This window comes from Gleimia europaea ACS-120-V-Col10b, assembly GCF_000411155.1.
In the GTDB taxonomy this organism is placed as follows: Bacteria; Actinomycetota; Actinomycetes; order Actinomycetales; family Actinomycetaceae; genus Gleimia; species Gleimia europaea_B.
The window spans coordinates 345,524-460,866 of record NZ_KE150266.1 but is presented as its reverse complement, the minus strand read 5'-3'; the positions used below and the strand labels follow the sequence as shown (position 1 = coordinate 460,866).

Below are 115,343 nucleotides of genomic sequence, written 5' to 3'. Positions count from 1 at the left end.
ATCATCGGGCTGGCCCGTCCAACTGATTGGATGAGTCAACCAGGATCCGTTCACTTGCACCTTGGGTGCATAACCAATCGGCTTGGAAAAGCCACGGTTCGCGCCCCTATATGTTGCGGTGTACAAGTAGAGCGTTCCATCTTCATGCACTGCATACACTTGCTTAGAGGAGGGGGAGAAAGCCCCTGGATGCAAAGAACGCATACGGTGCCAACCCCAACCTATAACCTGGGGTTCGCCAAAACCGCCCGCCGATAGCTGCGGTAGCAGAACCAGGTTGCCATCGCTACGGATTACCAGAAGGTCGCTCCTGCCATTATTATCCCAATCATCACTGGCATAGGCGCGGGGCATATCCGAAGCTATAGACGCGGGGATTGTGGTTGGAACAACTGAGTAGAACCTGCCTTTCCCATTCGATGTAGACACGCCCACAGTGCCATCAGGATTGCGAACGTAGATAGCTGGGGATCCTCCTGGACCTTGCCGAACTAGCCACATGTGGGTGAAGTTTTGCCAGCCGTAGCCAATAACGTGCGACGAGCTGAACCCGCCTCGGCCGGACCCAGGATAAAGAAGCAACTTGCCAGAGGCCGTACGGGCAATCACATCGGGGGTGCCATCCCCATCTGCATCAACACCGGACAATACTGTCAGAGAGCCCCAACCCCAACCTATCTGGGGATAGGGTGAGCGGAATCCCCCTGTGCCGCTCCCGCGGTAGAAGATGAAAGCGCCGTCACCCTTAATGATGCCGAGGTCAGGATTGCCATCGCGATCAAAATCGCCAAGTCCATATACGCCAGAACCTGGCCAACCACTGCCGGCCCGTTTGCTAGCAGAGAAGGAAATGTCTCGCGAACGCGTAGATGGCGCTGACTCCTGATTGGCTGGCTTTACTTTGCGTGTCAACGGATACTGCAAGAAATCGCGATCAGAATTAACCACATCAAGATAGCCTGACGCGCCCGACGAGAACCCGTTAATCGCTGCGTATTTAAGAGGTGAACCGTTCAGCTTAATAGGCTCCATAGAGGAGAAAGATTTGAAATCGGTTGTCGAGAATACCTCTAAATTCGAGCCGTTCGCCCTCGTCAGCGTTGAATATCCAGTTCCGGCTAGATTGCCCGCATTGAAAGTATCCGCAGTAATCCCTCCCGGCAGTTCGACCGTATACGGGGTGCCCCATGTTCCAGACCCATTAGTTGGGTAAACCCAAGTAGTGTCACCACGTTGACCAATCAGAGCAGGGTTGCCGCCCGGACCTTTCGGTACCAGCACAACTGACTGAAATGCGTGCCAGCCGTAGCCAATTATCTTACTGTTCTTGAAGCCGCCCGCGCCGTTACCTCGGTAAAGGTAGAGGTCTGCATCGTGACGGATCGCAAGAATGTCCGTGGATCCGTCGCCATCAAAATCTACACCCGTCATTAGGATTCGCATATGGTTCCAGCCATGGCCAATCTTGCGCGTGCCGTTAAACCAGGTGGATTCTGTGCGCGGGTAAAAGTGGAGGTCACCGTTAGGTCGAACCAGAAACACGTCGTCGGCGCCGTAGCGATCAAAGTTCCCCGCGTTGTAAATCGAGCCGTTCCAACCATGCCCAATCCGGCGCGCCGGCCCAATCTGCCAGCTCCTTGAGCTTTCAGGCGCGCCCACCGCCTCGGGTACTTCCTCGTCAGAAAGTTCTAGATCACCACCTGACAACTCTTCCTCATCGTCGATAAGAGCAGTCTTGTCGTCTTCTATGGGCGCGTCTTCACCCGACGAGGTCGAGGTTGTAACCGGATCGAGAGAATCTAGGTCGGGTTCGGAGGGGGCGATTGGCTCAGGAAGTTCAGGCGAATCTTCCGGGGCTGAAATAGAGTCATCGTCACTGGTTGGGGCCAAACTGTCCGTACTGGCACTGACTTCGGATTCCCCTACTGAATCTTCAGCCCACGCCACCTCTTGTATTCCCAGGAAAGACAAGGCCACGCCAAAAGACAGGGCCAGGCCTAAAACGCGCCGCATAACGAACCTTTTCGAGTGCAAAATTGCTGTGGATAGATAGATTCGATTGTATGCCAAGCAAGAAACAGAGATTGGGAAAGGCACGAAAGATACAAAACGAAAGTGCACATCCCGACTATTAGACGTATGTGGCTGAGAAATTCATTTGCACTAAGATGGCCATGTACAGATTGGGCGTGGCTGTCATGGTTAAGGGGCACGTGTGGATCCATATCTCGTTTTTCGCGTTGTTGACCTCGTCGGCGTACTCGGAAATGGGCTCCTTGGAGGCGTTCTTGCGCGCACCAAAAACTATGACCTGATCGGTTTCCTGTTCCTTGCCATATCATCTGCGCTCGGGGGCGGCATGATCCGCGATGTCCTTCTCCAACAAGGATTCCCCGTCGCTCTGACCGACCCCTACTACCTCGCGGTTGCAGTGCTCGCGGCCGTTGCCGCTTACATTTTTCCGTTCAGATCGCGCTTTGCCGTAGCCTCAATCGCGGTGTTCGATGTCCTCGCCTTGGGCTGCTGGTCTGCAACCGGCGCTTCCAAGGCACTATTTGCCGGCCTAAACTGGACGCCCGCAATCCTTCTTGGTGTCATCACCGCAACAGGTGGGGGAGTGATCCGTGATTTGCTGGCCCGGCGCCAGCCCCTCATCTTCGGGGGCGCGCCCCTTTACGCCACCTGGTCAATCGTTGCCAGCCTGCTCATGGTCATCATGCAGACCTCCGGACACTACAATCTGGGGATGGCACTAGCGATCATCTTCTCTACTGTGTTTGGCCTCGTTGCGCGCCGCTTCAAATGGATCCTGCCTGGCGCCGTCACGCTTGGCTTGCGGAGCGTGCGTTTCCGCTCCCTCCTGTTTCGTCGCCGCCCAACGCGAGTGCATCGCGACGCGCAAGCCGCACCGGATGCGCCCGTGGCGCCTCCAACCTCGCCCGCAAAAGAAAACTAGAACTATTCGCCCAACAGATCCTTCACGATGTCCACAATCACCGGATCATCATTGATAGGAGCCACCCGCTGGTAATGCTTGCCGCCAGCTTCCTTGAATGCATCCTGATTGAGCACGTCCAGCTCGTCAACAGTCTCGATACAATCGGAAACAAACGCGGGACTAGCAACCAAAACCGACGTGACGCCGCGGTCTGGCAGACTTGCCATCGTGTCGATAGTAGCCGGCCTAAGCCACTTTCCCGGCCCGAATTTAGACTGGAACGTAGTCAAAACAGGTGTGTCAACACCGAGTTTGCGTAGCTGCGTTTCGATAGCCGAGGAAGTAGCGAGACACTCTTGCCGGTAACCCTCCGGCTTGTGAGCCGCTCTCTGGGGCACCCCGTGGTAAGACAGTAAAATCATCTGCGGAGCAGGGATATCGCTGTGAACCCGTTGCGCAATCTGCTTGGCGTGCCAGTTCACGTAATCGGGCTGAGTAGGCCACTTGCCGATAATCCGCAAATGTGGGTGATGCTGCTGGTTGCGGTAATAATCCATTACCTGATCCACCACTGCGCCACTAGAAGACGGCGTCGTTTGAGCGTACAGGGGGAGCACGGTGATGTCGTCCACGCCCTCATTTTCAAACTCCTGCAGGGCCGAATCGATTGAAGGACTGGTGTACGTCATCGCGTACTTCACGTTCCAGTTTGGCAGAGCCTCTTGAAGCAACTGATGCTGACGCTTTGTATGAACCACCAGAGGCGAGCCTTCCGGCGTCCAAATCGTTTTGTAGATTGCCCCTGACTTGCGTGGCCGCACTCGTAGCACGATGCCATGCAGGATCGGTAACCACACCACGCGCGGGAAATCAACCACGCGCGGGTCGCTGAGGAACTTTGCAAGAAAAGCTCGCACATCGCTTGGGGCTGGGCTGTCCGGAGAGCCTAAATTCACAATCAAAAGTCCGCGCACACGCCACATCCTACAGGAAAGCCAAGGCGGCAACGAGATGGGACTGCCAGGCAGCGCATCGCATGATTGGGCACGGCTAAGACTCTTGTGGAATCCGGGGAAGTTGCTCGTAAGCCACCTGCACATCAGAACCGTGCAAGACACCCTCGTACAGAGACTCCGTGCCAGCTTGAATTCCGTCAGCCACGTCCTCGCCAGCGGACCACAGCTCCAGCACAACACGATCGCCCCGGTCACAAACCAAGCAAACCGCCCAGCCGCCAGCGCCCCACGTTGATTCTTCAAAAGCCAACAGCGTACCCAACCAGCTATGAACTAAATCGGGAAGCGAGGAGTCCTCACCCTCCTCATCAGCAGGTCGCAAGGTTATGCGTAGCCGCGCCTCCGAGCCGTCATTGTGCGGCGGGTTCGTCCACAACCAGTCATAATCCGGCTCGTACAGGCGCTCATCATCAGGAAAACCAAAATCTTCATCAGCGCAAACGTCATCATGGTCATCAGCTTCAAAAGTCATACAAAAATGCTACGTCATTGCTTTACAGCAACAAGCGCTGACGAAAAACAAAAATCGCCTGCACCAAACCTCGCACATACATGCAGTAAGTCACCTTTTACGCATTGTGGTTCCGCAAAACTTGTTGCCTTGACGTAGTATTTACGTGTTGTAATTGGCCAAGTAGGCCGTCAGAGTCTAGATATACGTTGGAGTGCGTTTACGTGAAGAGCACTGTCGAGAATCTTGAACCCACCAAGGTGAAAGTTACCGTTGAGGTTCCCTACGAAGACCTCAAGAAAGATATGGACGCGGCCTACCGCGACATCGCGAAGAATGTTGACATCCCCGGCTTCCGCCGCGGCAAGGTGCCAGCGCGCGTCATCGATCAGCGTTTTGGTCGCGTGGCCGTAATCGAGCAGGTAATCAACGACGTCCTACCGCGCCTCTATGGCCAGGTTGTTGCCGAGAATGAGCTTCGCGTTATGGCCCAGCCGGACGTTGAAGTTACCGAAATCCCGAACGCTACCGGCGCCCCCGGCGGGCAACTCACGTTCGTAGCTGAAGTTCCGGTTATCGCCCCGTTCGAACTGCCCTCGCTTGACGACGTCGAACTTGAAGTAGACACCATCGAGGTCACCGAGGAGGACGTGGAGAGTGAACTCGAAGAGCTCCGCACTCGGTTCGCCACCCTCAAGCCCATCAAGCGCAAGGCTAAGAAGGGTGACTTCGCAACCATCAACATGGTTGCTAAAATCGGTGATGAAGAGATTGACTCCGTCTCGGATGTCTCCTACGAGATCGGCTCCAAGTCCATGCTTGAAGGCATGGACAAGGCCCTAACCGGTATGAAGGCCGACGAAGAAACTACGTTCACCACCAAGCTTGCCGGTGGCGAGCATGCCGGTGAAGAGGCTGAAGTAACCATTAACGTCACCGCCATGAAGGCCCGTGAACTACCCAAGGCTGATGATGACTTCGCCCAGATGGTTTCCGAATTCGACACCATTGACGAGTTGCGCGAAGACCTTAAGACTCAGGCGGGCACCCGCAAGCGCGCGGATCAGGCCCTACAGGCACGCGACCGCCTCCTCGACCACATCATCGACGTTGTGAAGCTCGAACTTCCTGAGTCGGTTGTTGAAGAGCAGGCCAAGCACGGCCTTGAAGAAGGCGCTTCCGCAAAGAAGAAGAAAGAAGCTAAGGAAAACGCGATCCGTCGCATCAGCGAGCAGGTTGTGCTGGAAGAACTCGCAGCTGAGGTTAAGCCGAACATCGGCCAGCAGGAGCTGTTTGACTTCATGATGCAGACCGCCCAGATGAACGGCATGGACGCAAGCCAGATGTTCTCTGACCAAGGTCAAATTCAGTTCATGGTCGCCGAGCTCACCCGCACGAAGGCACTTGCCCTCACGCTTGGTAAGGTTGCCGTGAAGGATACCGAAGGCGAGGCCGTTGACCTCTCCGAGTTCACGCGCGATCCGTCCGCCGAGGAATTTGCCGAGGCCGTAGCTGATGAAGTAGACGAGTCGGCGTCCTCCGCCTCTTCTGCATCGGCAGAGTCTGCCGAATAAGAACACTAGTTTGAGGGCTTGGAACACCTGTTCCAGGCCCTCAAAATGTTTATTAATCGCCATCAGCGAAAAACAGGCTCCGGCGAAGAAAATGCGCGCGAGTCCTACTAAGCTGAAGAAAGCTCAAGACAAGAAGTAGGAGAAGTAATGACCACCACTTCAACGGGCGTCAGCATGGACCTAGATACCAAGCCCGCCGCGATGGGAGATGCCGTGTACGGGCGTCTGCTAAAAGAACGCATCATCTGGCTGGGTGGGCCGGTAACCGATGAGAGTGCCAACCAGATTTGCGCGCAAATGCTACTACTCGCGGCTGAAGACCCAGAAAAGCCTATCTACCTGTACATCAACAGCCCCGGCGGCTCAGTGACGGCAGGCATGGCTATTTACGACACAATGCAGTTCATCCAGCCTGACGTTGTCACCGTTGCTATGGGTATTGCTGCTTCCATGGGTCAGTTCCTCCTCACCGCAGGCACACCCGGCAAGCGTTTTGCAACCCCGCACGCACGAATCCTCATGCACCAGCCCTCCGGTGGCGTGGGCGGCACCGCTGCAGACATCCGCATTAATGCTGACCTCATCCTCAAAATGAAGCGCGAACTTGCCGAAATCACGGCCGAGCGCACCGGCAAGAGCGTTGAACAAATCAACCTAGATGCAGACCGCGACCGCTGGTACACCGCCGAAGAAGCCCGCGAATATGGGTTCTTTGACCACATCGTTACCAATGCCTCAACCGTGTCCGGCACTGAAAACGCAGGCGTCTAGGAGGAAACGTGAGAACACCATTTGAAGCAACCATGAACAACCAAATGCCTAGTGCCCGCTACGTCCTGCCGCAGTTCGAAGAGCGCACAGCCTACGGGTTCAAACGTCAAGACCCGTACGGCAAGCTATTTGAAGACCGCATCGTGTTCTTGGGCGTGCAGGTAGATGACGCCTCCGCTGACGACGTTATGGCCCAGCTTCTCGTCCTTGAATCGCAAGACCCGGACTCGTTGATCACCATGTACATCAACAGCCCCGGCGGATCCTTCACGGCCATGACCGCAATCTACGACACGATGCAGTACATTAAGCCGCAGATCCAAACCGTGTGCCTCGGTCAAGCAGCATCGGCTGCGGCTGTTCTTCTGGCTGGAGGAACGCCCGGTAAACGCCTGGCGCTACCCAACGCGCGTGTGCTCATTCACCAGCCCGCCATGCAGGGCATGCAGGGGCAAGCCTCCGATATCGAAATCGTGGCAGAAGAAATCGACCGCATGCGCACCTGGTTGGAAGATACCCTAGCTAAGCATTCTGGTCGCACGCCCGAACAGGTCCGTCGCGACATCGACCGTGACAAGATCCTCACGGCACAAGATGCCCTCGAATACGGACTAATCGACCAGGTGCTCACCTCGCGTAAAGGCAACTAGTCTGCGCGTCTGCTCGCAGCTACGCCCAACCTCTTCTAAAGTAAAATCGTTGGGTGTAGCTTTATTTCGGCATAAAGTGCCAACAAAGGGGGATCATCCTTGACGCGCTTCACGGATTCAACGGAACTGCTCAAATGCTCATTCTGTGGAAAGAGCCAGAAACAGGTCGTCAAACTAATCGGCGGGCCTGGCGTTTACATCTGCAATGAATGCGTAGACCTGTGCTCCGACCTCATCCAAGAAGAAGTTCAAGAAACTAAACAGGCTGAACTAACCCAGCCGCCGCGCCCCCAAGAAATCTACGATTTTCTCAACGACTACGTCATCTCCCAAGATAAAGCTAAGCGCGCCCTCGCCGTTGCCGTGTACAACCACTACAAGCGCTTACACGCCTCCATGCGTACAGGTGAGCCGCTCGACATGGAGATGACCAAGTCCAACATCCTCCTACTTGGCCCTACGGGAACAGGTAAAACCCATCTTGCGCGTTCTCTTGCGAAGCTGTTGTCCGTACCATTCGTCATCGTTGACGCAACCGCTTTGACCGAAGCCGGATACGTTGGCGAGGACGTTGAAAACATCCTCCTTAAACTAATTCAGGCGGCTGGGGAGGACATCGAAAAAGCCCAGCGCGGCATCATCTACATTGACGAAATTGACAAGATCGGGCGGAAAGCGGAAAACGCCTCCATCACCAGGGATGTGTCTGGCGAGGGCGTGCAACAGGCCCTCCTGAAGATCATTGAAGGTACCGTCGCGTCCGTGCCACCGCAGGGTGGCCGCAAACACCCGCACCAGCAGTTCCTAGAAATCGACACCTCCGGCATCCTATTCATTGCTGCGGGAGCTTTTGCCGGCCTGGACGACATCGTCAAAGCCCGTCTGGGTAAACGCACCACGGGTTTTGGATCCGACCTCAAGTCCGCCTCCGAGTACGGCGACCTGTATGAGCAAGTCACCCCGGAAGACCTGCACAAGTTCGGTATGATCCCGGAGTTTATCGGGCGTTTGCCCGTGGTTACCTCTACAAAACAGCTGGACGAAACCGATCTCATCAAAGTGCTAACCGAACCTAAGAACTCTCTGGTTCGCCAATACCAGCATCTGTTTGACCTGGATGATGTGAAACTAGAGTTCACCAACGAGGCACTACATGAGATCGCGAAGCTCGCTAACGAGCGGGGGACCGGTGCTCGTGCGCTGTCCTCAATCCTCGAAAAAACGCTTTCGGACATCATGTTCGAAGTCCCATCGATGCCTCACGTAGGCCAGGTAACCGTGACGTCCGCAGTTGTTACCGAGGGAGCGGATCCTGATTACGGGCCGCGCCAGTACTCCGAGAAGAGCCAAAGCGCATAAGGCCCTCCTAGCGAAGGACAGACATGAGCGAAATCCCTGAAGAACTCGTGCAAGCTCGCGCCACGATCGATAACATTGACGCCGCCCTCGTTCATATTCTCGCTGAACGATTCCGCTGCACCCAGGCCGTAGGCCATATCAAAGCCCAGTACGATCTGCCGCCTGCGGATCCTGCGCGGGAGAAGGAACAGGTTAAGCGCTTGCGTGCCCTCGCTGAAGAATCCGGACTGGATCCTGTTTTCGCGGAGAAGTTCCTTCACTTCATAGTTACCGAAGTAATCCGACATCACGAGGACATCAAGCTGGGATACGAGATCCGAAACCAGTAGTCCGCGCAGCGCTGAGCATTAGATAAATAAAGCAGTGGCGAGCACAAAAGTGCTCGCCACAACTGTTTTAGGGACGACTATTCGCCTGCTTCGCGTACGGGGCCGCCGTAGATCTCGTCGATTTCGTCCTTAAACGCTTCCAGAACAACGGGACGCTTGACCTTCATGGACGGCGTCAGCATACCGTTGGCCTCGGTAAAGTCGGTAGATAAAACCTTGAACTTACGGATTGACTCGGCTCGGGATACAGCCTTGTTTGCGCGTTCAACCGCACGGTTTAGCGCCGCAAGAACCTCCGGATGATTCATTGCCTCCGAGACCGTCATCGCAGGTAGATTGTGATTCTTCAACCAGCCTGGAAGCATCTCCGCATCCAAAGTTATGAGCGCGGCCACAAATGGGCGAAGGTCGCCAACCACAACCACCTGCGAGATCAGCGGGTGTCCACGCAGCTTATCTTCTAAAACGGTGGGTACAACGTTCTTGCCGCCAGCGGTAACAATGATTTCCTTCTGGCGCCCGCTGATAGTCACGTAACCGTCACGGTCCAGGGAACCGATATCGCCGGTGTGGAACCAGCCATCCTCGTCGAACGCTGCCGCCGTTTCCTCAGGCATGTTGTGATAGTGAGAGAAAATGGTTGGGCCCTTGATAAGGATTTCACCCGTATCTGAAATGCGCACACCCACGGTCGCAACCGGTGGCCCAACCGTGCCAATCTTTGAAATGGTAGGTGTGTTAACCGCCATCGGGCCAAGCGTTTCCGTTAGGCCGTACCCTTCGAGAACGATGATTCCGATGCCCCGGAAGAAGTGCCCAAGCTTTTCGCCCAGGGGGCCACCACCAGAAACTATGTACTTGCAATTGCCTCCCAGAAGCGCCCGAATCTTTCGGTAGACCATGGCATCAGCTACCTGGTGTTGGGCCGTAAGGATCCGCGATGGGCCCAGCTTGGTGTCAAGAGCCTTAGAGTACTGGACTGCGATCTTCACAGCCCAGCGGAACGTCTTGAGGGCAACACCACTGCCAGCTGCCGCGTCTGCCGAGTTATAGATCTTTTCGAGCACGCGGGGGACTGCAAGCAGGTAAGTGGGTTTGAAGCTTTCCAAATCAGAAAGCAAGTTGCGCGTGTTAGGCGTGTGTGCCATGAGGCCATGGCCTGTAATTTGGAAAACTTCCAGCATGCGCGCATACACGTGCGCCAGTGGCAAGAACAGCAACAGTCTTGAAGAGCGTGGGTAGGCTACGTCCGGCATCCACTTGTGACCGTTCTTGACCAGGGTCACGAAGTTTCCGTGCGTTAAAACGGTTCCCTTCGGCTTGCCCGTTGTGCCAGACGTGTACACAATCGAGGCCGGCTTGTGGATGTTTAGTCCGGCGATTCGAGAGTCAACCTCTGCTTCATCTACGCCTGCTCCGGCTTCTGTGATCCGCATGATCGCCGAGTTGTCGAATGAGAAAATCTGGATAGAACTGTCGAGAGTTGCTCGAGCTGCCTGCACCAGCTGGGCCATAACCATCGTTTCCGTAACGACCATCTTCACATCAGAATCTTCCAAGATGTATTTAATCTGGTCTACCGAAGACGTCTCATAGATGGGGACCACCACTAGCCCAGCACTCCAGGAGGCAAAATCGACAAGCGTCCATTCGTATCGCGTGTGCGACATGATAGAAATTGTGTCGCCCGGCTGCAGGCCAAGGCCAATGAGGCCCCTAGCAACGAGGTTTACTTCGTCCAAGAAATCCTGCGCGGACATCTCTCGCCATGTCGAACCCATCTGTGCCTTGCGGGCGATCATTGCCTCGCGCGGATCCCGTTTGACGCGCTCGCGGAACATCGAGGGAACGGACTCGTGTTCTTCGATCTTGACCAGCACGGGCGCGTGCCATTCCAACACTTCCGGCGCGGAATCCTGCGCGGGCTTGCGGTTCTTGCTCTCAGTACTCATACGATCACCTTAGTTTCGCGGTTTGCGAGCAGGGGGTTCCCCAAGCTCGTAATCGACCACCGCAACCTCGTCTTCTGCTGACGGGCGAATAACAAACTTACCTTCAATGTGGGTCACGAGTGACAGATCCTCGCGCGTCAGTTCAAGCAAATCAACCATTCCGGCTGGAACCTCAAGAGTTGCATGCAAGAACGGGGTGCGCGGCGAAACCTTGTTCTCGGATTTCACACGGCGAAGCTTAACTAGGGCCTCCGAGGTGGCTTCCAAAATGCTCGGGTTGCCATCAACGTTTTGCAGGTCGAGCGGGCTTGGCCACTGCGCGTTGTGGACGGAACCGGGACGGTACCAAGACCAGACCTCTTCGGCTGCGAACGGCAGGAACGGAGCGAATAGGCGTACAACCGTATCAACAGTGATAGCGAGGGCAGAGCGGGCAGACATCGCCTGACTCGGCGTCCACTTACCATCACGGTTGTATGCGCGTTCTTTCACGAGCTCCAAGTAGTCGTCGCAGAATGTCCAGAAGAACTTCTCAGTGACTTCCAGTGCACGCGTGTGATCGTACTTTTCCATCGCCTCGGTAGCAGTCTTTACAACCTCGTATAGCTGCGCTAACACTGCGCGATCCAGGTTTTCTGTCACGTTCAGCGGGTGCAGATCAAGATCCGCGCCCTGGCCCATCGTCAGCGCAAACTTCGAAGCATTCAAGAGTTTGATGGCAAGGCGACGGCCAATCTTCATTTGTCCCTCGTCAAACGCTGCGTCGGTGCCAAGGCGAGCCGATGCTGCCCAGTAGCGCACCGCATCTGAGCCGTGCTTATCCAACAGTCCCATGGGTGTGACTACGTTGCCCTTAGACTTGGACATCTTCTTGCGATCCGGGTCAAGAATCCAGCCCGAAATCGCGGCGTGCTTCCACGGCAAGCCATCGAACTCAAGATGTGCGCGAAGCAGGGTGGAAAACAGCCAAGTACGAATGATGTCCTGTCCCTGCGGGCGCAGATCCATCGGGTATACCTGCTCGAACAACTCATCGTCAAAAAGCCAGCCGCCAGCAACCTGGGGGCTGAGTGATGAAGTTGCCCACGTGTCCATGATGTCTACTTCAGCGGCGAAACCGCCCGGCTGGTTCCGGTGGCTTTCCTCGTAGCCTTCGGGCACGTCAATCGTGGGATCAATCGGCAAACGAGCTTCATTTGGAACCAGTACGTCGTCGTAGTGTACGTGTCCGTCCTTGTCAATGCGGTACCAAATCGGCAGCGGCACGCCAAAGAAGCGTTGGCGCGAAATCAGCCAGTCAGAATTGAGGCCCTGCACCCAGTTGTCGTAGCGCACGCGCATGAAATCGGGGTGGAAGGCAAGCTCTTCGCCCCGCTCAAGTAGTTCGGTATTCAAGTTCGCTTTAGCGCCAGGGCGGGTGAAATCCTTGCCACCATTACGGATGTACCACTGTCTGGACGTTACGATCTCAAGCGGTTTGTCACCCTTTTCGAAGAAGTTAGTGTTACGCATGGTTGGTTCGGGATTGCCGATCATCTCGCCCGTATCCGCAAGATGCTTCACAATTACCTCCCGCGCTGAGAAGGTAGTTTTGCCCTCAATTTCGCGGAACAGCTGTGCGCCATCCTCGTCCACGATCCACTCGGGAACACCAACTTGAATGCGTCCGTCCTTTTCCAGAATCGAACGCATTGGCAGGTCTAGCTCACGCCACCACTGCACGTCCACGAGGTCGCCGAACGTACAGCACATTGCGATACCCGAACCTTTGTCCATTTCAGCCATTGGGTGGGGCAGAACGGGAACTTCAACGTTGAAGCCGGGGGACTTCACGGTAGTGCCAAACAGGCCGGCGTAACGCTCATCATCAGGGTGTGCGATCAGCGCAACACATGCGGGCAGAAGCTCGGGACGGGTGGTCTCAATAACTACGTTGCCATCCTTACCGTGGAATGCGAACGAGTGGAAGAATCCGGGGTACTCGCGCGCCTCCAACTCGGCCTGTGCCACAGCGGTCTGGAACGTCACGTCCCATAGTCCCGGAGCTTCCGCCTGGTATGCTTCTCCACGCGCAAGGTTGCGCAAGAATCCAGCCTGCGCAACGCGCTGCGCGCGCTCGCCAATAGTTTGGTAATTGTGCTCCCAGTCAACGGAAAGGCCAAGCCGGCGCCACAGCTGTTCAAAACCCTTCTCGTCCTGTGCCGTGAGTTTCAGGCACAGCTCAATGAAGTTCTTTCGCGAGATAGGTACCTGGTCGCGGTTTTTCACCGATTTCGCATTGCCCTCAAATGGCGGCTTAAAATCCGGGTCATAGGGGAGTGAAGGATCGCAACGAACCCCGTAATAGTTCTGTACGCGACGCTCAGTGGGCAGACCGTTGTCATCCCAACCCATTGGGTAAAACACGTTCTTGCCGCGCATACGCTGATAGCGCGCAATCGTATCGGTGTGGGTGTAGGAGAACACGTGACCTACGTGCAATGACCCCGAAACCGTGGGCGGGGGAGTATCAATCGAGTAAACCTCTTTACGGGTGGTATCGCGATCGAACGCGTAAACGTCACGTTCATCCCACTTGGTCATCCATTTTTCTTCGAGGCCGTCAGCGCTCACGCGTTCCGGAACAACCGGTGCTGGCAGCTTGTTGTGTCCGGCATCTTGCGTAGTTGGTGACATGCTTTAGTCTCCTGGTGAATACGATAAATAGACAGGCTTAAGCGTCTGTTTTAAGGCTATCGCTCATGCTATCAGCTACGAAATTCACAGGCGCTATTCGTGTCGTTTTAGGTGGGAGGTATCACGTCACAGCGATTGTATTTCTTCGCTCAGCACAGCCACAACCTCGTCAATGTTTGGTTCGGTGAGAGTGACGATGGCAAGGGCTGTGGGCTCCATGTAGGTGCCTCGCACGGGGACGGCAACGGAGGTGAGACCGGGAATCACCTCATCTTTGGAGTACGCCCATCCGCGCCTGCGGGCGCGTTTCACTTCCTCAAACTTTGACCCGGCAAGTTCTTTCAGCCCTGCGGATCCCATACGGTCTCCCATTGAGACGAGCAGGGCGATGCCCGGTGCCCCAACCTGCAAAGAGTGGACGGTTCCGGGGCGCTGCACAAGCGTGGCGCCTTCGCGAGGAATCTCTGCGCACGCCAAGGTGACGCACATTTCGTTGCGGGCGTGAACGAGGAACGCTGTCATATCGAGGCGATTTGCGATGCGTTTTAGTACGTCCGGTGTCTCATCCACCACCTGTGACTTGGTATCTGCCAGCTTGTGAATACCAGCCCCAATTCTCCAGCCCTTTGAAGATCCAGAAATGAGGTCATGCGCCAGCAAGGTATTTAGTAGTCGGTTCACGTTGGTGCGCGGCACGTCTAAGAAGTCGGCCAGGTCGGTGGTGGTTGGGGGCGTGGGGGATTGTGCAAGCACTTCGAGGATCGAGATACCGCGAGACAATGTTTGCGTAATGTCTGAGCGTGCCGCCATGGATGAGCTCCCCACCTGTGATGTCGCGGTCTGCGCCGGCGGGCGCATATAAAACCGGCTAAGTAAAAAGAATCGTATATAAATCTACCAGGTGTTTGTGTAAGGGGAGGCCCTAGATACGCGTGGCCCCTCTGCGGAGTACACCGAGGGGCCACGCGTTTTACGGCTTAGTATCCAGCGCCGTGCTCAAACGTTGCTGGCGTGCCTGTGACCTTCTGCGCGGCAACTGCAGCCTCAAGCTCCGCATTGCCGGGGATGTCGTTAGCATCCTTGCCGAGTGGCAGGCCCGTGCGGTCCTTGATGGTAGATACGGCGATCAAACCGATGGCGGTGAAGGTGAATAGGTAGGTCGAAATCGCGGTAGAGGTGCCGAACTTGCCGTAGAGGAAGGTGGAGATGAGCGGGGAGAACGCGCCACCAAGAATCGCTCCAATCGCGTAAGCAAGGCCGGCGCCGGAGTAGCGCACACGTGCTGGGAAGATCTCGGCAAACATAGCGGACTGTGGGCCGTAGGTGAGTCCCAGGCCGATCGTTAGCGGCAAGATGGCCAACATAATGTTGGACCACTCACCGGTATTGATCAGCATGAAGAGGGGAAATACCCAGATCAGATTCAGAACAAAGCCGATCTGGAAGGTGCGAACACGGCCGATCCGGTCTGAGATCCACGCGGCGAACAAAGTGGTGACGATCCAAGATGCAGACGCAAGTGTGATGATGTGGAGCATCTTGTTGCCGTCAAGACCCATACCGTTAGGGCCGGAGGTGTAGGCAAGGATGAAACCGCCGGTAATCATGTAGCCAACAACGCCGTTACCCATGAAGGCTAAGGCGCCCTGTACCAGCTGCTTGCCGTTGTACTTAAACATCTGCACGATTGGGAGGCGGAGCTGATCCGCATCCTTTGAAACCTCTTCGAAAATGGGGGATTCGGCAACGCCAAGGCGAATGAACATGCCGATGGCGATCATTACGATCGAGAACAGGAACGGTACTCGCCAGCCCCATGTGTTGAAGGCATCACCGGAAATGTTGTGCACGATTGCGAGTACGCCCGTAGCGGTAAGCATACCTAGTGGCACGCCAACCTGAGGGAAGCCCCCGTACCAGCCGCGTTTGTCTGCCGGTGCGTGCTCCACGGCCATGAGGGCGGCTCCGCCCCACTCGCCGCCGGCGGAGAATCCCTGCACAATGCGCAGCAGCACCAGCAGGATGGGGGCCCAAATGCCGATCGTTTGGTAAGTGGGAAGCAGGCCGATCAGCACGGTTGCAAGACCCATTAGGATCAAAGTTGCGACCATCATTGATTTGCGGCCGATCTTGTCACCTAGTGTGCCGGCTACCAACGCGCCCAGGGGGCGGAAGAAGAAGCTGATGCCAACGGTTGCAAAGCCAATGATCTGTCCCAAGAACGCGTTATCTTGGGCAAGCGGATCGAAAAACAGTGGGCCGAAGATTAGAGCAACAGCGTTGGAGTAGATGAAGAAGTCGTACCACTCAACCGTGGTGCCTACAAGTGTTGCTACCGCAACCTTGCGGTCTTCCTTCTTTTTGGGGCTAAGAATGAGGTGATTATCTGCCACGATTGTCTCCTGTCTGGGGCAAGGAACAGATGGGGGCTTCGGTAAGCGGGCCGGGTTGTCTTGATTCGTGCGGCGATGCAACTATCAAAACAAGAACATATACGACGTCGTATACGATTTATAGTGTAATTAGCTGAGGCAATTGCGCAACGTTTTGCTCTCGGAAATATGCTCTAAACCGCGAAAAAATGTGCATCTGTGCTTCGCGCGCCTTCGAAAACGCAAGGGAAATCAGCTAAACGAGCGATTGTGTAAAATCATCTACGCGCGGTTGCGATTCTTAAGTGGGTGGCCGAAATTAAAACAGGTGAGCGAATAGCGGTCACCCATTTAAAAGCTCTCGTGTTATCTAGTAGGCGGGTTTGTGGTCCGTTGCGATGTACTTGCGCATGGTGCGCATCTTGTGTTCGCGAACCAAAAGTTCCACGTCAACGGAAGGCGAACCCTCTTCAATCAACTTCAAGATCTCATCGTGCTCGTTCACGGATCGCGTCGAGTACTTTGGATCAAACGCGAAAGCAGATCGGCGAATGATCGTTATCCGATCCCATTCGCGCTCAAGTAAGTCAAAAAGTCTGTGGTTGGGGCAACGCTGCGTCAACACTCGGTGGAAACGATTGTTAAGAGTGGTGAACTTTCGCGGGTCAAACGAGCCGGCTAGTAGTTCGCGCATCTGCTCATTCAGCTCGTGGGCTTCTTTAAGATCTTCTTCTGTCAGATAGGGGATAGACAGTGCGGTGGCGTAGCCTTCCATAACCGCCATTGTCTCCATCGTGACCGCGTAGTCCTTCTTGTCCACGCCGGTAACGATTGCGCCAACATTGCGCTGGAACTCCACGAGCCCTTCAGCTTCAAGACGGCGAACAGCTTCCCGAACCGGAACCGCTGAAACTCCAACCTCGCGCGCGATACGGTCAAGGACTAGACGATAACCAGCCGAATATCGGCCGGAGAGGATTCCTTGGCGTAAAGTCCGATACACCTTCTCGGACTTTGAAATGGATCCTCCAGCATGTTCCGTCATCGTGCCTGCTTTCTAAAATTCACGAGGCGTCAAGAGCGGTAGTGTTCTAAACGTCCTATTTCGTTTATCTTATCTAAAGAATGTATAAAAAATAAGATAATTGTTTTGCCGGCCCAAAACACAAGCGTTTTGGGCCGGCAAAATATTTAAGGAATTACAACTGTTCGCCTACCTTGAAGCCCTTTTCCGTGTCGCCCTTGCGGGTGTAGGAGAAGCCGTCGGCTCCAATCGTCACGTCCATCTCCTTTGGAGCTTCGCGTTCGATGAGAGGAACGAGGTTGCCATCCAGATCAACAACGCGGGAAGCATCCGTGTACCAGGAGGGGACAACCTGGTGGCCCCACCAGTCGCGGCGCTGGTTGTCGTGCACATCCCACGTGACTAGCGGATTGTCCGGGTCGCCCGTGTAGTAGTCCTGCGTGTAGATCTCCACGCGGTGACCATCGGGGTCGCGCAGGTAGAGGTAGAACGCGTTGGACACGCCGTGGCGGCCAGGGCCGCGCTCAATGTGGTCCGACATGCGCAGTGCGCCGAGCTTGTCGCAAATGTAGAGGATGTTGTGCTTTTCGTGGGTAGAAAAAGCAACGTGGTGCATGCGCGGACCCTTGCCACCGGTTAGGGCGGTGTCATGAACCGTCTGCTTGCGGGCAAACCAGGCTGCGTAAGTGACGCCGTCCTCATCCTCAATATCTTCGGTGCGTTTGAAACCGAGTCCGTGCTCTAGGTACTTCGCGCCCGCTTCAACATCGGGGAAAACCTGGTTGAAGTGATCGAGGCGTACCAGGGCACCAGCACCCTGCTTGTCGTAATCCCAGCACATGCGCCTCTGATGCTCGGTTTCGTAGAAGAACTCGTAGGGGAAGCCCAGTGGGTCAAGCACGCGCACTGAGTCTCCGATACCCTTCACAAAGCCTTCTTTTTCGCGGCGGACATCGCAACCAAGTGCCTCGTAGAAGGCGACGGCCTTGTCAAGGTCTTCCGGCGTGCGCACGCGGTACGAGAACACGCGAACTGCGGCCTCATCGCCCTTGCGAAGCATGAGGTTGTGGTGGATGAACTCCTCGAAACTACGCAGGTAAATGACTTCGTTATCTTCGTACGTGACTACAAGACCAAGAGCGTCAACGTAGAACTCGCGTGATTTTGCGAGGTCGGTGACGATCAGCTCCATGTACGCACACCGCAAGATATCGGGTGCGGGCAGATCCGGCAGTTCAATCGGCTTGATTTGAGACATGTTAGACTCCTTTGGCTACGGGGTGGTTAGGGGTTTCACCATTGAAATATGCTTTGCCGGCCCCGGCTTGAAGACCGGCAAAGCAGGCTACTATGCGCTGGGGCCGCCTAGACCGAGGTCGTTGTCGGCGTATCCCGTTGCGCCAAATCGGGTGGTGTGCACGTCACCGAGGGTGAGGTGAATGGCCTGCTGATCCGAGTAGAAGTCCAGCGAACGATAGCCGCCTTCCTGGCCGAGGCCGGAAGACTTTACGCCACCAAATGGGGTGCGCAGGTCACGAACATTGTGCGAGTTAATCCAGACCATGCCAGATTCAATGCCGTGCGCGAAGTTGTGCGCGCGGGTCACGTCCTTGGTCCAAACGTATGCGGCGAGGCCATATTCCACGCCGTTGGCGAGCTCCAAGGCTTCTTCTTCCGTGTCGAATGGCGTGATCGCAACGACGGGGCCAAAAATCTCCTCCTGGAAGATACGGGCGTCACGTGGAACGTCCGCAAACGCGGTTGCCTCAACGTAGTTGCCTTTGTCGAGGCCCTCGGGACGCTTACCACCGGCAATCAGGCGGGCTTCGCTCTTGCCGATCTCGATGTAGCTCATGACCTTGTCGTAGTGCTCGGGGTGTACCAGTGCGCCGATCTCGGTGGTCGGATCTGCCGGGTCGCCCACAACAACCTTCTTGGCGCGCTGCGCGTAAGCCTCCACGAACTTGTCGTAAATCGGGCGCTCAACGAGGATTCGTGACGAAGCGGTGCAGCGCTCACCGTTCAGCGAGTAAACGCCAAATAGCGTCGAGTCGAGGGCGGCCTCGAAATCTGCATCTGCAAAGATTACGGCGGGAGACTTACCACCCAGCTCCATGGACATGGACTTCATATTGGGTGCACAGTTGCCGTAAATGATCTTGCCGGTGCCAACCTCGCCGGTAAACGAAATGAGGTTTACATCGGGGTGCTTCACCAGGGAGTCGCCAGCGGTTCCCCCAAAGCCATGCACAATATTGCAAACGCCCTTGGGAAGGCCGGCGCGCTCAAAGATTCCGGGCCAGAGCGAAGCTGAGGTTGGGGTAAACTCAGCGGGTTTCAAGATGACGGTACAACCGGAGGCTAATGCCGGGGCGAGCTTCCACGACTCCTGCATGAACGGCGTGTTCCATGGCGTAATGAGGCCGGCAACGCCTTTGGGCTTACGGTTCACATAGTTGATCTGGCGGCCCGGCATCTTGAATGCGTTGTCATGCTGGGCAACGATCAGGTCGGCAAAGAAGCGGAAGTTCTCTGCCGCTCGGTTGGCCTGACCCTTTGCTTGGCGGATGGGGAGGCCGGAGTCGAATGACTCGATAGCGCCGAGCTCTTCGTTCAGCTTGGAAACCTCATCGGCAATGCGGTAGAGCACCTGGGCGCGCTGGCGCGGTAGCATGCGCGGCCATTCTCCCTCATCGAACGCCTTGCGGGCCGCTGCCGCAGCGAGGTCCACGTCTGCCTTGTCGCCAGACGCGCACTTGATGTAGGCCTCGTTGGTGGTGGGTTCGATTACGTCGAAGGTTTCGCCGCTCACAGAGTCGACGTTTTGGCCATCAATGTAGTGCTGAATGCGCTCGGGTAGGTTTGCTGGACGCTTCGTCATATTTCTCCTTTGAACGTGAGCGGTTAGTTTGACCCGCGAAGCGAGGAGGGGAGCGGGTTTTCCCGTAGCCATTGCTCGTAGCGCGTCTTCCATTCGGGTTTCTTGATGGGGTAGAGGCCATCAACACTGGCGCCCTCGGCAACCATCTCGGCGATGAACGTTTCGCGGCGTTCTTGGTCTTCCGCCGCCGCAACAACCTCTTCTACTAGGGGGCGGGGAATCACTATCGCGCCGTCGTCATCTGCAACGATCACGTCGCCAACCATGACGGTTGCGCCGCCGCACGAGATGGTCACGTCGTGCTCGTAGGGGACGTGACGGCGTCCGAGGACAGCCGGGTGCTGTCCGCCGCAGAACACGGGAATGCCAACGTCTGCTACGGCTGCCGCGTCTCGTACCGAGCCGTCGGTGATAACACCGGCTGCTCCGCGCATCTTGGCGCGCAGGGCGAGGATGTCGCCAAGCGTGCCCGCAGTGTTGTCGCGGCGTGCCTCCATGACCAGTACTTCGCCTTCGCCCACCGAGTCGATTGCCTGCTTCTGATGGTTGAAGCCGCCGCCCATCTTGTCGAATAGGTCCTTGCGGTAGGGCAGGTAGCGCAACGTGCGGGCGGTGCCAACGATTTTCATGCCGGGCCTTAGTGGCGCAACGCCGTCGAATGAGACCTCGTTGAAGCCGCGCGAGCGCAGCTGTACCGAAAGGGTAGCTACCGCAACATTTTCGAGGCGGGCGCGAAGCTGCGAGTCCAAAGGCGCGGTCTGTGCGACCTTCTCAGCTTCTTCGCCAACGGGGTAGCCCCACGCATCAGAGCGCTGCTTGTCATCAACCTTGGGTGGGTTGCCCACAGCGGCCAGCGCAGGGCCAGACTTCACTTCGGTGCGGAGCTTGCCGGTGGTTACTTCGGGGCGGTCCAGGTCAAACACTTCAACTTCGATCACCTGGCCGGGCTCGGCAACAGATGCGCCAGCTGGAACGCCAGTGAGGATAACATCGCCCTCTTCTAGGGTAAGGAGGCGCGAAAGGTCAGCAACCATCGTGGAGATAGAGAAAAGCATGCCGGAGGTGGAATCATCCGACACCAGTTGGCCATCTAGCCACGTGCGTACCCCGATGCGGTCTTCGCTCAGCTCGCGTGCATCGAGCAGGGTGGGCCCAACCGGTGTGTATCCGTCGCCGGACTTGGAACGCACGTTGGAGCCCTTGTCTGCATAACGCATGTCATGCAGGCCAAGGTCATTGGAGGCGGTGATCCAACCGACGTGGCTCCAGGCGTCCTCAACGCTTACGTTGCGGGCTTCTTTACCGATCACAGCCGCAACCTCACCCTCAAAACCAAGAAGTTCAGTGCCTTCCGGACGCACAACGACGTCTGAACCGGTAAGCGAGGACGGTGCTTTGAAGAAATAGGAGGGGTGTTTTGGGGTTCGACCACGCTGGTCGGCGCGTGACTTGTAGGAAAGGTGGACGGCAAAAATCTTTCCCGGTCGCTTTCCAAGTGTTTGAGTAATAATGTCCATGAAATGAAACCTTCTTACTGCTTTCCAGCGGCTGTCCACTAGGGGCCTCGTTGCCCCTTTCAGTCAGCGCTTACGATATCGTATATGATCTACGCGAAACAGTACGCCAAGATGTGATGTACGTCAATAGCTTTTCTGATTTTGAGAGATTTTGACAAATAGTCGGAACTCTACACAAAACCGTATATGATTTTAATGTTGGTTTCAGTTCGCTGAAAACCAAGCCGTAAAACAGGGCGTTACCCACTCGGCTCACAAATTCCAAAGTGGGGAAACAAGAGCAAAGGAGCTACCCGTGGCGAATATTAAGGTCAACGAAGTGATTGGAAGAATCCCAACCCAACTGTACGTAAATGGGCAGTGGAAAGACTCTTCCAGTGGCCAGACTTTCACCGTTATTAACCCGGCTACTGAAGAAAAGCTTGCCGACGTGGCTTCTGCAACTCCTGAAGATGGCATGGCGGCGCTCGACGCTGCGGTTGCAGCCCAACGGGAATGGGCGCGCACCCCTTCGCGAAAGCGCGCTCAGATTTTGTGGGATGCGTTTGACCGCGTAACCGAATTGAAAGATGACTTCGCTTCCGTCATGACGGCAGAAATGGGCAAGCCGCTTGATCAGGCGTATGGCGAGGTCACCTACGGTGCGGAGTTCCTTCGTTGGTTCGCCGAGGGTGCTACGCGCACTATGGGCAACTACTACCCAACGCCGGAGGGTAACATTCAAGTTGTCACGATAAAGCGCCCGGTGGGCCCGTGCCTACTGGTGACGCCGTGGAACTTCCCGCTCGCGATGGCCACTCGCAAGGTGGCGCCGGCACTTGCCGCAGGGTGCACCACGATCTTGAAACCGGCAGAGGCTACGCCACTGACCTCGCTCCTGTTTGTGCGCGTGCTGGAGGAGGTAGGTGTGCCTAAGGGCGTGGTAAACATTGTTCCAACCTCGTCTACGCCGGCGATGACCGGCCCGATGATTAGCGATCCGCGCCTGCGTAAGCTGTCATTCACCGGCTCCACCCAAGTTGGACGGGCACTGCTTCGCGAAGCTGCGCAAAACGTTCTGCGAACCTCTATGGAGCTGGGTGGCCTGGCTCCCTTCATCGTGTTCGAAGATGCTGACCTTGACCTGGCTGTAGAGGCCGCACTTGCCACAAAGATGCGCAACATGGGGGAGGCCTGCAACGCGGCTTCGCGCTTCTACGTACACGAGTCGGTGGCCCAAGAGTTCACCGAAAAGTTTGCCGCCGGAATGAGCAAAATGGTGGTTGGTAACGGTATGGAAGATGGTGTGGATGTGGGGCCGATCGTGTCGGCAAGGCAGTTGGCGTCGGTCGAGGAGCTCGTGGAACGCTCCGTTGCCGCCGGCGCGAAAATTGAGGTTGGGGGCAAGCGCTTGGATCAGCCCGGATTCTTCTTCCCGCCCACAGTTCTCACGGTGGAGGGGGCCGACAACCCGCTGCTCGAAGAAGAGGTGTTCGGCCCGGTTGCACCCGTCTATTCGTTTGCGAGCGAGGAGGAGGTGCTGGAACTGGCCAACAGGTCCCAGTACGGACTGGCCGGCTACGTTTACACTCGCGACATGCAACGCATCATCCGCCTGGGTGAAGAGCTTGAGGTGGGAATGATTGGCGTAAACTCTGGCACGATCTCGAATGCGGCTGCGCCCTTCGGGGGAGTGAAAGCCTCCGGACTTGGTCGTGAGGGCGGTGTTGAGGGAATCGAGGAGTACCTCGAAACGATTTACCTTGGCACCCCGCGCGCCTAGCTAGATAGCTGGCCGTTAAGCTAGTAACGAGGGCGTCCGCTACGTTGCGGGCGCCCTCAATGTGCGTATCTAGTTTTCGCTTGCCCTCAGTGCTAGCGCGAGGCTCTTTTATGATCGCTACGCCCTGGCACAACCGGTGTGGCGGATCTAAAGGCTACCGGGAGCTCGTCCTGCGTGAAACTACGCGGCGACGGCCTCGGGCGTTGAATTGGTTTCTTCGCGTAGCGAGGCCTTGGCACGCAGCGTGGACCAGGCGTACACCATTGCGAATACCAGGCCGGACACGGTTACAACGGTTGCGCCCGACGCCATATTGAACCAGTAGGAAAGGTAAATTCCCACGGTCACGCACGCCGCCGAAACGAGGGGCGATACCCACAGTTGGGTGCGGAAATTGTTGGTTAGCAAGAATGCGGTAGCGCCCGGAATGATCAGCAATGCCACGATTAAGATCATGCCTACCGCCTGCATAGCAACCACAACCGTGATGGCAAGGCAAGAAAGCAAGAGAGCGGAAAGTCGCTTGGTGGACAGGCCGATTGTGGATGCGTGCGCCGGATCGAACGCGAATAGAGTTAGGTCACGGCGCTTCAGCCACACGGTGATGCCGGCCAGGGGCGCTAGAATCAGCACCTGCAACATGTCCTCATTTGTGATGCCAAGCAGGTCGCCAAACATGATGTGTTGTAAGTCTATGTGGCTGGGGAATACGGATATCAGCGTTAGCCCCAACGCCAGCATAGTGGTGAAAACAACGCCCATAGCCGTGTCTTCTTTGATCTTTGATGTGTGTTTCAAAGCGCCAATTAGGCCAACGCACGCAAGTGCGGCAAGGAAGGCGCCCAGCGAGAATGGAATACCGATGATGTAAGCAACGACGATGCCAGGAACCACGGCGTGGGAGAGTGCGTCGCCCATCAGAGACCAGCCCACCAGGACCAGCCAGCAAGACATCAATGCGCAAACCATAGCGGCCAGAAGTGTCACCGCGAATCCGCGAACCATGAACGGGTGCGTCCACATTTCGCCAAAAGTCAGCCACAGCCAGGTGCTAATGCTCATTTGATCTCGCTAAATACGTGAATCAGATTTTCTTCCACGAGGGCGCGCTCGGGAGTGTCTACGGTGTAAATCTTTCGGTTAAGCAGAGCTACCTCGTCAGCGAATTTGTGGATCGAGGCGAGGTCGTGAGTGGAAATCAGTAGGGTGGTGTCCGCCCCGGCCAACTGCTTAAGCAGGTCGGTTATGAGGGCTTCGCTAGTGTAGTCAACGCCAGCAAAGGGCTCGTCAAGGAGGATGACGCGCGCGCCCTGCGCCACCGCTCGCGCCACGAACGCACGCTTGCGTTGCCCGCCGGAAAGTGCTCCAATGGGGCGCTCGGCTAGGTCGGTAAGCCCCACAATTTCGAGCGCGTCCGCAACGGCCTTTACGTCGGATGGGCGCGCTTTTCTACGCCAGTTCATTTTTCCGTAACGGCCCATCATTACAACTTCGGCAACGGTAATCGGAAAGTCCTTGTCGATACCGTCATTTTGGGGCACGTAGCCGATGAGGCCGGCGCGGCGCGCGTCGTAACTACTGGTTCCGCATACGCGGATTTCGCCGGATTTGGTGGGTACGAGCCCCATGATTGAGTTGAAGAGGGTGGATTTGCCCGAACCGTTCATGCCTACAACCGCCATGATCGTGCCCTGCCTTACGGCAAGATCCACGCCGGTGAGGGCGTGAACCTTACCGTATGAGACATGCAAATCGCGGATGGTGAGGGCAGCGCCCGGCTCGGCCGAAGGCGTGCTTTGTTCCACCTGCATTGCTGTCATTGTCACTTGCTGAGTCCCTTCGTGATTAGCTCGGCATCGTAGCGTAGTAGGTCGAGGTAGGTGGGCACGTCCCCGTCCGGGCCGGTTAGTGAGTCAACGTAAAGAGTACCCCCGTACTCAGTGCCGGTAGCCTGCACGATTGGCTTCATCTTGTCGCCAACCGTGGACTCGCAAAATACGGACGGGATTTTGTTGGTCCTAACAAAATTCTCAACATCAGCCACGCGAGCGGGGGTGAGCGCCCCCTCAGCATTTACGGCCCACAGGTACTTCTCTTGCAGACCTGCGTCCCGGGCAAGGTAGCTGAACGCTCCCTCGCAAGTTACCAGTGCGCGCTGGTCGGGCTCCAGGGTTTGCAGTTCTTCTTCCATCTGCTTACCTACCGCCTCGATCTTGGCGGCGTATTCCTTGCCGTTCTTTTCGTAGTAGTCGGCACCCTCAGGATCGAGTTTGCTGAATGCTTTCACGATATTCTCCACATATTTCACGCCAGCTGCAGGCGACATCCATGCGTGTGGATTGGGGTGGCCCGCATAGTCCCCCTCGGAAATCGGGATCGGAGTGATGCCTTCGGAAAGCACTGCGGTTTGTGCGTCGGTGTTGGCTACAAACTTCTCAAACCAGCGTTCGAGGTCGAGGCCGTTATTCAAGATCAGGTCCGCGTTCTCAGCTCGTTTGATGTCTTCCGGGGTTGGCTGGTACTCGTGGATCTCCGCATCGGGTTTGGTGATGGAGTTGACTTCTAGACGCTCGCCCGCGACGTTTTGAGCCATGTCTGCAATCACTGTGAATGTGGTCAGAACCTGCGGTTTTGAGTCTTCGGGTGCCTCTGGGGAGCATGCGGACAACGGAATGGAGAGCGCTACAACGGCGCCAAGGGCAGCTAGTTTCGCCGCCATCTTTTCTTTTCTTTCGGTCATGTAAATACAATATTTCGGCGGCCCGAAAAATGCAAGGCGGCATAAAACATGTCACAATTCGCAAAGGCGCTGATGGCGCAAATAGGAAAACCAAATTGGAGAGAGCACGTGAGTACCAAGACGGAGCGAATCCCGGTTAACTGGCCGGTATTTGCTGGCTCAGCAATTAGCATCATCGCGATCGCACTGTGGGCAGTAATCTCGCCAGCTACAGCGGGCAGCGTATTGACCGTTGTGGTCGATCGGATCGCTACGTGGTTCGGGCCTTTCTACATTCTCATGGCAACCGTCATGGTGGTGTTCGTAATTGGATTGGCTATTTCTCGATTTGGCAAAGTGAAACTCGGCCCGCCCAACGCGAAACCCGAGTTCTCCGCCTTCGCATGGGCCTCGATGCTTTTTGCAGCTGGTATTGGTACCGACATCATGTTTTTCGCGGTTGCAGAACCTGTTGCGCAGTACATGAACCCTCCCGTTGGTGAAGGCCAAACGATAGAAGCAGCAAGGCAGGCAACCGTGTGGACACTTTTCCACTACGGCATTACCGGATGGGCCATGTATGCCCTCATGGGCATTGCGCTGGGATACTTCGCGTACCGCCGCGGCTTGCCTCTGGCCGTGCGCTCAGCACTGTCTCCAATCTTCAAAGACCGCCTGAATGGACCCCTTGGCCACGTGGTTGATGGGGCGGCCGTGCTGGGCACAATATTCGGTATCGCAACCACCCTTGGTATTGGTGTGGTGCAACTAAATGTCGGCCTTGAAATCCTCTTCGGCATCGGACAAGGTTTACCCGCACAGATTGGGCTGGTGGTGCTAGCGGTGCTGGTGGCCACGATTTCAGCAACCTCGGGAATTAATAAGGGGATCCGTTTCCTCTCTCAACTGAATGTGGTTTTAGCTGTAGCGCTGTCCGGTTGGGTACTGATCACGGGGCGCACCGACTTTTTGCTCAACGCAATCATTATGAACGTGGGGGACTTCATCACCCGCTTTCCAGCGATGAGCCTGGAAACTTTCGCCTACTCAGACGCCTCCGCGTGGAAAGCCGCCTGGACGCTGTTCTTTTGGGCGTGGTGGGTTGCCTGGGCGTCGTTTGTGGGAATGTTCTTGGCTCGAATCTCGCGGGGGCGCACCATCCGTCAATTTGTGGCCGGAACAATGACCATCCCGTTCCTGTACGTGCTCATGTGGATCTCGATCTTCGGTAATGCTGCACTGGATTACATCCGCACCGGTGGCAACCTGGAATATGCACAAAAGACGGTTGAAATCCCCGAATATGGCTTCTACACGCTACTGCAGCAATATCCGCTACCGATGTTGCTCGTGGCGGTGGCGACGTTCGTGGGCCTGCTCTTCTTCGTCACATCAGCGGACTCGGGTGCCCTGGTTATGGCAAACCTGTCTTCGTTCCTCCCGTCGGTTCACGATGATGCGGCCGGATGGCTACGCGTGTTTTGGGCCGGTGTCACTGGCGTACTCACTATCGGAATGCTCCTTGTGGGCGGTATTCCTGCCCTCCAAAACGCCACAATCGTGATGGGGCTGCCGTTCAGCGTGGTAATGGTTCTGGTGATGTTCGGCCTGATGAAGGCGCTGCGGGAGGACGATCGCAGTGTTCGGTCGCGCGAACGCTCATTGCGCAACACGATAACGGGTGCCGGTGCGGAGTTGGTGAACCCGTCTTGGCGTGACCGCCTGGCGCGCACCTTCGAGCAGGTCTCGCCCGCCCAGGCGAAGAGATATTTGGACCGTGTTGCTGAGCCTGCTCTTAGCCTTATTGCCGCGGAACTTGCCTCGCAGGGGTATCAGGCTGAGGTTATTCGCGGTGGTGATGAGGTGGTGGGGGATCTCGATGAGTCGATCTTTATTCACGACCGCCTCAAGTTTGTTGCGGGAGTGGGGCAAGAACAATTCGTTTACCGAATTTTGGCAGTTGATGCGCCAACTACTGTGTATGGCGGGCAAATGGCTAATGCGAACCACATGTCCACCAGGCTCGAAGTGCACCTGCCGCAGGGTGAACAAGATTACGACGTTATGGGCTACTCCACGGAGGCACTAATCCACGACGTACTTGATCAGTTTGAGGTGCATCAAGACTACTGGCGCGTTCAGGAGCTGGACGAGACCGCTCGCCAAACGCGCCAGGATCACTGATCGCTAACCTTTTCTTTGGTTGAAGAGGAATCGCGGGTTCGTCTAAGTGTTCGCGCCAAGGAACTTCTCGACAAGGGCTTCGCTACCGCGCGCGAGGATGGTGACGTCTGCTCCGACGAGAACAAAGTCGGCGCCAGCCTCTATGTATTCGCGGGCGATTGTCGGGTCAAAGGCGTTGGTGCCAACCGGCTTACCTGCGGCCTTGGCGGCCTTGATGCAGTGGATGACGCGCGACTTGACTGCCTCGTCGCCGGCCTGTCCGATGATGCCCAGGTCCGCCGCAAGGTCTGCGGGCCCAACGAAGATCGCATCTACGCCGTCAACAGCCAGGATATTCTCCACGTCTTCTACCGCCTGGGTGGATTCGATTTGGCAGATAAGAGTGATCGTTTCGCGCGCCCGTTCCAGGTAATTCGGAATCCGGTTCCACATGGATGCCCGCGCAAGGGCAGCGCCAACACCGCGCACGCCCGTGTCGGGGTAGTTAACGCGGGAAGCAGCAAGCTGGGCCTCCTGCACATTGTCGATCATGGGGACCAGCAGGTTGCGCACGCCGAGATCCAGGTATTGCTTGATTAGGCGCTCGTCGTTGATCGGTACGCGCACGATTGTGGACGCCGGATATGCGGCGGTGGCGTGCAACTGATGCAACAGACTGGTTAGATCGTTGGGGGAGTGTTCAGCGTCGATGAGGACGTAGTCGAGCCCGCACGAGGCGCAGATTTCTGCGGTGATCGGTGAGGCCGCGCAAGCCCAAATGCCGATGAGGGCGCGGCCGGCCTCGTCGATATGTTGGATGAGGGTGCGGGGTGGGTCTAGTTGAATTGGCATGTGATTGTCCCTAATGGTCCGTAGTCTGCGAGCACCGAGTCGCCCTTGTAGACCCACATGGGCCGAGTGAATGATCCGGCGAGGATGATTTCTCCAGCACCCAGGTATTCCTTGTGCGGGGCGATCTTGTTCGCTAGCCAGTGTACGCCTGCGGCCGGGTGGTTGAGTACGCCCGCAGCCACGCCCGTCTCTTCGATTTCCTGATTGCGGTACAGGGCAGCACTGACCCAGCGTAGGTCCACTTCGTCTACGCGCACGGGGCGGCCGCCGATGACCATTGCGCCCATGGCCGCATTGTCGCTGATCGTGTCGACGATCGTGCGGCCCTTCATTTCAATGCGTGAATCAAGGATTTCGAGGGCGGGCACTACCCAATCGGTGGCGTCAAGAACGTCAAAGATCGTGGCACCAGGGCCTTTGACGTCTTTACCAAGCGCGAAGGCAAGCTCAACCTCGATGCGCGGATGCGTGTATTCGTCCCACTCAAAGACGGATCCAGTTTCGAAGATCATGTCGTCAAAAATGAGGCCGTAGTCGGGCTCATCAATGCCGGTGGCGTCCTGCATCGCTTTGGAAGTGAGGCCGATTTTACGGCCCTTTAGTACGCGTCCGGCCGCCTCTTTCTCGGCTCTCCAAAGGCGTTGGATGGCGTAGGAGTCCTCCACTGTCATCTCTGGGTAGCGAGCAGTGAGCAGGGGGATTGGGGTGCGCGTTTCTTTGGCTTTTACGAGCTCTTCTGCGATGGATTGGTGGACTGTCTGATCCAGCATGACGCCTCCTTGAGTCTTTACTGTTGTCCGGTGCCTGCGATTTGAGCGCGTAATCGGTACCGTTAGGCAAAATCGTACATGATTTGTGGTGGGGTGGGCGCAAACTTAGCCGAGCTCACCATCACGGGCAACAGCTGCATCCACTGCAAGGCCCAGTACTGTAGACAATCCACTTTGTTGCGCGGCCAGCAGGCCGGCGATTGTGGTTCCTCCCGGAGACGTTACCCGGTCTATCAAGTTTGCAGGCGTAGCGCCGTCAGCTGCGGCCTCGTCAAGAATCATTTGCGCGGAGCCAAGCATTGCCTGGGCGACGATCGCAACCGCCTGCTGTTTTGTGAGGCCGTGGTTGACACCGGCGCGCGCGAAGTCGTCCACGATTTGATACATCCACGCGGGTGAGCACCCGGCAAGAGCAGAGAAAATAGGGAAGTGTGCTTCATCTATTACAAGGCAACGGCCAACGGACACCATGATCTTCTTAGTCATCTCCACGTGCTTTGAGGAGGCAGCGCTTCCGCGCGCAATACCGGTCATGGATTCGCCGATGGCGGCATTCACGTTTGGCATGACGCGCACAATCGGCACGTTGCTTTCGGTTGCCTGCTGCAAGGACGCGAGGTTCTTGCCGGCCGCGAGCGAGATAACCAGCTTGGTGCCATCGCTGATTTCGGGCGTGATCTCTTTTAGCACATCCGCAACGGCGTGTGGTTTTACGCCCAGCACGATTATGTCTGCGGTTTGCGCTAGTTCGCGGTTGTCTGCCAGGGCGTGGGCTCCAACTTCGCCTGCTAGTGCAGGAGCGGACTTTCCAGATTTATCCGTCAGGTAGATTTCGTTTGCCTCAAGACCCGCAGCTACTGCGCCGCGCACAATCGCACGAACCATGTTGCCAGCGCCAATAAAACCGATTTTCATAGCGTTCCTTTCCTATCCACAAGCCTAACGTGCCCACAGTTATCCACGCCCGCGCTAGTGGCAAAAGAGAGCGCGTATTTTTCGCGTCACACTTGCCTCATGAAGCGAACAAGTTCAGTGGCGCGTTTGCGTCAACGCGCCTTTGACAGTGCGGTTAGTAGAAGCGCTAAACAGGCTAGGCCGCCCGCACTCAGGTTATTGCCATCTCCTTTTGCAATGGTGGCGCTGGCCGTGGCCCTCGTTGCGGTCACTGCATTTTCGATCTTGCGGTTAAGTGCGTCTGCGCCAGCGCAGGATGCGATTTTAGAGGACGGTACTCGCCAGCTGCGTGAACGCATCGAAGCTGAGGGAGTGGACTCGCGCGTGACGCAGCCGAGCGAGGCAGAATTGGGGCCTCGTCCGAGCGGTGAGACGGCAATTTTTGTGCAGGTCACTGGAGCGGTGAACAAACCGTCGGTTGTCCAGCTGCGCGCCGGCGCGCGCGGAGCGGACGCCGTCGAGGCTGCCGGAGGCATGTCCGCTAACGCCGCGTTGGCGTCGGTAAACCTTGCGCAACTCGTGTCAGATGGCCAGCACATCCACGTCCTCACAAATGAAGAACTAGAAAAGGGTGGCGGATCTGGCATGCCGCGCATAGTTGGTGCAGAGGCAACAGGGGGAGGTGGGTCGGACGGTGCGGGAGCGGGTGGCTGTATAGATCTGGCGGTGGCCGATAGTCAAACTCTGCAACGCCTGCCCGGGGTGGGCGCTGCACTGGCCGAATGTATCATCGCTTACCGCAGCGAAAATGGCATCACCAAGCCCGAGGACGTTCGCGCGGTTTCCGGGATCGGCCCCAAAACGTTTGCGGGTTTTAAGGATCAGTTGTGCCAGTAGCGCAAACCCCGCTAGATGAACAGCTGGATCGTGCGCCGATTGACCTGCGTTTAGTGCCGGCCGCCATCGTTGCGTGGCTCGCTACCGCGCTCATGCTACAGGCCACTTCCTCATCGGGTAGTGCGGGCATTGCAATCCTCGTAGCCCTGGCGTTCAGTGTCGCTCTCGTCTTGCTCGGAGTCGCACAGAAGCCACGGCACCCAGCCCATTCTCGTCAGGACCCGGGTTCGTTTAAATCCGCCGCGGCTCTGCTCTTCCTCATCCTTGCAATATCGATCATTTCTGCGGCCACTCACGCGCACATGTTTGCACACCACGACATTAAAGAAGCGTGCAAAATCAGATGCACCATCGTCACATCCGTGGAGCGTCCCAGTCGCGAAGTGGCTAAAGACCGCTGGGTCACCCACCTTGCGGTTCCAGGTGGCAAGCTACTTGTTGCGGGCGGTCGGATCGCGGCCCACACGGGGGATCAGGTCATACTCTCGGGCCGACTACGGCCAGGTCTTACCCCTCCCATGCTCGGCGTATTTAAGTCGACCAGTATGGAAATACGCGAGGCCAGTGGCTGGCCCGCCTCGTTTCGCAATAATCTGAACGCGGCGCTCGCTCCCTTCCCACCCGCGTGGCGTGGCCTCGTTGCCGGAATGAGTATTGGCGACTACTCCGAGCTACCACCACAGGTGCGCGAAGCCATGGTAAAAACGGGAACGAGTCACCTAACCGCTATTTCGGGGCTGCACCTCAGTATTCTGATAGGCACAATCAATGCTCTACTACCTGGCAGAGGACGCATCAAGATCGCGGCGGTAAGTGCCATAGTGGGCGGCCTGATCGTGATAGTTGGCCCCACTGAGTCGATAATTAGAGCCGTGTCAATGGCGGCAATACCAACGTGGGGCGCCGTAATCGGACGAAGAGGACAACCCTTCAACTCTTTGGCACTAGTGGTGCTCACATGGATTATTTTGAACCCGTGGCTCGCGCTTTCCGTGGGATTCTTACTGTCCACCCTCTCCACGCTGGGCGTACTCATCGTCACGGCAGGAGTACGAAAAAAGCCTCCACCAGGCCGGTCTAAATCGCGTCGCCTGGCTCAAAGAGTGTGGAATGCTACCTCCGTTCCGCTCGCGGCCACGATAGTTACCAGCCCCGCACTCCTATGTCTAAACGGAAACGTTGCACTCTTTGCAGTATTCACCAACGTAGCGCTCGCACCTTTTGTGGCTCCGGCAACTCTGCTCTCACTCGCGACGGCCGTCCTTGCACAAATGGGACACGCCGGCTTTGTGGCTATTCTCGCCGGTTGGTGCGCGCAGGCGATTATTGTGATCACCTCCTGGTTTGCAAAGCTCCCGGGCGCACAAGTCAGCGGCCCGGGAGCGATCGTAATAGTGGCGGTGATGCTACTTGTTGCGCTCACCTACATTGGTTGGAAACTTCTACCACTCCTCGTGGCTCATCGGATCCCACACAAACCGGTTCCCGGTATCCAATAGGTCCAAAGCGCGCATCTGATTGGCGGTCAGCGCAAAATCGAACACCTGCAAGTTCTCAGCATTGCGTTGCGGTTTTGACGAAACTGGGATGGGCAAGATTCCGTTTTGTACTGCCCAGCGAAGCACTACCTGCGCGCCAGACTTTCCAACCTCGCTCGCTATATTCTCAACTACAACCTGCCCCAGCAGGTTTTCCATCGGACCCAGGGGACGCCACGCCTCGGTCACAATTGCCCTACCGGCGTGGAAATCGCGGAGGTCTTTGCGGGCAATTATGGGGCTTAACTGAATCTGGTTCAACACGGGAAGCACGCCCGTTTGCGCCTTCAATTCTTCTATCTGGTGGGGCAAGAAGTTTGAAACTCCGATGTGCTTAGTTAGGCCGCGCTCACGTAGCTCGATAAGTTCCTCCCACGTCTCCAAGTAGAGGCCGCGCGACGGGTTCGGCCAATGAATTAGCGTCAGATCAACGTAATCAACGCCCAGCCTGCGCAGTGATCCTTCCAGGCCGTGCGTGGTGGCACTCGCGCCTTGGTCTCCGCCCGCAATCTTTGTAGTGATGAATAGTTGCCCGCGCTCAACCCCGGAGTCTTTGACACCTTGACCCACGCTGAGCTCATTGCCGTACTGCGCGGCCGTGTCAATCAGTCGGTAGCCATCCTCGATCGCGCGGGCAAAAAGCGCCGCGCCTTCCACACCCTTGTGTTTTGAAGTGCCCAGTCCAATCGCGGGAATGTGGCCGCCGTCCAGTAGTTCCAATGTGGGAATGCCTGCCATTGTTACCCCTTTCCTCATTTCTAGATTAGAGGGCCGGGAGCGAAGAAGAAACCGGAGCGAGCCGGGCGGATGAAAAATGTCCGTACCCTGTGGCACTCTTTACATATGGCGCAAAATCGGAAGGCTTCCAAACAATGGTTTGAGGCAGATCTGGCTCCCGTGGTACTTATCCAGTCCAAGGAGCCGCTTCTTGGAGAACGTGCGGTGTCGAAGCTTCGTGATCTCGCGCGCAAGGCCGACCCAGCGGTAGAGATGATCCGCTTAGAATCAGGCTCTTACGAATCTGGCGAGCTTGCTATTCACACTTCGCCAAGTTTGTTTGGCGAGGCCCGGTTTGTGTATATCCCCGAGTTAGAGGCCGGTTCGCCCGCCCTCTTCGACGATGTTGCGAAGTACATGGAGCATCCCGAACCGGACGTAACTTTGGTGTTACGGCACAACGGAGGCAATGCGGGACGCAAGGTACTTACCGCCGCGCAGAGACTGAATGTAGCAACGTTCGTGGCTAACGAGGTGAAGCGCCCGGGTGACAAAATGGATTTTGTTCGTGAAGAAGTCCGCCGGGCGGGACGTCGTATTGAAGCCGAGGCCGTACAGGCCCTGGTAGACGCGTTGGGATCAGACCTGGCTGAGCTTGCTGCAATGACTTCGCAACTGCTCGGTGACGTTGAAGGGAATATTACCAGTCAGCACGTGCACCAGTACCAGTCGGGCAGAGTGGAGGCAACTGCTTTCGCGGTTGCTGACGCCGCGGTTGCGGGGCAGACAGGCGAGGCCTTAACGCTGCTGCGTCATGCTTTGGCCACAGGTGCTAGCGCTCCCGCTTTGGTTGGAGGTATTGCACTTAAAGTCCGGCAGATCGCAAAAGTTTCTATTCGCCCGTCGCTACCGGCTTCCAAGCTGGGGATGCAAAGCTGGCAGATTGACCGAGTCCGCCGCGAGGCGCGCGGCTGGAACGAGGCGCGCCTCCGTCGCGCCGTCATGGCTGTGGCTACCGCCGATGCGGCGGTAAAAGGGGAGTCGGATGACCCTGAATATGCCCTCGAAAAACTCGTCTTAACGGTAGCGGGAAAGTAGGCTTCTTCCACCCAGCGGCTTCTGGGAATGCCTTGATTCTGGGCATAAAAAATGGAGGCCGTAGCCTCCATCTTTTGGTCGATCCGCTAGCCCATCTTCGCTACAGCTTTAGCGAGCTTGGACTTACGATTAGCAGCCTGGTTGCGGTGAATAACACCCTTACTGACTGCCTTGTCGAGCTTGCGGCACGCAGCCTGCAGTGCCTCGTTAGCCTTGTCGCGGTCACCGGCAGCAATCGCTTCGCGAGTGCGACGTACATACGTCTTCAGCTCCGACTTAACGGCCTTATTGCGTAGACGACGCTTCTCGTTGGTCTTGTTGCGCTTAATCTGGGACTTAATATTTGCCACAGTTTTACACTCTCTTTTTCGATTACAAGGTCGGTGAGGGGTTGCTGAGCCTTGGACAAAAGTGGGGGACACTCGACTGCGAACAGCTCAGCGTTGGTTTACCCCGACCAGGGCGAACCAACTAGCAATGTTACCAGCTGTTTCCCACTCAAACTAGGCGTGTTTGACCATGTCAAGGTGATGATGCACACGATCCTATCTGCCCGCGCACGCAAATCTTTTTCAGCACCCAGCCAGCGAGTCCCAGCGTTACCCGGCCAGTAGCAGCGCCATTGCGGTCACCACAATCAGGAACCCGCCGATGGGGATCACAAGGACGGTAGCCAAAAACGCGGCGAGGGTGGGGCGAATATCGATCTGTAACCACACCGCATCGTAACTGGGATCAACCATTTGCTGCATGGCGCGCTGGAGTGCCTCAATGCGCGGAAAGAACCTGGCGCTACGCGAAGAAAACTCCTCTCGAGCGCGCTTAATCTTTGCGCCCTCCTTTTCTGCCATATCCTGCAGATCCGCGTAAGTATCACGCTTGGAACCGGGGCGTGCCAAAGCGGAACTTTCTTCAAACACCTGCCTGGGGCCAGATCTCGCGAACGCCTCTTGCAACTGCCGGCGTCGCATCGCGAAAAACAGGGTCACGGCCAGCCCGGCAATACCCAAAATGGTGGGTATCCAAAAGCCCCACGAACCGTAAGCGGAAATCCCAATGATGCCCAGCAGGGTGGTGATGCCCGCAGAAAGGAGCGCGAGGTCAACCAGTATCCTGCCCGGAACAGTCGCAATGTTTCGTGTCATCCGCTTGGTGTGAGCCACCTCATCCTCGCCCTCACTAATGTGAAAACTACCGTCCGGACTTCGCTGCGCTTCGTAAATGTGGGGGCGGGAGCCGCTATCATCCTTGTTTGGCTCCCAGTTATGAATCCAACCTTCGGGGCGATTTTGATCGGCCATTTTGGTTTGCACTCCCGCTTCGCAAATGGTTTACATTGATTGTGTTGCCTGTATTTTAAGCCCTCTTGTCTGGGAGGACACTTGGAGAACCTGAATCTAATCTCAATGTCGGCCGTGCGTTCGGCGATGAAAGTGATTTACACGCCTGCCATCACGCTGGCGCGCCCAATCGGCCTGCGTAACGACCCGCACACGGCCACAATTTTGCACATGGGTTCACAGTTCCGCACCGATTTTGAGGGAGCCGTTGCCCAAATGACGCCGTTCGAGCGTCGCGATTTCGAGCAGTGGCAGCAATCCGCAGGTGGAGTGGCGTTTCACACGTGGAGCGACCGCGCATTTGCGATGGCTGCGGCCTTGCAGATAGTGGAAGAAGCATTTGCGCAAGACGAAGAGGAAGAAGCCCCGGTTGATCCAACCTTGCAACGCATGGTGAACCTGAACTGGTCATTCGAAACACACGGCCAGTGGTTGTTGATAGTTGCATTCATGGTGGGATTTCTCGCGTTCTTTTCAACTGGCGGCCTGACTGGGCCCGTAGCATCCACGATCCGCCTTATCGCAGGAGTTGTCGCGGCCATACTCGTCCTCGCGTGGATTGGAACCAAACTAATGCCGTCAGCGATAGCTGTGCGGGCGCGTCGCGTGGGCGTGAAAGTCCCAGAACATCACGCGCATGAGGAGGAAGCCAAGCTTCCCATTTGGCAGGAAGAGCACTTCACCTCTTCAGCGAAGATCTTGAACTACGCGAACTGGCTGATCTTGGCGCAGCCGGGCCCAAATGGCCTCATGGATCTGCATGCCCCCATTCCCATGGAGCCCACAAGCGCGTACAACGAGCGGCAAATCGAGATTTTGAATGCCGCAAAACGATTTCGTGAAAACAGTCCGATGCGAAGTCCGGGCAATAACTAGTTCGCTAGGCACAATGTCGCTAGTTTAGTGATGTTCGCCCGATAATTCGGTTGGCGCTCCCAATAGTGCGACAATTGGGAATAACTGTAGTTCAGAAAGGTTAGGTCCGAGTGGCCCAGATCCTACAAGCCCAAAACAAAATGATTCAGCCGGCTCATACCGATCCGTCTCGAATCCGCAATTTCTGTATCATTGCGCACATCGACCACGGTAAGTCCACGCTCGCCGATCGCATGTTGCAAAACAGTGGGATTGTGGAACAACGTGTCATGCGCGATCAGTATCTCGACCGTATGGATATTGAGCGTGAGCGCGGTATCACCATTAAGTCGCAGGCCGTGCGAATCCCGTGGCAGGTTGATGGACAGCCGTATGCGCTCAACATGATTGACACTCCCGGACACGTGGATTTTTCTTACGAAGTTTCTCGGTCTCTAGCGGCGTGCGAGGGAGCGGTGCTCCTCGTTGACTCCGCGCAGGGCATTGAGGCGCAAACCCTGGCGAATCTATACATGGCGATGGGTCATGACCTCACAATTATTCCCGTGCTGAATAAGATCGACTTGCCATCCGCCCAGCCGGATAAATACGCGGCTGAAATCGCCGGCCTCCTGGGCGTGGATGAGAGCGAAATCTTTCGCGTGTCCGGAAAGACGGGCGAGGGCGTAGCTGAGCTAATGGATGCGATTGTTGAGCAGGTTCCAGCGCCCTCCGGCGTTGAAGATGCGCCTGCTCGCGCCATGATTTTCGACTCGGTATATGACACGTACCGCGGCGTGGTCACGTACGTGCGAATGGTGGACGGGCGGTTGTCGCCGCGCGAGAAGGTCTCGATGATGTCCACGGGCACAAACCATGAGGTCCTCGAAATTGGTGTGATTTCGCCCGAACCGATCCCTACTGAGGGGCTTGGCGCGGGCGAGGTGGGCTACATCATCACCGGCGTGAAGGACGTGCGCCAGTCAAAGGTTGGTGACACGGTTACAACTGCTATTCGCGGTGCTACTGAGGCCTTGGAGGGTTATGAGGAGGCCAAGCCGATGGTGTATTCGGGTATCTACCCGATTGACGGCTCTGACTTCACTAACTTGCGCGAGGCACTTGAAAAGCTGCAACTAAATGACGCTGCCCTCACGTTTGAGCCGGAATCATCGGCGGCCCTCGGGTTTGGATTCCGGTGCGGCTTCCTCGGCTTACTCCACTTGGAGATTGTGCGAGAGCGGCTTGAGCGCGAGTTCAACCTGGATCTTATCGCTACAGCACCGAACGTAATCTACGAGGTGATCGCTGAAGATGGCACCGTGATTGAAGTGACCAACCCGTCTGAATACCCCGACGGTAAGGTACAGGAGACGCGTGAGCCCGTGGTGCAGGCAACCATCCTTACCCCCTCGGACTACGTGGGGCCCGTGATGGAGTTGTGTCAGGAGCGTCGCGGCCAGATGGGCGGCATGGACTACCTGTCGCAGGATCGCGTTGAGCTCCACTACAAGCTCCCTCTAGCCGAGATCGTGTTTGACTTTTTCGATTCGCTAAAGTCACGTACACGTGGTTATGCCTCCCTCGATTACGAGGCGGCAGGCCAACAAGCTTCGGACCTGGTGCGCGTGGATATTTTGCTAAACGGTGAGCAAGTTGATGCGTTCTCTGCGATCGTGCACCGTGACGCGGCGTACGCTTACGGCGTCCAGCTGACTAAGAAGCTCAAGGAACTGATTCCAAGGCAACAGTTCGAGGTGCCGGTTCAGGCGGCGATCGGTTCGCGCGTCATTGCCCGCGAAACCATTAAGGCACTGCGTAAGGACATGCTTGCCAAGTGTTACGGCGGCGATATTTCGCGCAAGCGAAAACTGCTTGAAAAGCAGAAGGAAGGCAAGAAGCGCATGAAGTCGATTGGGCGCGTGGACGTTCCGCAAGAAGCGTTCATTTCTGCTCTCACTTCCGAGGCGCCGTAGGAGAATCGATGGCGGAAAATACGCCGTACATGGCGCGCACCAAGTCGTTTGCGCGCCGTGGCCGCGCGCTCCACGCATCCACCCAGCGCACCCTGGAAAAGCATGCGGATAAGTATGTGATCGAGGTGCCGCGTGACGGCGGATACACAACCATTGACGAGTCCTACCGTTTTGATGCGGCGGCCGAGTTTGGCCGGCAAGCGCCTTTAATCGTCGAGATCGGCACGGGTAACGGCGAGCAGATTGTTGCCTACGGCAAGGAGCACCCCGAGGTAAACCTGTTGGGGGTAGAAGTGTGGGCACAGGGAATTGCGAAAGGGATTTCGCGAGCCGTTTCGGAAGGCGTAGATAACATTCGTTTTATTGAGGTTGATGCCGCGCAGGCTCTGCCCATTATGATGGAGCCGGCCGTGGCTGCCGAGGTGTGGACGTTCTTCCCTGACCCGTGGAGGAAGGCGCGCCACCGCAAACGCCGCCTAGTTAATGATGCTTTTGCGCTGACTATTGCGAACCTACTTCAAGATGGCGGAGTCTGGCGCCTAGCTACCGACTGGGACGACTACGCTTGGCAGATGCGCGATGTAGTAGAAGCCTGCGAATACTTCGAAAACCTCCATTTGGGGCAGCGTCCCGACCCGGCAGATCCACAACCGGAAAGAGGCGGTTTTGCTCCCCGGTTTGAAGGGCGCGTTCTGACGCGGTTTGAGCAACGCGGACAGCTGGAGGGGCGCGGCGCACACGACCTTGTGGTCAGGCGCTTGCCACGCGAGGAAGACAACGCACGCGAGGGAGCCAATTGAGTCCCCAGCTTCCCGACGGTATCGCGTGGCCAAATGACGGCTACCTTGACCCGCAGCTGGTAGGAACGCCGAGCAAAAACCTGGCGCTGTATATCCACGTGCCGTTTTGCACAGTTCGCTGCGGCTATTGCGATTTCAACACCTACACCGTTGGGTTTGGACAAGGCGCAGACACGGCCAGCTACCACCACTCGGTAGAAAAGGAAGTAAAGCTGGCCGCAAACCGGTTACGTCCCTTCGAGCACAACCCGGTGAAATCCATCTTCTTTGGTGGGGGTACCCCAACCCTGTTACAAGCCGGCCAAATCTGCCAGATCCTGCAGAGCGTGAAAGGTAGCTTCGCCCTCGACACTGACGCGGAAGTCACCGTAGAGGCAAACCCGGACACAATCGACCAGGCTGGCCTTGAACATCTTGCTAAGGCTGGCGTCACCCGCGTTTCTTTTGGCATGCAGTCAGCGGTACCGCACGTGTTGCAAACCCTGGACCGCACCCACACCCCGCAACAGGTGCCGCGCGTAGTGAAATGGGCGCGCGAGGTTGGTCTGGACGCCTCCGTTGACCTCATCTACGGTACGCCCGGCGAGTCACTCGCCGATTGGCAGGCATCGCTGGAGGCGGCGATCGAACTGCAGCCTGATCATATTTCCAGCTACGCCCTCGTCATCGAAGAAGGCACGAAAATGTGGACGCAAGTTAGGCGCGGCGAACTTGAGATGCCCAACCCGGATGACGAGGCGGAGAAATACGAGCTTGCAGACACGCTCTTAGCGCAGGCCGGATACGCGTGGTATGAGATCTCCAACTGGGCCAAAATTGAGCCCGGAGAAACTGCGGGCACCACAAAATTGCGACACGCTTCGCGCCACAATCTGGCCTACTGGTTTGACTGGGATTGGTGGGGGATAGGACCGGGAGCGCACTCGCACGTGGGTGACGTTCGCTGGTGGAACCGCAAACACCCGCGCGCCTGGGCCGATGCGCTCGCGGGCGGCACCGCGAATCTGAGTCAGTGCCCCGAAAGCGCAAAAATGGATGAGCATGTCAGCACCCGAATCAGTACCTTGTCACAGCTGGTATCACCCGCTCAGGCCGGTGAAATTTTGCAGGAGGCAGATCGCGCCCTCGAGTCCGTCATGCTACGCATCCGTACTGCCGATGGGATTGCCACTTCTCAGCTTGCCCCGCAGGTTAGAGGACGGGTGCCCGGCCTCGTAAATGAAGGATTGATTGAACAGGGGGCGGTGGCTGTGGGCGTCGTTAGACTTACGTTGAAGGGACGCCTCTTGGCGGACTACGTGACGCGCGAACTCACGGTTTAGGCTTGCTGGACTGCCTCAGACCTGTTCGGCGCCGCCAACCGTAACGAAGTCGATCAGTTCTTCAACGCGGCCGAGCAGTGCGGGTTCAAGATCGCGATAGTCTCGCACGCGCGCCAAAATTGCTTGCCAGCCCAGCCCAATGTCTTCGCGGGTCTCGCACGGTAAGCCTAAGGCGCGTAGAGTGCCAACTTTAATGTCGGTGCCACGCGGAATGTCGGGCCACGTTTTCAGCCCCACGCGTGCGGGCTTCACCGCTTGCCAGATGTCCACAAACGGGTGCCCCACCACTAGTACGTCACCCGGCCAGCGCTGCATCACGGCACTGGCAATGCGTGACTCTTTAGACCCATCCACCAGGTGATCAACCAACACGCCTGCCCGCGAGGTAGCGCAGGGTCCAAAAACCTCCAGCACGTCCTCCAAGTTGTCCACGCCCTCCAGGTACTCTACGGCCACGCCCTCTACGCGCAGGTCGTCGCCCCACACTTTTTCCACCAGCTCAGCGTCGTGCGTGCCCTCTACAAAAATGCGTGATGGCACAGCCACGCGCGCCCTCTTCAACTTCACGGCTTTCGAACCCGAGGCTGTGAGCTTAGTTTCCGCAGCCGCTTTGGGAACGGGTACCACCAGTTCAACGGGCTTGCCATCCACCCAGAAACCGCCACCAAGGGGGTAGGAACGGCGTCGCCCGCGCCTATCTTCGAGCTCTACAATATGCATGCCACCGGACTTTTCTACGCGAATAACAGCGCCAACAAACCCGGAAACAGGGTCTTCAACAACCAGGCCATACTCGGCGGGTATCGGCACTTGTCGCGGTCGGGTGGCAAACGGCCCGTCGCGGTGCGGGTCGGAAGCTAAAACATCAGATCCATAGCGGTCAATCACATCGGAAGACTAAGCGAAATCTGGCAATAATGCATGGAAGGTGCACGCGCGGCGCGGGCCAATCCCAAAAAGGTGATGAACACCAACCTGAAACCGGAGTTTTACGTTTGAGAGAAACCCATTTACAACAGACAATAAAGAATGTTTGTGGAAATTTGAGTGAGGCTTCGTGAGGTTTCGTTTATGTCTCGCACGTTGAAGTGGATTCTTGCCGCAGTTGCGGCCGTTGTCGTGATTCTAGGAGGATCGTCGGTAGCATACGCTTCCTACTACGACGATCGGGCGGTACCAGGCACGCAGGTGGCTGGCAAATCCGTCTCGGGCATGACTACTAAAGAGATTAGCGAGGACGTGCAGAAACGTTTCGAAGAGTTCAAAACGAGCATCACGGTTGACGGCAAGGATCACGAGCTTAGTCTCGCCCAGCTCGGCGTCACAGTTGATGAGGATGCAACCGCCTCGGCCGCGCTGGCCCAGTCCGCTACCGTGTGGTCGCGTATCCAGGGACTGTTTTCCGCTACTGATATTCCTCTGAGCGTTGAGGTGAACCAGGACAAGCTCGTGGAGTTCACCGACTCTCTGATCGCTGAACTCGGTGATCAGGTGAAGAACGCCGCAGTGAAATTCGATGAGGAGGCTGAGGAGTTCGTTGTGGTACCAGCCGTTGAAGGGCACGGCATTGACACCCAAGCGATTTCCAACTACGTCCTAGCTACTGCAAAGTCACTGAACTCGGAGCCGGGCTCCTTTGAGTCCAGCGTCGAGGCGCCAAAGATCACGACGGAGCGCGCGCAACAGGTGGCCGATAAGGCTAACGAGATGATTAACATCCCGGTTGTCATCTCGACGGGTAATCGCGATATTGTGCCCGAGATGAATGAGCGTGCCGGTTGGGTGACGATCGAGGCTGATGACCAGCAGATGCAAGATCCGACGTTCAATGATCCAGCGGCACGTGAATGGTTGGTTAATACCGCTGCTTCCACAAACGATGAGCCAGTTGAAGGCGTTCATAACGTGAATACCCGCGGTGACGTTGTGTCTACCGCAGATGAGGGATCGCCGGGATACACGGTGAACAACATGGAGGCGATCGCCGATGCGCTGGTTGAATCCTTGAAGGCCGGAAAGCCTTACGAGGGCCTGCTTACCTACGATGAGACCCCGCAGAAGTTCTCCACGCGCGTTATCGCTCCGGGGGCAGAGAGCTTGGCTTACCAGGCCGCTCCGGGAGAGAAATGGGTGGACATTAACCTATCGAATTCCACGGTGACTGCATTTGAGGGAGCTACGGTTGTGCGCGGGCCGGTACCTATGGTTCCGGGCGCTCCCGGGCTTGAGACCGTAACTGGTAAGTTCCGCATTTACTTGAAGTACGAGTCGCAAACCATGCGCGGTCAAAACCTAGACGGAAGTAGGTACGAAACGCCGGATGTTCCGTGGGTTACGTACTTCGTTGGTAGCTACGCCTTTCACGGAGCGCCGTGGCGTTCCAGCTTCGGTTGGAGTGGTCCGGGCGGCTCCCACGGTTGCGTGAACATGCCGGTTAGCGAAGCCAAGTGGCTGTATGACTGGGGTGAGATCGGCAATGTGGTGGTGAGTCACTACTAAGCCGTTAACCCGAAAAAGCCCACTTCGGTGGGCATTTTTCGTATTTGGGTAAAGACTTTCGATTGAAGAGGGGAAGGCTAAATCGACGTGCACCCAGTGCCCTGATTCACCCGCCTGCTGTGGAAGATGGGATCTGAAAGTAATAGAGTTAGCACTCAGATGGGTTGAGTGCTACACGGTGTATGGCAGTGAGAGGAGTGGGCGTGGCAACAGCTGAAAGACGCTTCGATGTGCTCCGGGCAATTGTGTCTGATTATGTGGCTACTCGTGAACCCGTTGGCTCCAACGCGCTTGCTAAGCGGCACGACCTGGGTGTTTCTCCAGCCACCATCCGCAACGATATGGCTGCCCTGGAGCAGGCTGGCCTCATCTATCAACCGCACACGTCTGCCGGTCGCATTCCAACGGTTGCGGGATACCGCGTGTTCGTTGATTCGCTCACGCAGATTAAACCCATGTCAGATCCGGAAAAGCGTGCTGTGGAGTCGTTTCTTGCCGGGGCAGTGGATGTTGAGGATGTAGTCGAGCGAACTGTTCGTTTACTTGCGCAACTGACTCGACAGGTAGCAATCGTGCAGTACCCGCATTTCGATTCGGCCACGTTGGTGCGCGTGGAGCTGGTTGACCTTGGTTCCGACCGCACGCTGGTTGTGGTCATAATGAATGACGGAACTATCGAGCAGCGCGTTATTTCTGATTTTGGCGTCGCTGGTTGTGCTATTGATGCTGTACGCGACCAGATCAATGAGGTGTGCCACGGCCAAGACCTGCGCGATTTGCCGAGCTTGCTTTCTCCGCTTTCGCTTTTGGGTGGCCCAACCGAGCAGCAGTTCCGCACTGCCGTTTGCCAAACAGTGGTGGATTTAACTAACCGATCGGGTGAGGAACGGATCATCGTTGCCGGCATGGCTAACTTGGCCCGTTCTAATGTTGATTTCACTCGCTCGATTGTGCCTGTCCTGGATGCGTTGGAAGAACAGGTTACGCTATTGCGACTATTCTCTGAGATCCCACGCGGTGACGTCACGGTGTCAATTGGTGAAGAGAACGCACACGATGGCCTCGCGGAAACTGCGGTAGTTGCAGGCGCGTATGGGGCGCAGGGCACTAACGCCCATTTGGCGGTGGTAGGGCCTATGCGGATGGATTATCAGAAAGCGATGTCGGCGGTACGCGCGGTAGGTGTGTACCTCACGCACTTTTTGCACAGTAAAAATTAGCCGAAAAGATTAAAGGAATTTTGGTGAACGAAGACTACTACGAGATTCTTGGGGTTTCGCGCGACGCCAGTGCAGACGAGATTAAGAAGGCGTACCGCAAACTCTCCCGTAAATACCACCCGGATATTGCGGGCGTTGAGCATGAAGAAACGTTCAAGAAGATTTCCGTGGCTTACGATACGTTGTCGAACTCGCAAAAGCGGCAGGCCTACGACATGGGCGGTTCCGCAAACTCCGGTTTTGGGGGCATGGGCGGTTTTGGTGGTTTCGGTGACCTGTTCGAAACGTTCTTTTCAGCTGCAGGTGCGGGGTCAGGGCCGGTTCCGCGCGGGCGGCGAGGTCAAGACATTCTGACCGCGCTTGAGGTGAACCTTGAGACCATCGCATTCGGCTCGCGCGAAGAGGTGACGATCAACACTGCCGTGCGTTGTCCTACTTGCGATGGTTCTTGCGCCAAGCCCGGCACTTCTCCGCGCACCTGTTCCGCCTGTAACGGGGCGGGTACGGTTCGCCAGGTGCAGCGCTCGCTTCTGGGCGAGATCATGACCCAGGCAGCGTGCTCGGCGTGTGGAGGTTACGGCACAATCATCCCGGATCCGTGCGAAGAATGTAACGGGGAAGGCCGCGTGCACTCCAAGCGCACCATCGCCGTTGATGTTCCCGCCGGCATTGAACACGGAACGCGCATCCGCATGTCGGGTCAGGGCGAGGCGGGCCCGGGTGGGGGCGGTTACGGTGACCTCTATATTGAGATCCGCGAAAAGCCACACCCGGTATTCCGCCGCCAGGGCGATGATCTTGTGGCGGACCTATACGTGCCGATGACATCTGCAGCTCTTGGAACTACGATTTCGCTTGAAACCCTGGATGGCGCCCACGACATTGAGATTCAGCCGGGCACGCAGCCGGGCCAGGAAGTCAAGGTCGAGGGCCTGGGTGTGGGACGTGTTCATAGGCGAGGACGTGGCGATCTTCGCGTCCGTGTAAACGTGGAAGTCCCAACCGGGCTGACCAGCGCACAGCGGGAGCTGATGGAGCAATTTGCGAAAATGCGCGGGGAGGAAACTGTGGAGGCTAAAACCGGATCTACTCAGCAGGGATTCTTTAGCAATCTGAAAGAAAAGTTCACTAAATGACCGCGCCGGTTTTCTTCGTCCATGACCTCAACGGAGCTCGCGGGATGCAACGCTTTGAGTTCACCGGGCCAGATGCGAAGCACGTGATGGTAAAGCGCATTGAAAAGGGCGAGCGTCTAGACCTAGTGGACGGAAGAGGAACGAGGGTGCGTTCACGGCTGTTGGAGGCCTCCCCAGGGTACGTCCTAGTTGAGATTGAGGAGGTAGTATCCGAACCGGAGAGGAGTCCGCGCATCACGCTGATCCAGGCGCTGGCAAAGAATGGGCGAGACGAGCTGGCAATAGAGATGGCTACCGAGCTTGGTGTTGACCGAGTGATCGCGTGGCAGGCGGAGCGCTCTATTGTACGCTGGCAGGGCAAGAAGCAGGAAAAGGGCCTGCAGAAGTGGGCAAACGTGCTCCAAGTTGCCACCAAGCAGTCGCGGCGCGCTCGGGTTCCCTCCCTCGTCTTTGCCGCAAATGCTTCCGCAGCTATCGCGCAGGTAGGGGGCGCGAGGCTGATCGTCATGCACGAGAGTGCTACCTATCCCATAACTGGCCTTACAGATCTGGGCGCTAAAGAGTACGCTCTGGTTGTCGGTCCAGAGGGGGGAATCACCGAAGCGGAGATAGAGCAGTTCAGACAGGCTGGTGCGGACATAGTGTTAGTGGGAGACACTGTGATGCGCGTGTCCACAGCGGTTGCTGCCGGCCTCACTTCGCTTAACATTGCAACCGGTAGGATTTGAAACGAAAGAAGCTGACAAGGAGCCTCGTATTTCAAACATGCAGCAAACGGATGAGCAGGCGGTCACTGCGAACACAATAACTATTCCGGAGCACCTTGATCCGGTGACGGTGCTGGGAGCCCAGGATGAGGTTTTAAGAAGTCTGGAGCATAGTTTCAGCGGGATCCGCGTGTCGGTGCTGGGCAATAAGATAACGGTTGCGGGTGAGGCCGAATCTGTAACGCTTGCATCGGATTTGGTGCGAGAACTGGTTTCCCTAGCGCGTTCCGGGCAGTATCTGAGTGCGCAAACGGTTGAACATGCAGTTGGTTTGTTGGCGAAGACGGGCACGGCGAGTGCCAGTGCGGAAACAATTTTGAACGTGCGCGGCCGTGACATTCGCGCGAAGACTCCGGGGCAGCAGCGCTACGTGGACATGATTGCGCAAAATACCGTGGTGTTTGGCATTGGCCCCGCAGGCACGGGCAAGACCTACTTGGCTATGGCGATGGCGGTAAACGCCCTCCTGACGGGCGAGGTAAGACGCATTATTTTGACGAGACCGGCTGTGGAAGCTGGAGAATCACTTGGCTTCCTGCCCGGTACTCTCACCGAGAAGATCGATCCGTACCTGCGTCCCCTGTATGACGCACTAAACGAGATGATCGATCAGGAAGCGCTCCCGCGATTGCTAGCCGCAGGAACGATCGAAGTGGCGCCCCTGGCATACATGCGTGGGCGAACGCTGAATGATGCGTTCATCATTTTGGATGAGGCGCAAAACACTACGCCGGCGCAAATGAAAATGTTCTTGACGCGCCTTGGTTTCAGGTCGAAAGTTGTGGTGACGGGTGACGCCACCCAGGTGGATTTGCCGAATCGGGCGTCTTCGGGCTTGGCGAGCGCGCGTAGCATATTGCAGGGCATTGAGGGAATCGAATTTTGTCAGCTAACCTCGGCTGACGTTGTTCGCCACCGTTTGGTCGGTGAGATAATTGACGCATACCAGCGTTTTGACGAGGCAAATGAGCAAGTTAGGCGGGGCAAGCGTGAGCGTAGAAGTTATTAATGAAACCGGTGTAGATATCGAGATTGCCGAATTTCGCGATATCGCTGAGTTCGTTCTAGCTCAGCTCCATGTCTCCACTGACGCCGAGCTTTCGATCATGTTCGTTGATCCAGAGCCGATGGAAGAGCTCCACGTAAAGTGGATGGATCTGCCCGGGCCTACGGACGTGATGAGCTTCCCCATGGATGAGCTTCGCCCCGGTAAGGAAACGGAGGAAACGCCTGCCGGTATTTTGGGTGACATTGTTATCTGTCCGCAGGTTGCCCATGAGCAGGCACTGGAGGCAGGGCATTCTTCCGTTGAGGAGATGTTGCTTCTGACTGTGCACGGGCTACTCCATTTGCTCGGGTTTGACCATGCGGAGGAGGAGGAAAAGCAGGTGATGTTCGGCCTGCAGCGCAAACTATTGCTAACTTTCTTGGCAACACACCCAGGTGGGAACGCAAATGGGTAGTATCCCCATCGGACTGCTCTTTATTTTAACAATCTTCTTCGTCATCACAGCAGCGGTGCTGACGGCCGCTGAATCCTCTGTGGCGCGGCTTTCAAGAGCGGCGGTTGATGACCTGCTTGATTATGGATACAAAAACGCCAAGCGCCTGTTGGCGCTAGTGGAAGAGCGACGCCGGAGTGTTCTGGCTGCGCGCGCGGGTCGTATTGCGATGCAAACCGGTGCCGCCGTGGCTATCACGATTGCGTTTGCGCAGACGGGGTGGCGCTGGTGGGCTGTTTTGCTTGCTTCGCTGGCCATTAACTGGCTGATAGCGTTTGCGGTTATTTCTGTGTTCCCGCAACAGATAGCGTGGCGTAATCCCGAGAAAACCGCGCTGCGCACGGTTGGTCTCCTAGAACTCACTACTTCGATTGGACTTTTGGGTGCGCCGGTAGTGCGCTGGCTTCGCAAAATCTTTCCCGCAGCGCAGCAAACGGAGGCGCAGGCGCGGGCGGAAATGACCGAAGAGATGCGCGAAGTGGTGGATCAGGTTGGTGAAACCGAAGGCTTTGAGGACGAGGATCGCGAGATGCTCCGTTCGGTTTTCGAACTGGGCCACACCTACGTTCGCGAGGTGATGGTTCCGCGAACCGACATGGTCACCATCCAAGCAGACACCACGCTAGATAAAGCGATTCGCCTGTTCATCCGCTCTGGCTATTCGCGCATTCCAGTGATCGGAGAGTCGTCCGACGACATTGTGGGAATCTTGTATTTCAAGGATCTGGTCAGTCGCGCGGTGGATAGGCCCGAAAATCGTCATAAGCTGGTGCGAGATATTTGCCGGGAAGCGCATTTCGTGCCAGAAATGTTGTATGCAGATGATGAGCTTCGCCACATGCAGCAACTGCGCGTTCACATGGTCATGGTTGTCGATGAGTGGGGCGGCATTGCCGGCCTGCTCACAATCGAAGATCTGATTGAAGAAATTGTTGGCGAAGTGATGGATGAGCATGACCGTAGAGTCATTGAACCCGAAGAGGTTGAGCCGGGTGTTTGGCGCGTGCCCGCGCGTTTCCCTGTGATCGAGTTGGGGGAACTTATGGGCCTTGAGATTGAGGATGAGGACGTCGATTCGGTTGGCGGCCTCCTACAAAAGGCGCTGGGAAAGGTGCCGTTGCCAGGAGCTAAAGCGCGGGCACTTGGCCTTGAGCTTGTGGCAGAGGAGGCAATTGGGCGCCGCCGGCAGGTGGGCACTATTCTTGCCACTAGATTAGAGAATGAACCAGAAGAAGAGAGCTAAACGTGCGTTTCCCCTCCGATGATGAGTTGATGGACGGCCCGAACGCGTTTGTAGACTTCGAAGATGAGGTTTTTACGGACGCGGCATCTATAGAAAATAGTTTCGACGAGGAATCTGGCCCCGCAAAATCCCGTGAGCAGAATGCGGGGCTGATCGATGCCGGTTATGACGAAAACTTTAGGGCTGGTTTCGTTGCGATCGTTGGCCGTCCTAACGTGGGTAAATCTACGCTCACAAATGCGCTCGTGGGGCAGAAGATAGCGATTACGTCGATGAGGCCGGAGACCACACGCCACGCTGTGCGCGGCGTTGTGCAAGGCGAGGATTACCAGCTCGTCCTTGTGGACACTCCCGGGTATCATCGCCCGCGCACGTTGCTTGGTCAGCGGTTGAACAGTGAGGTGCGTGAGACGCTATCTAGCGTTGATGCGATCTTGTTCTGCTTACCGGCAGACCAGACGGTGGGGCCGGGTGATGATTTCATTGCGCGCCAGCTACGCGGCACTAAGGCGCCAATCATTGCGGTGGCAACGAAGACGGATACGGTCTCTGACGAGCGCTTAATGAAGCACTTGTTGGACATTGACAAGCTGGGGGATTGGGACGAAATAATTCCGGTGTCTGCGATCAAGGGGTTGCAGGTTGACCGTTTGAAGGAGTTGCTTGCGCGCCGTATGCCGTTGTCGTCGCCGCTTTATCCGCGCGACATGGTGACGGACGAATCTCGCGATGTCATGATCGCAGAGCTTATTCGCGAGGCCGCCTTGGAGGGAGTACGCGAAGAACTCCCGCATTCGCTGGCTGTTCAGGTTGAGGAGATCATCGAGCGGCCGAAGAAGCCGGGCCAGAATTACCCGCCGATGCTCGATATTCACGTGAACCTGTTTGTAGAGCGAGATTCGCAAAAGGCAATCATCATCGGTAAGGGCGGATCGCGTCTTAAGCACGTTGGGATGAGGGCCCGGCGCGGGATTGAGGAATACTTGGGCCGCAGGGTCTATCTACACCTGCATGTACGCACTTTAAAGGATTGGCAGAAGGACCCGAAGATGCTGGGGCGTCTAGGTTTCTAGGGTCAGCTGCATGCGTGGCGCAGGGCGCGCTGTGGGATAATAGAGGGCGTGAAGACTTACCGTGATGAAGCCATTGTTTTGCGTACGCAAGACCTTGGTGAAGCTGATCGTATAATCACGGTACTGACCCGCTCGAACGGTCTGAAAAGGGTAGTTGCTAAGGATGTTCGTCGCACTTCGTCAAAGTTTGGTGCCCGCCTTGAGCCGTTCACTATTGTGGACGCCCAGTTTTATAGGGGGCGTAGCCTTGACGTTTTGACGCAGGCGCAAACGCTTCGCCCGTACGGCCTAAAAATCGCACGTGATTTTGAAATTTATGCTCGTGCGAACGTGATGGTTGAAACTGCGGAGAGGTTGTCGGAGGACGAAGCACACGCGTCCATGTACCTGCTCCTTTTGGGCGCTTTGCATGCCCTCGCTAATCGGCGTCACTCGCCTGATTTGGTGATGAATTCGTTCATGCTTCGCGCGATTTCTATGAGCGGTTGGGCGCCGTCGTTTTGGGATTGCGCGGTTTGTGGCGCTCCCGGGCCCTTATCCTCATTCAACGTGGTGGCCGGAGGTGCGGTGTGCGAGGCATGTCGGCCACCCGGCTCGTTAGCGCCGTCGCGTGAAGCGATGCAGCTGCTGGGTGATTTGCTTTCGGGGGATTGGGCAAGTGCGGATGGGGCGCCGGATTTTGCGCGGCGAGAGGCGGCGGGCTTGGTTGCCGCGTGGGTGCAGTGGCATGTTGAGCGGCGTATCAAGTCGTATAGTTTGATCAACTCACATTTGGGGGACGTATGAGGGTCGCACCGCCTGGAGCCGGCAACAATCAGGCTCCGCAGATTGAAGGGGTGCCTCGCCACGTTGCGATCATTATGGATGGCAACGGCAGGTGGGCGAACGCGCGCGGCTTGGCGCGCACGGAGGGGCATCGGGCCGGCGAGGTTGCGCTCATGGATACGATTGCGGGTGCCCTTGAGATCGGTGTGGAGCATCTGACCGTCTACGCGTTTTCTACGGAGAATTGGAAGCGTTCGCCTAAGGAAGTTAGTTTCCTGATGGGTTATTCGCGCGATGTGCTGCGGCGGCGCCGCGATGAATTAAACGAGTGGGGTGTGGCAATCCACTGGTGGGGTAGGCGCCCGCGTCTGTGGAAGTCGGTAATCACGGAATTGGAGGCTGCGCAAGAGCTCACCAAGGCTAACTCGAAGCTGCATTTCAACATGGCTGTGAACTACGGAGGGCGGGCCGAGATTGCCGATGCCGTGCGACAAATCGCGAACGAGGTCGAGGCGGGCAAACTTAAGCCCACTGGGATCACGGAAGACACGGTTATCCGACGCCTTTACGCCCCCTCGTCGCCGGATGTGGATCTGCTGATCCGAACGGGAGGCGAGCAACGCATCTCTAACTTCCTACTGTGGCAGTGCGCTTATGCTGAGTTCGCGTTCAACCCCATGCCGTGGCCCGAGTATTGTCGCGAGGAGCTTTGGAATGACGTGCTTACGTTCACGGGTCGCGAGCGCCGGTTCGGTTCTGCGGTGGATAGGGTGGAGTGCTAGTCGGCAGCCACTTCTGCGGCGCGGTTGCGTCGCTTTAAGATAGCGAGGCCCATGATGACTACCATCGTGGAACAAACTGCCAGCGCCCATGTTTTCCCGGCGGTGGCGGCCTGCCCGGTTTTGAATAGTCCAATGCCGATGGAGGCGTAGAGGCAACCCCACGCTATGTACCCGGGAATGGCTGCGAGGGTGTAGGTCACCCAGCGCAGGCGAAGCACTCCAGCGCCGGCATGAACCACGGTTTGGAAACCAATGGTGAGGAAGGACAGGGGAATGATGAGCAGGCCCCACTTGTCCACGGCGTCAATTCCTTTTTGAACGGAGGCACCTTCAAGCCACACACGAACTTTACGCACCCACGGTTTTCCCGAATGCTCCGACTTCGTGAGAAAGCCCCATGTGCCCAGGCGGCCAAGCCAGTAGGTACCTTGCGAGCGAAGAAATACCACTATGGTGAGGAATATGGCGATTCCAACGAATGGTCCATCTGCAATCCATTGGGGAACTCCAGGCATTTATCTACTTACCTTCCTCGGCTTGACATTGGGGGCAGAGCCCAAAAATTTCGATTGAGTGTTCCACATCGGAAAACCCGTGCTTCTTGACGAGTGCTTGCAATATCGACTCTAGGTCGGATTCGTGGATTTCGATACTGGATAGGCAGCGCCTGCACACGATGTGGTGGTGGTGTGATTCGTGGCCACACGCGCGGTAAAGTGATTCGCCGTCCGGCGCCATGAGCGTGTCGATATAGCCTTCTTCGGCGAGGCTGCGCAAGTTTCGGTAGACGGTGGCCAGGCCAATCGATTCACCGGCGGCAACCATATCGGCGTGGATCTTTTGCGCGGACCGAAATTCGGTTGCCTCACTCATCGCTTCGATTACGGCTTGGCGTTGGCGCGTGTTGCGTCTGGGCTTTTCCATGGGTTTACCTTTGTTGCTTGCGTTCGGGATGCATTATTGCCGGCGGCTCGGCTACGGCTCTGCGCTTGCGTGGAACGCGGTCGATGAGGGGGCGCGCGAGAAAAACGATAGCGTAGATGAGGATTGCGAGTACCACGATGGCTGCCCCGGGGGAGAGGTTGTGGAAGTACGTGATCGTAAGTCCGCTGACCGTTGTGAGCACGCCAATCACCATTGCTAGCGCTATTGTTGATCTAAATGAGCGTACCAGGATTTGCGATATCGCGACAGGAACGATCATGAGGGCGGAGACGAGTAGTGCTCCTACAACGCGCATTGCGACGGCCACGGTTGTTGCGGCCATGATGGCGATGATGAGGTTGAGGAGGTTTACTGGTAGGCCCGTGGAGCGGGCGAATTCTTCGTCGTTGCACACGGAGTAGAGCGCGGGTGCCAGGCCGATGCCTACGAGTAACACGATGATGGTAAGGACGGTGATCGCCCAAATATCGGAGTTGGTAACGGTTGCGATCGAGCCGAAGAGGTAGGAGTTCAGCTGGGAAGACGTGCCTCCAGCTAAGCCCATAAGCAGTACGCCACCGGCGATGCCACCGTAGAAGAGCATGGCGAGCGCAACGTCAGAGGAGGTGCGTCCGGCAATGCGGATAACTTCAAGGGTGACGGCGCCGAGTATTGACACAATGAATGCGCCGGGCAGGGCATAGTTTTCTGGTTGCATGGCACCCATCGCGGTTCCGGCAAGCCAACCGAGGGCAACGCCGGTGAGGGCGATGTGTCCGATGCCGTCGCCGAGCATGGCTAGGCGGCGGTGCACGAGGTAGGTGCCAACAATGGGAGCGGCAAGGCCAACGAGAATAGCGGCGATGAATGAGCGTTGCATTAGCGGTGAAGACAGCATGGTGCCCAGTTCATTGATGAGTGTGGGAGTAATGGCGCTATTCATCGTTGCCTCCACTGTAAATGTCGATTTCGAGGTCATCCGGGTGCGGGTAGTGATGGTGCTCTTCAGTGTGCGTGTGGGGCGCGGTCGCAACGGGGCCGTCGTAGTTGACGTGTCCGGAGGCGAGGTTGATGATCCGCTCGATGTGCGGCTCGATGGGGCCGAGTTCGTGCAGGATGAGCACGATGGTTTTCCCCTGTTCTTTGGCTTGCTCGATGAGCTGTGCAAGTTTTTCTTGCGAATGACGGTCGATGCCGGCCAACGGCTCATCGAGGATTAGTAGTTCGGGATTGCGGGCGAGTGCCCGGGCGATACGCACGCGCTGGTGCTGGCCACCGGAGAGTTCTTGTACGGGCGTTTGTACACGGTGTAAGAGGCCAACACGGCGCAGGGCGTCCTCGGCAATCTGTTTGGAGCCGGCTGTGTACCACCACTGTTTTGGCCCGAGCAGACCTGATCGCACAACTTCGAGAGCAGTGGATGACACTGCGGAGGCGGCGGAGGGACGCTGAGGGACGTACCCAATCCGGTTCCACGGCACGTCGCTGCGTCCAAACAGGCCCTTTCCTCGCGCGTTCTTACCAAAAATCTGCAGCTCGCCTTCGGTCACGGGAGCTGAACCCATTAGCGCTTTTACGAATGTGGATTTGCCAGACCCGTTTGCACCCGTGATTGCTACGCACTGGCCTATCGGAATTTCGATATCGAGGCCGTGCAGGATCACGTTGGTGTCATACGCGACGTGCAGGTGGTGGGTATATACGGCAAGAGCCGCACCGCAGCGGTGCGACTCTTGCTTGGTGTTTTGCAAACTCACTTGCAGTCGAGGCCTTTCTTGAGGTTGTCAAGATTCTTGGTCATTATCTGCAAGTAGTCTACGTCTGGATCGTTCTGCGTGGCACCCGGGTCGAGCACTAGAGTTTCAATGCCCAGGTCATGCGCCAGAACTTCGATTGCTTTCGGGGAAACGTTGGCCTCCGCGTAGATAACCTTCACCCCATTTTCTTTTACCACGTCGCCGATTTCCTTGAGGCGTTGGGGCGAGGGGGTGACTTCAGGCTCGAGGCCGGAAACACCCACCTGGTGTAGTCCTGTCTTGGCGGCAAGGTATCCGAATGCTTCGTGTGAGACCACAAAGGTGTCGAGAGCACAGTTGTCGAAGCTACTGGTCACGGAATCATCCAGCTCCTTGAGCTTGGCAACCACGGTGTCCGTGTTCTGCTTGTAGGTCTGCGCGTGGGACGGGTCGGTTTCAGACAGGAACTCGTTGATCTGCTTTGCAACTTGTTCCATGCGTGCCGGGTCTAGCCAGAAGTGCGGATCGCCGGCCATGTTGTGTTCGTGGTCGTGCTCCTCACCCTCGTGATCGTGCTCACCCTCGTGATCATGGCCTTCAGCTTCGTGGTCATGGTCATGTTCGTGGTCGTGCCCTTCGGCCTCATGATCATGATCATCGCCCTCATGGTCGTGGTCGGCCTCATTATCGTGGTGATGATGGTGGTGCGCACCGGTTTCCATAAGGTCTGCGCTCTCAGTGACGTCGAGGACGTGGCTGGGCTTCGCCTGGTCTACGGCCTCGTCAACTGCGGTCTGGAAGCCGCGCAGGTAAACGACGGCATCGGCGCCGGATAGCTCGGAGATGGTCTTGGGGGATAGTTCGAGGGAGTGTGCGTCGGTGCCTGGGGGAGTTAGCGAATCTACGGACACAAGGTCGCCGCCGATCTGCTCAACCAGGTATTGAAGCGGGTAAAACGATGCCTTTACAATCAACGCGTCACCGCTATCTTTCATGCCGCTTTCCTTGGTCGCACTGCTGGAACAACCGGCTAAGGCCAGTGCACAGGCGGCACCTACTGCAATCAGACTTTTTCGAATGTTCATGACAACCATTATCGCTATCGGTTAGCTGTTGATCAAGCGCAATCCTTGAATGTGACGCAATGCAAGTCAAAGCCAAGCCGGTGCTTTCGATATTTCCGCAAACCCAACTAAACTTGAGGTGATTCGTTTAAGCGAATAGTGGAACGCACCAGCCAGGTGCGCATGACTAAAGGAGAAAAATGGCAAACCCATCGCGTCTAGATTCCGTAATCAACCTTGCTAAGCGTAGAGGCTTTGTGTTCCCCTCCGGTGAGATTTACGGAGGTACGCGTTCAGCGTGGGACTACGGCCCACTCGGCGTTGAGCTCAAAGAAAACATTAAGAGACAGTGGTGGTCGCGCATGGTTCGCCAGCGTGACGATGTTGTTGGCCTCGACTCCTCGGTAATTTTGCCAACGGCGGTGTGGAATGCTTCGGGTCACGTGACGGCGTTTACCGATCCGCTTGTAGAGTGCCTTTCTTGTCATAAGCGTCAGCGTGAAGATCAGCTGATCGAGGCTTATGCAGAGAAGAACGGCGTTGAAGAGGCTGACGTTACACTCGACATGGTGGCGTGCGAAAGCTGTGGTAACCGGGGTAACTGGACGGAGCCGAGGGCGTTCTCGGGTCTGATGAAAACCTACCTGGGTGCCGTGGATGATGAGAGTGGCTTGCACTACCTGCGCCCGGAAACTGCGCAGGGTATTTTCGTGAACTTCGCGAACGTGATGACCACCTCGCGTATGAAGCCGCCGTTTGGTATCGCGCAGATTGGTAAGTCTTTCCGCAACGAGATTACGCCCGGCAACTTCATTTTCCGTACCCGCGAGTTTGAGCAGATGGAACTCGAGTTTTTTGTCGAGCCGGGCACGGACGAGGACTGGCACCAGTACTGGATTGATGAGCGCATTAACTGGTACGTAGATCTGGGTATTAACCGCGACCACCTGCGCCTGTACGAGCACCCGAAAGAGAAGCTTTCGCACTACTCAAAGCGCACTGTAGACATCGAGTACACCTTTGGGTTCAAGGGCTCGGAGTGGGGCGAGCTTGAGGGCATCGCGAACCGCACCGATTATGACTTGGGCACGCATTCGAAGGAATCTGGCGCAAAGCTTGACTATTTCGATCAGCAGAAGAACGAGCGTTGGACGCCCTACGTTGTGGAGCCGTCCGCTGGCCTAACGCGTTCGCTGATGGCGTTCCTCGTAGAGGCATATTGTGAGGACGAGGCTCCCAACACTAAGGGCGGCGTTGATAAACGTACGGTTTTGAAGCTGGATCCGCGTTTAGCTCCAGTGAAGGCCGCCGTCTTGCCGCTTTCGCGCAAGGAACAGCTCACCGAGCCGGCTCGTAATCTGGCGATGCAACTGCGTCGTCGCTGGAACGTTGAGTACGACGATGCGGGAGCTGTAGGCCGTCGTTACCGTCGTCAAGATGAGATCGGCACGCCGTTTTGCATCACCTACGACTTCGACACGCTTGACGATAATGCGGTGACGATTCGTGATCGCGACACCATGGAGCAGGTTCGCATTCCGCTAGACGAGGTTGAGGCGTACCTCGCGCAGCGTCTTCCGATTAGCTAACGAGCACAGGGTTGGAAGTAAACACGCATTCCGGTGGTCTGCAGATTGGTCCTATCAATCTGTGGATCCCGGTTGTTTTAGCCCCGATGGCCGGCGTTACGGATGTTCCATTTCGCCGGTTGTGTCGGGAGTACGCTGAGCGAGGGTTGGGCGAGGGGCTGGCAGGCAAGCTCCATGAGGCGAAGAAGAGCGTGGACGCGCCGGCCGGGCTGTTTGTTTGCGAGATGATTACTGCGCGTGCTCTCGTGGAAGGCTCACCAAAGACGTGGCGCATGCTTGAGCCTGACCCTACCGATAGGGTGCGTTCGGCCCAGCTGTACGGGGTTGATCCAGACACGATGGGTAGGGCGGCGCAGATGATTGTGGAGCGCGACCTTGTGGATCATATTGATCTTAACTTTGGTTGCCCGGTTCCAAAGGTTACTCGCAAAGGCGGGGGAGCGGCCCTACCGTGGAAGCGGGACTTACTTGAAGATATTTTGAAGGCGGTCGTGACTGGCGCCGAAAGGGGCGCGAAGTTGATTGGCCGCGATGTACCTGTGACGATGAAGATGCGCATCGGTATTGATGACCGGCACCAGACATACATGGACGCCGGCACTATCGCGCAACGCAGTGGCGTCGCTGCGGTCGCTTTGCATGGGCGCACGCAGGCCCAGTATTACGCGGGCAAGGCAGATTGGAAACCGATAGCGGCCCTAAAAGAAGCGATCTCGATTCCAGTCATGGGGAATGGAGATATTTTCAAGGGCGAGGATGCGCGCGCAATGATGGAGCAAACGGGCTGCGACGCGGTGGTGATTGGTCGCGGTTGTCAGGGCAGGCCGTGGCTTTTCACGGACATCACTTCCGACTTGACGGGCGCCAGGATCGCGAAAATGGAGCCTGATTTGCGCACGGTTGCCCGGATCATTCGCGAGCATGCACAACTGATGAGCGATCACGTTGGTTCTGAGTTTGATGCGTGTCGGAACATGCGCAAACACATTGGCTGGTATTTGCGCGGTTACAAGGTGGGCGGCCAGACGCGCTTGAAGCTGGGGCGTGTGAGTAGCTTGGCAGAGCTTGATGAGCTTTTGGACAGTTTAGATTTGGATCAGCCGTGCCCGAAGTCGGCGGACGGACCGCGCGGCCGAAAGGGACATGAGCGCCGTCCTCATCTGCCCCATGGTTGGTTGGATTCGCAGGTGATTCAAGACGTCGAACGTGCACGGGTTGTAGCTAATGAATCGGTTGCAGATGGGGGCTGAGATGTCGCAGATGACAGTACGCGCCAGAAGCGTTGAACTGGGCGGAGATAGGGCGGCGATTATCGTGCCCCTGATGGGCAAGAATGCGTCTGAACTTGCGCAGGAAGCCCGCGCCGTTGCGGGCAGTGCTGCAGACCTCATTGAGTGGCGAGTGGATCACCTAAGTGATATTTCCAACCCGGTTATTGCCGGGTGCGCGCAGGTCCTTCGCCGCGAGGTCAACTTGCCGATTCTCGCTACATTCCGTACTGAACAGCAAGGAGGGCGCGGAAAGGCAGCAGATTTTGAACGGGTGGCGAGTGCGGTGTTGGGAGCTGGGGCAGCGGATCTGCTTGACGTGGAGTGTGGGCTAGAGCAGCGTCGCCGCGTGGCGTTGAACGCATTTGCAGCTGGAGTTCCGGTGGTGCTTTCAAATCATGATTTCATCTCTACGCCAGGGCCCGACGAGATTGTTGCTGGCTTGCGCCAGATGCAAGGTGAGTTGCTGGAGTGGATCGAGCACTTTGTTGGCGAGGCTGACGATGATGTGGCTGTTCGAGTGCGCGCAGCGGGCTTAGTGAAGGTTGCTTACATGCCGGGTTCAGTAATGGATTCGTTGCGCCTCGCCGCTTGCGCACGTCATTTTGTGGATACGTTTGCGAGTGTTCCGGTGATTGCTGTGTCGATGGGCAAGGCAGGTACGTTTACTCGCGCGTTTGCCGCGAAGTTTGGGTCTGCGGCTACATTCAGCTCCCTGGGCGAGGTTTCCGCCCCGGGGCAGATCGATTTGGATGCGCTGGTGGCTTTCGATAAAGCAACGGGGTGCTTGTCCATAGACTAGTGGACTCTGGCCTGTTCATGATCTAGGCCACCAGCATTGGTCTTTACCTGTTTGTGGCTTTGACTACGGGCGGTACAAACCAGGCGGTGGTGCCGGGTGTGAGCGTGTTTTGTTCCTCGCGCTCGGCGGTGGAGAAGATTTGCGGCGGCCCGGTACGCAGCACGGTTTCGGCGCCGGGAAGAGCCCATTCGCGGGTGGAGTCTGAGCGCAGCAGTAGTTCGTTGTCCAGGGGCACGAATACGTCTTCGTTGGACGTGTTGAATACGCACATGACACTGCCGCTGGTGAATATGCCGACGCCGGGGTTTTGCCATTGCAGACCGCTGACCCACGCGAGGTTCGCGTTGCCCAAGTCGTACTTCTTGCGTAGGCGCAAGGCAAGCTGAGTGTGGGCAAGGCGGCGTTGTTCGATAGAGTTGATGGGCGCCAGGGGCCGTACTGCTACGCCCTTGTAGGTAACGTGTCCGCCGGAGAACCCAAAGGGCAGATAGACCGCGCCGGGAAGCGAGGCAAGGATGACGCGCATGGAGGCACGCCTGGTGGTGTTGGTGTCATCTTCCCAAGAGCCGGGGTAGTTGTTGGGCCGGTCGGGCTCCATAATCAGGCGCGAGTTGACAGCTTTCCACGCGGGTGGCACGCCAATCTTGTCTCTTTCAAAAAGCGAGTTTTCGATCGCCTCAATGATGGCAGTATCGCAGAACGGCGCGCGTTGCAGTCGGTTGTCTATGAAGTTGTGGATCCAGTCTTCCTGCAGGTGGTACTGGTACTGCTCTCGCAGTTCGGTGCGTGCTTCGGCAACGAGGATTTTTTCTTCGGCGAAGTCCGCGAGTTCGAACATGAGGAGGCGAACCAGGTTGGAAAATTCTTCGGCGCGTTGTTTCGCGTCGGGCAGGTTCGGGTTTTCTGCGATGCGGCCGAGGTCAATACCGTCTGCGCCGCTCTTGAGGGCTTCGCGGGCTCTTGTGATTGTAGTGGCCGTAGATTCTTCGGCGCCGTAGAAGGGTTTTAGCGAGGAGGGCAGGTCCGGGGCGTAGTCGGCTCCGGAGAGGCGCACGATGACGCGCAGGCCGGCTTGTTTTCCTGCTTCGATGATCCGATCCAGGTAGATCTTGGACGTGTAGAAGTCGAGGAGGGCGGGGCGGAATACAACGCCGTCGAAGCCAGTGTCCTTAATGGTGGGCATGAGGGTGGCAAGCGTTTTCGCGCCGACTTTGTCGATAATGCCGGGGATTTCAGCGATGACGGGGTTGTGCCACCACGAGCCTGGCAGCGGTGAGCGCCTGTGAATGAGATGCGTGCGCACATACCGCGAGTTTTGAACGGTTTTCGCGGTTTCTTTCTGAATGTGGGAAGGTGCCTGCTGGGTGCTCATGGCTCTATTGTGCCAAATATGTGCGTTGGTTAGGAGAGGTTGTCTGCGGTTGTCGATATGATTGGCCCGTGAGTGTTACCAGGCATGCGTATTCTGATTTTGATCGCGAGCGTTTCGTGAAAGAACGCCCAAAGTCGCCCAATAGAACCGATTTTGAGCGTGATCGCGCGCGAATCTTGCATTCGGCGGCATTTCGGCGCTTGGGGGAGAAAACCCAGGTTCTTGGCCCGGCTTCAGATGATTTTGTGCGCACGCGCCTCACCCATTCGATGGAGGTCGCCCAGGTTGGTCGCGAGATCGGTAAGGAGCTCGGCGCGGATCCGGATGTTGTGGACGCCGCATGCCTGGCGCACGATCTAGGCCATCCCCCATTTGGGCACAACGGAGAGAAGGCGCTTGATTCAATTGCTGGCGATGTAGGCGGTTTTGAAGGCAATGCGCAAACGTTTCGCCTGGTGGTTTGTTTGGAGCCGAAGGTTGTGGGCGAGGAGGGTGAGCCGCGCGGCGTGAATTTAACGCGGGCTTCGTTGGATGCGATCTGTAAGTATCCGTGGGCGCGTGGCGAGGGGCCGGATGTGAAGTATTCGGCGCGGAAGTATTCGGTGTACGAGGATGATCGCGAGCCGTTCGAGTGGATGCGTTCGGGTGCGAAGGGTCGCTGCTTGGAAGCGCAGATCATGGATCTATCCGATGACATCGCCTACTCGGTGCACGATATCGAGGACGCGGTAATGACGGGCAAGCTTCCCCTTGAGGAGCTGCGTGATGATGCTGCGTTCGCAAACGTGGTGGAGCGTACCCGCGAGTGGTACGACAAGGATTTGCAGGAAGATAATCTGCAGGCTGCGCGTGAACGCCTCTTGGCAATGCCGTACTGGTTGTCCTCTTTCGATGGAACATATGCGGACAGTGCGGGTTTAAAGGATATGACGTCGCAGCTGATCGGAAAGTTTTGTTCTGAGGCGGTGGAGGCCACTCGCGCGGCGGCGAACCGCCAGCGCGGGGAAGGCTTGGGCAGGTATGACGCTGACCTAGTGGTTCCTGATGAAACAGCTACTGAGATTATGCTGCTGAAGGGGATTGCCGCGCACTACGTGATGGCTCCACGTGAGATGGAGGGGTCGTATCACCACCAGGGTGGCGTGTTGGTGGACCTGGTGCACGTGCTGTATGAAACGTCGGGTCGCCACCTGCAAGAGCCGTTCGCCTCGCTTTGGCGTCAAACCCCCGACGATAATGCTCGGTTACGCATTGTGATTGACCAGGTTGCCTCGCTGACGGATCTTTCGGCCGCACGCATGCACGCATCGCTGTGCGGCATGTTCGATACGCTTCACCTGTAAGCGCACTTCCTTGCGAATGATTAGGATATAGGGCATGGCTGGGCTGATTCGGAAAGAGGACATTGCGAAGGTTCGCGAGGCCACCGCGATTGAAGACATCGTTAATGATTACGTGACGCTTCGTCCTGCGGGAACCGGATCAATGAAGGGGCTGTGCCCGTTCCATGATGAAAAGACCCCATCCTTCCACGTTCGTCCCCACCTGGGATTGTGGCATTGTTTTGGGTGTGGCGAGGGCGGTGACGCGATCGCGTTCTTGCAAAAGGTTGATCATTTAAGCTTTTCCGAGGCCGTGGAGCACCTGGCGCAAAAATCAGGCATCACGCTTCATTACGAGGAGGGGGCGAAGGGCCCGAACGAGTTCGGCAGACGCCAGCGTCTGATCGACCAGCATAAGATTGCGGAGGAGTTTTACATCCGCTCGCTATCTTCTCCGGAAGCACAGATTGCCCGCGAGTTCTTAGCTCAGCGCGGGTTTGATCGAAACGCCGCTGCCACCTTCAGCATTGGGTATGCGCCTAAAGGGTGGAATAACCTCACTGATCTGCTTCGCTCACGCGGATTTCAAGATCAAGAGATTGTGAAGGCGGGCCTGGCTAGTAACGGCAATCGTGGAATTTATGATCGTTTTCGCGGCCGTCTTATGTGGTCGATCAGGGATTTGACGAGTGCCACCATTGGGTTTGGTGCGCGCAGGTTGCATGAGGACGATCAGGGGCCGAAATATCTGAATACGCCCGAGACCCCCATTTATCACAAGTCCCAGGTGTTGTACGGGCTAGACCTTGCCAAGCGTAATATCGCCAAAAAACGTGAGGTTGTAATCGTGGAGGGCTATACGGATGTTATGGCCGCACACCTGGCTGGTATTGATACTGCCGTGGCAACCTGCGGGACAGCTTTTGGTGCAGACCACGTGAAAATAATTCGCCGCCTGCTGGGGGACGTGGCTAACCCGGCTGCGGGCGTGCAGCTCTCATCGGGTCTTAGTCTTGGGGGAGAGGTTATCTTCACTTTTGATGGTGACGAGGCTGGCCGCAAAGCCGCGCTGCGAGCTTTTGGCGAGGATCAGAGTTTCGCGACGCAAACATTCGTCGCTGTGGAGCGCTCTGGCATGGATCCTTGCGATCTGCGTATGAACAAGGGGGACGCGGCTCTTGTCGAGCTGGTTGAATCGCGCGTGCCCCTGTTTGAGTTCGTTATTCGCTCAACGCTTGCGTCCGTGGATCTCACTACTGCGGAGGGGCGTGTGCACGGCCTTCGTGCAAGCGCTCCGATCGTGGCGGGGATTCGCGATCGCGCACTGCAACGTGAGTATGCGCGGCAGCTGTCGGGTTGGCTGGGCATGGATGTGCGCGAGGTGTTGCACGCCGTGTCTTTGGCCGCGCGTGAGGCTCGTCGCGTCGATCTGCGGGCAGATCGTGGTCATGGCGCACCCGTGCAAGAGGCTCCCGCTGCGATGCGGGTTGGTAATGAGGCTGATCCGATTGTGCGCTTGGAGAGGCAGGCACTGGAGGCAATCGTGCAGCACCCGGGTTACGTTTCGGGCTCGGGTTTTGATGAGCTTGATGGGGATGCCTTCTCAACGCCGGCTTACCGCGCGGTCCATGATGCGATCCGTGCGGGAGGAGGGCTCGCCTCTTACTTGGATTACTTGCAAATCACTGAAGCTGAGGTTGGGGTTGGAGAGGAGGCTACGCGCAGGGCTACCGCGCATTGGAATCAGAGCCTGATCGAGTCAGGCAGTGAAGTGGTGGCAAAGGTGATTACGCAGCTTGCAGTGGCGCCGCTACCGCAAGATGATCCGGACCGACTGCGCGACTACTGCTTTGGAATGGTTCGCGCGCTAGTGCGAAATGGGCTTAACCGCCAGATTGGTTCGCTAAAGGCCTCGCTGGGCCGCTATTCATTTGACTCCGACGAATACCAGGTAGCGTTTGGCGAGTTGTTGCGGCTAGAAGAAAAACGGCGGGCTCTCACAGAAGACCTTTAAACAGTCGGTCGTGGCCCAGGCCGATTAAGGTACGCACCCCCAACAACGGCTCGTTGCCCGAAAGCAGCGGTACCGAGTCATGCAAAAAGCCCGCCTTTACAGACGGGCCTCGTTTGCTCCCGCGGCTGGATTCGAACCAGCAACCGTTCGATTAACAGTCGAATGCTCTGCCGTTGAGCTACGCGGGATTGCTTAGCGCGAAATACACTTTACATACTTTTTCTCCTCGTGCCAAATCGGGTTTTAAGCGCGCCAATTACCCTTCTAATCCAACAGATTCACGCAGGTTTTTCTCCAGTTCGAAAGCCAGTTTTTCCCCTTCGTTATTAAGATCACCACCGGCGGTTAGCGTAGAAAACAGGTTGCCGTTGCTGGAGCGCCGGATGGAGGCGCGGATCCACGTTCCATCCGCAGTTTGGCGTGAGGCTGTAGAAATATACGTGTATTCAACGAACTCTTCGAGTTGCGACATGAATCGACGCACATCGTCTTCCACGGTAACGCAGTGCCAAGGTTCACGGGCGGGATCTACCCAGCGGATGATGAGCATCTGGCTGTTCGCTTCCCACACAGCGTGTTGGATCTCATGCCAGTGGCCAATAAAAGCTACGCCTTCGTCCGTCACCACCACAGGGCCAAGATTCGCCAGAAGTAGCCAGGCTCCGTCCGCAAGCTCGATAGCGGGACGCTTGGCGTCCGTCTTCGTTAAGAAGCTCGCGTGCAGTGCGTTTACTAAGGATTTCGGAAGCTTAAATTTCATAGCTGGAGTCATAGCCTTCACTGTACGGTAACCACGCATTTGTCTCATCACCTCGTGAGAAACTATCCGCGGTGGCCGGCATGATTGGTTTGATTCAGATTCGCCTAGCTGGCATGATTTACCCAGGCCCTGATAGCTCAGTCGGTTAGAGCAGCGGACTCATAATCCGCCGGTCCCGGGTTCGAGCCCCGGTCGGGGCACTTCTGCGCGGGTTTGCCCCGCGCTTATTTTGTTTCGCCGCTCTTGTTGTAGAACGGGGCAATTCCTTCGCCTTCCTCACCCGTGTTGTAGAACGGCGCAAATTGCGTGGGTTCGGTTGGCGCCTGCTTTTGCTCCGCAGATTCGGTAACTCCCGGCGTTGCGGGAACGTTCTCAATGTTTCCCCAGGAGGCCAGCTGCGCGGTAAGCACTTCGAAAGCAAAGGGGCCCTCCGGATCGTCTTCACCGGGCAGGGTGAGGTACGGGTGTGCAACTAGGAACGCCAGATTGGTGGCAAACAGCTCATTTTCCGTGCGTGTAAGGCCGGTTGCACGCCCGTCATTTGCAGGGGCCAAACATGACACAGTGCGTTTGTCTGGAGCCCCAGCGTTGATGGCGCGCTGGGAGAAAGCAACGAGGTCTTCCACCTGCGTGCGGGCAGCTACCTCGGTAGCGGAAGGCCCGTCCGAATCATCTCCCGCTCCGTAGTAGGCAATCCACTGCGCAGCGCAGTCCCATTGTGCGGCCAGTTCGCCAAGATTTTTGAGGTCGGAGCGTCCAGCGACGTCCTGGCGAGGTTCAGCCGCAGGCGCGGCAAAAGCCGGGAGGCTGGGCTCCACTTCGAGAAGGCGTGCCAACTTGAGGCCATCGGCCAGTCTTCCGGCAGCTACGGAGGCGGCGGCCAACCGGTCCTCTTCGGTGTCTAGGTCACTTGCCGCCGCAAGATCAGATGTGGCAGTGCTGATAATGAAGTCGGTAAGCTCGGCCCAGGTTGTGCTGGCCGGCGGCACCGGGTCAGGTAGGGGAGCGCCTTCGGGAGCGTCCTGCCCCCACGGATCCCACAGCCCGCCCAACAGATCGGCGCGTTGCTTCGACTTTTCGCTCAGACTGGCTGAGAAAGCCATGCAGGGCTTGCAGTCGTCTCCGGGTTTCGCAAGGCTGTCAATCACCGCGGTGTCGTTACGAACGAGTTGTTGAAAGAGCGCAACGGACTTGGACACGCGCGGTAGTTGCGGTCCGTCTTGTTCAATGTAAACGCCGGAGCAACCGGTTAGGGTCGCAGCAGCGATCGCGGCTGCGAAGATTGGAACTACAATTCGTTTCGCAACGGTAGTTTGACTTTTCGTGTCGATCTTCGCGCTAGCCACGGATTCGTGCGATATTGAAGCCATGTGTGCATAATAGTCTGATTGAGGGCTCAGGCTCGAACCAGTCCCGCTCTTTAAGGAGAATGATGTCAAAAGCCATCGAGGCTCGGATTGAAGCGCTCGTCGCTCCGATTGTGAGCCGTGCGGATCTTTTCTTGGAATCCGTGACTGTAACTAGGGGCAAGGAACCCCTGGTGCGTGTGACGGTGGACTTGAAGGAGGGCGCGGGTTCGGTTGATGCGGACAGCGTCCTGCAGGTCTCGCGGGAAATCTCGGCGGTCATGGATGAGGACGATCCGATTGAAAGTGCCTACACGCTAGAAGTTTCAACGCCGGGCGCCGAACGTAAACTTGAAACTGCACGGCACTTCTCGCGCTGTATCGGTCATCTGGTGGAGATCAAAACGGAAGCTGGCGAGCGCCTGAAGGGCAGAGTAGTCAGCTCTGATGACCAGAGTGTGACGCTTAGCATCCCGGGCAAGAAAGGTAAGCCTGAGCGCGAAACAACTGTGGCTCTTGATAAGATCACGAAGGCGCATTCGCGCATTGACTTCGGTTCGCTAGGTAAGTAGGAGGCTCGCGTGGAAATCGATATGCGTACACTTCGGGAAGTGGGTGCCTCGCTCGAAATTGACGGTGACACGTTGGTGGCCGCAATTGAGGAAGCCTTGCTGAAGGTTTACCACAAGATGCCTGGAGCTATGGATCAGGCTCGCATTGAGATTGATCAGCGCACCGGAAAGGTTGCCGTGATGGCAACCGAGATTGATGAGGACGATAACCCGATTGGCGAGTTTGATGACACGCCTAAGGAGTTTGGACGTATCGCTACGGCAACTGCTCGTTCTGTGATTGCGCAGCGGCTCCGCGAGGCCGAGGATTCGAAGGTGCTCGGTGATTTCCGTAGTCGTACCGGTTCAGTTGTGGTCGGTACGGTAGAGGCTCAGCGCAATCCTGCTTTCGTGATGTTGCGCGTGGGCGAGTTCGAAGCACGGCTACCTCAGTCCGAACAGGTTCCGGGCGAGGTGTACAACCACGGTGACGTGCTCCGCGCATACGTAGTGGATGTTTCGCGGGGAGAGAAGGGCGCTGCGATCACGGTTTCGCGCACCCACCCAGGCCTTGTTGAAGGCTTGTTCGAGCGCGAAGTGCCGGAAATTCAGCAGGGTCTTGTGCAAATTAAATCGATTGCGCGCGAGGCCGGTCACCGCACCAAGATTGCGGTTGCGGCCACTCGGGAGGGTGTGAACGCAAAGGGCGCTTGCATTGGTCCGATGGGTAGGCGAGTACGTGCGGTAATGACGGAGCTACAGGGCGAGAAGATCGATATTGTCGATTACTCCTCGGATCCGGCTCGTTTTGTCGCTAACTCACTGTCTCCCGCGCGAGTATCTTCGGTCACAATTACTGACCTTGAAGCTAAGAATGCGCAGGTAGTTGTACCTGACTTTCAGTTCTCTCTCGCCATTGGTCGGGAAGGCCAAAACGCGCGTCTTGCCGCGCGCCTGTCTGGCTTCCACATTGATATTCATTCCGATACTGAGGCCGGTCTGGGCGTCATGACGGGTGACATTTCACGTCCTGACGTGAGGCAGGGCTCAGAAAATATAGAACCAACGGACTAAAAATAACGATAGGCTTAAAGGCAAGCGTGCTCATGCATAGCCGTTTCGCGAATGCACCGCGGCGCACGTGCATAGGGTGCCGGGAAGTAGCAACCCCTAATGAGTTGCTTCGCTGCGTTTACAGTGAGGCTCTTGGAACTGTTGTTAGTGACCCGCGCCGGAGCATGTCCGGGCGAGGAGCCTGGATCCATCCTCGGCAATCCTGTCTAGATCGGGCAGTGAAAAAGAAGGCGTTTCACCGCGCCCTTCGCTTGCCTGGGGGTGAAAGCCGTGTTTCCTTCTCGATAAGTATTTCCGCTCGAGAGGGAAACCAACCAACGCGCAGGGAGCGCGTTGCGGACGAGTAAATGGAAGCGGGTTGGAAGCTGATGGGCACCCGATGAGTACCCAGCGATGAGCTACCAGCAGAAATAAACGTCCGTCCTGTTCGGGGCGGACCTGAACAGGAGAGTTGTGGCAAAATTGCGTGTACACGAGCTCGCAAAAGAGCTCGGAATCACGAGTAAAGAACTACTTGCGCACTTGAAAGAAAATGGTGAGTTCGTAAAGTCGGCGTCGTCCACGATCGAACCCCCAGTTGTGAGAAGAGTTCGCAAGACCCTTGGCGCTAAGCTCGAGTCTGAGCAAAGTAAAGAGTCACCAAAGGCCGAGAAGTCGGCCAAGGCGGCGAAATCTGCGGCCAAGACTGAAGCCAAGGAAGCAAAGACCAAGAAGGAACCGGCGAAGGCTAAGGCTAAGATTTCAAAGCCGGAGGCGCCGGCGCCAAGTCCTGCTGACGTCATTCCCGGCCCAGCTCAGGTAGCTAAGCCAAGTGCCGTGAAAAAGGAGGCTTCAGAGCCTACAGAATCTGAAGCTGTGAAGAAGGCAGAAGAGCCGAAGCCCACGGATGAAGCCGCGCCGCGCCCAGGCAATAGCCCATTTGCTTCGCAGCAGGGTATGCCTCGTCCGGGACCTCGCCCGGGAAATAACCCGTTTGCAACCCAGCAGGGGATGCCTCGTCCGGGACCTCGCCCGGGGAACAACCCGTTTGCAACCCAGCAGGGGATGCCCCGGCCGGGTGGAGGTCGTGGTGCGGATCGCAATGACAAGCCGCAGCGCGGTCAGCGAGGCGGACGCAATGCGTCCGAGGCCGCACCTGCGCGCGGCAGCAAGAGGCGCGGACCTCGTCCGTCGCCGATGATGATGCCCGGTCACTCCACGCTTGCGCAGCCGGACGCCAATAGCGCTCCCGAGCGCGGCAACCGCCAGAGCAGGCGTTCTAACCGTTCGGGCGCCCGGCAATCACAGGCCCCCAGCTTTGGCCAGCAGCCGCCAATGTCCGCACCTCCCCGCGGAGGTCGCGGTGGACGCGGCGCAACGCAGGGCGCGTTTGGTCGGGGAACCGGTAAGCGCGGACGCAAGTCGAAGCGCGCGAAGAGGCAAGAGTTCGAGCAGCAGAATGCACCTGTCATTGGTGGTGTGCAGATTCAGCGTGGCAACGGTGAGATTATTCGTATCCGCCAGGGTGCTTCTCTTGCTGACCTAGCGGAGAAGATCGATGCGAATCCCGCATCGCTCGTAACCGTTTTGTTTCACCTTGGTGAGATGGCAACCGCAACGCAGTCGCTCGATGAAGATACCTTCACCCTGTTGGGCGAAGAGATCGGCTACAAGGTTGAGGTGATCTCCCCGGAGGATGAGGACCGCGAGCTCCTTGAGTCCTTCGACATCGATCTCGAGGCAGAAGAGCTTGACGACGTGGAGCACCTTGCACCGCGTCCGCCGGTTGTAACCGTCATGGGTCACGTTGACCACGGTAAAACCAAGCTTCTTGATGCCATCCGTCACACGGATGTTGTGGACCGCGAGCACGGTGGTATTACGCAGCACATCGGCGCGTACCAGGTGCACGTGAAGCACGACGGCAGTGACCGTCTGATCACGTTCATCGATACGCCCGGTCACGAAGCGTTTACGGCAATGCGTGCTCGTGGCGCGCAGGTAACGGATATTGCGATCCTGGTTGTCGCAGCAGATGACGGCGTGATGCCGCAGACCGTTGAGGCGATCAACCACGCACAGGCCGCTGACGTGCCGATTGTCGTGGCGGTGAACAAGGTTGATAAGGATACTGCGAACCCGGACAAGATCCGCCAGCAGCTCACGGAATACAACCTCGTTGCTGAAGAATACGGCGGCGACGTCATGTTCGTCGATGTATCCGCAAAACAACGCAAGGGCATTGGTGACCTGCTTGAGGCAGTCCTGCTCACCGCTGACGCGGCCCTCGATCTGGAGGCGAATCCGGATACGGACGCCCGCGGCGTTTCGATCGAAGCGAACCTGGATCGGGGTCGAGGAGCGGTTGCAACAATGCTGGTTGAGCGGGGCACGCTACGCATTGGTGACGCCGTTGTCGCAGGCTCGTCCTATGGGCGTGTCCGGGCGATGTTCGACGAGTGGGGCAATGACGTTCAAGAGGCTGGCCCGGCACGTCCGGTTCAGGTGCTTGGCCTAACGTCCGTGCCGCGCGCAGGTGACTCATTCCTGGTGGCACCCGATGACCGCACGGCCCGTCAGATTGCCGACAAGCGCGAGTCTGCAGAACGTCAGGCTCAGCTGGCTCGCAGGCGCAAGCGCGTCACGCTTGAGGACTTCGATAAGGTCCTTAAGGAAGGCAAGGTTGACACGCTCAACCTCATCATTAAGGGTGACGTTTCGGGTGCTGTTGAAGCGCTTGAAGATTCGCTACTCAAGATTGATGTGGGAGAAGAAGTTCAGCTACGCATCATCCATCGCGGTGTCGGTGCAATTACGCAGAACGATGTTAATCTCGCAACGGTTGATGACGCTGTCATTATTGGCTTCAACGTCCGTCCGAATGAGCAGGTCGCAAGCCTGGCCGATGAAGAGGGAGTGGAGATCAAGTACTACACGGTCATCTACCAGGCGCTTGAAGAGATTGAAGCGGCCCTCAAGGGCATGCTGAAACCGATTTACGAAGAGGTACAGCTTGGCACGGCCGAGATCTTGCAGGTCTTCAAGTCCGGTAAATTCGGCAACATTGCTGGTTCGATCGTTCGTAAGGGCATCATCAAGCGCAACACGAACGCACGGCTTGTCCGTGACGGCGTTGTGGTTGCGGAGGATCTTAAGATCGAATCGCTTCGCCGCGAGAAGGATGACGTCACCGAGGTTCGCGAGGGTTACGAGTGTGGTATCACGCTGGGCCACAAGGACATTCAGGTTGGTGACACCATCGAAACTTGGGAGATGCGCGAGAAGCCACGCGACTAGCGCCATTTCCAAGTAGTGCCGGCTCCCGCCGAAAAAGGTGGGAGCCGGTTTATTTTGCTAAATTTGAGGCCGGTTCTATTTTTAGGAGGCGCAGTGGCTGACATTAATCGCCAGCGTAAGGTGGAGGATCGCATTCAGCAGACGGTAGCTCGTTTGCTTGAACGACGGATCAAGGATCCGCGCCTGGGTTTTGTGACGGTAACTGATGTTCGAGTGACGGGCGACTTGCAGCACGCAACGATTTTCTACACGGTTTTAGGCTCGGCAGATGAGGCGGCGAAGAGCGCAAAAGCGTTGGAGTCTGCGAAGGGGCTTATCCGTTCGGAGGTGGGTAAGGCCCTCGGTATTCGCCTCACTCCAACTATTGATTTTCAGGCTGATAGTTTGCCACAGGCCGCAGCTAGTATTGAAGATGCTCTGCTAAGGGCGCGTAAGGCGGATGAAAAACTGGCACAGGTCGCTAAGAACGCTGAATACGCCGGCGGCGAGGATCCGTACAAGCGCGCTGAAGAAGAGTGAAACCTTCGTTGGATGTGCCCCGTGCGCGGGTAAGCGCGGCCGATGGGCTCCTGATCGTTGACAAACCGCAGGGGGTAACTAGTCACGACGTGGTGGGGGCGGTGCGTCGCCTGGCAGCAACCCGCAAGGTCGGGCACGCCGGCACGCTTGACCCAATGGCCACGGGCGTCCTCGTGCTCGGAATTGGTAAGGCAACGCGGCTACTGACGTTCATTACCGGAGCAGATAAGGAATATCGCGCGCGGGTTCAACTTGGTGCCGCTACTGATTCGGATGACGCTGACGGGCAGATTATTTCCCGCATGGGAGCTCGTGATTTGAATGTGGGGAGCATAGATGAGGCACTGGCTTCCATGCGGGGTGAGGTCATGCAGGTGCCGGCTAAGGTTTCGGCGATCAAGGTCGATGGCAAGCGGGCGCACGCCCTGCATCGAGAAGGTAAAGATGTGAAGCTAGCGGCGCGCCCGGTTGTGATTTCGCGGTTGGAAAGAACCTCGGATTTGGTAGCAACCCAACTTGGCGACGGCACGCCTACTGTGGAGTTCGATCTTGTGGTGGAATGTTCGAGCGGCACGTATGTGAGGGCAATTGCTCGCGACCTTGGGGAAATGCTCGGAACGGGTGCGCATCTAACTGCGTTGCGCCGCACCAGGGTGGGGAAGTGGACGCTGGATGATGCGGTGACGTTAGACCGCCTCGCGCGCTTCGTTGCGAGCCAGCCGGAAGAAAACCCGCATCCCATTTCCGTGCTTTCTTTGACACAGGCCGCGTCACAGCAGTTTGACACTATCGAACTTAGCGAGGATGAGGCCGAGGCCATGCGCCACGGCAACGCTACAAAGGTAGCGGTGCGCACGCCAGATGGGCAGATAACGGCTTGCACGTGGAAAGGGCAAGTGCGGGCACTCGTAACCAGAAGTGGAAAGAAGTATCAACCTGTGCTTGTATTTTCCACAGACCCACTGTGAAAAACCGATGGAGGTAAAACCATGGATAATCCGATGAATGAGCTGGGGCTACGCGACGTCTCTGCGGCGGGCCAAGAGAAGAAGGCTTGCGGCTGTGGCGGTAAGGGCCACGGCGGCGGTGGATGCGGTTGCGGTGGTAAGGGTCGCGGCCAGGGACGTGGTAGGGGTCACGGACATGGTCATGGTGGCGGCGGTTGCGGTTGCGGACGTCACAAGGAACAGCAGGAACAGGCAAAGTAGTCTCGTTTTCCTACCATTTTGGGGAGTTGGCTTTAATTCATGGTGATGAGCGTGTGGCGCGATCTTGCGGAAGTGCCCGAGGGGTTGCGCACGGTTGTAACTATTGGAAATTTTGATGGCGTTCATCGCGGGCATCAGCAGTTGATCCGCATGTGCTCTGATTTGGCGCGTAAAAAAGATGCGCTCGCCGTAGCCATTACCTTCTTTCCCCATCCGGTGCAGGTGCACGCCCCGCAACGCAACCTAAAGCTCATTACTACGCTGGTTGACCGCTTGGACGCGCTCGCCGGGTATGGCATTGATGCAACGCTGGTTCTTAACTACAACGAGGCGCTCTATTTGCAAACGCCGCGCGAGTTCATTGCGAACATTAGCAAGGCTTTGGGCGTGCAGGGCATTGTGGTGGGCGAGGATATGAAGTTCGGTGCAGGTAATTCCGGTAATATTTCCACTTTGCGAAGCCTGGGGGGCGAGTTTGGCTTCGACGTGGTGGCGCTTCCTGACATCGTTGACGAGACGGGTACTCGCTGGTCATCTTCCTGGGTGCGCGAGCTCTTGGAAGAGGGCGAAGTAGCGGAGGCGGCCCGGGTGCTGGGGCGTCCGCACCGGATCCGTGGTGTGGTGAAACACGGGCATAAGCGAGGACGCGAGCTTGGTTTCCCAACCGCGAATCTGGAGGAAGATTGCGATGGCGTGATCCCAGCTGACGGGGTGTATGCCGGCTGGCTTACCCGTCAGGTGGCGGATGCGCCGGCGGGGGTGTTCTTGCCGGCGGCTATCTCGGTGGGTACGAATCCCCAGTTTGACGGGGTGCATCGCACGGTTGAGGCGCATGTTCTGGGCCGCTCAGATTTGGACTTGTACGGAGAGAAGATCGCCGTGTCGTTTGTTAAACGTTTGCGTGGTATGAAGAAGTTCGCTTCGGTTGACGAGCTGCTCCAACAAATGGATGAAGATATTCGCGATTCCGCATCAGTTTTGGGCGTTGCGGTGGCAGGTCGGGTGGATCCAGAGGCAGTTACTGCCGGTTAGGTGTTTAATATCACGGCGGAGAAGGCGCGGAATTTCGGGCCTTTTTCCAGATGCTAACCGGGTGCATGGTATCGTAAAGGTTGCCGTGAATCGGCCACGGACGCGTTATGCCCGGGTGAACAGGCCCCGGAGCGCCGTGCAACGAGTTTATGAAGGAGAACCCATGGCCCTGTCGAAGGAAGTCAAGGAACAGATCATCAAAGAGTATGCAACTCACGAGGGCGACACGGGTTCGCCAGAGGTGCAGATTGCGCTCTTGACGCAGCGTATTCGTGACCTCACTGAGCACTTTAAGACGCACAAGCACGATCACCACTCTCGCCGCGGCCTGATGCTGCTGGTTGGTAAGCGTCGTCGTCTGCTCGGCTACCTAGCTGATGTTGATATTGAGCGTTACCGCGCGCTGATCGCCCGTCTGGGTCTGCGCCGATAGCGTCTCGTGGCCCGACTCCCGCAGGGAGCCGGGCCATCTTTTCCGTATTAGGATAGTTTTGGCGTTCGCGTGTGCGCCCCACATTTTGAAGATGGATGGACTGCCGCTTGGAGCGCGGTCCTCGGTAGTGGCTCCCGGAGCTTAGTTTCCGTGGGTCTCAATCGAAGGCCGGTCCAGGGCAGTCTCTAGTGAATAGGAGATTTCCCATGATGGAGGGAGATGACATCACCGCAGTCGAAACCGTGATTGATAACGGTAAGTTCGGTCAGCGTGTGATTCGTTTTGAGACGGGCCGTTTGGCTCGTCAGGCTGCAGGCTCCGCGCTTGCATACTTGGATGATGAGACCACCATCCTATCGGCTACGACGGTTGGCAAGCACCCGCGTGACCAGTTTGATTTCTTCCCGTTGACGGTTGATATCGAGGAGCGCCAGTACGCAGTTGGGCGCATCCCAGGTGGTTTCTTCCGCCGCGAGGGTCGTCCGGGCGAGGAGGCTATTCTCGCTTGCCGTCTGATTGACCGGCCGCTTCGCCCCGCGTTCGTGAAGGGCCTGCGTAACGAGGTTCAGGTTGTGGGCACGGTGCTCGCTGTGAATCCGCAGGATCCGTACGATGTTCTGGCGATTAACGCAGCCTCGCTGTCCACCCAGATTTCGGGCTTGCCGTTCTCGGGCCCGATCGGTGGTACTCGTCTGGCTTTGATTGACGGCCAGTGGGTTGCGTTCCCGCGTTACTCCGAGATGGAGCGTTCCACTTTTAACATTGTGGTTGCTGGCCGCGTTGTTGACGGCGATGTTGCGATCATGATGGTTGAGGCCGGCGGCGGTGACGCAATGATCGACCTCATTGAAAATGGTGGTACCACCCCGACCGAAGAGGTTGTTGCTGACGGTCTAGAGGCGGCGAAGCCGATCATTCGCCAGCTGTGTGAGGCGCAGCTTGAGATCGTGCAGAAGGTTGGTAAGGAAACTGTTGAGTTCCCGCTGTTCCTCGACTATCAGGACGAGCATTACGACGCTGTGAAGGCCGCTGTTGAGGCGGACCTGTCCGAGGCTCTTACGATTGCGGAGAAGCTCAAGCGTGAGGATCGCATTGACGAGATCCAGGAGAAGATGCTTGAGGATCTGGCTACGAAGTTTGAGGAAGAAGAAGAGAAGGATCTGAAGGCTGCGTTCCGTGCGATTGAAAAGGAGCTTATGCGTGATCGCGTGCTTCGTCACGGTCAGCGTATCGATGGGCGTACCCCCACGGAGATCCGCTCGCTCGCAGCTGAGGTAGAGGTGCTTCCGCGCGTTCACGGTTCGGCCCTGTTCCAGCGCGGTGAAACTCAGATTATGGGCGTTACCACGCTGAATATGCTCCGTATGGAACAGCAACTTGACAATCTTTCGCCGCTACAGTCGAAGCGCTACATTCACCACTACAACTTCCCGCCGTACTCAACTGGTGAGACGGGTCGCGTGGGCTCGCCGAAGCGTCGCGAGATCGGCCACGGCGCACTCGCGGAGCGCGCCCTGGTTCCTGTCATTCCCAAGCGTGAGGACTTCCCGTACGCGATCCGTCAGGTGTCAGAGGCGCTCGGCTCGAACGGCTCGACCTCGATGGGTTCAGTGTGTGCGTCCACGCTGTCACTACTACAGGCCGGTGTGCCGTTGCGCGCCCCGGTTGCAGGCATCGCGATGGGTCTTATCACCGGTGAGGTTGATGGGGAGCAAAAGGCCGTCACGCTAACCGATATTCTTGGCATCGAGGATGGCTTTGGCGACATGGACTTCAAGGTCACGGGTACTCGTGACTACATCACGGCCCTCCAGCTTGACACCAAGCTTGACGGCATTGATTCACAGGTGTTGAAGGAAGCATTGGCGCAGGCCCGTGAGGCTCGTTTCGTGATTCTTGACCTCATCAACCAGGCTATTTCTGAGCCGGATGAGATGTCGCCGTTTGCACCGCGCATCATTGCGGTTCAGGTTCCGGTTGAGAAGATCGGTGAAGTCATTGGCCCGAAGGGCAAGATGATCAACCAAATTCAGGAAGACACTGGCGCGGAACTCACCATTGAGGACGACGGCACGGTTTACATTGGCGCGGAGACCGGTGAGGCGGCAAATGCAGCCCGCGACATGGTTAACGCAATTGCAAACCCGCAGCTTCCTGAGGTTGGCGAGCGCTACGTGGGCACGGTTGTAAAAACCACGTCGTTTGGTGCGTTCGTTTCCCTCACCCCGGGTAAGGACGGCCTGCTCCACATCAGCCAGGTGCGTCGCCTGGTAGGGGGCAAGCGCATTGACTCGGTTGATGACGTCCTTGCGGTTGGCCAGCAGATTGAGGTTGAAATCGCTGAAGTTGATGATCGCGGTAAGCTTTCGCTACACGCGGTTATCGAGGGCGAAACTGGCGAGGCTGCAGGCGAGGTTGAAGAGGACGGCGATCAGCGCGATGAGAAGCACTCGGAGCGTCGCCGCTCGAACAACAACCGTCGTCGCCCCCGCACGCGTACGCGCAAGGGCCAGGACGACTAATAGCGTCTAAACGAGGCGCGGGGAGTGCTGAGGCATTCTCCGCGCTTTGTTTATGCCCGTTTTATTCCCTATATGATTAGGTTTGTTGACATCGTTGGGAGGGCGAAATGCGCCGCTACACTGATTTTTTCGTAATGCTCGCACTGCTGGTGCTCGATTTTTTGATTGCGGTGATCATGTGGAACACCGTGGATGATGCGTTGAATCCAAATTCAACATCGTTGGGGTACATGATTATGAGCCTCACTTTGATTGCAATTCCCGGTATCGCAATGGCCGCTGGTCTGGCACTTGGTAGGGCCACGTGGAATTTAGCGCCGCGCTCGTTCTACTTGGTAGTGCTACTCGGCTCCGGCCTTTCGGCTGGTCTCACGTGGGTCGCTTCATTGGCGCTAGATGGTGCCGGCGCGGTCGTTTCGTTTGGGAATGCGATTTTTGCGATGGTAGTTCTGGCAGTCGCATCCCTGGTTGGCCTCATTCTCGGACTCACGGGGGCGGTCCCCACAGCAAAGGTATTCGGCGCTTCCCTGAAGGATTCTGCGAAACAAAATGAGGATCCCAAGCCGGTCGATTCGGTCGCCACCGTTGCAGGCAGCGACGCAGATGGCTTGGCAGCGTTGGAGGGAGACGATGTAGCGCCTGGCACGCAAACCCCGGGAACTGCCGCGAGCGCGTCGCCGCGAAAGGTGATCGGCGGAAATGACGCGGAGGCTGAGGCGGGCGAGGAAAGCCCGAGCCTGTAGGCGTTGAAGTAGCAGTTCTAATAGTTGGATAGGATTTCGCGGGTGCTTGAGATTTCTGATCTTCCGCTGGTTTGTTCTACTGATGAGCGCGCAGCTATTACGTTGCTCGATGATGAGACTCTGATTCGGCGCACCATTTTGCCCGGTGGAGTTCGGGTGTTGTCCCAGCACGTGCCGGCGCAGCGTTCGGTTTCGCTGTCGGCATGGTGTCCGGTTGGTTCGCGCGATGAGGATCCCACGCAGGCCGGTTCGACGCATTTCTTGGAGCATCTGTTGTTTAAGGGCACCCCCACCCGTTCAGCGCAGGATATTGCAAATGCGTTTGACGAGGTGGGCGGCGAGTCGAATGCGGCAACAACGAAGGAGTACACGTATTACTGGGCGCGGACGCTGGCAGAAGATCTGCCAATGTCGGTGGCCGTGCTAATGGATATGATGTCGTCTTCACTGCTTGACGAGGCCGAGTTTGAGCGCGAGCGGGGCGTGATTTTGGATGAGCTCGCGATGGGTAATGATGATCCGGTGGAGATCGTGCATGAGAATTTTGCGCAGGCGATATACGGCGATCACCCGCTTGGCCGTCCTATTGGTGGATCGATAGAGACGGTTTCGGCTGCCCAGCGCGATGCCGTGGTGGGGTATTACCACGATAAGTACCAGCCGTCCTCGCTTGTGATTGTCGCGGCGGGAGCTGTGGATCATGCGGAGCTGTGCGAACTCGTTGGCGGGGCGCTAGCTACAGCGGGCTGGGATTTGGATCCGGCTGCGCTCCCGCTGTCTACGCGTACTTGCAATCAAGGCCAGCCGGAATTCGATGATCGCGAGATACGCAAGGAAAAGCCGGGGGAGCAGGCCCACGTTCTTTTGGGGGGCCGGTCTATCAACGCTAACGATGACCGTCGCCCGACGATGGCCGTATTGCTGAGTATTTTGGGCGGGTCGATGTCCAGCCGCCTGTTCCAAGAGATTCGGGAGCGGCGTGGGCTGGCTTACACCACGTACGCGTTTGACACGGCTTATGTTGATTACGGTCATTTTGGGATGTACGCAGGTTGCGCGCCGAAGAATGTGGATTTGGTTGAGCAGCTTATGCGCGAGCAGCTGGTGGATCTGGCTACGGCCGGCCCAACTGAGGCGGAGCTCGCCCGGGTGAAGGGCCAGTTGCGCGGGGCTATGGCTCTGGGTTTGGAGGATTCGGGTGCCCGCATGGCGCGCCTGGGGCGCGCGGAGGTGGTGCACGGTAGGTTCATCCCACTGGAGCTTACGCTGTCTCGCATTAATGCGATCACGCGCGCTGACGTGGCTGATCTGGCTCAGTTGCTCCTCGATCAGCCCACGTGCCGATCTGTGGTGATGCCCATTTAGTGGCCTGTGGTCGAGGAAATCTGGGCGTAAAGATAGGCTGTTGTCATGGTTAAAGTTGCGGTGATTGGTGCGAAGGGCCGGATGGGCTCCACGGTGTGTACAGCCGTCGAGGCTGCCGGCGACATGGAGGTCGTGGCCAGGCTAGATGCGGGCGATGCGATTAACGAGCAGTCGCTGGCCGGTGCGAGCGTGGCCGTGGTGTTCACGGTTCCGAGCGTAAAGTTGCAAAATGTTCTTGATCTGCTGGCAGCGGGAGTCCACGCAGTGGTGGGCACGTCCGGTTGGAGCGATGAGGAGTTGGAACGGGTACGCGCGGCTCAGGCAAAGAGCGCCGCGAACGTGTTTATCGCCCCGAACTTCGCACTGTCAGCTGTTTTAGCTATGGAGTTCGCGGCCAAGGCAGCGCCCCTGTTTGAGTCAGTTGAGATCGTGGAGATACACCATCCAAATAAGGTTGATGCGCCCTCCGGTACAGCTGTTGCTACCGCGCAGAAGATTTCGCGGGCGCGCAAGCAGGCTGGTTGCGCGCCGATGCCGGACGCCACGCAAACTGATCCGCAAGGAGCGCGCGGCTCTCGCTATGAGGGTGTGCCTGTACATGCTCTGCGTTTGCGTGGGATGACCGCAACGGAAGAAGTTCTGTTGGGCAATCCCGGCGAGGTTCTCACAATTCGCACCGACTCGTTTGATCGAGCATCATTCATGCCGGGCGTGTTACTAGCTGTGCGTAAGATCGCGGATACGCCGGGCGTAACAGCTGGCCTCGAACATTTGCTTGACCTGTAGTTTGGGTACGAAATTTGGATAGCTTCCAGCACAAGAGTGCGTTGAACGCGGATAGGTCGGTGCGGCCAAGTACGCCCGATGATGCCCCTGCGATCGCGCGGATCCAAGCTACAGGAATGTTGACTTCGTTAGCCGAAGGCATAGGCGGGCCTCTCGATCCGCAAGTTGGTGCCGCATTGGATCAAGTTGCAATGGCGGCCTCATGGCGCGAGTCTATCGCGGCCCCTCCCACGCCTGGTTTTCGGATCTTGACGGCCCTGGATTCCCACCTCGTAGCCGGTTTTGCGGGGGCTGTGCCCGCGCAGCCCGTGCCGGGCGTGGACGGTTTAGATGAGGGGGGCACGGAGATCATCGCTCTGGAGGTCGATCCTAAGTATGAGGGCCAGGGCCACAGGTCGAGGCTCCTCGCGGCGGTTTCCGATTTGGCGCAAGAAGAAGGCGCGAAGAACATTCGCGTGTGGATTGTGGCGGGAGACGGCCAGAAGATTCGTTTCTTCCAGGAGGCCGGCTTTGGACCGGCTGGCATTATGCGCAAGCTAAAGGTGGGCCCCCACCACGTGGTTGAACACCTGTGGTGGGCAAAGTTTTAACCAACGATTGTAATCGTTAGTTCAATTAGCGGACACTTACTGGATTTCGAAACTGTGATGGCTAGCATGGCATCATGAGTGAAGTTAAGCACCCGATTGGTCAGCAGTCCGTAGCGATGGTTACGCCGTTCCACGAGGATGGCTCTTTAGATACTGATTCCGCGCAGCGCCTCGCCAAGCACCTGGTTGATACAGGCGTGGACTGTATTCTCATTTCCGGCACTACCGGCGAGGCTCCAACCACGTACCAGCCGGAAAAGAACGATTTGACTGACGCGGTTGTTGAAGCCGTGGGCGAGCGCGCGTTTGTGCTTGCCGGTGCCGGCTCTAATGACACGGCTCACGCGGTGCGCATGGCTGTGAATGCGCAGGAGCACGGTGCGGATGGCCTGTTAGTGGTCTCCCCGTACTACAATCGCCCGTCCCAGCGGGGTTTGCGCGCTCACGTTGATGCGATCCTGAGCGAAACCACTCTTCCCGTGGTCCTATACGACATTCCGGGGCGCACCGGCCTTGCTTTTTCAGATGAGACGCTTGACTACTTTGCGCAAAATGAACGCATCGTTGCAGTGAAGGACGCCACCGGCAAGCCGGAGCAGGCTATCAAGCGAATGAACCGCACGGGTATATCGTACTATTCGGGCGATGACGGTTTGAACTGCATGCTGATGGCGCAGGGTGCTTCGGGCATCATTTCTGTGGTTGGCCACGTTGCTGGCGCGTTCTTTAGGAAGCAGATCGATGCGATTAACGAGGGCGATATCGTCACTGCTCGAAACATTCAGCGCACACTCACGCCGCTGATTGACGCGATCATGGGTGGAGGTCAGGGCGCGGTCATGGCGAAGGCTGCGGTGCACATGATGGGGATCATTGAAAGTGATCGCTTGCGTTTGCCGCTCGTTCCGGCCCTGGACGAGGAACTAGACCGCATGCGTCGCGCTATGGAGAACCTCGAGCTTTTGTGAGTGGTTAGCCGCTGCGGCTAAGTCGTGGCACAATTGAAGCATGATGTCTTTATACGATTCTCTTCCGAAGCCAGCGAACCTAGAACCTGATACTTTACGCGTTGTTCCTTTGGGAGGGTTAAAGGACATCGGCCGTAATATGACGGTTTTTGAGCTGAATGGGCAGCTTTTGATCGTTGACTGCGGGGTACTTTTCCCCGAAGAGATTCAGCCGGGCGTGGATCTGATTCTACCCGATTTTAGCTACATTGAGGAGCGCCTGGATGACGTAGTTGGCATGGTGCTAACTCACGGACATGAGGACCACATTGGGGCGGTTCCGTACCTGCTGAAGTTGCGGGGCGATATTCCCATTTACGGTTCGGAACTGACTCTCGCTTTTGTACGTCCTAAGCTGGATGAGCATCGGATTGAGGGTTTTGATCTGAACGTGGTTGCTGCGGGCGATCGGGTGGAGCTGGGCGGTTTTGACCTTGAGTTTGTGTCTGTCACGCATTCCATTCCAGATGCTCTTGCGGTGTTTATTCGCACGGTTGCGGGCACTGCACTGATTACCGGCGATTTTAAGATGGATCAGCTTCCACTCGATGGCCGCTTGACGGATCTGCGAGCATTCGCCCGATTTGGCGAGGAGGGCGTGGACTTGTTCTTAGTAGATTCAACTAACGCTGAGGTTCCTGGTTTTGTTACTCCGGAGCGTGAGATTGGTCCGGTTCTTGAGGACGTGTTCCTGCGTGCTACGGGACAGATTGTGGTGGCCTCGTTTGCGTCGCACGTGCACCGCGTGCAACAGGTTTTTGACGCCGCTGTGATGACGGGCCGCAAGGTAGCTTTGATCGGACGAAGCATGGAACGCAACATGCGGATTGCGTCGGAACTGGGGTTCCTTGACATTCCAGATGACGTGATTGTGACCAGCAAACAGATCGCGCAGTTGGGACCCGAGCAGCGGGTATACATGGCTACCGGTTCGCAGGGTGAACCGATGGCGGCCCTGGGTCGTATTGCGCGGGGAACGCACCGCTTTGTTGAGGTTGGCCCGGGCGACACCGTGGTGTTCGCCTCCTCCCTTATTCCGGGGAATGAAAACTCGGTTTACCGCGTGATCAATGGGCTCACCAGGCTAGGTGCGAAAGTTGTGCACCAGGCAAATGCGAAGGTTCACGTGTCGGGCCACGCCGCGGCGGGTGAGCTTCTATACTGCTACAACATCATTCAGCCGAGGAACGTTATGCCAATCCATGGCGAGGTTCGCCACCTGGTTGCTAACGGTGCCCTCGCGGTAAAAACCGGGGTGCCGGCAAGCAACGTGATGCTCGCTGAGGACGGCGTGGTGGTTGACCTGAAGGACGGGGAATCCAGCGTGGTTGGGGCAATCCCTTGCTCTTACATCTATGTGGATGGGCGAAGTGTGGGCGAATTGGACGAATCCGAGTTACAAGACCGCCGCGTTCTGGGATCCGAAGGGTTCATCTCAATTTACGCGGTTGTGGATCTGGAACACGAAATGATTTTGTCCGGCCCCACCATCAAATCGGTGGGTATGGCTGAAGAAGACTCCGTGTTTGCAGAGATCGAACAGGACGTGAGAGACGCGCTAGCGACGGCTCTTGAAGATCCTGAGGCTGACACCTACTCGTGCCAGCAGGCGATGCGCCGCGTGATTGGCCGCTGGGTGGGACGCAAACTGCGGAGACGTCCGATGATTGTCCCCGTGGTAGTAGAGCAGTAGGAGGGGACTTGGCGCGCTTTTTGTCAACCGAGCCGGTGGTATTGAACCTGCCGATCGCTATTGAGAAGCTCCCTGAGCGTGGCTCTATGATTCCGGCGCGTTCGGTTCTCTCAAGCCCGGGTGGGGGATACCTTGGCATGGTGGCGGTGGCCAACATGGGCGTAACCACCGGCATGTTGTCAATGCTAGGCACCGGCCCGAACTCTTACATGATTCGTAAGGATCTGGAAGAAAATGGGGTTCAGATTCTGACCGGTGAAGTGATTGGTGACATTGGCGTGTCAATCCAGCTGGTCGAAGATGAAGGCGACAACACCGTGATTGTCTCTGCGGGAGTCGAATCTGACCTGCTCCTTGACCAGATTGAAACAATCGAGTTCGAGGATGGGGACGTCCTGCTTGTTCACGGGTCGGTAATCAGCGGTGGTGCGGCCGGACAACGTTTCGCAAACTGGGTGAGCGGCATTGATCTGAAGGTGAAGGTGGTGCTTGCTCCCTCACCAATGCTCGATAGCATTGATCCGAAGTTGTGGGAGCCGCTGCTTCAGCGCGCTGACGTTTTGACTATGAACTTGCGCGAGGCGGGTCTGTTGCCGCGTCTGTTGAAGGAACTTGACCCGGCACGCACCCTAGAGGAGTACTTGAAGCCCGAATGCGTGCAGGTTACGCGCATGGGGTCCCTCGGTTGCCAGTATCGCGACGGCGTGGCCGGCGAGCTGAAACAGGTGCCGGCATATGCTACGCGGTCGGTAGACACGTCGGGTGTGGGTAACGTCCATATCGCGGTGATGTGCGGCGCGTTGGCTCGGGGCCAAGACATGCACGCAGCGTTGTTAATGGCAAACGCGGCGGGTGCGGTGATGGTTTCCCACGCGTATGCCTTCCCCGTGCCCACAATGCGTGAGATTGCGGATGTCATGACGTTTGCTGGGGAAGATGGCGGCGAGTCGTTATAGCAAAAACCTTCGTTGCGATAGCGTGGAATCACTATGCCTAAGACTCCAGCATCAAACCGTGGGGAGGGTTCCACGCGTAAAACTAGTAAGTCTTCGAAGTTGGTAGCTTCGAACCGTTCGCCGCTGATGGAAATGTTCGTTTCGATGGGGCGAGGTATTGCGAACGCTTGGCGCGGATTTTTGGCGATCGATGTGCAGCTGCGCCGTGACGGTCTGGCGTTTGTACTACTCGCTTTGGCCGCAGTTTTTGCGCTTCGCGAGTGGTTCCACATTTCTGGTAGCGCGGGTGCTTTCCTCCACCACGTAGCCGCCGGAGCCGTGGGTATTTTCTCGGTGGTGGTGCCGATCGCCCTCGTGTGGTGGGCCGTTGAACTCTTCCGCGCGCGCAAGCACAACCGCTTGCCGCACCGGTTTGCTGGAAGTTTAGGGATTTCGATTGCCCTCACCGGCCTCGTGCATGTAAGTAGCGGAAATCCGCGAATTCAGGATTTCAATTTGATTGAAGAGGCAGGCGGCGTGCTCGGCTGGTTCATGGGATATCCGCTGGCGACGTTGCTTTCTACCTGGGGCGCCGCAATCATGCTTGTGCTATTACTTGCCTATTCAATTCTGGTTTATTCGCAAACGCCGGTAAAGGAAGTTCCCCAGCGTGTTAGGGCGCTGCGAGAACGTATTTCCCGCCGCGGCGAGGGCGGTAAAAAAAGCGGGCGCATTGACTCTTATGACGGCGATGAGGCGTTTGCTACCCCCAACGTGCACCAACCTGACCTAGAGGAATACTCCGGGGAACAGTCACAACAGTATGACGCCTACGAGAATTCTCTGCCGGCTTACGAGACGCAACTGATTGAACCCGAAGTGTATGAGCCGGCGGAGGAGACTGCGGTTATGCCGGCTGGCGCCACTGATCTTCCCACCACAACGGCGATGGAATTGGAAGATGGGGCGGTTTACAACCTTCCCCCGGAAGACCTGCTGATTAAGGGGCCGCCGCACAAGAAGCGTTCGGCTGCAAATGACTGGGTTGTGGACGCGTTGCAAGGCACGTTAGACGAGTTCGGTGTGGATGCGAAGGTCACCGGTTTTTCGCGCGGCCCAACGGTAACTAGGTACGAGGTGACGTTGGGTGCAGGCGTGAAGGTGGAGCGTATCACGCAACTTGAGAAGAACATTCGTTACGCGGTTGCTTCCGCCGAAGTGCGTATATTGTCGCCAATCCCCGGCAAGTCAGCGATTGGCGTGGAGATTCCCAACACGGACCGGGAAACTGTTGCGCTCGGCGATGTTTTGCGCTCTGGCGCGGCCCGTAGCGATGACCATCCGCTAGTTGTTGGCGTGGGTAAAGACGTCGAGGGTGGATACGAGGTAACCAACATTGCGAAGACCCCGCACCTGCTGGTTGCTGGCGCCACGGGTTCTGGTAAATCTTCGTTCATTAACTCCATGATCACGTCGATCATGATGCGTGCAACGCCGGCGCAGGTGCGCATGATTTTGGTTGATCCCAAGCGCGTGGAACTCACGATTTATGAGGGTATTCCGCACCTCATCACGCCTATCATTACCAATCCAAAGAAGGCTGCCGAGGCTCTCGAATGGGTTGTGAAAGAGATGGATCAGCGCTACGACGACCTCGCCCAGTTCGGTTTCAAACACGTCGATGATTTCAACAAGGCGATACTAGCTGGTCAAGTGGAGCTTCCTGCAGGATCTGAACGCAAGCTCGCTCCCTACCCGTACCTGCTCGTGGTAGTTGACGAGCTCGCCGACCTGATGATGGTGGCCCCGCGCGACGTGGAGGCCTCCATCCAGCGAATCACGCAGCTGGCGCGCGCCGCAGGCATCCACCTCGTCCTCGCCACCCAGAGACCGTCTGTGGATGTTGTTACCGGCCTCATTAAGTCGAATATTCCGTCACGCCTGGCCTTTGCCACATCCTCAATGCAGGATTCGCGCGTCATTCTCGACCAGGGTGGTGCGGAGAAGCTGATTGGTAAGGGTGATGCTCTCTACCTTCCGCAAGGGGAGGGTAAGCCAAAGCGCGTGCAGGGCGCGTGGGTCACCGAATCCGAGATCCGCGATGTTGTAGAGCACGTTAAGGCGCAGATGAAGCCGGTCTACCGTGAGGACGTGATCGTTCCGGCAAAGAAGCGCCAGATAGCTGACGACATTGGCGACGACCTCGAAGACCTTCTGCAAGCTGCGGAACTGGTGATCTCAACCCAGCTTGGCTCCACGTCGATGTTGCAACGCAAGTTGCGGATCGGCTTCGCCCGCGCCGGCCGCCTCATGGATTTGCTGGAATCACGCGAAATCGTGGGCCCATCTGAGGGTTCTAAGGCGCGCGAGGTACTGGTCCCGCCAGAAGAGTTGCCGCGAGTGTTGGCTATGCTCCGCGGCGAGGACGTTCCTGCAGATACTATTGAAGAAGAATCAGAAGACGCCTGGGAGTTGACAGGTAGAGCGTAGGAGTCATGATGAACAGGGCGCAGATGGATGACAACGTCTCGCGTGTACACGAGGGCGAGAACATTTGGAATCTGCCAAATGTTTTGACAATGATCCGTCTTGTTCTGGTGCCCGTTTTTATCATCCTGATTCTAAACGGGTCGGTTGGCGCCATGTGGACTGCCCTGGTGGTCTTTATCGTCGCTGCTTTTACTGACTTGTTTGACGGCAAGCTTGCGCGCGAACGCGGTCTCGTGACGGACTGGGGCAAGATTTGGGATCCGATTGCGGACAAAGCATTAACGCTAGGCGCATTCGTGGTTTTATCTGTCGCGGGGCTTGTGCCCTGGTGGTTCACCGTGATTGTCGCGGTGCGCGAGCTCGGCATCACCTGGATGCGCTCCAGGTTGTTGAAGCGGGGCGTAGTAGTTGCGGCGAATTCCGGCGGCAAGGCTAAGACCGTGTCACAAATGCTCCTCATCGTCTTCCTCGTTTTCCCGTGGGATGGCGTTTTGGGAGTCAGTAATGCCCTCTTCGACGTGACTGGTCTTGCGGTGATTCGTTGGATTTTGCTTGCTATTGCGCTGTTCCTCACCGTCTGGTCGGGGATGCAGTACGTGATCGCAGCCATGAAGATGCAAAAGTAGAACGCGTTTCAAACTGTGGAGAGGTATTCGCCACTTTTAAGCTTGGAATATATTTTCGTGCCCGCTGGTTTACCTTGATATGACGGCAAATAGTGTAATTCCGCGCGCGTTGAATCGAGGTAGTGTGGGCAGTACCGCATCCACAATGAGGGCTCCCATACTGCAAGAGGGTAACGAAGCAAGGTACGGTACAGGTATGCAGAACAAAAGTGCCACCAAGCCGCTCCTGAGGGAGCAGATTGGTGACGTTTTGCGCCAAATTCGCCGCACCCAAGGACGCACCCTTCGAGAGGTCTCCGCGGATGCAAAAGTCTCACTCGGCTACCTGTCAGAGGTTGAGAGAGGCCAGAAGGAAGCTTCTTCAGAACTCCTGATTGCGATTTGCGAGGCTCTTGGCGTGCCACTTGCACTGGTACTACGTGAAGTTGCAAGCCGTATCGCTACCTTGGAGTTTGTGGATGTTCCAACGGCTACTCCTGCCGTGCTCGTTGATGGTAGTTTGAGTGACCGGATCACGTTGTTGAGTTGATTAAATGACCGTCTCAGAGTTCTGGAAGAGTATCGAAGCTGTTTTTGGATCGTGCTACGGCAGGTCAATAGTGGGCGACCTCTTCCTCCCAAAACTGGGTGGCACCGCCGAACAGGCGCTGATGAGCGGTTTGGACCCCGAAGTTATTTGGGATGAACTGATTAGGGAAACCGACATGGGCGAGGAAGCCCGCTGGGTGCACAGGCGTGAGAAAGTCCTGCGATAACTAGTTCGGGTATTTCCGGAAAGGTTCCACAGTTGCATGTTGCAGAAAACAGGTCATGGAATCGCATTGAATTCATTTACAATCCACAGGCCGGCAACCGCCTAATTCGACGCAATGTTGGTGTTGTAGCCAGCAACCTCGCCGAGATTTTCCCTTATGCGCACATTCGCATAAACCCCACTACGGGGCCAGGTGATGCTACCGATCTTGCCCGCGCAGCAGCAAAGGAGAGCGGTAGTGATGTCCTCATTGTCATTGCGGGTGGTGATGGTTCCGTATCAGAGGCCGCCAACGGGCTGATCGGTACGGAGGCGGCCATGCTGGTCTTGCCCTTCGGTTCGGGAAACGACCTTGCCCGCACCCTTTATGGCAGGCGAACACCCACTCCCACCGTGATCTTGGATGCGTTCAAAAAGGACGGCGCGTTTTCTACGAAAATGGATGCGCTCCGCGTTCAGGGAAGCGTGCGGGATAATCGCGGCGTTGAGGTAAGGGAGTTTTCTCGCTTCAGCGTAAATGTCATTTCGATAGGTTTGGATTCTAAGGTCGCGATAACGGCGGATAAGATCCAGCGAAAGTTCCCAAACACTTTGGGGATGAGCTACATGATCGGCGTTTTTAACGCGCTTTCTTCCGACCGTTCCTGGCGCATGCGAGCCAAGTTGGAACGCGATGGCAATCTGGATGTCATCCAGCGCGATTACGTGCTGTGCGCAATTGGGAATGCGCAGTATTACGGGGGCGGATTCTTGCCGCATCCAGATGCGAAGCTAAATGATGGCCTGGCAAACATTTTGACCGCGCGGCCCTTAAAAGTTTTTGAAATCGCTAAGTTGCTCGGCAAGTTCCGCCGCGGAGAGACCATTCCTGCACACATCGCTACCTACGAACAGGCTTCGTCCCTCGTTATCGAAGCAGTGGACAGTGAACTTGTCCTTACCTTGGATGGGGAAGGCTACTACGCCGATCGTATCCATGTGGACACCGTGCCCGGTGTGCTACGTGTAGCACTACCGCGAAGCTGGGGCCTTCCACCTGCTTTTGAAGCAGACTGAGGCGCGGGGAAGTGGTTAGGGGCAAGCTCTTCGCGGCCAAGAAGTGTGTGCGCAAAGAAATAGTGGGGTAGATCCCAACCCTATCTAGCGCGTCGAGGTGTCGAACACGTGTTCGGCAGTTAAGCTTGTGCACAGGTCATGCTCGCCTGGGTGCATCCACATCCGGGTGCCTTTTAAAAAGGATGTCCGTGGTCGGTCGTAGCATGATTTACGTACCCGGAGAGGGAACACGTTTTTTCGACCAGCCCGGTAAAACGCGCGGAGAGCGCACGATCTTGAAGGAGCTTAAATGGCTGTTGCACCCGATCGAAATAAGGCATTGGAACTTGCCCTAAGCCAGATTGATAGGCAGTTTGGTAAGGGTTCAGTTATGCGACTTGGGGACGATAATCGTCCGGCAGTCAAGGTTATCCCTACAGGATCGTTGGCGCTCGATGTTGCGCTTGGGGTTGGGGGCCTTCCACGGGGCCGCGTCATTGAGATTTACGGTCCAGAATCCTCTGGCAAGACCACGGTGGCTCTTCACGCGGTTGCCTCTGCGCAAAAGGCTGGTGGAAACGCTGCGTTTATTGACGCCGAGCACGCTTTGGATCCTGAATATGCAAAGAAGCTCGGCGTGGATACGGATTCGCTCCTCGTCTCCCAACCGGATACTGGCGAACAAGCCCTGGAGATTGCCGACATGCTGATCCGTTCGGGCGGCATTGACATCATCGTTATTGACTCTGTTGCGGCTTTGGTTCCGAAGGCGGAGATTGAGGGTGAGATGGGGGATTCACACGTGGGTTTGCAGGCTCGCCTCATGTCGCAGGCGCTACGCAAAATCACGGGTGCGCTATCTGCCACGGGCACCACGGCTATCTTTATTAACCAGCTGCGCGAAAAGATTGGCGTGTTTTTCGGGTCTCCGGAAACCACTACGGGTGGTAAGGCCCTTAAATTCTACGCATCGGTGCGAATCGATGTGCGTCGCATCGAGACGCTGAAAGAAAAGGGCAACCCGGTTGGGAACCGGACGCGCGCAAAGATCGTGAAGAATAAGATGGCGCCGCCGTTCAAGCAGGCGGAGTTTGACATCCTCTACGGCCTGGGTATTTCGCGGGAAGGTTCCATCATTGATATGGGCGTGGAGACCGGCATTATTAAGAAGTCTGGCTCCTGGTTCACGTACGGTTCAGACCAGCTCGGGCAGGGCAAAGAGAACGTTCGTACGTTCTTGAAAGACAATCCGGAGCTTGCCGACGAAATCGAGCATCGCATTCTCGTTGAGCTTGGTATTAGGCAAGAGGAAGACCCGGCATCTCCAGACGCTAAGGATGATGATGCGCAGGCCGATAATGGCGGCAAGAAAGCCAGTACAAAAATAGATCCTGCTGAAGACGCCGGATTCTAATGGTTTCTTTTTACGATCCGGATGAGGGCCGCAAGAAGAAGCGTGGGGATCGGGAAGCGGCCCTGAAGCGTCGCGAAAAGAGACGTGAATGGGCCGCGAACCTCGAAGGTGAGCACGCTATTGCGGCGGCAAAAGAGGCGGCTCTAAAGCAACTGGATAGGCAAGATCGTTCTCGCGGAGAACTGGTTAGCAAACTTAAAGAGCGCGGTTTTGCCTCCGAGGCTATAGAGGCTGCCATAGACCGGCTGGAAGAGGCCGGCTTAGTAGATGATGAACGTTACGCCAAGATGCTTGTGCGCACCAGGTTTAACGAGCGCGGACTTGTTGGCAGAGCCCTCGTGGAGCAGCTACGCAAGAAACAGATCCCGTCTGCGATCATCGATGTCGCGCTAAAAGAAGTCGAACACATTTCACTGGAAGAATCGGCACGCGAGATCGCTACTCGCCGCGCCCGGGCGACGATAGGTTTAGAAAAACAGAAGCAGGTGCGTCGCCTCACTTCCATGTTGGCGCGTAAAGGCTACCCAATGAGCGTGTGTTACTCCGTAGTGAACGAGGTCTTGCAGGAGCTAGATGAAGATGAATGACACAGAACACCACAAGGGCGGCGCAAGTACTTTCGCCGAGCCAGATCTTCTAGATACAAGTCCGATTAGCGATACGGATGGCGTCCTCGCGGATCTATCTGGTGATCACCCAGACAATATGGCATTTGCCTCTCAGATAGTAGAAAAGCTCACCTGTAAAGGACATTCGGTAGCTACCGCGGAATCGCTCACTGCCGGACTAGTCAGCGCGGCTATTGCAGATATACCCGGCGCGTCGAACTGTCTGAGCGGAGGCGTGACCACCTACCAGACTCACACTAAAGCAAGTGTTCTTGGTGTTGATGATGGTTTGCTACAGACTAATGGCCCGGTAGATCCGGACGTTGCGCTCCAGATGGCAGCGGGAGTGGCGCGTCTGTTTGGCTCAACCTACGGCGTATCAACTACCGGTGTTGCCGGACCCGGGCCTGCGGACGGACACTCGGCCGGAACCGTGTATGTCGCGGTGTGGTCACCGGCACGGTCTCACGCATGCTTGTACCACTTCGAGGGTAATCGCGCGAGCGTTCGGGCCCGCGCAACCGAGGCGGCGTTAGCGGAGCTGTTAAAGCTCCTCTAGCCCTGTGTCCCAGATACTTCCGCGCCCTGAATAAAGGCAAGCCACTGGCCGTGGATATCGTCGGCCAAGCTCTGCGGGGGAGTGGCCCCAACTAGAGGGGTCGCCATCGGCTCTTCTAGCAGGTCGAAGGCGAACGCCATGTCAATGCAGTGCCGAGACCACTGCTGCACTTCATCCACACTCGGATCATCTAATGCTGGACACCAGTCAAATAGATACAGGGCGGTATGGGCCGCTCCTGTGGCGCGGCGACGTTGCATGATCCTTTGTGCTGGCCACACAAAAATTGCGTCGTAAACAAGCTGGCCCATGATGAGCGACGTGGTATTTGCCCGCGGATGCTCCCTCACATACTCGCGCGCGTTCGCTAACCCGCCCTCCGTGAGCACTGCAATCGCATCTAGAGGGTCAAGCTCGCTAGCGATAGGCGCCAAAATGTCAGTGAATTCCTCCGTCGTGACCGTAAGCAGTAGAGGTTTGTCGGCGCCCACGCTGCGATCCACCCCCTCATCAATCGTGTACGGCAAAACACTTTCTTCCTGCCAGGGCGTGAACGGTAAATCCGACATGGGCCCGCCCGCTAGACGGTCGGCAACGAACTGAGCCGCCCCTGGCCACTGCGCATAGATGCGGTGTTCAGCTTCTATCTCAGCTTCAATAAGACGCTCCCTTGCGCTCTTGATCCCAGCGATGGTTGGCTCTATGTCCAAGTATTCGGTAACCAGGTTAGTGCGGGAACGTGCCATATCCTCGCTCATGGGCGGGAGGACTCCGGACTCGCTGATGGCGCGATCAAATAGTGGCTGCGATGATGGTGCCGTCAAGTGGGCAAGAACTGAGCCGCCGCCCGCGCTTTGTCCTGCAATGGTTACCTGATTGGGGTTGCCTCCGAACGCGGCGATGTTCTCGCGAACCCACTTCAGCGCAGCCTGCTGATCCAAGAAACCACGATTCGCAGCCCCGTCCTCAAGCCAGCCGAATCCCTCAAAGCCAAGGCGGTAGGAGATTGAGACTACAACTACTCCTCGGGCAGCAAATTTTCGTCCATCCGTCATCGGTGAGGCGGCAACGCCGGATTTGAAACCGCCTCCGTGAATCCATACCAGAACCGGCAGATTTTGCGCGTTGGTGGGAGTGAAAATGTTGAGGTTCAAAATCTCGTCACCCGCGATTGATGGGTCAATTAAAATCGCGTCGTCGGAGTAGGGTCGTTTTTGCGGTGTGGGCGGCAATGTGGTGCAATCGCGCACGCCTTCCCAACTGGGGTGAGGTGCAGGAGCCTGCAGAAAAAGTTCGCCGACGGGCGCCGCCGCGTACGGAATACCTAAAAATCGGTAAACATTTCCATCCAGTGGATGGGGGCTACCAGCGACCTTGCCGTACACAGTTTGAACCGGGTGCATATCTCTCCTTCGTGATCCGCAACAATCCTACCGGCCACCAACGAGTGTCGCCCGGCGCCGCCCAGTGCAACCACAGGCCTGTCAGTTCGTTACTTTCAAGCTGATTAACTACAATCTTGAACGATGAATACTACGTCACGCACTTATTTGATTCGCACGCTCGGATGCCAGATGAATGTTCATGACTCTGAGCGTATGGCCGGCCTGCTTGAAACCGAGGGGTACGTGCCGGTTGAGACCGTTCCCGAGGCGGCGGCCCGCGCCACTGAAGCGGGTGATGGGGGAGCCGACATTGTTGTGATCAACACGTGTTCGGTGCGCGAGAATGCGTCCAACCGCCTGTTTGGTAATCTCGGTCAGCTCGCCCAAGTCAAGCGCGAGCGCCCCGACATGCAGATTGCTGTAGGTGGTTGCTTGGCGCAGCAGATGCGCGAAAAGGTGGTGGAGCGTGCACCGTGGGTGGACGTGGTGTTCGGTACGCACAACATTGACGTGCTTCCCGCGCTACTGCGTCGCGCCGAGCATAACCGCAAGGCGGCGGTGGAGATTGAAGAATCGCTCAAAGTCTTTCCGTCCACGCTTCCCACTAAGCGCGAATCAGTTTACTCGGCATGGGTATCCATCTCGGTGGGTTGTAATAACACCTGTACTTTCTGCATAGTGCCGCATTTGCGAGGCAAGGAACGAGATCGCAGGCCAGGAGAGATTCTGGCGGAGGTTGAGGCTGTAGTGGCTCAGGGCGCGGTGGAAGTGACACTCCTGGGACAGAATGTGAACTCTTACGGCGTGAGCTTTGGTGAGCGCGGCGCGTTTGCCGACTTGCTACGTGCGGTTGGACGCGTTGAAGGATTGGAGCGCGTGCGCTTCACAAGCCCGCATCCGGCGGCATTTTCTGACGATGTAATCGAAGCGATGGCGCAGACCCCTACAGTTATGCCGAGCCTGCACATGCCGTTACAATCCGGTTCGGACCGCGTGTTGCGGATGATGCGCCGCTCATACCGGCGCGCAAAGTTTGAAGGAATCTTGGAGCGCGTGCGTGAGGCGATTCCCGACGCGGCAATCACAACGGACATCATTGTGGGCTTCCCCGGTGAGACCGAGGAGGATTTCCAGCAGACCCTTGAGGTGGTAGAAAACTCCCGGTTTAGCTCGGCGTTCACGTTCCTCTACTCGCCGCGCCCGGGCACGCCAGCAGCTGATATGGAAGATCAGGTGCCTCACGACGTGATGCAGGACCGTTATGAGCGTTTGGTGGCACTGCAGGAGAGGATTACAACCGAGGACTCGAAGAAGTTTGAGGGCCGCGAAGTCGAGGTGTTGATCGCTGAGGATGGCGGGCGCAAGGATGAGGCGCGCAATCGCGTGTCGGGCCGCGCCCGCGATAACAGGCTGGTACACCTAGCACTTCCCGATGGCGTCCAGTACGGTAGGGAGCTCCGCCCGGGAGACATGGTACGCGCGGCGGTAACGCACGCGGCTCCCCACCATCTGGTTGCAGATTCAGGTGTCCAAGGAGGCCTGTTTGAAATCATTCCTACGCGCGCTGGCCAGGTGTGGCATGAACGGCAAGACAATCCCGACATGGCTAATCGGGTAAGTCTGGGCATTCCCCTGTTGCGCTAGGGCGTCATGGTGCTGATAGGAATCGTGGGCGCCACGGCGTCTGGCAAATCGAGCTTGGCGTTGCACCTGGCGCGTGAGCTGGCGGGCGCAGAGATCGTGTCGATGGATGCGTTTTCGCTGTATAAGGGCATGGATATTGGCACGGCGAAGCCGTCAGCTGCGGAGCGGGCCGAAGTTCCGCATCACCAGATCGATGTGCTCGATATTCACCAGGAAGCCTCCGTTGCGCGCTACCAGGTGTCGGCGCGTAAGGACGTAAAAGCGATTGAACAGAGAGGCAACCGGGCGGTGGCGGTGGGCGGTTCCGCGCTCTATATTCATGCCCTCTTTGACAAGATGGAGTTTCCCGGAACGGATCCGGCGGTGCGCGCACGAGTAGAGGATAGCCTGGAACAGTGCGGCCAGGCGGCGCTGTACCGTAAGCTGCGCGAACTTGATCCAAAGGCAACCGAATCGATTCACCCAAACGATCAGCGGCGTACGGTGCGCGCCTTAGAGGTGATTGAGCTGACCGGCAGGCCGTTCTCCGCAACTATGCCCAAGCGTGAGTTTGTGCGCCCCTCAATCTTGTTAGGCGTGCGCAGGAGCCTGGAAGAGCTTGATCAACGTATCGCGGTTCGCACGGAAAAGATGCTCGAGGCCGGTTTTGTGCGTGAAGTGGAAGACCTAATGGGGCAGGGGCTTGCTGATACTCCAACTGCGGTGAAAGCAACTGGATACCAGCCGGTTATGCGCCACCTGGGCGGCGAAATCACGCTGGATGAGGCGCGCGAACTGATTGAGCTGACAACCCGCCAGTTGGTGCGAAAACAAATGAAGTGGTTCCGTCGGGACGAGCGGATTAAGTGGATTGAGGGTAGCTCCAGTGAGCTTCTTGAGCAGGCACTGGCTGTAGCGCGGGAGGGTTAACGGCGAACGCGAATAATGCGGTAGCCCTTCTTCGAGTGAGCCTTTTCGGCTTGCCAACCCTGCTCGCCAAGCCATTTGATGAGAGAATCGGCGCCCAGGTTGCGTGCCACTACCAGCCAGGCTTCGCCCGTATCGGATAGTAGGCTAAGCCAGTTGGTGAGCATTTCCTGTAGCGCGAGCTTACCGATGCGGATGGGAGGGTTTGACCAGATGAGGTCAAACTTAACCCCCTCGTTGGTGGCCCTTTCAAGGGCCTTATCGGCAAATTCTACAAAGAGTTTTACGTGGTTACGTTTCGCGTTTTTGCGCGTGAGGTCGAGGGCGCGCTGGTTAATGTCCACGGCCCAAATGTTGGCTTGCGGACTAAGTTTGCCGAGCGTGATAGAAATGGGCCCCCACCCGCATCCAAGGTCAAGGAAAGTGCCGGTTTCGGGCGGTTCGGGTGCTTCAAGCAGGAGTGCCTTGGTACCCAGGTCGAGTTTATGGGAAGAGAACACGGCATCTGATACAACCATGTCAAGGTGCACGCCGCGCACATCCATGGCGAGGGGGCGCAGTTCGTCGGCGGTCGCAACGGGGCTGTTCGAAAAATAATGCTTAGTCACGCTTATAGCGTAAGGGACGAGGCGGGCCTGTGGAAACTGCGTAGCATATTGGCGGGCGTAATGGGAAAATGGGGTGAGTCTAACGGGAGAACAAGTGAAAGAACGCGATCAAGATCTGGATGTGCAGCGCGCCGAAGACGTTGTGGCCAGGGTGCTAGCGCGCAGTAACCGGAGTCCAGAGGTGCAACGGGTGGAGGGCATGAGCCTTGCGGAGCGGGCAACATCGCTCCAGTCCACGCGCGGCCAGGCAGAAAATAGCGCTGGCGCCCTGGAACGCGAAGCCCGGGCCGGCACCCGCAGGGTGGCTTCGCTTTCTACCGAGCTTGAGGACGTTGCTGAGGTTGAGTACCGCCAGCTCCGTCTAGAACGCGTGGTTTTGGTGGGAATCTACGGTTTCGACGCGGAGGAGGCCGAAAACTCCTTACATGAGCTTGCTGCCCTTGCGCAAACAGCTGGCTCTACGGTGCTTGACGGCGTGCTGCAGCGCAGGGTAACTCCAGATCCGGCCACCTACCTGGGGTCTGGTAAAGCAAAAGAGCTCGCGCGGATAGTCGAGTCAGTGGGCGCAGATACGGTGATCGTTGATGGTGAACTTGCGCCGTCTCAGCGCCGCGCCCTCGAGGACGTGGTGAAGGTCAAGGTGGTTGACCGCACCGCTTTGATTCTTGATATTTTTGCCCAGCACGCGAAGTCCCGCGAGGGTAAGGCGCAGGTGGAACTCGCTCAACTTGAGTATTTGCTTCCGCGTTTGCGCGGCTGGGGCGAGTCGATGTCTCGTCAGGCTGGTGGCCGCGTGGCGGGCGGTGAGGGTATCGGCTCGCGCGGCCCAGGTGAGACAAAGATCGAGTTGGATAGACGGCGTATCCGCACGCGCATGGCAAAGTTGCGTCGCGAAATCAAAGAGATGAAGCCGTCGCGTGAAACGCAGCGGCATTCGCGTCGCGCGGGCGGCGTCCCCTCGGTTGCGATTGTGGGCTACACTAATGCGGGCAAATCGACGCTATTAAATTGCATCACGGGAGCCGACGTGATGGTGCAAGATGCCCTGTTTGCCACGTTGGATCCAACTGTGCGGCAGGCGATCACGCCGGATAACCGCGTGTACACGCTGGTAGATACGGTTGGTTTTGTACGCAATCTTCCTACTCAGCTGGTTGAGGCGTTTCGTTCAACGCTGGAAGAGGTGGCGGATGCTGACGTGATTTTGCATGTGGTTGACGCGGCGCACCCCGATCCGATTGGTCAGGTTCATACCGTTATGGAAGTGCTGGGCCAGATTGAGGGAGCTAGTGACATTCCGCAGATTCTGGCGTTGAATAAGGCGGATTTGGCAAGCCCGGAACAGGTTGCAATTTTGCGTTCCAAGTTCGCTAAAGCTGTCGCAGTTTCGGCTCAAACAGGTGCTGGCATCGATGCACTCGAGCAGCTCATTTCCACCACTTTGCCGCGCCCAAGCAAATACGTGGACGTGGTGGTGCCGTACGCTGATGGTGACCTCGTAAATCGTTTCCACGAGATGGGTGAGATTCTAAAAGAGGAGTATCTGCCGGCCGGCACCCATATGGTTGGGCGCGTTGATGCGGATTTGGCGTATGAGCTTTCCCTCGTTGATGTATCGTGAATGACGATATTAAGCTCCTTTGTCGCGTTATTGAATCGTTCGGCGGCGACGTTCGCGAGGGACAAAGAATCATGGTTGAGGCCGTCGCGGATGCCCTCCAAGATGATGCAACTTTGTTAATCCAGGCGGGAACGGGCACGGGCAAGTCGCTGGGCTACCTGGTGCCTGCAATGCGACGCGGACGCGAGAATGATGAGCGCATCCTGGTTTCTACGGCAACGCTTGCACTGCAGCGGCAGATTCTTATGAAGGACGCGCCACAAGTGAATGAGCAGCTGGGTGGTGACGTTCGTGTTGCGGTGTTGAAGGGCTGGCGCAACTATCTGTGTTTGCAAAAAGCGCAGGGCGGTTATCCCGATGAAGGCTTGTTTGACGAGGCCGACGTGGCATCCGACATCGGGGCCGAGGTAGTGCGGCTGCGTGCGTGGGCAAAAGAAACTGAAACGGGTGACCGTGATGATCTGGTTCCGGGAGTGTCGGATAAGGCATGGCAGCAGGTTTCGGTGGATACCCTAGAATGCCTGGGGCAGACGTGCCCGATGCGCGAGGAATGCTTCGCGGCGCGTGCCCGCGCGCAGGCTGATGAGGCGCACGTGGTGGTGACAAACCACTCGATGCTGGGCATCCACGCGGCAACGGAAAACATGGTGTGCGGCGAGTTTGATGCGCTGATTGTTGATGAGGCTCACGACCTCGCCCGCATTATCAGGGGACAGGCAACACTGTCTTTGTCAAGCGCCATGGTTAATTATCGGGCTCGACGGGCAGCCAGGTACGCCCAGATTGATACGAGCCGGTTGGAGGGCGCTGCCCGCAGTCTCGAGGCAGTGCTGGATGGCCTCGACGAAGGGCTGATCCGAACGCGCCCAGAGCAGTTGCTTGAGGCAATGCGGGTGCTTGATTCGGGAATCCGCGACGCGCTTTCAGATCTGGAGCAGTCAACGGTTACGGGCGCCGAACGCAAGTTGGCGCTGGCCGCGGTGGCTGACCTGTCACAGTTTATGGATCGCTGGGACATGGATCCGCAAGCGGTAATTACTTGGATTTCCCGAAACGATGATTCGCGCACGTTTTTGAACTGCGCGCCGTTGGACGTGGCCGGTCCGATTGCGAGTCGGTTGCTAAATGAGAAGCCCGCAATCTTGACTTCAGCCACAATGGAGCTCGGCGGATCGTTTGACGGCATTTCTTATGAGACGGGTGCGGTATTTGCGGGCGGGGAGGTGCGCACGAAGAACGTGGGAAGTCCTTTCGATCCCGCGAGCCAGGGAATTTTGTACGTCGCTTCGCATCTGCCGCCTCCTTCGCGCGGTGGGGTGAGTAGCGAGGTCTTGGATGAACTGGTCGATTTGGTGAAGGCCTCTGGGGGAGGGGCGCTCGCCCTGTTTTCTTCGCGCGCTGCCGCGCTGGAGGGGGCACGCGTATTACGTGAAGAGATTGATCAAGAGGTGTATTTGCAGGGTGATGACCAGCTCGGCAATCTTTTGCAGAAGTTCTCGCAGGATGAGGACTCGTGTCTGGTAGGCACGCTTTCGCTGTGGCAGGGCATTGATGTTCGAGGCCGTGCTTGCAGGCTCGTTACGATTGATCGGATTCCCTTCCCGGTTCCTTCTGATCCGGTTGTGCAGGCAAGAACTGCTCACGTGGCGAAGGCGGGTCGAAACGCGTTTCGTGAGGTCTCGTTGAACCACGCGGCCCTTCTGCTTAGCCAGGGCGCTGGCCGCCTACTGCGGTCTAGCGACGATAGGGGAATGGTGGCGATTCTTGATTCTCGCATCGCAACCCGCCCATATGGTAGTTACCTGATGCGATCACTGCCGCAGATGTGGCCTACCCGCGATGGGGAGATTGCCCGCCGGAGCCTAGAGAATCTGCAGGCCCACGCGTAGGTCCTCATGCCTGGGAAGAAGCATGAATTTGTGTGCCTTTAGCCGCACTATCACTTATTTCTCAGAGTTTTTCTATTCGCTTCCAAGCAACTGTGTTTGAATGTTGGATAGGAAGAAAAATACAGGAAGGTAATACCTTGAACGCAGCGGTTGAATCCCTTTACCCCACCTCCGGTGGCGGACGCCCTTCGAAGATCGCGATTATTGGTGCCGGCGCGGTTGGAACTGCGGTTGCTTACGCCTGTGCGATGCGCGGCGATGCGCGCGATATCGTTCTTTACGACATTAATAAGGCGAGGGCGCAGGCCGAGGCGCTCGACATTGCGCACGGTATTCAGTTCACGCCTGCCGGATCCGTTGAGGGTTCTGACGATATTGAGATTATCCGTGGCTCAGACCTTGTGATCGTAACGGCTGGGGCAAAGCAGAAGCCGGGCCAGACCAGAATTGATTTGGCGGAATCCACCGTTAATCTTATGCAAACCATCGTCCCGCAGATCCTTGAGGCCGCGCCGGATGCGTACCACATGTACATCACCAATCCGGTGGATATCGTGACTTATGCGGCTTTGAAGATTTCTGGCTTGCCCCGTAATCGCGTGTTCGGTTCGGGCACGGTGCTTGATACTTCTAGGCTTCGTTACTTGGTTTCTCGGCGCACGGGCGTAGCGATTAAGAACATTCACGCCTATGTTGCCGGCGAGCATGGCGATTCTGAGGTTGCCCTGTGGTCCTCGGCAGAGATTGGCAACGTTCCTCTTCGTCACTGGGGGCCAACCTTGGATGGAGAGCTGTTTGATGCGGATTTACGCGATGAAATTGCCCATGAGGTTGTGAACTCTGCGTACCGCATTATTGCGGGTAAGGGCGCAACAAACTACGCGATTGGTCTTGCTGCCTCGAATATTGCTACCGCGTTCTTGCGTGATGAAAACCGGGTTCTGACCATCTGCTCGCTACTCGAAGATTGGCACGGCATTTCAGATGTTGTAATGGCAGCCCCAACGCTTGTCGATCGCAATGGTGCTGGCCGGGTTCTCGAACCGCCGCTAACGCTTCGTGAGCGTGACGGACTGACTGCATCTGCAGAGCAACTTCGTTCGGTAGCGAAGAGTTTGGGGCTTTAGTTTGATGTAGCTTTGCAGTTAGTGCAATCACATATTGAAGTGGGCGGATCTAAATGATCCGCCCACTTTTGTGCTTCTTCACGGCTCGCGCGCTAGACGGCGCGAATAACGGTAACTACCTTGCCCAGAATTGTGGCGCTGTTACCAGGGATCGGATCAAAGTCCTTGTTGCGGGGTAGGAGCCAAACATCAGATTTGTCGTGCGATAGTACCTTGACGGTAGCCTCGCCGTCGATCATCGCGGCAACGATTTCGCCGTCTTCGGCCGACGGCTGTCTGCGCACTACCACGAAGTCTCCGTCGCAAATAGCGGCCTCCACCATAGAGTCTCCAGATACCTCGAGGGCGAACAGCTCGCCACGGCCGGTAAGCCGCTCCGGCAGAGTGAAAACATCGTCCACGCTTTGCTCTGCAGTGATCGGAGTCCCCGCTGCGATGCGTCCAACCAGGGGAGCGGTTGTCGTGTCGCCTTCGCTGGAATCCGCAATTGGGATAAACAGGGTGTTCACGTTTTCGATAGGCGTCTCGTCATCTTCGTCAGTAATGATTTCGATTGCACGTGGCAATCCCGGAGTACGTCGAATCAAGCCGTGTTTTTCAAGTGCGTCCAGTTGGTGCTTAGCGGATGAAGGGGCGGATAAGCCAACCAGTTCAGCGATTTCACGCACCGAGGGCGGGTAGCCGCGCGTAGCGATTGACTCTTTCAGCACCTCAAGAACCTGACGTTGACGGTCGGTAATATCCCGTGATTTGCGGGTGTTGTCGCTAGTCATGGTTCTCCTATTCAAAATAAATGTCCGTGGCACCTGTTCCAATACTTGTAGTCAGTTTAGACAAAAGATAACGATTTTGAAACATATGTTCGAGCGCGTCTCGACATCGCACCTGTTTTGCGATATCGTACAAGTGTTCGACGAACAGGTGTTCGAATGGAAGGTGATTGACATGAGCGCATTGCAAATCCAGCCGGAGCCGGCTCTCGGTCGCGAGGTGCCAACGCGGCCTCGCCTGTACGTGGTGCCGGATCTTCCACGAGCATCTACCCGGTCTTCTAATGACAGTGCTAAATCTTCCGCTAGGCCCGTGGCAAAGCGATCCCCCAAGGCAAGCGCTACGGGTCTAGCGGATACTCGTTCCGTCGGTGCTATTAAAACGGCAGCGTACGTCGCTGTAGCTACTTTGCTTGCTGGTATTGGGGCGGGCGTTGGCGTCCTATTTCAGACCTCAGTCGATCCGGCGGATACTCGGATCGCTGCGGTTCAACAGGGGGATTCGCTCTGGTCGATTGCAAGCGGATTGGGCATTAGCGATCGATCAGTTGAAGATGTGGTCACCGACATTCGTATGCTGAATGGTCTTGATGCAAACACGGTGGTTCCTGGACAGATGCTAACGGTGCCCACCAAGTAGTCGAGCGCAGGATAGGTGCGTTTTCAAGGGTGAGTGGCTGAGTGTTTCATTTGCGTGTTATATGATCAGGGGAAAATAGTTCTACTGGTCTAGCTGATAGGAACACGCCTATGCACTGCCCGCTGTGTCATTTTGAGGACACTCGAGTGGTTGATACTCGCGTCTCTGAGGACGGCGCTTCAATCCGCAGGCGCCGCGAATGTCAGCAGTGCAAACACCGATTCTCCACTCTAGAGACGTCAAGCTTTCTGGTGGAAAAACGCTCCGGCGTAGTTGAACCGTTCTCAAGAGAGAAGGTGATCATCGGGGTCCGCAAGGCGTGCCAGGGGCGTCCGGTAGACAATGATGCGCTTGCTCTCCTTGCGCAAAGGGTTGAGGAGCAGCTTCGTGAGTCGGGTAGAGCTACCGTAAAAGCTGCAGAAGTTGGTAAGGCGATCCTGCCGTTTTTGCGAGAGTTAGATGTAGTGGCATACCTGCGTTTCGCGTCGGTCTACTCCGGGTATCAGTCCTTGGATGACTTCCAAGAAGCTATCGATTCTCTTCGCGCGGAAGGTAAATAAAGAGGGCGGCGCCGTAATCAAACTGCAAAACCTATATCTTTCAAGTCTTAATGTTGCTACTGGCAAAATTTGCTGTCAGCAATCCCCGTTTAGTCTCGGTTAGTTTCCGTTGGTTTTTCTGTTGCTTCCGGCTTGGGCTCTTCGGGCGAAGAGGGGGAGGTAAGATTTTCAACTCGTTCACGTAAGCGCCCCGCAGCTTCCTTAGTTTGGGATTCCAAACGCCCTGATAGGGCCTTAAGTTCAGTCGAAGCTACGGTGGCGCCTTCGCGGATTTGTTCAACCAGATCTTGACTCGGAAAGTCGAGTTTCTCGCCCGCGTCTTCAAGGTATTCGCGAACTTTGCGTCGCATGACCTTGCCTATTTGCGAGCGGGGAAGTTCGCTCATGACAACGATTCGACGAGGCAATGCGTAGTGGGCAAGTGATTTTTCGGCCCACTTGCGCACGTCTTCGAGAGTGACGGTAGCACCGGCTTCAAGAATGAGTGCGGCAACCACTTCTTCGCCCCGTTGCGCCTCGGGTAATCCCACAACCGCGACGTCATCAACGCCCGGCATCCCCCGAACTGCATCCTCAACCTGGGAGGGGAAAATGTTGAACCCGCCGGAGATAATTAGTTCTTTCTTGCGGTCAGACATGACTATGAAACCATCTTCAACGCGCACCAGATCCCCGGTTCGTAGCCAGCCGTTGTGGAAGGCTCCTTCGGTTTCTTCTGGGTTGTTCCAGTAACCTTTGAATACTTGCGGACCGCGAATAAGCAGTTCGCCTACCTCACCCTCGGGAACGTCAACGTCAAGGTTGTCCTGGTCAGCGATCCGTACCTGCGTTGAAGGGAAGGGCAGGCCGAGGGTGCCGGGGCGGCGCGCAGCGGATAAGGGGGAGCCTACAGCTACGGGTGAAGATTCAGTCATTCCGTAGCCTTCGATCATGTAGCCCCCGGTGGCTTTCTCCCATTGCGTTGCAAGTTCTTTCGATAGTGGCATGGCCCCAGAGAGCGTGAACTGGATGGAACTTAGGTCAGCATTCTTTTCTGCGGCTTTGGCAAGAAGCCTGGAGAACATGGGTGCAACGCCAACAAAGAACGTGCACGGGAGGCGTTTTTGTGCATCTAGCACCATTTCCACGTCAAATTTGGGGAAGAGTGCGAGGGTGGCGCTAAGTAATATTCCCGAACACATGACAATGGTGAACCCGTATGCGTGGAACAGGGGGAGAACGAGGTAAAATACTTCGGAGCCGTCGCGTAGAGGAGTGACCCAGGCGCGCGATTGCAACATGTTAGAAACGATCGAGCGGTGAGTGAGCATGGAGGCTTTCGGCACGCCCGTGGTGCCTCCGGTATGCATGAGCACGGCCGTGTCCTCTAGCTGAGCCACCGGGGCCGAACGTAGGGGCGCAACGTTGTTCACGGAAGCATCGAAGTCTTTGGTCCATTTCGGGGTCTTTGCGCTCATTTGCGCTTTTTTGCGTTTGGCGACTGCGATTGGCATGTTGATCAATATGCGCGGCCCGATTGGAAGAGCTTTTGTAAGGTCAACGGTGAAGACGTGATGTGGAACAACGCTTTCTATGTCGATCGACTTGAGCGAGTTCTCCCAAATCACCAGCACGTCACATCCGGCGTCGCGAAGTTGGCGGGAAAGTTCTGCTTTGGGCGCCAGAGGGTTGGTTTCCACCACAATCGCCCCGATAGTAAGGGCCCCAAATACGGCGATGACGTGCTGGGGGCAATTGGGCAAAGTGATGCCTACGCGGTCTCCACGCCTCACCCCGCTACGGGTAAACACTCGCGCGGCTTGGCGCACTTTGCGGGCCAGTTGCGCGTAGGTAAGTGTGGAGCCAAGGAAATCGAGAGCGGTACGATTCGGGTATCGGGCAGCCGTGGCAAACAACACCTCGGGTAAAGTCTGGTTCGCTTCGGGAACGGTGTAGGCGACGCCCGCTGGATATTGTTTGCGCAGCTGCTCAGTTAGGTTCACGATTGCTCAATTCCTTCGGCAACACTATCTGTACTTACGTTACCGTAACTTTGGGTGGTACTTGAGTTCAAACGAGGAAAACAGCGAAACGGGGCGGAATAAAAAACCCGCCCCGTTGTAGCGCCTGCTTAAGCGTTGGCCGCTGGTGCCATGTCTTGCGTTGGTTTACGCAGGACGCGCATCCGGATAGTGTCTTCCATCTCGTCGATGGAGCGAACAGCTTCGATTGGTAGTTCGGAAGAAATGTCTGTGATTGCGTAGCCAATGCCACCGTTGGTGCCTAGAATCTGGCCGTTGATGTTGGCACCGTGTTCTGCAAACGTTTGGTTGACGAGTGCAAGCACGCCGGGCGTGTTGCGGTGAATGAGCGCCACGCGGTAGCGGGAGGACTGGGAGGGGGTGAGGACGAGGTTCGGCATGTTTACCGACATATCAGTCGATGCAGACCTCACGTAATCCACGATCTTATTGGCAACAAAACGGCCGATGTCCAGCTGTGCCTCTTCGGTGGATCCGCCTACGTGCGGGGTAAGAATGACGTTGTCCATACCTACAAGCGGGCTTGAGAATGGATCACCGTTCTTCTTAGGCTCAGCGGGAAACACGTCTACTGCGGCGCCGGCAAGGTGGCCGCTCTCCAGGGCTTCCACAAGATCGTCGATGTCAGATACGAAGCCGCGCGACAGGTTGATGAACAGCGAACCGGGCTTCATCATGTCGAACTCGCGTTTGCCAAACATGGCGGTGTTTTGCGGTGAGCCATCTACGTGTAGCGAAACAATATCGGCCTCACGAAGCACGGCCTCCATCGTAGCCATGGGCTGGGCGTTGCCAAGGGCGAGCCTTTCTGCAATATCGTAGAAGATGACTTTCATACCGAGGGCTTCAGCAAGTACTGAAAGCTGCGTCCCGATATTGCCGTAGCCGATAATGCCGAGTGTGCGGCCGCGAATCTCGTGGGAACCAGCTGCTGATTTGTCCCAAACGCCCCGGTGTAGTAACGAGTTGCGAACGGTTAGGCGGCGCGTGAGCGCAATGATCTCAGCGATCGCAAGTTCAACAACCGACCGCGTGTTGGAATATGGTGCGTTGAAAATCGTGACGCCTTGGGCAGACGCTTGCTTCACGTCGATCTGGTTGGTGCCGATGCAAAATGCGCCGATCGTGCACAGCTGCGGGTTTGCTTTCAACACCTTTTCGGTGACGTTGGTTTTGGATCGGATGCCGAGGATTTCAAAGTCTTTGAGCGCGGACGCTAGTTCGTCTTCGTCCATGGCTCCAGTGTGGTAAACGGCTTCGATGTCGTGGGCCGTAAAAATTTCTTCGGCAACCGAATGTGGGTTTTCAAGTAGAAGTGCGCGTCTCATGTTCCCATCTTGGCATTTTCGAAATCCGGTTGTCAGAAAGTGCCGATAGGTGGACGTTATGCGAGCGCGTTCGGTAGCGGTGAGGACGAGGCTGCGTGCAACCTGTAGGTAGGGCGCGTGAGCGCAACGTATATGTCTCCGGGTGAATCGGTGATGATCTCGTTTGGTTCCCACAGAATCACGGTGTCGAACTCGAGGCCTTTTGCCTGTGCCGGAGTGATTAGTACGATCCGCTCGTCCAAGCTTGAACCCCATCCACAGGTTTCGCGTAGGCGACGAATACTGGTGGGGGAGGCGATGACTGCCATGCGTCCATTACCGATGCCAACTCGCTCGTTGAGGGCATGTTCTTCCGTCTCGACAATGGTCTTGAGCTCTTGAATACTGCCGTCCGTCTCGGTAGTTGTGTACGCGTCATCTACGTCTCTGGCGGCTACGAGGGGGTAGTGCGCGGGGGTGCCAAGTTCATCCATGAGCGTATTTGCGCGGTCGAGGATCGCGGCGGGCGTGCGGTAAGAAACCGTGAGGATTTCTTCGCCTTGGTATGCGCGCATGGCTGGTCCGAGCACGTCGCTCCATGACCTTGCGCGGTCAATAGAGGAACGCTGATCGAGGTCGCCAGTCACGGTAAATGAGCGCGAGGGGCACCGGCGGAGCAGCGAGTTCCACGCGAGAGGGCTCAGCTCTTGAGCTTCGTCAACGATCACGTGCCCGTATGCCCACGTGCGGTCGCGTAGGGCGCGTTGGCTGAGCGTGAGGTCGGAGTCTGCGGCGGCTGCGCGTTCAGCGAGCATGGAGGCAGATACTATGCCGTGACCAAGTCCCATGGCGGCAATAGCTTCACCTGCCGCATTGATCTGTCGTTTGCGGTCCCGTTCGCGCGCATGCGCGCTGCCAGACCCCAAGGGTAGCGATCCGAGTAATTCTTCCAGCTCGTCGAGAATCGGGATGTCGCTTTCAGTTAGTGCAGAGCCGCGCGGGCGTTTAAGCGCGACGCGTTCACTCTGGCTCAGTTCTGGTGCCATCCGCGCAAGGAAATCTTCGTTCGCGTAGAGCTTTTCTAGCACTTGGAGGGCGGAGACGGGTAGCCACGCGAGGTTAATCGCCCGCCGCGCGTCTTTAGACCCGCGAATGTAATCGTGGTACCAAGAGAGGTGTTCGGACGCTCCTACCTGCTCATTCATTTGGCGGGCAAGATCATCCATCAGTTCGAGAGCAAAGCCTTCCCACGCTTCATTGTGAGGCTTGCCGGAGCGGCGGGCGGATGCGCGGGCGGCCCTAACAGTTTCGGCTCGCAGAGTGACCCGGTAGGAAGAGATGGCCAGGGGCGTGTCTTCGGGTATCCGCTCGAAGCTACGCACCGCACGTTTTGCGATGTCCACCCACGCCATACGTCCTTTGATCTCTTGAATTTGCGCGGTTTCGTGGGCTTTAGCCGAGTATCCGGGCAGAAGTTGTCCGATGGTGGTGGAGACAACTCCGTTTTCACCCAGCGAGGGGAGAACCTGATCGATGTAGCGCAGGAATATGTTGGATGGGCCAATGATCAGCACGCCGGAGTTTTCAAGGCGAGCGCGTTCAGCGTAGAGCAGGTATGCAGCGCGGTGCAACGCAACGGCAGTTTTGCCCGTGCCCGGGCCGCCTTGGATAACGAGCAGTCCTTCTGAGTCGCGCCTAACAATCGCGTCTTGCTCTGCCTGAATAGTGGAGACGATGTCGGACATTTGTCCATCGCGTGCTTCAGATAGTGCCCGCATGAGGGCACCCTCGCCTTGGAAAACGAGCTTCCCATCGGGTTTAGATTCGGTATTCAAAAGCTCATCTTCAATCCCGATAACGGTGCGTCCGCGCGTGCGGATGTGACGCCGGCGCACCACGCCCTGTGGGTTAGCACCCGTAGCTTGGTAGAAAGGGCGCGAGGCCGGGGCGCGCCAGTCAATTAGAATCTGGTCGCCTTTTTGGTCACGTAATCCAATGCGACCAATATAGTGAGTGGAATCAGTGATGTCGTCGATGCGCCCAAAAACAAGTCCGTCTACGATGGATTCGAGGCGGCTAGCTTCGTCTCCCCAGTGCGCGGCAAATGCGTCACGTTCAGTGAGGGCTTGCGGCGTGTTGCGCCATTTCGAGGCTTCTGCGTTGCGCTGGTGTTCACGATAGCGTTTGCGCAGATCGTCGAGTACTTCGTAGGCGGAGTCAACGAACTCTTGTTCTTTGCGCAGTTCCTCGCTTAGGGCATCAGATTGCAACGGGTGTTCCTTACCTGGTGCTGATTTGGGCGTTTGACAATTATCGCTCAATTTGCCGCTATTTTCGACTCGGTTCGCGGTAGTGGACTCGGATGGTTCAGCATTTACGCGAATAGCTGAACTGGTGTGTCAGTCGCGAGGGAATATCCGTGTGCGAAACGCGTTACTAGTTTGAGGAAACGAATTTTGGTAGCAGTTGCTAGGCTTGGTTTTAGAGGTCGCCAAAAAGGGAGGAGGGCAAATGTTGGAAGATAAGGATTTTAAGCTACTGAATTTTGAACCGGATGCAAATTTCCATGCTCCGATTTTGCTCAGCCACCTTGTTGGGGCAACGGATGCGGGGGATGCTGGTGGCCTGGTGGTGTCCCAGATGCTTGCGTCTTTGCCAGTTACGCGCGTTGCCACATTTGACGCGGACAGTTTGCTGGATTACCGCTCTAGCCGTCCGATGGTAACAATCGACAACTGGCATGTTGCTGGCGTTGACGTGCCCCAGATTGCTATTGATCTTGTGCAAGATGATAAGGGGACGCCCATTTTGTTGTTGCACGGCCCAGAGCCGGACACGAAGTGGCAGGCGTTTGCCAATGAGGTAGCTGAGTTTGCTCGCGAAGCCGGCGTGGAGGTTCTGGTTTCGCTGACCGGTATGCCCGCTGCGGTGCCGCACACTCGCCCAACTATGGTGCACCTGCAGTCTACGGATGCGGATTTGGTTGGGGGACAGCCCAAGCTTGCGGGCGGGCCGGTTCAGTTCCCCTCCTCGGCGAACACGTTCTTACAGCATTCTTTGTCCCAGCAGGGGATAGAGGGCGTGTCATTCCTCGCAGCTGTGCCTTACTACATGGCGAACATGGAGTATCCGCAGGCTTCACTAGCTTTGCTGGAGCGCATGTCGTCAGTGTTTGGTCTCACGCTACCTACTGGCAACATCGAGGCTAGTGCCCAGATCGTGACTGATCAGCTCGCCAATCTCGTCGTGGAGAACGAAGAGGTCGTGGGTCTGGTTGGTCAGCTGGAACAGCATTTTGACGAGGAGATTGACGACTCGGTGAAGAAGATCGGCAGTTTCCCCACGCCGGCTGATTTCGTGTTTGGTTCTGGCGAATCCGTTACAGACTCGGATCAGGTGGTTGATGCGGATGCGTTGGCAGCCACGATCGAACAGTTCTTGGCGCGCACAGAAAACGTTGATGCTCCGGCGCAGGTGGAGGAAGACCCGTCGATACCAAAGCCGCGACATCGCGCTGCAAAACCGTGGGAGAAAGAGGCGTAGTCGGGAGAATCTGGCTTTGTTACGAAACGCAAAGTCTCAATCCAAATCGTTGCGGTAGGGCTGCCGAGCTCTACCGCAACTCAAGTGGTGGCGCGTGGCGAGCCCAGTACGCACTGTCTTTCTTGCTGAAGTAGCGCGGGGTGAGGGGAAGGCGCCGGATGAGGCGTTGCAGTTCGTTCCATTTTGCGGCCACGTCCTCGCCCGCGTCGGCGGGCTTGTAGGCAACGATAACTACGTTGCCGTGTCTGCCCCCGGTAAAGATCCGTCCTTCCGCGATGGTGCAGACGTGGTCGAAAACAGCGAGCACTGCCGATAGGTCGTTGCGCGCGTCATCGCCGCCGCCCCCGTGCACGCAGTTTACGAGAAGGAGTCTGCCAGGCCGGAGCACCTCGTATGCTTTTTGGTAGAACTCCAGGGTGCGTAGCGGCCTGGGGGTGTGCGCGCCGACGAACACGTCTCGCACGATGACGTCGAAGCGGGAGGAGCGCATAGCTTGTAGCTCTTGCCAGGCTTCGCCCTCGCGAATCTTGAGGTATGGGGCGCGCGGCAGGTCAAAAAGTTCGCGCATGGCGGCGGATAGCTGCCCGTTGAGCTCTACCACGGTTTGTTTTGAGCCGGGTCGAAGATGATGCCAGGCGAGGGGAAGAGCGCAGGCGGCTCCGCCCAGGTGAAGGGCTTCGAGGGGGCGACCCGGCACGAACGCGTCAATGGCAGCGGTGATTTGCTGCATGTATTCGAATTCAAGCAGCGTTGGATCAAGTAGGTTGATAGAAGAAGATTCGTAGGTGTCCAGGTAAACGGTTGCGAGTTGTTGGTCTACAACGATTTCAACTTCAGTGCCGCCGGCATCGAAAGTCAGTCCGTTTTTGAGGGTGAGCTTGTCGGTCTCATGGTTTTGAACACCGTGTTTTTTCGCCATGCTGTAGACGTTACAACATTTTGAGGGAGGGCCATGTCGAAGGCGCCACGTTCCGCCGCTGCGAAGCGGGACTGGGGTAGTGACGATACGGGTTGCAATATCTTGCACGTCGATATGGATTCCTTTTTCGCGCTCGTGGAGGTTTTAGAAGATCCCAGTTTGCGTGGCAAGCCGCTGATTGTAGGAGGGCGAGGTAACCGCGGCGTGGTGACTTCTGCAACGTATGATGTGCGCGCCCTCGGAGTGCACGCGGGGATGCCGATGTCGCAGGCACGCCGCAGAGCTCCGGGTGCAGTTGTGGTGCCAGGCCGCAGGGAGGTGTATTCGCAGTATTCGTCTCGGGTGATGGAGATCCTGCGCTCAGTCACGCCGGCTGTGGAGCAGATTAGTATTGATGAGGCGTTCTTGGATGTCTCGGGTTCCATCCGACGTTTAGGTAGTCCAACTAAAATTGCGCAACTTATCCGTGAGCGCGTGCGCGGTGAGGTTGGCTTGGTGGCCTCTATCGGTATTTCTAGTGTTAAATCGGTGGCAAAGATCGCTTCCAGCCACGCCAAGCCGGATGGCGTCCTACTTATTCCGCAGGAGCGAACGGTTGATTTTTTGCAAGAGCTTCCTGTTGGCGCCCTGTGGGGTGTGGGAGGGCGCACGCAGCAAGTCCTTTCTGTAAACGGTATAGAAACGGTGGCCGACTTGGCACATTACTCACTGACTCGTTTGGATAAACTACTTGGCGTAGCGTCTTCGCGGCGTTTGCATGACCTCGCGTGGGGAATCGACCCGCGCAAAGTGAAAGTGCAGCGGCTAGAAAAGTCGATTGGTACAGAAACGACGTTTGGCGAAGACATTTTCGATCCGAATATTTTGGAGCAGGTACTCCTGGAACAATCTCATGACAATGCCAGGCGCCTGCGGGCGGCAAAAATGGTTGCGTGGACAGTAGCTATCAAAGTGCGCGCGGCTGATTTCCACACGGTTTCACGGTCTCAAACTTTAACGAGTCCAACCGATGTGGGCATGGAGATTGCGAAGGCAGCGCACAACCTGTTTCGCGCTTACGGGGTGCCAAGTGATGGGGTTCGCCTCATCGGTGTGCGCACCGAGAACCTGCAGGAACGTACACAGGGAGTCGCGGTCACACTAGACGACGATGGCAGGGCGAGATCTGCTGAGCGAACCATGGATGCGGTTAAAGAGAAGTTCGGAATCGATGCGTTGCGTCCCGCCACCTTGATTGCAAAACGCCCTCGCGAAAAGGATGCGAATAGCGCTGGAAGTGCTCCCTAAACCGCGTTGTAACCAACTTCAGTTAGTAAATGCTGCGGGCACACTTTAGTATTGGACTAGACAATCAGAGTTGATCGTTTACAGCGATGACACGGAGGTGAAAAATGGCACTTTCAGACCAAGAGCGTCAGATTCTTGAACAGATGGAACGCGAACTTCGCATCCAGGATCCAGATCTTGCATCGACCATGTCTTCGCAGCCTGCGCCCAAGGCTATTCGAGAACACAAATCGTATTCTCCGCGTCGCGTTGCTACGGGCATTGTCATAGCCGTGGTGGGTTTGATCCTTCCCCTGGTGGGCATCTCAGTTGGTCCTACTTGGCTTGCTGTCTTGCTGGGTGTTGCAGGTTTTGCACTCATGCTTGTGGGTGTGCTCATGATCGCCGTTCCTACGGAGCAAGGTGGAACCTCGCAGGGGAAGTCCGTGAAATCAAAGTCAGATTTCATGACACGCCAGCAACAAAAATGGGATCAGCGCAAAAACTGACCAGACTTACCTAGTAGTTAAATTCGCGCAGGCGCGGCCTTAACTTCGCATGCAGCTGACATGTAAAGACACAAAAGTGGTGGAGAGCGAGCTACTCTCCACCACTTTTACGCTTACGCTCTCTTCTTGATCACATAACCCTTCGGCACCACGGTGATGCCAGACTCTGTAACCGTCAGGCCTCGCTCGCGATCGTAGTCCAGGTCAACGCCCACTTCAGCGCCGTCTTCAACGATCACGTTCTTATCCAAGATGGCTTTTGAAACGATAGCGTTGCGACCAATACGACACCCGTCCATAACCACAGAGTCAAGGATCCTCGCCCAAGAGTGGACGTACACGCCGGGGGAGAGAATCGAGTGAACTACCTCGCCGCCCGAGATGATCACGCCGGGGGAGATAAACGAGTCGAGGGCGTGGCCGAGGCGGCTGGTTTCGGAGTACACGAATTTCGCCGGGGGAAGGTGGCCCGGGATTTGCGTCAGCGTTGGCCAATCGAGGTTGTACAGGTTGAAAATCGGATGAACTGAGATCAGGTCCATGTTCGCGTCGTAGAACGCGTCGAGAGTACCAACGTCACGCCAGTAGTCCGCGTCACGCTCTGTGGATCCGGGAACCACATTGTCGATGAAGTCGTAAACGCCGCAACCACCGTTTTGAACAAACCAGGGGACGAGGTCACCGCCCATATCATGGTTCGAGTCGGGGTTCTGCGCGTCCTCGCGCAGGGCCTTCTCAAGTGCTTCGGTGGTGAACACGTAGTTACCCATGGAGGCGAGGAAGCTGTTCGGGTCATCCGGCAGACCCTCGGTGGTCTCAGGCTTTTCCAGGAACTCGGACACGCGACCATTTTCGGCCTTGATGACACCGAAAGAGGAGGACAGCTCGAGCGGCTGGCGAATACCTGCAACGGTGCATGGCAAGCCCGAGGCAATATGGTGATCCACCATCTGCGAAAAGTCCATGCGGTAAATGTTGTCCGCCCCAACGATCACCACGTAATCGGGGCGCTCATCTTCTATGGTGTTGAGCGACTGATAGATGGCGTCTGCCGAGCCCTGGTACCAGTGCTCACCACGACGCTGCTGAGCGGGAACCGGTGCCACGTAGTTGCCAAGAAGGGTGGACATACGCCACGTCTTGGTGATGTGACGGTCCAATGAGTGAGACTTGTACTGCGTGAGAACCACGATCCGTAAGTAACCAGAATTCACGATATTCGACAGTGCGAAGTCAATGAGGCGGAAGTGTCCACCAAATGGTACGGCCGGCTTAGCGCGGTCGTCGGTGAGGGGGCGTAGCCTGCTGCCTGCGCCGCCAGCAAGAACAATTGCAAGTACGTGTTTAGCCATGTCTTAAGAGTATCTGTGACGAACCACTCTCGTCAGCACATTCGCTTCGATATTCTGGAGTTGGCGATCATTGTTGACTTGTTTCGTTAGATCTAGGGGATGGTTAATATGCGCGTTGATTTACTTACCCGTGAGTATCCACCAAATATTTATGGTGGCGCTGGTGTGCACGTGAATGAGCTAGCTCGAGTGTTAAGACCCATGGTGGATCTTCGGGTGCACACGTTTGATGGTCCGCGTACCCCCGGTGCGCCCGGCGGTGAAGACGGCGTTACCGGCTACAGCTACCTTCCCGAGCTAGAGGGGGCGAACAGCGCGCTTCGAACGTTTGGCGTTGATCTTTTGATGGCCAGTGGCATTGAGGGCACGGATCTGGTGCATTCGCATACGTGGTACGCGAATCTAGGCGGACACCTCGGCAAGCTCCTGCACGATGTCCCACACGTAATTTCGGCGCACTCTCTCGAACCACTTCGTCCGTGGAAGGCGGAGCAACTGGGCGGCGGATACAGCCTGTCGTCATGGGCGGAAAAGACCGCGTACGAGGCCGCCGATGGCATCGTGGCTGTGTCCAATGGCATGCGGGCAGATATTTTGCGCTCCTATCCAAACATTGATCCGGACCGAGTACACGTGATCCATAACGGCATCGACTTAGACGAGTGGGCAAAGCCAAAGACGGATGAAGAGAAGGCGGCTGCGCGTGCAGCGCTTGACCGACTCGGAATTGATCCGTCTATCCCCACGGTGGTGTTCGTCGGTCGAATTACGAGACAGAAGGGGCTTCCCCACCTGCTTCGTGCGCTCCGTGATATTCCGAAGGACGCGCAGATTGTGCTGTGCGCGGGAGCGCCTGACACGCCCGAGATTATGAACGAGGTCACTGGTCTGGTGGAGGAGCTTCGGGCTGAGCGTGACCGAGTATTCTTCATTACTGACATGCTTCCGCGCGCCGAACTTGTAGCCATTCTCGATGCCGCAACAGTTTTCGTAACCCCCTCGATATATGAGCCACTCGGCATTGTGAACCTGGAGGCTATGGCGGTGAACCTCCCGGTGGTTGGCACTGCTACCGGTGGCATTCCAGATGTGATTGTCGATGGGGAGACCGGCTATCTCGTGCCGATCGAGCAAAAACAGGACGGTACGGGCACGCCGCTTAACCCGAAGCAGTTCCACGCCGATTTGGCGCTAAGACTCACAAAGCTACTGGAGAACCCGGAACTGGCTGCAAAAATGGGGCAGGCCGGGAGACGCCGGGCAGAGGAACAGTTCGCTTGGACTACTATCGGTGAGCGCACTGTTGAGCTCTACCAGAAGATTTTGCAGGGCTAATTTCTACGTTGTTCGCCCGGACTGATAGCCGTGTCAGTCCGGGCATTCTCATACCGCGCCCAGAACAGTTGCAAGGTAAACTTTATTTCATGGAACACGTTGTAGATTTGCGTAATGTCGAAGTCCGTCGCAACAATAATCCGATTTTGAAGGATGTTTCGTGGACGGTTAATGCCGGTGAAAACTGGGTGATCCTGGGCCCCAACGGGGCGGGAAAGACGACGCTTGTAAATCTACTTACTGGCAGAGTGTTCCCCTCCATTTCGGCGGACTCGCAGCATATCGCTAAGGTTCTTGACTATCAGCTTGGCCGCGTGGATTTGA

At 56.8% G+C, this 115,343-nt stretch carries 104 protein-coding genes and 2 tRNA genes (2 of these 106 running past the window's edge); 68 read left to right on the top strand and 38 right to left on the bottom strand.

Going from position 1 to position 115,343, the window contains the following annotated elements; translation table 11 throughout:
• Positions 1–2,013 carry the 5' portion of an FG-GAP repeat domain-containing protein gene (locus HMPREF9238_RS02095; protein ID WP_016443788.1) on the bottom strand. The gene continues 525 nt to the left of window position 1, outside the view, so 2,013 of the gene's 2,538 nt are visible here — the first part of the coding sequence; the start codon lies at positions 2,011–2,013; its stop codon lies off the left edge, out of view.
• Between the two features lie 202 nt (positions 2,014–2,215).
• On the opposite strand from HMPREF9238_RS02095, the gene HMPREF9238_RS02090 reads away from it, so the two are divergent.
• Positions 2,216–2,956, top strand: coding sequence for a trimeric intracellular cation channel family protein (locus HMPREF9238_RS02090; RefSeq protein ID WP_016443787.1), 741 nt, complete (start codon positions 2,216–2,218; stop codon positions 2,954–2,956).
• Between the two features lie 2 nt (positions 2,957–2,958).
• Here the strand turns inward: HMPREF9238_RS02090 and hemH are convergent, their stop codons facing one another.
• Together hemH and HMPREF9238_RS08540 are read right to left on the bottom strand one after the other, a co-directional pair.
• Entirely contained in the window at positions 2,959–3,921 is a 963-nt protein-coding gene (hemH, locus tag HMPREF9238_RS02085; protein WP_040316443.1) for a ferrochelatase, read from the bottom strand.
• 67 nt (positions 3,922–3,988) lie between these two features.
• Positions 3,989–4,426: a hypothetical protein gene (locus HMPREF9238_RS08540; protein WP_016443785.1), complete on the bottom strand. Its 438-nt coding sequence runs from the start codon at positions 4,424–4,426 to the stop codon at positions 3,989–3,991.
• Between the two features lie 203 nt (positions 4,427–4,629).
• On the opposite strand from HMPREF9238_RS08540, the gene tig reads away from it, so the two are divergent.
• The 5 genes from tig (at position 4,630) to HMPREF9238_RS02055 (ending at position 9,088) form a co-directional block, all read left to right on the top strand.
• The gene (gene tig, locus HMPREF9238_RS02075; RefSeq protein ID WP_016443784.1) at positions 4,630–5,979 is read left to right on the top strand and encodes a trigger factor; all 1,350 of its coding nucleotides are present in this window, start codon (positions 4,630–4,632) and stop codon (positions 5,977–5,979) included.
• A 174-nt stretch (positions 5,980–6,153) separates the two neighbouring features.
• A complete protein-coding gene (locus HMPREF9238_RS02070; RefSeq protein WP_040316622.1) occupies positions 6,154–6,750 on the top strand; it encodes an ATP-dependent Clp protease proteolytic subunit in 597 nt (198 codons plus the stop codon).
• Between the two features lie 32 nt (positions 6,751–6,782).
• Positions 6,783–7,400, top strand: coding sequence for an ATP-dependent Clp protease proteolytic subunit (locus tag HMPREF9238_RS02065; RefSeq protein WP_040316442.1), 618 nt, complete (start codon positions 6,783–6,785; stop codon positions 7,398–7,400).
• Positions 7,401–7,499: 99 nt separating this feature from the next.
• The gene (gene clpX, locus HMPREF9238_RS02060) at positions 7,500–8,759 is read left to right on the top strand and encodes an ATP-dependent Clp protease ATP-binding subunit ClpX (RefSeq protein ID WP_016443781.1); all 1,260 of its coding nucleotides are present in this window, start codon (positions 7,500–7,502) and stop codon (positions 8,757–8,759) included.
• Positions 8,760–8,782: 23 nt separating this feature from the next.
• Positions 8,783–9,088 (top strand): chorismate mutase, encoded by a 306-nt coding sequence (locus HMPREF9238_RS02055; protein WP_016443780.1) that lies wholly within the window; start codon positions 8,783–8,785, stop codon positions 9,086–9,088.
• Between the two features lie 77 nt (positions 9,089–9,165).
• Here the strand turns inward: HMPREF9238_RS02055 and HMPREF9238_RS02050 are convergent, their stop codons facing one another.
• The 8 genes from HMPREF9238_RS02050 to HMPREF9238_RS02015 form a co-directional block, all read right to left on the bottom strand.
• Positions 9,166–11,040 (bottom strand): AMP-dependent synthetase/ligase, encoded by a 1,875-nt coding sequence (locus tag HMPREF9238_RS02050; protein ID WP_016443779.1) that lies wholly within the window; start codon positions 11,038–11,040, stop codon positions 9,166–9,168.
• 9 nt (positions 11,041–11,049) lie between these two features.
• A complete protein-coding gene (valS, locus tag HMPREF9238_RS02045; protein ID WP_016443778.1) occupies positions 11,050–13,716 on the bottom strand; it encodes a valine--tRNA ligase in 2,667 nt (888 codons plus the stop codon).
• A gap of 126 nt (positions 13,717–13,842) precedes the next feature.
• Positions 13,843–14,526 carry an IclR family transcriptional regulator gene (locus HMPREF9238_RS02040; protein ID WP_016443777.1) on the bottom strand — a complete coding sequence of 228 codons (684 nt, stop codon included), beginning with the start codon at positions 14,524–14,526 and terminating at the stop codon, positions 13,843–13,845.
• Positions 14,527–14,693: 167 nt separating this feature from the next.
• Positions 14,694–16,109 carry an MFS transporter gene (locus HMPREF9238_RS02035; RefSeq protein WP_016443776.1) on the bottom strand — a complete coding sequence of 472 codons (1,416 nt, stop codon included), beginning with the start codon at positions 16,107–16,109 and terminating at the stop codon, positions 14,694–14,696.
• Positions 16,110–16,458: 349 nt separating this feature from the next.
• Positions 16,459–17,133 (bottom strand): GntR family transcriptional regulator, encoded by a 675-nt coding sequence (locus HMPREF9238_RS02030; RefSeq protein ID WP_016443775.1) that lies wholly within the window; start codon positions 17,131–17,133, stop codon positions 16,459–16,461.
• A gap of 154 nt (positions 17,134–17,287) precedes the next feature.
• Entirely contained in the window at positions 17,288–18,370 is a 1,083-nt protein-coding gene (gene hpaD / locus HMPREF9238_RS02025) for a 3,4-dihydroxyphenylacetate 2,3-dioxygenase (protein WP_016443774.1), read from the bottom strand.
• A gap of 90 nt (positions 18,371–18,460) precedes the next feature.
• Positions 18,461–20,086: an aldehyde dehydrogenase gene (locus HMPREF9238_RS02020; protein WP_232217585.1), complete on the bottom strand. Its 1,626-nt coding sequence runs from the start codon at positions 20,084–20,086 to the stop codon at positions 18,461–18,463.
• Positions 20,017–21,510 carry a fumarylacetoacetate hydrolase family protein gene (locus HMPREF9238_RS02015; protein ID WP_016443772.1) on the bottom strand — a complete coding sequence of 498 codons (1,494 nt, stop codon included), beginning with the start codon at positions 21,508–21,510 and terminating at the stop codon, positions 20,017–20,019. Before HMPREF9238_RS02015 ends, HMPREF9238_RS02020 begins: the two co-directional genes overlap by 70 nt.
• A 295-nt stretch (positions 21,511–21,805) precedes the next feature.
• Here HMPREF9238_RS02015 and HMPREF9238_RS02010 point away from each other — a divergent pair, with 295 nt between their 5' ends.
• On the top strand, positions 21,806–23,272 hold the full coding sequence (locus HMPREF9238_RS02010; protein WP_016443771.1) for an NAD-dependent succinate-semialdehyde dehydrogenase: 1,467 nt from the start codon (positions 21,806–21,808) through the stop codon (positions 23,270–23,272).
• Between the two features lie 180 nt (positions 23,273–23,452).
• On the opposite strand, the gene HMPREF9238_RS02005 is transcribed toward HMPREF9238_RS02010, so the two are convergent.
• The 3 genes from HMPREF9238_RS02005 to HMPREF9238_RS01995 are packed head-to-tail and all read right to left on the bottom strand — an operon-like array spanning position 23,453 to position 26,012.
• Positions 23,453–24,334: a metal ABC transporter permease gene (locus HMPREF9238_RS02005; protein ID WP_016443770.1), complete on the bottom strand. Its 882-nt coding sequence runs from the start codon at positions 24,332–24,334 to the stop codon at positions 23,453–23,455.
• Positions 24,331–25,092 (bottom strand): metal ABC transporter ATP-binding protein, encoded by a 762-nt coding sequence (locus HMPREF9238_RS02000; RefSeq protein ID WP_016443769.1) that lies wholly within the window; start codon positions 25,090–25,092, stop codon positions 24,331–24,333. Before HMPREF9238_RS02000 ends, HMPREF9238_RS02005 begins: the two co-directional genes overlap by 4 nt.
• Positions 25,093–25,094: 2 nt before the next feature.
• The gene (locus HMPREF9238_RS01995) at positions 25,095–26,012 is read right to left on the bottom strand and encodes a metal ABC transporter substrate-binding protein (RefSeq protein WP_016443768.1); all 918 of its coding nucleotides are present in this window, start codon (positions 26,010–26,012) and stop codon (positions 25,095–25,097) included.
• Between the two features lie 108 nt (positions 26,013–26,120).
• Here HMPREF9238_RS01995 and betT point away from each other — a divergent pair, with 108 nt between their 5' ends.
• Positions 26,121–28,175, top strand: coding sequence for a choline BCCT transporter BetT (betT, locus tag HMPREF9238_RS01990; protein WP_040316619.1), 2,055 nt, complete (start codon positions 26,121–26,123; stop codon positions 28,173–28,175).
• Between the two features lie 42 nt (positions 28,176–28,217).
• Here betT and HMPREF9238_RS01985 read toward each other — a convergent pair whose 3' ends face one another.
• From HMPREF9238_RS01985 to proC, 3 genes are all read right to left on the bottom strand, one after another.
• Positions 28,218–29,006, bottom strand: coding sequence for an HpcH/HpaI aldolase family protein (locus HMPREF9238_RS01985; RefSeq protein ID WP_016443766.1), 789 nt, complete (start codon positions 29,004–29,006; stop codon positions 28,218–28,220).
• Entirely contained in the window at positions 28,991–29,776 is a 786-nt protein-coding gene (gene hpaH, locus HMPREF9238_RS01980; protein WP_016443765.1) for a 2-oxo-hept-4-ene-1,7-dioate hydratase, read from the bottom strand. Before hpaH ends, HMPREF9238_RS01985 begins: the two co-directional genes overlap by 16 nt.
• A gap of 105 nt (positions 29,777–29,881) precedes the next feature.
• Positions 29,882–30,691, bottom strand: coding sequence for a pyrroline-5-carboxylate reductase (gene proC / locus HMPREF9238_RS01975; protein WP_016443764.1), 810 nt, complete (start codon positions 30,689–30,691; stop codon positions 29,882–29,884).
• A 198-nt stretch (positions 30,692–30,889) separates the two neighbouring features.
• Here proC and HMPREF9238_RS01970 point away from each other — a divergent pair, with 198 nt between their 5' ends.
• Together HMPREF9238_RS01970 and HMPREF9238_RS01965 are read left to right on the top strand one after the other, a co-directional pair.
• Positions 30,890–31,567 (top strand): ComEA family DNA-binding protein, encoded by a 678-nt coding sequence (locus HMPREF9238_RS01970; protein ID WP_198009454.1) that lies wholly within the window; start codon positions 30,890–30,892, stop codon positions 31,565–31,567.
• Positions 31,558–33,066 carry a ComEC/Rec2 family competence protein gene (locus HMPREF9238_RS01965; protein ID WP_016443762.1) on the top strand — a complete coding sequence of 503 codons (1,509 nt, stop codon included), beginning with the start codon at positions 31,558–31,560 and terminating at the stop codon, positions 33,064–33,066. Before HMPREF9238_RS01970 ends, HMPREF9238_RS01965 begins: the two co-directional genes overlap by 10 nt.
• On the opposite strand, the gene HMPREF9238_RS01960 is transcribed toward HMPREF9238_RS01965, so the two are convergent.
• Positions 33,010–33,843: an aldo/keto reductase gene (locus HMPREF9238_RS01960; protein WP_016443761.1), complete on the bottom strand. Its 834-nt coding sequence runs from the start codon at positions 33,841–33,843 to the stop codon at positions 33,010–33,012. The two genes, HMPREF9238_RS01965 and HMPREF9238_RS01960, sit on opposite strands and share 57 nt — an antisense overlap.
• A 105-nt stretch (positions 33,844–33,948) precedes the next feature.
• Here HMPREF9238_RS01960 and holA point away from each other — a divergent pair, with 105 nt between their 5' ends.
• Positions 33,949–34,920: a DNA polymerase III subunit delta gene (gene holA, locus HMPREF9238_RS01955; RefSeq protein ID WP_040316441.1), complete on the top strand. Its 972-nt coding sequence runs from the start codon at positions 33,949–33,951 to the stop codon at positions 34,918–34,920.
• Between the two features lie 86 nt (positions 34,921–35,006).
• Here holA and rpsT read toward each other — a convergent pair whose 3' ends face one another.
• The gene (rpsT, locus tag HMPREF9238_RS01950) at positions 35,007–35,270 is read right to left on the bottom strand and encodes a 30S ribosomal protein S20 (protein WP_016443759.1); all 264 of its coding nucleotides are present in this window, start codon (positions 35,268–35,270) and stop codon (positions 35,007–35,009) included.
• Positions 35,271–35,519: 249 nt separating this feature from the next.
• Entirely contained in the window at positions 35,520–36,221 is a 702-nt protein-coding gene (locus HMPREF9238_RS01945) for a hypothetical protein (protein WP_016443758.1), read from the bottom strand.
• An 81-nt stretch (positions 36,222–36,302) separates the two neighbouring features.
• Between HMPREF9238_RS01945 and HMPREF9238_RS01940 the strand changes: the two genes are divergently transcribed.
• The 4 genes from HMPREF9238_RS01940 (at position 36,303) to hemW (ending at position 41,213) form a co-directional block, all read left to right on the top strand.
• Entirely contained in the window at positions 36,303–37,136 is an 834-nt protein-coding gene (locus tag HMPREF9238_RS01940; RefSeq protein ID WP_016443757.1) for a hypothetical protein, read from the top strand.
• A 140-nt stretch (positions 37,137–37,276) separates the two neighbouring features.
• Positions 37,277–39,091 (top strand): translation elongation factor 4, encoded by a 1,815-nt coding sequence (gene lepA, locus HMPREF9238_RS01935; protein ID WP_040316617.1) that lies wholly within the window; start codon positions 37,277–37,279, stop codon positions 39,089–39,091.
• Positions 39,092–39,099: 8 nt separating this feature from the next.
• Positions 39,100–39,891, top strand: coding sequence for a tRNA (guanosine(46)-N7)-methyltransferase TrmB (gene trmB / locus HMPREF9238_RS01930; RefSeq protein WP_016443755.1), 792 nt, complete (start codon positions 39,100–39,102; stop codon positions 39,889–39,891).
• A complete protein-coding gene (gene hemW, locus HMPREF9238_RS01925; protein WP_016443754.1) occupies positions 39,888–41,213 on the top strand; it encodes a radical SAM family heme chaperone HemW in 1,326 nt (441 codons plus the stop codon). Before trmB ends, hemW begins: the two co-directional genes overlap by 4 nt.
• A gap of 15 nt (positions 41,214–41,228) precedes the next feature.
• Here the strand turns inward: hemW and HMPREF9238_RS01920 are convergent, their stop codons facing one another.
• The gene (locus HMPREF9238_RS01920; protein ID WP_016443753.1) at positions 41,229–42,101 is read right to left on the bottom strand and encodes a DUF3097 domain-containing protein; all 873 of its coding nucleotides are present in this window, start codon (positions 42,099–42,101) and stop codon (positions 41,229–41,231) included.
• 159 nt (positions 42,102–42,260) lie between these two features.
• On the opposite strand from HMPREF9238_RS01920, the gene HMPREF9238_RS01915 reads away from it, so the two are divergent.
• The 10 genes from HMPREF9238_RS01915 to uppS all read left to right on the top strand — a co-directional run bounded on the left by HMPREF9238_RS01915 (position 42,261) and on the right by uppS (position 52,200).
• Complete coding sequence (locus HMPREF9238_RS01915; RefSeq protein WP_051109754.1) at positions 42,261–43,712, top strand: L,D-transpeptidase family protein; 1,452 nt, start codon at positions 42,261–42,263, stop codon at positions 43,710–43,712.
• 203 nt (positions 43,713–43,915) lie between these two features.
• Complete coding sequence (hrcA, locus tag HMPREF9238_RS01910; RefSeq protein WP_016443751.1) at positions 43,916–44,932, top strand: heat-inducible transcriptional repressor HrcA; 1,017 nt, start codon at positions 43,916–43,918, stop codon at positions 44,930–44,932.
• A 23-nt stretch (positions 44,933–44,955) separates the two neighbouring features.
• Positions 44,956–46,068 carry a molecular chaperone DnaJ gene (dnaJ, locus tag HMPREF9238_RS01905; RefSeq protein WP_016443750.1) on the top strand — a complete coding sequence of 371 codons (1,113 nt, stop codon included), beginning with the start codon at positions 44,956–44,958 and terminating at the stop codon, positions 46,066–46,068.
• Positions 46,065–46,796 (top strand): 16S rRNA (uracil(1498)-N(3))-methyltransferase, encoded by a 732-nt coding sequence (locus tag HMPREF9238_RS01900; RefSeq protein ID WP_016443749.1) that lies wholly within the window; start codon positions 46,065–46,067, stop codon positions 46,794–46,796. The genes dnaJ and HMPREF9238_RS01900 overlap by 4 nt, the downstream gene beginning before the upstream one ends.
• 37 nt (positions 46,797–46,833) lie before the next feature.
• Positions 46,834–47,844 (top strand): PhoH family protein, encoded by a 1,011-nt coding sequence (locus HMPREF9238_RS01895; RefSeq protein WP_016443748.1) that lies wholly within the window; start codon positions 46,834–46,836, stop codon positions 47,842–47,844.
• The gene (ybeY, locus tag HMPREF9238_RS01890) at positions 47,825–48,298 is read left to right on the top strand and encodes an rRNA maturation RNase YbeY (RefSeq protein WP_016443747.1); all 474 of its coding nucleotides are present in this window, start codon (positions 47,825–47,827) and stop codon (positions 48,296–48,298) included. The genes HMPREF9238_RS01895 and ybeY overlap by 20 nt, the downstream gene beginning before the upstream one ends.
• A complete protein-coding gene (locus HMPREF9238_RS01885) occupies positions 48,291–49,580 on the top strand; it encodes a hemolysin family protein (protein WP_016443746.1) in 1,290 nt (429 codons plus the stop codon). Before ybeY ends, HMPREF9238_RS01885 begins: the two co-directional genes overlap by 8 nt.
• A 2-nt stretch (positions 49,581–49,582) precedes the next feature.
• Positions 49,583–50,653 (top strand): GTPase Era, encoded by a 1,071-nt coding sequence (gene era, locus HMPREF9238_RS01880; protein WP_016443745.1) that lies wholly within the window; start codon positions 49,583–49,585, stop codon positions 50,651–50,653.
• A 48-nt stretch (positions 50,654–50,701) separates the two neighbouring features.
• Positions 50,702–51,439, top strand: coding sequence for a DNA repair protein RecO (gene recO, locus HMPREF9238_RS01875; protein ID WP_016443744.1), 738 nt, complete (start codon positions 50,702–50,704; stop codon positions 51,437–51,439).
• Complete coding sequence (gene uppS / locus HMPREF9238_RS01870) at positions 51,436–52,200, top strand: polyprenyl diphosphate synthase (protein WP_016443743.1); 765 nt, start codon at positions 51,436–51,438, stop codon at positions 52,198–52,200. Before recO ends, uppS begins: the two co-directional genes overlap by 4 nt.
• Here the strand turns inward: uppS and HMPREF9238_RS01865 are convergent.
• From HMPREF9238_RS01865 to HMPREF9238_RS01845, 5 genes are read right to left on the bottom strand one after another with little or no spacing between them, the layout of a single operon-like run.
• A complete protein-coding gene (locus HMPREF9238_RS01865) occupies positions 52,197–52,715 on the bottom strand; it encodes an SNARE-associated domain-containing protein (protein WP_016443742.1) in 519 nt (172 codons plus the stop codon). The genes uppS and HMPREF9238_RS01865 overlap by 4 nt on opposite strands.
• 4 nt (positions 52,716–52,719) lie before the next feature.
• Complete coding sequence (locus HMPREF9238_RS01860; protein WP_016443741.1) at positions 52,720–53,124, bottom strand: Fur family transcriptional regulator; 405 nt, start codon at positions 53,122–53,124, stop codon at positions 52,720–52,722.
• Positions 53,125–53,128: 4 nt separating this feature from the next.
• A complete protein-coding gene (locus tag HMPREF9238_RS01855; protein WP_016443740.1) occupies positions 53,129–54,067 on the bottom strand; it encodes a metal ABC transporter permease in 939 nt (312 codons plus the stop codon).
• The gene (locus tag HMPREF9238_RS01850; RefSeq protein ID WP_016443739.1) at positions 54,060–54,881 is read right to left on the bottom strand and encodes a metal ABC transporter ATP-binding protein; all 822 of its coding nucleotides are present in this window, start codon (positions 54,879–54,881) and stop codon (positions 54,060–54,062) included. Before HMPREF9238_RS01850 ends, HMPREF9238_RS01855 begins: the two co-directional genes overlap by 8 nt.
• On the bottom strand, positions 54,878–55,855 hold the full coding sequence (locus HMPREF9238_RS01845; protein WP_016443738.1) for a metal ABC transporter substrate-binding protein: 978 nt from the start codon (positions 55,853–55,855) through the stop codon (positions 54,878–54,880). Before HMPREF9238_RS01845 ends, HMPREF9238_RS01850 begins: the two co-directional genes overlap by 4 nt.
• A 269-nt stretch (positions 55,856–56,124) precedes the next feature.
• Between HMPREF9238_RS01845 and HMPREF9238_RS01840 the strand changes: the two genes are divergently transcribed.
• The 3 genes from HMPREF9238_RS01840 to HMPREF9238_RS01830 are packed head-to-tail and all read left to right on the top strand — an operon-like array spanning position 56,125 to position 59,583.
• Positions 56,125–57,513, top strand: a complete 1,389-nt coding sequence (locus HMPREF9238_RS01840) for a glycine--tRNA ligase (RefSeq protein WP_016443737.1) — start codon at positions 56,125–56,127, stop codon at positions 57,511–57,513.
• Between the two features lie 11 nt (positions 57,514–57,524).
• Entirely contained in the window at positions 57,525–58,763 is a 1,239-nt protein-coding gene (gene dusB, locus HMPREF9238_RS01835) for a tRNA dihydrouridine synthase DusB (protein WP_016443736.1), read from the top strand.
• Positions 58,738–59,583 (top strand): type I 3-dehydroquinate dehydratase, encoded by an 846-nt coding sequence (locus HMPREF9238_RS01830; RefSeq protein ID WP_016443735.1) that lies wholly within the window; start codon positions 58,738–58,740, stop codon positions 59,581–59,583. The genes dusB and HMPREF9238_RS01830 overlap by 26 nt, the downstream gene beginning before the upstream one ends.
• Before the next feature lie 43 nt (positions 59,584–59,626).
• Here HMPREF9238_RS01830 and HMPREF9238_RS01825 read toward each other — a convergent pair whose 3' ends face one another.
• Positions 59,627–60,955 carry an alpha-amylase family protein gene (locus tag HMPREF9238_RS01825; RefSeq protein WP_016443734.1) on the bottom strand — a complete coding sequence of 443 codons (1,329 nt, stop codon included), beginning with the start codon at positions 60,953–60,955 and terminating at the stop codon, positions 59,627–59,629.
• Between the two features lie 68 nt (positions 60,956–61,023).
• Here HMPREF9238_RS01825 and HMPREF9238_RS01820 point away from each other — a divergent pair, with 68 nt between their 5' ends.
• Positions 61,024–62,298, top strand: coding sequence for a deoxyguanosinetriphosphate triphosphohydrolase (locus tag HMPREF9238_RS01820; RefSeq protein WP_040316434.1), 1,275 nt, complete (start codon positions 61,024–61,026; stop codon positions 62,296–62,298).
• A 34-nt stretch (positions 62,299–62,332) separates the two neighbouring features.
• Entirely contained in the window at positions 62,333–64,291 is a 1,959-nt protein-coding gene (gene dnaG / locus HMPREF9238_RS01815; protein ID WP_016443732.1) for a DNA primase, read from the top strand.
• A 116-nt stretch (positions 64,292–64,407) separates the two neighbouring features.
• On the opposite strand, the gene HMPREF9238_RS01810 is transcribed toward dnaG, so the two are convergent.
• Positions 64,408–64,479 (bottom strand) — tRNA-Asn (locus tag HMPREF9238_RS01810).
• Between the two features lie 68 nt (positions 64,480–64,547).
• The gene (locus tag HMPREF9238_RS01805; protein WP_156824364.1) at positions 64,548–65,051 is read right to left on the bottom strand and encodes a hypothetical protein; all 504 of its coding nucleotides are present in this window, start codon (positions 65,049–65,051) and stop codon (positions 64,548–64,550) included.
• Positions 65,052–65,177: 126 nt separating this feature from the next.
• On the opposite strand from HMPREF9238_RS01805, the gene HMPREF9238_RS01800 reads away from it, so the two are divergent.
• Positions 65,178–65,251, top strand: a tRNA-Ile gene (locus HMPREF9238_RS01800).
• A gap of 24 nt (positions 65,252–65,275) precedes the next feature.
• On the opposite strand, the gene HMPREF9238_RS01795 is transcribed toward HMPREF9238_RS01800, so the two are convergent.
• Positions 65,276–66,421, bottom strand: coding sequence for a hypothetical protein (locus HMPREF9238_RS01795; RefSeq protein ID WP_016443730.1), 1,146 nt, complete (start codon positions 66,419–66,421; stop codon positions 65,276–65,278).
• A 59-nt stretch (positions 66,422–66,480) separates the two neighbouring features.
• Between HMPREF9238_RS01795 and rimP the strand changes: the two genes are divergently transcribed.
• The 25 genes from rimP (at position 66,481) to HMPREF9238_RS01675 (ending at position 91,617) form a co-directional block, all read left to right on the top strand.
• Positions 66,481–66,969, top strand: a complete 489-nt coding sequence (rimP, locus tag HMPREF9238_RS01790; protein WP_040316433.1) for a ribosome maturation factor RimP — start codon at positions 66,481–66,483, stop codon at positions 66,967–66,969.
• Between the two features lie 9 nt (positions 66,970–66,978).
• A complete protein-coding gene (gene nusA / locus HMPREF9238_RS01785; RefSeq protein WP_016443728.1) occupies positions 66,979–68,022 on the top strand; it encodes a transcription termination factor NusA in 1,044 nt (347 codons plus the stop codon).
• A 32-nt stretch (positions 68,023–68,054) separates the two neighbouring features.
• Complete coding sequence (locus HMPREF9238_RS08740) at positions 68,055–68,369, top strand: YlxR family protein (protein ID WP_083938933.1); 315 nt, start codon at positions 68,055–68,057, stop codon at positions 68,367–68,369.
• A 106-nt stretch (positions 68,370–68,475) separates the two neighbouring features.
• Positions 68,476–71,298: a translation initiation factor IF-2 gene (gene infB, locus HMPREF9238_RS01780; RefSeq protein WP_016443727.1), complete on the top strand. Its 2,823-nt coding sequence runs from the start codon at positions 68,476–68,478 to the stop codon at positions 71,296–71,298.
• A 93-nt stretch (positions 71,299–71,391) separates the two neighbouring features.
• On the top strand, positions 71,392–71,817 hold the full coding sequence (gene rbfA, locus HMPREF9238_RS01775) for a 30S ribosome-binding factor RbfA (RefSeq protein ID WP_016443726.1): 426 nt from the start codon (positions 71,392–71,394) through the stop codon (positions 71,815–71,817).
• Entirely contained in the window at positions 71,814–72,785 is a 972-nt protein-coding gene (truB, locus tag HMPREF9238_RS01770) for a tRNA pseudouridine(55) synthase TruB (protein WP_016443725.1), read from the top strand. The genes rbfA and truB overlap by 4 nt, the downstream gene beginning before the upstream one ends.
• Before the next feature lie 21 nt (positions 72,786–72,806).
• Positions 72,807–73,025: a hypothetical protein gene (locus HMPREF9238_RS08935; RefSeq protein ID WP_016443724.1), complete on the top strand. Its 219-nt coding sequence runs from the start codon at positions 72,807–72,809 to the stop codon at positions 73,023–73,025.
• Positions 73,026–73,070: 45 nt separating this feature from the next.
• Positions 73,071–74,057, top strand: coding sequence for a bifunctional riboflavin kinase/FAD synthetase (locus HMPREF9238_RS01760; protein ID WP_040316611.1), 987 nt, complete (start codon positions 73,071–73,073; stop codon positions 74,055–74,057).
• A gap of 163 nt (positions 74,058–74,220) precedes the next feature.
• Positions 74,221–74,490: a 30S ribosomal protein S15 gene (gene rpsO / locus HMPREF9238_RS01755; protein WP_016443722.1), complete on the top strand. Its 270-nt coding sequence runs from the start codon at positions 74,221–74,223 to the stop codon at positions 74,488–74,490.
• Positions 74,491–74,696: 206 nt separating this feature from the next.
• Positions 74,697–77,012, top strand: a complete 2,316-nt coding sequence (locus HMPREF9238_RS01750; RefSeq protein WP_040316431.1) for a polyribonucleotide nucleotidyltransferase — start codon at positions 74,697–74,699, stop codon at positions 77,010–77,012.
• Between the two features lie 107 nt (positions 77,013–77,119).
• Entirely contained in the window at positions 77,120–77,755 is a 636-nt protein-coding gene (locus tag HMPREF9238_RS01745) for a hypothetical protein (protein ID WP_016443720.1), read from the top strand.
• Positions 77,756–77,797: 42 nt separating this feature from the next.
• Positions 77,798–79,120 carry a M16 family metallopeptidase gene (locus HMPREF9238_RS01740; RefSeq protein ID WP_016443719.1) on the top strand — a complete coding sequence of 441 codons (1,323 nt, stop codon included), beginning with the start codon at positions 77,798–77,800 and terminating at the stop codon, positions 79,118–79,120.
• Positions 79,121–79,165: 45 nt separating this feature from the next.
• Positions 79,166–79,906, top strand: coding sequence for a 4-hydroxy-tetrahydrodipicolinate reductase (dapB, locus tag HMPREF9238_RS01735; protein WP_016443718.1), 741 nt, complete (start codon positions 79,166–79,168; stop codon positions 79,904–79,906).
• Between the two features lie 116 nt (positions 79,907–80,022).
• Complete coding sequence (locus HMPREF9238_RS01730; protein ID WP_156824363.1) at positions 80,023–80,496, top strand: GNAT family N-acetyltransferase; 474 nt, start codon at positions 80,023–80,025, stop codon at positions 80,494–80,496.
• A gap of 74 nt (positions 80,497–80,570) precedes the next feature.
• Positions 80,571–81,464, top strand: coding sequence for a 4-hydroxy-tetrahydrodipicolinate synthase (gene dapA, locus HMPREF9238_RS01725; protein ID WP_016443715.1), 894 nt, complete (start codon positions 80,571–80,573; stop codon positions 81,462–81,464).
• Between the two features lie 40 nt (positions 81,465–81,504).
• Positions 81,505–83,196 carry a ribonuclease J gene (locus tag HMPREF9238_RS01720; RefSeq protein WP_016443714.1) on the top strand — a complete coding sequence of 564 codons (1,692 nt, stop codon included), beginning with the start codon at positions 81,505–81,507 and terminating at the stop codon, positions 83,194–83,196.
• An 8-nt stretch (positions 83,197–83,204) separates the two neighbouring features.
• On the top strand, positions 83,205–84,152 hold the full coding sequence (locus HMPREF9238_RS01715) for a PfkB family carbohydrate kinase (protein ID WP_016443713.1): 948 nt from the start codon (positions 83,205–83,207) through the stop codon (positions 84,150–84,152).
• A gap of 33 nt (positions 84,153–84,185) precedes the next feature.
• On the top strand, positions 84,186–86,621 hold the full coding sequence (locus HMPREF9238_RS01710) for an FtsK/SpoIIIE family DNA translocase (RefSeq protein WP_016443712.1): 2,436 nt from the start codon (positions 84,186–84,188) through the stop codon (positions 86,619–86,621).
• Between the two features lie 5 nt (positions 86,622–86,626).
• The gene (gene pgsA, locus HMPREF9238_RS01705) at positions 86,627–87,247 is read left to right on the top strand and encodes a CDP-diacylglycerol--glycerol-3-phosphate 3-phosphatidyltransferase (RefSeq protein ID WP_232217584.1); all 621 of its coding nucleotides are present in this window, start codon (positions 86,627–86,629) and stop codon (positions 87,245–87,247) included.
• Positions 87,248–87,443: 196 nt separating this feature from the next.
• Positions 87,444–87,776 (top strand): helix-turn-helix domain-containing protein, encoded by a 333-nt coding sequence (locus tag HMPREF9238_RS01700; protein ID WP_016443710.1) that lies wholly within the window; start codon positions 87,444–87,446, stop codon positions 87,774–87,776.
• Positions 87,777–87,780: 4 nt separating this feature from the next.
• Positions 87,781–88,002: a DUF3046 domain-containing protein gene (locus tag HMPREF9238_RS01695; RefSeq protein WP_016443709.1), complete on the top strand. Its 222-nt coding sequence runs from the start codon at positions 87,781–87,783 to the stop codon at positions 88,000–88,002.
• Positions 88,003–88,034: 32 nt separating this feature from the next.
• Positions 88,035–89,057, top strand: a complete 1,023-nt coding sequence (locus HMPREF9238_RS01690; protein WP_016443708.1) for a diacylglycerol/lipid kinase family protein — start codon at positions 88,035–88,037, stop codon at positions 89,055–89,057.
• Between the two features lie 289 nt (positions 89,058–89,346).
• Positions 89,347–90,450 (top strand): recombinase RecA, encoded by a 1,104-nt coding sequence (gene recA / locus HMPREF9238_RS01685; RefSeq protein ID WP_016443706.1) that lies wholly within the window; start codon positions 89,347–89,349, stop codon positions 90,448–90,450.
• Positions 90,450–91,037: a regulatory protein RecX gene (locus HMPREF9238_RS01680; protein WP_016443705.1), complete on the top strand. Its 588-nt coding sequence runs from the start codon at positions 90,450–90,452 to the stop codon at positions 91,035–91,037. Before recA ends, HMPREF9238_RS01680 begins: the two co-directional genes overlap by 1 nt.
• Positions 91,030–91,617 carry a CinA family protein gene (locus HMPREF9238_RS01675; RefSeq protein ID WP_016443704.1) on the top strand — a complete coding sequence of 196 codons (588 nt, stop codon included), beginning with the start codon at positions 91,030–91,032 and terminating at the stop codon, positions 91,615–91,617. The genes HMPREF9238_RS01680 and HMPREF9238_RS01675 overlap by 8 nt, the downstream gene beginning before the upstream one ends.
• On the opposite strand, the gene HMPREF9238_RS01670 is transcribed toward HMPREF9238_RS01675, so the two are convergent.
• Positions 91,614–93,020 (bottom strand): carboxylesterase/lipase family protein, encoded by a 1,407-nt coding sequence (locus HMPREF9238_RS01670; RefSeq protein ID WP_016443703.1) that lies wholly within the window; start codon positions 93,018–93,020, stop codon positions 91,614–91,616. The two genes, HMPREF9238_RS01675 and HMPREF9238_RS01670, sit on opposite strands and share 4 nt — an antisense overlap.
• Before the next feature lie 123 nt (positions 93,021–93,143).
• Between HMPREF9238_RS01670 and miaB the strand changes: the two genes are divergently transcribed.
• Positions 93,144–94,646: a tRNA (N6-isopentenyl adenosine(37)-C2)-methylthiotransferase MiaB gene (miaB, locus tag HMPREF9238_RS01665; protein ID WP_040316430.1), complete on the top strand. Its 1,503-nt coding sequence runs from the start codon at positions 93,144–93,146 to the stop codon at positions 94,644–94,646.
• A gap of 6 nt (positions 94,647–94,652) precedes the next feature.
• A complete protein-coding gene (miaA, locus tag HMPREF9238_RS01660) occupies positions 94,653–95,555 on the top strand; it encodes a tRNA (adenosine(37)-N6)-dimethylallyltransferase MiaA (protein ID WP_016443701.1) in 903 nt (300 codons plus the stop codon).
• Here miaA and HMPREF9238_RS01655 read toward each other — a convergent pair.
• Positions 95,552–96,160, bottom strand: a complete 609-nt coding sequence (locus HMPREF9238_RS01655) for a class I SAM-dependent methyltransferase (RefSeq protein ID WP_016443700.1) — start codon at positions 96,158–96,160, stop codon at positions 95,552–95,554. The two genes, miaA and HMPREF9238_RS01655, sit on opposite strands and share 4 nt — an antisense overlap.
• Before the next feature lie 94 nt (positions 96,161–96,254).
• On the opposite strand from HMPREF9238_RS01655, the gene hflX reads away from it, so the two are divergent.
• From hflX to HMPREF9238_RS01640, 3 genes are all read left to right on the top strand, one after another.
• Positions 96,255–97,781 carry a GTPase HflX gene (gene hflX, locus HMPREF9238_RS01650; RefSeq protein WP_016443699.1) on the top strand — a complete coding sequence of 509 codons (1,527 nt, stop codon included), beginning with the start codon at positions 96,255–96,257 and terminating at the stop codon, positions 97,779–97,781.
• Complete coding sequence (locus HMPREF9238_RS01645) at positions 97,778–99,670, top strand: ATP-dependent DNA helicase (RefSeq protein ID WP_016443698.1); 1,893 nt, start codon at positions 97,778–97,780, stop codon at positions 99,668–99,670. The genes hflX and HMPREF9238_RS01645 overlap by 4 nt, the downstream gene beginning before the upstream one ends.
• 137 nt (positions 99,671–99,807) lie before the next feature.
• A complete protein-coding gene (locus HMPREF9238_RS01640) occupies positions 99,808–100,797 on the top strand; it encodes an L-lactate dehydrogenase (protein WP_016443697.1) in 990 nt (329 codons plus the stop codon).
• 92 nt (positions 100,798–100,889) lie between these two features.
• Here the strand turns inward: HMPREF9238_RS01640 and lexA are convergent, their stop codons facing one another.
• On the bottom strand, positions 100,890–101,570 hold the full coding sequence (lexA, locus tag HMPREF9238_RS01635; protein ID WP_016443696.1) for a transcriptional repressor LexA: 681 nt from the start codon (positions 101,568–101,570) through the stop codon (positions 100,890–100,892).
• 133 nt (positions 101,571–101,703) lie between these two features.
• Here lexA and HMPREF9238_RS01630 point away from each other — a divergent pair, with 133 nt between their 5' ends.
• Both HMPREF9238_RS01630 and nrdR read left to right on the top strand, forming a co-directional pair.
• A complete protein-coding gene (locus HMPREF9238_RS01630; RefSeq protein ID WP_232217583.1) occupies positions 101,704–102,207 on the top strand; it encodes a LysM peptidoglycan-binding domain-containing protein in 504 nt (167 codons plus the stop codon).
• Positions 102,208–102,317: 110 nt separating this feature from the next.
• On the top strand, positions 102,318–102,767 hold the full coding sequence (nrdR, locus tag HMPREF9238_RS01625; protein WP_016443694.1) for a transcriptional regulator NrdR: 450 nt from the start codon (positions 102,318–102,320) through the stop codon (positions 102,765–102,767).
• Between the two features lie 89 nt (positions 102,768–102,856).
• Here the strand turns inward: nrdR and HMPREF9238_RS01620 are convergent, their stop codons facing one another.
• From HMPREF9238_RS01620 to HMPREF9238_RS01610, 3 genes are all read right to left on the bottom strand, one after another.
• A complete protein-coding gene (locus tag HMPREF9238_RS01620) occupies positions 102,857–104,749 on the bottom strand; it encodes a long-chain-fatty-acid--CoA ligase (protein ID WP_016443693.1) in 1,893 nt (630 codons plus the stop codon).
• 128 nt (positions 104,750–104,877) lie between these two features.
• A complete protein-coding gene (gene serA, locus HMPREF9238_RS01615; protein ID WP_016443692.1) occupies positions 104,878–106,116 on the bottom strand; it encodes a phosphoglycerate dehydrogenase in 1,239 nt (412 codons plus the stop codon).
• Between the two features lie 56 nt (positions 106,117–106,172).
• On the bottom strand, positions 106,173–108,365 hold the full coding sequence (locus HMPREF9238_RS01610; RefSeq protein WP_016443691.1) for a HelD family protein: 2,193 nt from the start codon (positions 108,363–108,365) through the stop codon (positions 106,173–106,175).
• A gap of 241 nt (positions 108,366–108,606) precedes the next feature.
• Here HMPREF9238_RS01610 and HMPREF9238_RS01605 point away from each other — a divergent pair, with 241 nt between their 5' ends.
• Complete coding sequence (locus tag HMPREF9238_RS01605) at positions 108,607–109,638, top strand: PAC2 family protein (RefSeq protein WP_016443690.1); 1,032 nt, start codon at positions 108,607–108,609, stop codon at positions 109,636–109,638.
• Positions 109,639–109,708: 70 nt separating this feature from the next.
• Here HMPREF9238_RS01605 and HMPREF9238_RS01600 read toward each other — a convergent pair whose 3' ends face one another.
• On the bottom strand, positions 109,709–110,557 hold the full coding sequence (locus HMPREF9238_RS01600) for a spermidine synthase (protein ID WP_016443689.1): 849 nt from the start codon (positions 110,555–110,557) through the stop codon (positions 109,709–109,711).
• A gap of 33 nt (positions 110,558–110,590) precedes the next feature.
• Here HMPREF9238_RS01600 and dinB point away from each other — a divergent pair, with 33 nt between their 5' ends.
• Positions 110,591–111,844, top strand: coding sequence for a DNA polymerase IV (gene dinB, locus HMPREF9238_RS01595; protein WP_016443688.1), 1,254 nt, complete (start codon positions 110,591–110,593; stop codon positions 111,842–111,844).
• A gap of 104 nt (positions 111,845–111,948) precedes the next feature.
• Complete coding sequence (locus HMPREF9238_RS01590) at positions 111,949–112,332, top strand: DUF3040 domain-containing protein (protein WP_016443687.1); 384 nt, start codon at positions 111,949–111,951, stop codon at positions 112,330–112,332.
• 113 nt (positions 112,333–112,445) lie between these two features.
• Here the strand turns inward: HMPREF9238_RS01590 and glgC are convergent, their stop codons facing one another.
• On the bottom strand, positions 112,446–113,684 hold the full coding sequence (gene glgC / locus HMPREF9238_RS01585; RefSeq protein ID WP_016443686.1) for a glucose-1-phosphate adenylyltransferase: 1,239 nt from the start codon (positions 113,682–113,684) through the stop codon (positions 112,446–112,448).
• Between the two features lie 108 nt (positions 113,685–113,792).
• Between glgC and glgA the strand changes: the two genes are divergently transcribed.
• Entirely contained in the window at positions 113,793–115,019 is a 1,227-nt protein-coding gene (glgA, locus tag HMPREF9238_RS01580; RefSeq protein WP_016443685.1) for a glycogen synthase, read from the top strand.
• Between the two features lie 89 nt (positions 115,020–115,108).
• Positions 115,109–115,343 carry the start of an ABC transporter ATP-binding protein gene (locus tag HMPREF9238_RS01575; RefSeq protein ID WP_016443684.1) on the top strand. 566 nt of this gene lie beyond the right edge of the window, so 235 of the gene's 801 nt are visible here — the first part of the coding sequence; it begins with the start codon at positions 115,109–115,111; the stop codon falls past the right edge of the window.

Excerpts from the sequence above, each read along its gene's own strand:
- hemH (WP_040316443.1), bottom strand. The coding sequence starts at position 3,921 with ATGTGGCGTGTGCGCGGACTTTTGATTGTGAATTTAGGCTCTCCGGAC.
- HMPREF9238_RS08540 (WP_016443785.1), bottom strand. The coding sequence starts at position 4,426 with ATGACTTTTGAAGCTGATGACCATGATGACGTTTGCGCTGATGAAGAT.
- HMPREF9238_RS02070 (WP_040316622.1), top strand. The coding sequence starts at position 6,154 with ATGGACCTAGATACCAAGCCCGCCGCGATGGGAGATGCCGTGTACGGG.
- HMPREF9238_RS02065 (WP_040316442.1), top strand. The coding sequence starts at position 6,783 with ATGAACAACCAAATGCCTAGTGCCCGCTACGTCCTGCCGCAGTTCGAA.
- HMPREF9238_RS02055 (WP_016443780.1), top strand. The coding sequence starts at position 8,783 with ATGAGCGAAATCCCTGAAGAACTCGTGCAAGCTCGCGCCACGATCGAT.
- HMPREF9238_RS02050 (WP_016443779.1), bottom strand. The coding sequence starts at position 11,040 with ATGAGTACTGAGAGCAAGAACCGCAAGCCCGCGCAGGATTCCGCGCCG.
- valS (WP_016443778.1), bottom strand. The coding sequence starts at position 13,716 with ATGTCACCAACTACGCAAGATGCCGGACACAACAAGCTGCCAGCACCG.
- HMPREF9238_RS02040 (WP_016443777.1), bottom strand. The coding sequence starts at position 14,526 with ATGGCGGCACGCTCAGACATTACGCAAACATTGTCTCGCGGTATCTCG.
- HMPREF9238_RS02030 (WP_016443775.1), bottom strand. The coding sequence starts at position 17,133 with ATGACGGAACATGCTGGAGGATCCATTTCAAAGTCCGAGAAGGTGTAT.
- hpaD (WP_016443774.1), bottom strand. The coding sequence starts at position 18,370 with ATGTCTCAAATCAAGCCGATTGAACTGCCGGATCTGCCCGCACCCGAT.
- HMPREF9238_RS02020 (WP_232217585.1), bottom strand. The coding sequence starts at position 20,086 with ATGGAAGACGCGCTACGAGCAATGGCTACGGGAAAACCCGCTCCCCTC.
- HMPREF9238_RS02015 (WP_016443772.1), bottom strand. The coding sequence starts at position 21,510 with ATGGACATTATTACTCAAACACTTGGAAAGCGACCGGGAAAGATTTTT.
- HMPREF9238_RS02005 (WP_016443770.1), bottom strand. The coding sequence starts at position 24,334 with ATGAGCATTAGCACCTGGCTGTGGCTGACTTTTGGCGAAATGTGGACG.
- HMPREF9238_RS02000 (WP_016443769.1), bottom strand. The coding sequence starts at position 25,092 with ATGACAGCAATGCAGGTGGAACAAAGCACGCCTTCGGCCGAGCCGGGC.
- HMPREF9238_RS01995 (WP_016443768.1), bottom strand. The coding sequence starts at position 26,012 with ATGACCGAAAGAAAAGAAAAGATGGCGGCGAAACTAGCTGCCCTTGGC.
- HMPREF9238_RS01985 (WP_016443766.1), bottom strand. The coding sequence starts at position 29,006 with ATGCCAATTCAACTAGACCCACCCCGCACCCTCATCCAACATATCGAC.
- hpaH (WP_016443765.1), bottom strand. The coding sequence starts at position 29,776 with ATGCTGGATCAGACAGTCCACCAATCCATCGCAGAAGAGCTCGTAAAA.
- proC (WP_016443764.1), bottom strand. The coding sequence starts at position 30,691 with ATGAAAATCGGTTTTATTGGCGCTGGCAACATGGTTCGTGCGATTGTG.
- HMPREF9238_RS01960 (WP_016443761.1), bottom strand. The coding sequence starts at position 33,843 with ATGGCAGGCATTCCCACATTGGAACTACTGGACGGCGGCCACATTCCC.
- holA (WP_040316441.1), top strand. The coding sequence starts at position 33,949 with ATGGCGCAAAATCGGAAGGCTTCCAAACAATGGTTTGAGGCAGATCTG.
- HMPREF9238_RS01945 (WP_016443758.1), bottom strand. The coding sequence starts at position 36,221 with ATGGCCGATCAAAATCGCCCCGAAGGTTGGATTCATAACTGGGAGCCA.
- lepA (WP_040316617.1), top strand. The coding sequence starts at position 37,277 with ATGATTCAGCCGGCTCATACCGATCCGTCTCGAATCCGCAATTTCTGT.
- trmB (WP_016443755.1), top strand. The coding sequence starts at position 39,100 with ATGGCGGAAAATACGCCGTACATGGCGCGCACCAAGTCGTTTGCGCGC.
- HMPREF9238_RS01900 (WP_016443749.1), top strand. The coding sequence starts at position 46,065 with ATGACCGCGCCGGTTTTCTTCGTCCATGACCTCAACGGAGCTCGCGGG.
- HMPREF9238_RS01895 (WP_016443748.1), top strand. The coding sequence starts at position 46,834 with ATGCAGCAAACGGATGAGCAGGCGGTCACTGCGAACACAATAACTATT.
- HMPREF9238_RS01885 (WP_016443746.1), top strand. The coding sequence starts at position 48,291 with ATGGGTAGTATCCCCATCGGACTGCTCTTTATTTTAACAATCTTCTTC.
- uppS (WP_016443743.1), top strand. The coding sequence starts at position 51,436 with ATGAGGGTCGCACCGCCTGGAGCCGGCAACAATCAGGCTCCGCAGATT.
- HMPREF9238_RS01865 (WP_016443742.1), bottom strand. The coding sequence starts at position 52,715 with ATGCCTGGAGTTCCCCAATGGATTGCAGATGGACCATTCGTTGGAATC.
- HMPREF9238_RS01860 (WP_016443741.1), bottom strand. The coding sequence starts at position 53,124 with ATGGAAAAGCCCAGACGCAACACGCGCCAACGCCAAGCCGTAATCGAA.
- HMPREF9238_RS01855 (WP_016443740.1), bottom strand. The coding sequence starts at position 54,067 with ATGAATAGCGCCATTACTCCCACACTCATCAATGAACTGGGCACCATG.
- HMPREF9238_RS01845 (WP_016443738.1), bottom strand. The coding sequence starts at position 55,855 with ATGAAAGATAGCGGTGACGCGTTGATTGTAAAGGCATCGTTTTACCCG.
- HMPREF9238_RS01840 (WP_016443737.1), top strand. The coding sequence starts at position 56,125 with ATGGCAAACCCATCGCGTCTAGATTCCGTAATCAACCTTGCTAAGCGT.
- HMPREF9238_RS01830 (WP_016443735.1), top strand. The coding sequence starts at position 58,738 with ATGAATCGGTTGCAGATGGGGGCTGAGATGTCGCAGATGACAGTACGC.
- HMPREF9238_RS01825 (WP_016443734.1), bottom strand. The coding sequence starts at position 60,955 with ATGAGCACCCAGCAGGCACCTTCCCACATTCAGAAAGAAACCGCGAAA.
- dnaG (WP_016443732.1), top strand. The coding sequence starts at position 62,333 with ATGGCTGGGCTGATTCGGAAAGAGGACATTGCGAAGGTTCGCGAGGCC.
- HMPREF9238_RS01805 (WP_156824364.1), bottom strand. The coding sequence starts at position 65,051 with ATGAAATTTAAGCTTCCGAAATCCTTAGTAAACGCACTGCACGCGAGC.
- HMPREF9238_RS01795 (WP_016443730.1), bottom strand. The coding sequence starts at position 66,421 with ATGGCTTCAATATCGCACGAATCCGTGGCTAGCGCGAAGATCGACACG.
- rimP (WP_040316433.1), top strand. The coding sequence starts at position 66,481 with ATGATGTCAAAAGCCATCGAGGCTCGGATTGAAGCGCTCGTCGCTCCG.
- HMPREF9238_RS08740 (WP_083938933.1), top strand. The coding sequence starts at position 68,055 with ATGCATAGCCGTTTCGCGAATGCACCGCGGCGCACGTGCATAGGGTGC.
- HMPREF9238_RS08935 (WP_016443724.1), top strand. The coding sequence starts at position 72,807 with ATGGATAATCCGATGAATGAGCTGGGGCTACGCGACGTCTCTGCGGCG.
- HMPREF9238_RS01760 (WP_040316611.1), top strand. The coding sequence starts at position 73,071 with ATGAGCGTGTGGCGCGATCTTGCGGAAGTGCCCGAGGGGTTGCGCACG.
- rpsO (WP_016443722.1), top strand. The coding sequence starts at position 74,221 with ATGGCCCTGTCGAAGGAAGTCAAGGAACAGATCATCAAAGAGTATGCA.
- HMPREF9238_RS01750 (WP_040316431.1), top strand. The coding sequence starts at position 74,697 with ATGATGGAGGGAGATGACATCACCGCAGTCGAAACCGTGATTGATAAC.
- HMPREF9238_RS01745 (WP_016443720.1), top strand. The coding sequence starts at position 77,120 with ATGCGCCGCTACACTGATTTTTTCGTAATGCTCGCACTGCTGGTGCTC.
- dapB (WP_016443718.1), top strand. The coding sequence starts at position 79,166 with ATGGTTAAAGTTGCGGTGATTGGTGCGAAGGGCCGGATGGGCTCCACG.
- HMPREF9238_RS01730 (WP_156824363.1), top strand. The coding sequence starts at position 80,023 with ATGTTGACTTCGTTAGCCGAAGGCATAGGCGGGCCTCTCGATCCGCAA.
- dapA (WP_016443715.1), top strand. The coding sequence starts at position 80,571 with ATGAGTGAAGTTAAGCACCCGATTGGTCAGCAGTCCGTAGCGATGGTT.
- HMPREF9238_RS01720 (WP_016443714.1), top strand. The coding sequence starts at position 81,505 with ATGATGTCTTTATACGATTCTCTTCCGAAGCCAGCGAACCTAGAACCT.
- HMPREF9238_RS01710 (WP_016443712.1), top strand. The coding sequence starts at position 84,186 with ATGCCTAAGACTCCAGCATCAAACCGTGGGGAGGGTTCCACGCGTAAA.
- pgsA (WP_232217584.1), top strand. The coding sequence starts at position 86,627 with ATGATGAACAGGGCGCAGATGGATGACAACGTCTCGCGTGTACACGAG.
- HMPREF9238_RS01700 (WP_016443710.1), top strand. The coding sequence starts at position 87,444 with ATGCAGAACAAAAGTGCCACCAAGCCGCTCCTGAGGGAGCAGATTGGT.
- HMPREF9238_RS01695 (WP_016443709.1), top strand. The coding sequence starts at position 87,781 with ATGACCGTCTCAGAGTTCTGGAAGAGTATCGAAGCTGTTTTTGGATCG.
- recA (WP_016443706.1), top strand. The coding sequence starts at position 89,347 with ATGGCTGTTGCACCCGATCGAAATAAGGCATTGGAACTTGCCCTAAGC.
- HMPREF9238_RS01680 (WP_016443705.1), top strand. The coding sequence starts at position 90,450 with ATGGTTTCTTTTTACGATCCGGATGAGGGCCGCAAGAAGAAGCGTGGG.
- HMPREF9238_RS01675 (WP_016443704.1), top strand. The coding sequence starts at position 91,030 with ATGAATGACACAGAACACCACAAGGGCGGCGCAAGTACTTTCGCCGAG.
- HMPREF9238_RS01670 (WP_016443703.1), bottom strand. The coding sequence starts at position 93,020 with ATGCACCCGGTTCAAACTGTGTACGGCAAGGTCGCTGGTAGCCCCCAT.
- miaB (WP_040316430.1), top strand. The coding sequence starts at position 93,144 with ATGAATACTACGTCACGCACTTATTTGATTCGCACGCTCGGATGCCAG.
- miaA (WP_016443701.1), top strand. The coding sequence starts at position 94,653 with ATGGTGCTGATAGGAATCGTGGGCGCCACGGCGTCTGGCAAATCGAGC.
- lexA (WP_016443696.1), bottom strand. The coding sequence starts at position 101,570 with ATGACTAGCGACAACACCCGCAAATCACGGGATATTACCGACCGTCAA.
- nrdR (WP_016443694.1), top strand. The coding sequence starts at position 102,318 with ATGCACTGCCCGCTGTGTCATTTTGAGGACACTCGAGTGGTTGATACT.
- serA (WP_016443692.1), bottom strand. The coding sequence starts at position 106,116 with ATGAGACGCGCACTTCTACTTGAAAACCCACATTCGGTTGCCGAAGAA.
- HMPREF9238_RS01605 (WP_016443690.1), top strand. The coding sequence starts at position 108,607 with ATGTTGGAAGATAAGGATTTTAAGCTACTGAATTTTGAACCGGATGCA.
- HMPREF9238_RS01600 (WP_016443689.1), bottom strand. The coding sequence starts at position 110,557 with ATGGCGAAAAAACACGGTGTTCAAAACCATGAGACCGACAAGCTCACC.
- dinB (WP_016443688.1), top strand. The coding sequence starts at position 110,591 with ATGTCGAAGGCGCCACGTTCCGCCGCTGCGAAGCGGGACTGGGGTAGT.
- HMPREF9238_RS01590 (WP_016443687.1), top strand. The coding sequence starts at position 111,949 with ATGGCACTTTCAGACCAAGAGCGTCAGATTCTTGAACAGATGGAACGC.
- glgC (WP_016443686.1), bottom strand. The coding sequence starts at position 113,684 with ATGGCTAAACACGTACTTGCAATTGTTCTTGCTGGCGGCGCAGGCAGC.
- glgA (WP_016443685.1), top strand. The coding sequence starts at position 113,793 with ATGCGCGTTGATTTACTTACCCGTGAGTATCCACCAAATATTTATGGT.